Here is a 114245-nt window from a genome sequence, read left to right as displayed (position 1 = left end):
TCCCTCCCAGGCGCGGGCGAGCGCGCCGACGGTGCCGAGTTCGCCGACGAGGACCCCGCCGACCAGGCGGTCGTCACGGACGACGACCTTGCGGTAGGTGCCGCGGGTGGCGTCGGTCAGCTGCACGACGTCGTCGCCGGGCAGGGCTTCGGTCTCGCCGAACGCGGCGAGGTCGAAGAAGCCCTCACCGGCCAGCGTCAGCCGGGTCAGCGAACGGGTGCCGGTGTAGCGGGCGGTGCCGTCCCCGGCCAGCGACTCGGCGAGGACGTCGGCCTGTTCGAGCGCGGGCGCCGCCAGTCCGTACACCGTGCCGTCGTGCTGCGCGCAGTCGCCGACGGCCCGGATGTGCGGGTCGGACGTACGGAGTTCGTCGTCGACGAGGACGCCCTTGTGCACGGCGAGCCCCGCGGCCTTCGCGAGCCCCGCGCGCGGATGGACGCCGCAGGCCAGAACCACGAGGTCGGCGTCGAGGGCGTATCCGTCGGCCATCTCCACCGAGCGGACCGCACCGCCGACGCAGCGCACGTCCCGTACGCGCAGATCGGTGTGGACCTCGACGCCGAGACCGGCCAGATGCCGCCGGACCAGCCGCGAGGCGGCCGGGTCGAGTTGACGCTCCATCAGCCGCTCGGACTGCTGGGCGAGCATGACCTGAGCGCCGCGCAGCGCCAGCGCGCGGGCCGCGGAGACCCCGAGGAGCCCGCCGCCGATCACGACCGCCCGCACCCCCGGCCGCACCGCCTTGGACAGGCCCAGGCAGTCGTCCATCGTGCGGAAGGCGTGGACGCCCTCCGGCAGTTCGTGGTCGGGCCCGAACAGTCCGCGCAGCGGCGGCAGCACCGGGTTGGAGCCGGTCGCCAGCACCAGCGTGTCGTATGCGATCTCCGACCCGTCCGCGAGATGTACGGCTCGCATCTCGCGGTCGATGCCGGTGACCCGGCCCCGGGTCAGCTCCGCGGGCGCCGGCAGGGCGATCACGTCGGGGCTGTACCGCCCGGCCAGCACCTCGGCGAGCAGGACCCGGTTGTACGGGCGGTGCTCCTCGTCGCCGACGAGCGTCACGGGCGTGCCCAGCTCGCCGAGCCGCCGGGCGAGCCGTACGCCCGCGAGGCCGGCGCCGATCACCACCACACGCGTATTCGAGGTCATGCAAAGGAGCGTGCGGTGCCGGTGTTTCCCGACCGCATCACGTCTGTTTCCCACGAGGAACGCTGCCCTCAGCGAGGCACGGGGGCGGGTGTGAGGGTTCGGCGGGCACGGCGGGGGCGGGCTGTGAGGGCGGGGCCACGCGGGAGCGCCGGGGGTGGGGTGAACCGTACCCCCGGTCTCCGTGCAGCCCCCCTCGCCCACGACCCGGGCGGACGGGAGGGTGGAGGCATCGGCTTATTGCGCAGCTCAAGTCAGGGGGAACGCGTGAGGGACCTCGTTCGCAGGACGCCGGCTCCGGACCCGGGAACGGGACCGGCGGGCCGCGACACCGCCGCCGTGTGGGTGTGGCGCCTCGTGCGCGAGCCGTTCACCGCGGAGACCTGGCGGCGGACGGCGTACGCGGTCACCGCCCTCCCGGTGGGAGTGGTGTGTGTCCCGCTGGCCCTCGCCGGGCTGCCGGCCGGACGCTGGCAGCGCGAGCTCGCCCGCCGGCTGCTCGGCGCCGAGATCACCGGCGGCCGCCGCGCCGGGCTGCTGCACGCCCTGGGCGCGCTGCCGCTCAACCTCATCACCGCCCTCGTCACGCTGTACGGCTGGTCGCTGGTGCCGATGAACCTGGGCTGGCCCCTGCGCGCGGGCGGCGAGGCCACCGACGCGTGGGGCGGGCCGACGTTCGCCGGGGCCTGGGCCTTCCACGCGATCGTGGGCGGGCTCGGCTTCCTGCTGCTCATGCCGGGCGTGGTCCGCGGGCTGACCGGGCTCCAGCTCCGGTGGGCCCGTACGGCCCTCGCCTAGGTTGGCCGTCGTGAACCGCCTTCGCTCCCTCGCCGCCGCCACCTTCGGCCGCCGTGCCCTGGCCGCCGTGCTGTACGCGGTCATCGCCTTCCCGCTGGCGCTGATCGGCTTCGTACTGGTCCTGGTCGGGTTGGCGCTGGGCGGAGTGCTCTCCGTGACCACACTCGGGCTGTGGCTGATCGCCGGGACCGTGCGCGGGGCCCTGGCGCTGGGCGCGGTGCAGCGGGGCCTGGCCCGCGGCCTGCTCGGCGTGGAGATCGAGCCGCCCACCCCGCCGGGCGGCGCAGGGGTGCTGGGGCGGCGGCGGGCGCTGCTCGGGGAGCGGGTGGGCTGGCGGGCCGTGGCCTGCGCGCTGTCGACCCCGTTCACCGCGGTACTCGGACTGGTGGCCGTCCTCGCCGGATACGTGTACGGCGTCCTGTTCACCCTGCACCCGCTGCTCAAGCACCTGAACAACCGGACCGTCCACCATGCCGACGGCTCGCGGACCAGGGTGTCGCTGGAGTTCTTCGGGTACCAGGTCGACACCTGGCCGCGCTGGCTGATCCCGGTCGCCGCCGGACTGCTGCTGCTCGCTCTCGCCCCCGCCCTCCTGCGGCACGCCCTCACCCCGCACCGTCTGCTGCTGACGGCGCTGCTCGGCCCGAGCGCCGCCGACCGCAGGATCCGCGCCCTGGAGGAGACCCGCGCGCACGCCGTCGAGGACGCCGCCGCCACCCTGCGCCGGATCGAGCGCGACCTGCACGACGGCACCCAGGCCCGGCTCGTCGGCCTCGCCATGCATCTGACCGTGATCCATGAACTGGTCACCTCCGACGCCGACCGCCGCCGGGTCCTTGCCGCCGTCGACACCGCCCGCTCCAACGCCACCCAGGCCATCGCCGACCTGCGCCACCTGGTCAAGGGCATCCACCCGCCCGTACTGGACGAGGGCCTGCCCGCGGCCCTCGCCACCCTCGCCGCCGACAGCGCCCTCGGCGTCGACGTCACCACCGACATCCGCACCCGCCCCACCCCGGCCGTCGAGTCCATCGCCTACTTCTGCGCCGCCGAACTCCTCGCCAACGCCACCAAGCACAGCGGCGCCGACACGGCCACGGTGACCGTCACCGCCCACGGCGGCCCGCTGCGCCTGCGCGTCGCCGACGACGGACGCGGCGGCGCGGTGATCGGCGCGGGCTCCGGACTCACCGGGCTGCTGGCCCGCGTGCGCACGGTCGACGGCACCCTCACCTGCGACAGCCCGCCGGGAGGGCCTACGGTGGTCACCGTCGAGCTGCCCTGCGCCTGACTCGGCCTCACGGACCGCCCGCCGACCGCCGATCGGAGCCGCATGCGCGTCGTCATCGCCGAGGACTCCGCCATCCTGCGCGACGGGCTCGTGCAACTCCTGCAGCTCAGGGACGTCGAGGTCGCCGCCGCCGTGTCCGACGCGGAGGCGCTCCTGGCCGCCGTCGCCGCACACGCCCCCGATGTCGCGGTCGTCGACATCAGGCTGCCGCCCACCCAGAGCGACGAGGGGGTACGGGCGGCCCTCAGGCTGCGGCGCGAGCACCCCGGACTGGGGATCCTGCTCTTCTCGCAGTACGTCGAGACCGCGCACGCCGGCCGGCTGCTCTCCGACCCCGCCGGGTTCGGGTACCTGCTGAAGGAACGGGTCGTCGACATCGGGGAGTTCGTGGGCGCGCTGGAGCGGGTCGCGGCCGGCGGCACCGCGCTGGACCCCGAGGTCGTCGCCCAGCTCTTCGGCGCGAGCCGGCGCGCCAACGCCCTGGACGCGCTCACGCCCCGCGAGCGCGAGGTGCTCGCCCTGATGGCGGAGGGCCGCACGAACCACGCCGTCGCGACCGCGCTCACGATCTCCGAGCGGGCCGTGGAGAAGCACATCGCGAACCTCTTCACCAAGCTCGACCTGCCGCCCTCGGAGACGGGACACCGCCGGGTGCTGGCGGTGCTCAGGTACCTGGAGGACTCGCGCGCCTGACCGGGGCCCCGCGAACCTCAGATGCTCCTCAGGTACATGGACGGTGCACACATCCGCCGCCTAGGGTCGCGATCATGCCCGACATATCCCTGACCACGGTCGTCGTCCTGTGCCTCGCGGCCCTCGCGGCCGGCTGGATCGACGCCGTGGTCGGCGGCGGCGGACTGCTGCTGCTCCCCGCCCTGCTGCTCGGCCTCCCGGCGAGCACCCCGGCCGCCTACGCGCTCGGCACCAACAAGGCGGTCGCGATCGTCGGCACGACGGGCGCCGCGGTGACGTACGCCCGCAAGGCACCGGTGGACGTCCGCCTCGCCGTGCGCATCGGCCTCGCCGCGCTCGCCGGCTCCTCCGGGGGCGCCTTCTTCGCGGCCGGGATGAGCACCGAGGTGCTCAAGCCCGTGATCATGGTGGTGCTGCTGGGCGTGGCCGCCTTCGTGATCCTGCGGCCCGCCTTCGGCACGGCCCCGGCGACCGGCCCGGCCTCGCCGCGCCGGATCCTCGCGGCGATCGGCCTCGCGGGCCTGGGCATCGGCTTCTACGACGGCCTGATCGGCCCCGGCACCGGGACGTTTCTGGTCCTCGCCCTGACCGCCGTGCTCCACCTCGACCTCGTCACCGCCTCCGCGACCGCGAAGATCGTCAACTGCTGCACCAACGCCGGCGCGCTCGCCACCTTCGCCTGGCAGGGCACGGTCCTGTGGCAACTGGCCGCGGTGATGGCCGTGTTCAACCTCGCGGGCGGCACCCTGGGAGCCCGCACGGCCCTGAAGAAGGGCAGCGGATTCGTCCGGGTCGTGCTGCTGACGGTGGTGTTCTCCCTGGTGGTGAAGCTGGCGTACGAGCAGTGGCCGGCCTAGGCGGGCCCGCTCAGCGGCTGCCCGTCAGATGCGCGAACACCACCACGTTGCCCCGGTAGCCGGTCGTCCGTGAGTAGCCGCCGCCGCAGGTGATCACCCGCAGTTCGGGCCGGGCCGCCGGGCCGTACACCTTCTCGTCGGGGAAGGCCCTCGCGTCGTACACCTCGACGGCGTCGACGGTGAACAGGGCGGTGCCGCCGTCGCGGCGGCCGACCTCGATCGTGCTGCCCTTGCGCAGGGCGCCGAGGCGGTAGAAGACCGCGGGCCCGTCGGCGTTGTCGACATGGCCGGCGACGATCGCGGTGCCCGTCTCACCGGGCGTGGTGCCGGCCTCGTACCAGCCGGCGAGGTTCTCCCGGTCTGCGGGCGGGACGTCGAGGCTGCCGTTCCGCGTCAGGCCGAGCCCCATGACAGGGGCGTCGACGCGGATCGACGGTATGCGTATGCGGTCGGGCGGGGAGGGCGCGAGCGCGAGGGCGGCGGCGTGCAGCGGGTCGCGCGGGCCGGTGCGCGGGCCGCCGCTCCCGAGGTCCGGCGAGGCGGTCCCGGCCTGCGCGGCCGACGGCTGCGGCGGGGCGTGGCGCTCGCCGCCGTGGTGCAGCTGCCAGGCGCCGGTGCACAGGGCGAGGGCGGTGACGGCGGCTATCGCGGCGTCACCGGCGCTCCTTCGTCCGCGCACGTGAGCCTCCCGTGACTCTCCTAGGGCCACCCGTTCCCCCTCCGGGCCGCGAGGGGCGTCGGACCCGGAGGGGGAGGGGACGTGCGGTACCGGCGGACGGACAGCGGAGGGTGTCCGTCAGATCCCGTCGCCTCTCGCCCGGCGATGCAGGAGCCAGGTACCGCCCGCGGCGGCGACGGCGAGAGCCGCCACGCCTGCCGCGGTCTGTACGGGATCGCGGTCAAGAGCGCCGCCGACCCCCGTCTTCACACTTCCTCTCGGATGCACCTGCTGTCCGCTCGCCGGCGTCAGCGTGACCACCAGATCGCCCGCGATCCGCCTGCCGCCGTCGGCGCAGGTCGCGACGATCTCGTAGGTCCCCGGCTGCGCGCTCGGCGGCACCCGGAACCGGCCCGTCGCCCGCCGCTCGTGCGGTGCCAGCGTGAACGCGCCGGCGCCGACCGCGCTGGCGTCGCCCGCCGCACCGCCGTCCCGGCACGCGGACGTGTCCACCGCCACCTGCTCGCCCGGATCGACCGACGCCGGGCGCAGCACCAGGCCGTCCGCGTCGGCGCCATGCGCGGGCGCGACGAGGGTCGCCAGGGCGCCGACGGCCAGTGCGGTCCCGGTCAGCAGACGGGCGGTACGACGCATCGATGCTCCTCCGAGCGCAAACGGACCCACGGCCCGCGACACCCCCATGTGCCGCCGTCGGCCGGGCCCTGCCCTTCCGAGGAAAGAGCCGCCACGGCGGGCGCGCTTGCCGAGACAGGGCCGCAAGGGGGGTGAACAGACACCGGAAAGGCCCGGCGAGCTGCGCGGCGGGGGCCGTTTCAGCAGGTCACCGGGCCGGTGCGGGGGAGCGCCGGAAGAGAATCGGTTGGGTGGGGCGCCGGGGTGTGAACGGGTGACGCGAGCACCCGGAGGGACCGCCCGGAGGCACCTCGGCCACCGCCTGCCGCCTCACGGACGGACGGCGTACGGCTCCCTCACGGCCGGGCCATTCGGCCGGGCGGGGCCTCGCCGGCCCAGGGGCGCGGGAAACCGCGCGACCGGTGCCCACGACCCGCACCCGGCCACGCGGCTTCCCTCCGGGGCCCGCCCCGAACGTCAGCCCACGTTCACCGCGCTCCACGCGGCGGCCACCGCACGCTCCTCCGCGCTCCCGGCCCCGTACAGATCCTTGGCCGCGGCGAGCGTCGCCGTCCGGGCACCCGCGTACTTCGTCGAGGACGTCATGTAGACGGTCAGTGCCCGGTACCAGATCTTCCCGAGCTTGGCCCGCCCGATCCCGCTCACCGAGGAGCCGTCACAGGTGGGGGAGTCGTAGCTCACCCCGTTGATCGTCTTCGCGCCGCTGCCCTCGGCCAGCAGATACGCGAAGTGGTTGCCGATCCCCGAGGAGTAGTGCACGTCGAGCTGCGCGGTCGACGTGCTCCAGCAGTCCACCGAGACCTTGTCCCTGGACGGCTTGTCCATGTACCGCAGGGCGTTTCGCCCGAGCCCCGAGCGGACGACCTTCTCGCCGATCAGATAGTCCCCGGGGTCGGAGGAGTTGCCCGCGTGGAACTCCACCAGCGACCCGAAGATGTCGGATGTCGCCTCGTTCAGCCCGCCGGACTCGCCCGAGTACGTCAGCGCCGCCGTCTTCGACGTCACGCCGTGCGACATCTCGTGCCCGGCGACGTCCAGGGACACCAGCGGGCCGAGCTGGGTGCCGTCACCGTCGCCGTATGTCATGCAGAAGCAACTGTCGTCCCAGAAGGCGTTGTTGTAGGCGTTGCCGTAGTGCACCCGGTTGAACGAGCCCTTGCCGTCGCCCGCGATGCCGTTGCGGCCGTGGGCGTCGCGGTAGTAGTCCCACGTCGCGTCCGTGCCGTACTGCGCGTCCACCGCGGCCGAGGAGCGGTCGGCCGTCGTACCGGTGCCCCAGTGGTTGTCGGCGTCGGTGAAGACCGTCGCGGGCGCCCGGTTGAGGCAGATGCTCAGGACGCACAGGTCCGTCCTGTTCGCCGCGTCACCCGTGTAAGTGCCGCCGCGCGTCGCGTCCTTGAGCTGGTACGACGACCCCGACGCCGTCGTCTCCAGCGGCACTGTGCCCGAGTACAGCGACCTGCCGTCACCGGATGCCGTCTCGATGCTGTCCCACGCGTCGATCTGCCTGCCGGTGCCGGCGTCGGTGAGCACGGTCCGGGCCACGGGGTTGCCGAGGGAGTCCTCGGCGACCGCGTCGGTCCGCCAGGCCAGCTTCGGGGCGCCGTGCAGGGCGTCGACGACCAGCTCGGGCCGGGAGGTGAGCCTCTTCAGCGTCTCGCCCACGTTCACGGCGCGCAGCGCGCTCGCGGCGAGGTCGGCGGCCCTCGGGCCCGAGACCTCGGGCGACACGCTCTTCACGGAGATCGTGCTCGCGACGGCGCGGGAGGCGCCTCGGTAGGTGCCGTCCTTCTTCAGATGCACGACGAAGTCGCCGCCGAGAACGGGGAGTCGGTGATACGTCCGGTCGTAGCGGACATGCTGTGCGCCGTCCGAGTCCACCACCACGTCCCGCACACGGGTGTCCTGTGCGGCCGTCAGCCCCAGACTCCCCGCGACATCGGACAGCACGGAGGCCGCGTTCTCCACGGCGTCGGCCCTGCTCGGCGGTTCGTCCGCGTCGGCGGTGGGGGTGAGGACGGCGGCCAGCAGGCCGGCGACGGCGACTGCGGCGCCCGCGGTGGCCGGACGGGAACCTCGGACGTGCGACCGTATTCGGCTCATCGGTCTCCTTGAACTGGGCGGCTCGGAAGCTGACCTTGATTCAAGGGGGCATGAACATGGCGTGGCCAGGGTGAATACGTGCAGGTGTGTGAGAGGAGAGAATCGTTTCCGTGACCCTCTCTCCTCGACTCCCGTTCTTCGTCTACGGCACCCTGCGGCCCGGTGAGCTCAACCACGACCCATTCCTGCGGGGGCGCGTGCGCGCGGAGGAACCGGCGCGGATGGAGGGGGCGGTGCTGTACGACGGGCCGGGCTATCCCTACGTCGTCGAGGACGTGCGCGGCGGTGCCGCCGTCCACGGAGATCTGGTCACCGCGCGGCCCGAGGAGTACGCCGCGCTACTGGCTGCCCTCGACCTGCTGGAGGAGTACACGCCGGGGGACCCACGGAACCTGTACGAGCGCGTCGCCCGAGAGGTGCTCCGCGAGGCGGACGGAACTGCCGTGCGGGCATGGGTGTACGTGGCCGCTCCGGCTGTCGCGGCCCGGTTGAGGGCCCGGGGCGCGCCGATCGCGAGCGGCGACTGGGGTCGGCGTTGACGTGGCCTGCGCCCCTCGCATGCTGTGCGTCCACAGCGGTCAGCTCACCGTCACATCGGCCATGGCGGTGAGCATGCTGCGAGGGACGCGGCTGATCAGATCGAACAGGGCGTCCTGCTAGTCGCGGACTGGGTGAACACGGTCAAGGGGGCGTAGCCGTCACCGCACGCAAGACCATGCGGAGGGCGGCGGCCGCCTGGCCGCCGCCCGTGCTGTCGGAGGGGGAGGGGTGGGACAAGGCTACCGACGGGTGGTCTCTTCCTTGGTCCGTTCGGCCTGCGACCGGATGTCCCGCATGACGTGGGGATTGAGGTTCTTGCGGTCGAAGATCTCCACCATCTCGTCCATCACCTCTGCCGCCCGTTGCGGATTCCCCGCTCTGGCCTCCACCCGTGCCAGCCGCCGCATCACCTGGCCGAGAGTGATGTTGTCGACGCCCTCGTCACCGGCCGAGGATTCCACCACCTTGCTGAGCTGCCCGATGCCCTCCTCTGTGTTGGCGGGACGGATGCGGAGCTTCTTGGCGGGGGTGAGGTCCTTGAAGTCCCTTGAGACGCCGAAGCCCTTGACCATGCGGGGGTAGACGGCGAGCGGGTGCTCGGGGTGGCGGTCCAGCACCTGGTCGAGGGCCCGGTTCCCGGACTCGAGACTCTCGGCGCGGGAGCCGAGCAGGTAGAAGAGCGTGCCCTGCTCATCGCCGGACATCATCAACTCGGCGACATCCTCGTCGGCCTCGGTGAGCGGCCTGCGGACAGTGAGCCGGTGGACGTCGGAGAGCACCCGCGAACCGTCCGATGCGTGGTACAGGGCACGCAGTTGGTACTGGCCGGACTGCTGGAAGTAGAAGCCGTCCTTGCCGTAACCGATGTAGGCACTGTCGTAGACCGCCGGCCGGTCGGCGTCCAGGACCGTCCGGTCCTCGTGGTCGACGCAGCGGATCAGTGGCGGCCTGTAGATCCTGGTCTCGCCCGAGGGGGTGCGGATGGCGACGGTGACGAAGCCGTCGTTGGGGTGCAGTCGGCCATGTGTGCTGCGGCCGCGCACGTCGGTGGTGGACAGCTTGATCTCGACCACGACCGGCTCGCCGAACCGGAACGTTCCGTTGGACCGCAGTTCCAGGGCGAGGCCCGAGTTGTCGACGACCGGGTCGTCGAAGAGGTCCACGTCGACCTCGGCCGCACCGACACCGAACGGGTTGCCGCCCATGATCACGTCCCGGTAGAAGCCGTGCCGCAGATGCACGAGTTCATTGTCGGTGAACTGGAAGGGGAACGCGGCCCAGTAGGCGGCCGTGCCACCCGGCGCCGGGGGCGGGGGCTGGAAGTCCTGCACGTAGTTCATCCAGGACAAATCCCCGAGGCCGCCGTTGGGCCCGAGCGGCTGGGGCGGTTCGGCCAGGTTCTTCTCCCACGAGTGCAGCAGGTTGAAGGCGTGACCGAGTTCGTGGACGTACGTGCGCAACTGCGCACGCCGGCTGACCGGGTCCTCGCCCTTGATCTTGTCGTAGAACACCGCGAAGCCCTGTCTCTGAAAGGCCCCGCCCGCGTCGAACATGATGCCCCGGACGGTGTCTTTGACATGCGAGGTGGCCACCATCTGCCATGCCTGCCACCGGGTGGCGTCCCGCCAGAGGCTGAAATGGTTGACCATGGCGTTGTGCAACTCCGCGTCGCTCCACCGTGCGTCGGCGCCCGCGGCACCGGCGGGGACGACATCGGGAGCCCCGGCGATCTGCACCTCGATCCCCGCCTCCGCGTACGCGGCGGGGATGGTCAGGACACGTGCCGGGCTCGACGGCGGCTGCGGCAGGGACCCGGTGTCGTACGAGACGAACGGGACGGTCCCTGCCACGGAGTCCTGTTCGAGCTGGATGCTGCGGAAGTGCGGCGAGACGAACGCGCACAGGTAACTCGCGCTGGGGCTCCCGCCGTCGGTGGAGAACTGCACGGTGGCCTCGCCCGGGGTGGGTGCCACGGCCGTACCCCGGACAATGCTCACCTCCACGTGCGAGGACAGGACGGGGAAGCTGAACCTCCCCGTTCCGGTGAGCTTCACCAGACCCTCGGTGAGAGTGGTGGTGAGCGTCTCCACGACGAAGGAACCGACGTAATTCGTGGTGGCCCCGCTGATCTGGAAGAAGTCTCCGCTGATCCGCATCAGCGGCCGCGGGCCGTCCACGTCCACTCGCAGTTCGAGCTGTGTTCCGGCTCCCGCGCTGCGGAAGCGCCCACTGACCGTGGTCGGTACGGCCTCATCGGCCGATCGCGACACGGCCTGCGCCTCGAGTCGCGCCATGCGAGCCCTGAGCTGGGCCATCTCCTCGGCCTCCGGCTCCGCGTGCGTGGCCTCCGCGACACCGCTCTGCTCAGCCCCATGAGGCAGCGTCAGCCCTTCGAGATCGTTTCTCCTGGCCGGCCGCACCGCCCCGTCCAGCGCTGTGGGGTCCAACATGATCGACATGGGTCCTGCCTCCTTGCCGCGTGTGGTCTCACACGAGCATCGGCAGGGGGTGCGAGAACCACGTGGCCTCGGCGAGCGCCGCTCCCGCGCAGGCCGATGTGTTCGCGCGGGGGGCGGCCCGTCTCCCGCGGCCTGCGGTTGGAATGTCTCCCGGGCCCGCGGGCGGGCTGTCCTGGCGCCCAGTCGACGGGTCTACGCCGTCACGGGCGTACTCGGACGCGGGGCGCGGTCGCTGTGCCGCCGGGGCTTTCGAGCGCCGTGTCGATCTCCATCCGCGGAACGCCCTTGATTCCAGTAGGCGTCGCATCCGCGACGATGTCAACCGGGTCATGAGCGAGGCCCGGCGCCACAACTCAGCTGGTTGACCAGTCAATTTACGCGGTGCGACCCCTGACCGGGCGTGCCATGGCCAGGTGCGTCGGTGCGTTACGACTCGACCGCCTCCAGCCGTACCGCGCACGTCTTGAATTCCGGCATGCGCGATGTCGGGTCCAGTGCCGGGTTCGTGAGCGTGTTGGCGCGGCCCTCGCCGGGCCAGTGGAAGGGCATGAAGACCGTGTCGGGGCGGATGGCGGTGGTGATGCGGGCGGGGGCCACCGCGCGGCCGCGGCGTGAGATCACGGCCAACGGGTCGCCGTCGGCCGCGCCGAGCCGCGCCGCCAGCCGGGGGTGGAGCTCCACGAAGGGGCCCGGCGCCGCGGTGTTCAGTTCGTCGACGCGGCGGGTCTGGGCGCCGGACTGGTACTGGGCCACGACCCGTCCGGTGGTGAGGAGCACCGGGTACTCGTCGTCGGGCTCCTCGGCGGCCGCGCGGTGCGAGACGGGCACGAACCTCGCCCGGCCGTCGGGTGTGGCGAAGCGGTCGAGGAAGAGACGGGGCGTGCCGGGATGCGCCGCGGCGGCGGTCGCCTCGTCGCCCGCGGCGTCGTCGTCCCGCGCCGGGTCGTCGGCATGCTCGGTGCCGCCGCTTCCGTCGGTCGCCGCCGGACACGGCCAGAACACCCCGTTCTCCTCCGCCAGCCGCCGGTACGTGATCCCCGAATAGTCCGCCGGCCCGCCCGCGCTGGCCCGCCGCAGCTCCTCGAAGACCTCCTCGGCGTCGGTCGGGAAGCCCTTCTCCAGGCCCCGCTCCGCGCCGAGCCGTGCGGCGAGCTCGTGCATGACCTCCAGGTCGCTGCGGACGCCCTCCGGCGGGCTGATCGCGCGGCGGCGCAGCAGGACCCTGCCCTCCAGGTTGGTCATCGTGCCCGTCTCCTCCGCCCACTGCGTCACCGGCAGGACGACGTCCGCGAGTTCGGCCGTCTCCGACAGCACCACGTCGCACACGGCGAGGAAGTCGAGGGACTTGATCCGCTCCTCGACGTGCGCGGCACGCGGCGCCGACACCACCGGGTTGGAGCCCATCAGCAGCAGCGACTTGATGTCGGTGCCGAGCGCGTCCAGCAGTTCGTAGGCACTGCGTCCGGGGCCGGGCAGGGTGTCCGGGTCCACGCCCCACACCTCGGCGACATGCCGCCGTGCCGCGGGGTCGTCCAGCTTGCGGTACCCGGGCAGCTGGTCGGCCTTCTGGCCGTGCTCACGCCCGCCCTGTCCGTTGCCCTGGCCGGTGAGGCAGCCGTATCCGGACAGCGGCCGGCCCGCCCGCCCCGTCGCCAGGCACAGGTTGATCCAGGCGCCCACGGTGTCCGTGCCCTTGGACTGCTGCTCGGGCCCGCGTGCGGTCAGCACCATCGCGTGCTCCGGCTCGCAGAACAGCCGCACGGCTTCCCGGAGTTGCGGCACGGCCACCCCCGTGATCCGTTCCACGTACTCCGGCCAGTGCGCCATCGCGGCGGCCCGCGCCTCCTCCCAGCCCGCCGTGCGCTCCTGGACGTACTCCTCGTCGACCCGCCCCTCGGCGACGACCAGGTGCAGCAGGCCGAGGGCCAGCGCGAGGTCGGTGCCGGGACGGGGTGCGAGGTGCAGGTCGGCCTGCTCGGCGGTCTTCGTGCGGCGCGGGTCGACGACGATCAGCGTGCCGCCGTTCTCCCGCAGTTCGTTGAAGAAGCGCAGCGAGGGCGGCATCGTCTCCGCGAGGTTCGAGCCGACGAGGATGACGCAGCCCGTCCTCGGGATGTCCTCCAGCGGGAACGGCAGCCCCCGGTCCAGGCCGAACGCCTTGATCCCGGCGGCCGCCGCGGACGACATGCAGAAGCGGCCGTTGTAATCGATCTGCGAGGTGCCGAGCACGATCCGCGCGAACTTGCCGAGGCTGTACGCCTTCTCGTTCGTCAGGCCGCCCCCGCCGAAGACCCCGCACGCGTCCGGGCCATGTTCCGTACGCGTGCGGCGAAGGCCCTCGGCGACGCGGTCGAGCGCCTCGTCCCACGAGGCCGGCACGAGAGCGCCGCCCGACCGCACCAGCGGCGAGGTCAGACGGACACCCGAGGCCAGCACCGCGGGAGCCGTACGGCCCTTGCCGCACAGCGCTCCCCGGTTCACCGGGAAGTCCGGGCGCTCGACCACCGCGACACCCCCGTCCTGCTGGGGCGTGAGGTTCATTCCGCACTGCAGGGCGCAGTACGGGCAGTGGGTGGGCGTCGCGGAGTTCGGCATGCCGTTCAGGGTGCTTCGGGCGTGTTACGCGTGCGGCGGTTCCTTGTTACACGCCCGGCACGGTGCCCTCCTCGGCGGCGCCGGGGCGCTGTGAGTGCCGGGGAACGGGCGGCCGTTCGGCTGCGGCGCCGTCGTGGCCGGTCGCGCAGGTCCCCGCGGGCCCCTTGACGGGCGCTGCCCGACTGTGGGTGCGGGGCCTCCGGACACGCCGGAGGGCGGGAGCGAAGCCGTGGCCCCGCTCCCGCCCGTTCAGGGGCCGTCCTTGGTCAGAGGACGCCCTGGATCAGCACACGTACGCGTAGTACGGGACGTCGCCGGGCTCCAGGCCGATCGTCCCGATCGCACCCGGGCCGATCTGGATGCACGTCGGGTCAAAACCGTCGACCTCGACGCTGGCGAAGATGGTGTACCCGCACTCGTTGTAGATGTCCGCCCAGCCGGGACCGTAGCCCCAGAGCTTGGCGCAGCCCGGCTCCCTCGGCTGTCCGGCCTCGGCCGCGGACGCGGTTCCCGCGGCTGCCGTGCCGGCGATCAGCACCGTCGCCGCGGCCGTGGCGAACAGAGAGCGAAGACGAGTCATCAGGTGTCCTTTCCCCCAGACGCGGCGGCGGTCCGATCCGCCACCGCAACTGACCTGGACACTATGAGTAGTTGAACGACTACGGAAAGCTCTCACCGGGGTCATTCACGCGGTTGGCTGGCGTGCGCGCGTCAAAACCTGCGCGCGAGAGCGTGGGCCACTCGTGCCGGGCGCCGCTACCGCCGCGCGGCCAGCGCTCTCGCGACCCCCGGCTCCTGCCGGCCGAGGAAGTGGGGGTCCGGCTCGAAGACGGCGTCCAGGGCGGCCTTGCCGGCCGCGAAAATCTCCCGGGTGCCGCCGTAGTACCAGGTCACGTCGTGTTTGTCCGGCACCCCGACGCCGTACGACGCCACCCCCGCCTCCTCGCACAGCGCGACCGCCCGCCGGATGTGGAAGCCCTGGCTGATCAGCACCGCCTCGTCGACGCCGAAGATCTTCTTGGCCCGGACGCAGGAGTCCCAGGTGTCGAAGCCCGCGTAGTCGCTGACGATGTGCGCGTCGGGCACGCCGTGCCGGGTCAGATACGCGCGCATGGCGTCGGGCTCGTCGTAGTCCTCGCGGCTGTTGTCGCCGGTGACCAGGACCACCTTGATCCGCCCCGCCCGGTACAACTCGGCCGCCGCGTCCAGCCGGTGGGCGAGATAGGGGGAGGGCTCCCCGTCCCACAGCCCGGCGCCGAAGACGACCGCCACGTCGGTGCGCGGCACGTCCGCCGTGGTGCGCAACCGGTCGCCGGTGACGACGTACATCCAGGTGGCGGGAAGCAGCGCCAGCACACATCCGGCCATCACGGCCTGCACGAGCCGCCGCTGTCCCGCGCGGGTGCGCGGAAGTCTCGGTCGGCCCAGCTTCGGTCGGCGCATCGGACGGTCCCTCCCCGGTCGGCACACGGCCTGTCCTCGACAGTCAGGGACGCCCGTCCGGCCCCCGCGGTTCACTCCCCCCGGCGTGAGCAGCTTCACTCCCGTCGGTGAAACCGCAGGTCACGTCACCTCACACCGCCCGGGTGCCGCACCGTGAACCCGGTGTAAGAACCCGTCATTCCTGTGAAACGGGGCGGCAACGTCCCGCCGCCACCATCGGTTCATGACGGCGTCGAACCACCTTCACGACGAGTCCACGACGGCCCACCTCGACAGTACGGCGCACCTCATGAACCGGATCAGCAGCCAGCTCGCCAGCCAGCTCAGCCGCGTCTCGCCCGACGGGAGCCGGCGCCCCGCACCGCCCGCGCTCGTCGTCGTGGCCCACGGCAGCCGCGACCCGCGCGCCCTCAGCACCGTCCGCGCGCTCCTCGACCAGGTCCGCGCGCTGCGCCCCGGCCTGCCGGTCCACCTCGGCCACATCGAGCTGAACGCGCCCCTGCTGCCCGACACGCTCGCCGCGCTCGGCGACCGCGAGGCGATCCTCGTCCCCCTCCTTCTCGGCCGCGGCTACCACATCAAGCGGGACATCCCCGAGATGGCCGCCGAGTCGCGCGTACGCGCCCGCGTGGCCGGCGCGCTCGGCCCGCACCCGCTCCTCGTGGAGGCACTCACCGCCCGTCTGGTGGAGGCCGGCTGGCGCACCCGCATGGACGAGCCCACACGCCGCAGCAGCGCGGTCGTCCTCGCGGCGGCGGGCTCCCGCGACCCCGAGTCCGACCTCGACACCTCCCGCACGGCCCGCCTCCTCGCCGACCGGCTGGGCGTCCCGGTCGTCCCGGCCTACGCGACGACGGCGGCTCCGACGGTCCCGGCCGCCCTGGCGGCACTGGCGTCGCGCGGCCGCACCAGGGTGGCGATCGCCTCCTACTTCACGGCCCCGGGCCGCTTCGCGACGGAGTGCGCGGAGAAGGCCCCGTGGATAGCGTCGGCTCCCCTGGGCACGCACCCGGCGATGGCGAGACTGGTCCTGCACCGCTACGACCGGATGGCGGCGACGCAGGTGACGACAACAGCGGAACTGGCGACCGCTTGAGACGCCGGGGGAGGTGTCCGACTCAGGGGCGCGGGGAACTGCGCGACCAACCCCCACAAACCCGCACACGCCACTCAACAGCACCCGGCAGACGCGAAGGCGCACCCGGCAGACGCGAAGGCGCACCCGGCAGACGCAAAGGCGCACTCCGTTTGTCACCCCCTGCCCGTACTGTCGAGTCATGTCGTACGACCTGCAGGCCCTCGAACGCTGGGCCCCCGAGCCCGACAAACGCCCCGGCCGAACCGCCTTTCAACGCGACCGCGCCCGAATCCTGCATTCCGCCGCGCTGAGAAGGCTCGCCGGTAAAACCCAGGTCGTGACACCGGGAACCCACAGCAACGCCTGGGACCCCAGCCCCCGCACCCGCTTGACCCACTCCCTGGAATGCGCCCAGGTCGGCCGCGAACTCGGCGCGGCCCTCGGCTGCGACCCCGACCTCGTGGAAGCCGCCTGTCTCGCCCACGACCTCGGCCACCCGCCCTTCGGCCACAACGGCGAAGTCGCGCTGAACGAGTTCGCCGAGGACTGCGGCGGCTTCGAGGGCAACGCCCAGTCCCTGCGCCTGCTCACCCGCATCGAACCCAAACGGTTCACCCCGGAGGGCTCCGTCGGCCTCAACCTCACCCGCGCCACCCTCGACGCGGCCACCAAGTACCCCTGGCCCCGCGGCGGCCACCCCACCGACCCGAAGTCCCCGAAGTTCGGCGTCTACGAGGACGACCGGCCCGTCTTCGACTGGGTCCGCAAGGACGCCCCCGGCTCCCGCACCACCTTCGAGGCCCAGGTCATGGACTGGTCCGACGACGTGGCGTACTCCGTGCACGACGTCGAGGACGGCCTGCACGCCGGCCACATCGACCCGAACTGCCTGCACGCCGAACCCGAACGCCGCGAGGTCTTCGCGGTCGCCGTCGGCCGCTACGTCCCCGAGGACACCGACCCCGCCGAACTCGCCGCCGCCCTCGACCGGCTCCAGGACGCCCCCTGGTGGCCGCACGGCTACGACGGCTCGGCCGTCGCCCAGGCCCGTCTGAAGGACGCCACCAGCCAGCTCATCGGCCGCTTCTGCCTGGCCGCCGAGACCGCCACGCGCGCCGCGTACGGCGACGGCCGGCTCACCCGCTACGGCGCCGAGCTCGTCGTACCCCGCCAGACCCGTATGGAGTGCGCGGTCCTCAAGGCCGTCGCGGACCGGTACGTCATGCAGCGCGCCGAGCAGGAGCGGCTGCGCGCCGACCAGCGGATCGTCGTCGCCGAACTGGCCGAGGCGCTCACCGCCCGGGCGCCCGAGGGGCTGGACCCGCAGTTCCGGGCCCTGTTCGACGCGGCCGACGACGAGCGCGCCCGCAAGCGCGTGATCGTCGACCAGATCGCGTCCCTCACGGACGCCTCGGCGCGTGCCCTGCACACGCGGCTCACCCGGCGGGCGTGAGCGCGGGTGCCGTCACCCGCGCGCGACAGGTGAGACACCGGGGGCGAACGGGCACTCGAAAGTGACCCTGCGTGGCCTGATCGGGTCACCCCCTCTTCCCGCATCACGCTGCGTGCGGGACGCTCATGTGGCGGCACCCTTACGAGGAGGCATCAAGTGGTCGACGCGGATCAGACATTCGTCATCGTCGGAGGAGGGCTCGCCGGCGCCAAGGCGGCCGAGACACTCCGAGCGGAGGGCTTCACCGGGCGGGTGATACTGATCTGCGACGAGCGCGACCACCCGTACGAGCGGCCGCCGCTGTCCAAGGGCTACCTCCTGGGCAAGGAGGAGCGCGACAGCGTCTTCGTGCACGAGCCCGCCTGGTACGCGCGCAACGACATCGAGCTGCACCTCGGACAGACCGTCGACGCGATCGACCGTACGGCGAAGACGGTCCGCTTCGGCGAGGACGGCACGGTCGCCCACTACGACAAGCTCCTGCTGGCCACCGGTGCCGAGCCGCGCCGCCTGGACATCCCCGGCACCGACCTGGCCGGAGTGCACCACCTGCGCCGGCTCGCGCACGCCGAGCGCCTCAAGGGCGTCCTCGCCTCCCTCGGCCGCGACAACGGACACATCGTGATCGCCGGGGCCGGCTGGATCGGCCTGGAGGTCGCGGCGGCGGCCCGTGAGTACGGCGCCGAGGTCACCGTCGTCGAGCCCGAGCCGACCCCGCTGCACGGCGTCCTCGGCCCCGAGCTGGGCGGCCTCTTCGCCGAGCTGCACCGCGAGCGCGGGGTGCGGTTCCACTTCGGCCGGCGGCTGACGGAGATCGTCGGCCAGGACGGCATGGTGCTGGCCGCGCGCACCGACGACGGCGAGGAGCACCCCGCGCACGACGTCCTCGCCGCGATCGGCGCGGCCCCGCGGGTCGCTCTCGCGGAGGCGGCGGGGCTCGACATCGCCGACCGTGCGCAGGGCCGCGGCGTGGTGGTGAACGAACAGCTGCGCACCTCCGACCCCGACATCTACGCCGCCGGTGACGTGGCGTCCTTCCCGCACGCCCTGTTCGACACCCGGCTGCGGGTGGAGCACTGGGCGAACGCGCTCAACGGCGGGCCGGTGGCGGCGCGGGCGATGCTCGGGCGGGACGTCACGTACGACCGCGTGCCCTATTTCTTCTCCGACCAGTACGACCTGGGCATGGAGTACTCCGGCTGGGCGCCCGCCGGGTCGTACGACGAAGTGGTGATCCGGGGGGATGCGGGGAAGCGTGAGTTCATCGCGTTCTGGGTGAAGGACGGCCGGGTGCTGGCCGGGATGAACGTGAATGTGTGGGACGTCACAGAGCCGATCCAGCAGCTGATCCGCTCCAAGGCCCAGGTGAACAGCGACAGCCTGGCGGATCCGCATATTCCGCTCGAAAACCTCGCACCGTAGCTGTCAGTGCGCCCCCGTAGAATTCACGCGTGGCAGGACGGATCAACGACGAGGACGTGAAAGCGGTACGGGACGCGGTCCCGATCGACGCCGTGGTGTCCGAGTACCTCCAACTGCGCAACGCGGGCGGCGGGAACCTCAAGGGGCTGTGCCCCTTCCACGACGAGAAGTCGCCCTCCTTCCAGGTCAGCCCCAGCAAGGGGTTCTTCCACTGCTTCGGCTGCCAGGAGGGCGGCGACACCATCACGTTCGTGATGAAGGTCGACCACCTCACCTTCTCGGAGGCCGTCGAGCGGCTCGCCGCCCAGGCCGGCATCACCCTGCGCTACGAGGAGGGCGGCTACAACCCCTCCCACCAGCGCGGTGAACGCATCCGCCTGGTCGAGGCCCACAAGATCGCCGCCGACTGGTACATGGAGCAGCTCGCCACCTCCCCGGAGGCCGACACCGGCCGCCAGTTCCTCGCCGAGCGCGGCTTCGACCAGGCCGCCGCCCAGCACTTCTCCGTCGGCTACAGCCCCCAGGGCTGGGACCACCTCACCCGCTATCTGCGCGGCAAGGGCTTCACCGACAAGGAGCTCCTGCTGTCCGGGCTGTCGCAGGAGGGCCGCCGCGGCCCCATCGACCGCTTCCGGGGCCGCCTCATGTGGCCGATCCGCGACATCGGCGGCGACGTCGTCGGCTTCGGCGCCCGCAAGCTGTACGAGGCGGACAACGGCCCGAAGTACCTCAACACCCCCGAGACGGCGATCTACAAGAAGTCCCACGTCCTCTACGGCATCGACCTCGCGAAGAAGGACATCGCCAAGGCGAGCCGCGCGGTGGTGGTCGAGGGCTACACCGACGTCATGGCCTGCCACCTGGCCGGTGTCACGACCGCGATCGCGACCTGCGGTACCGCCTTCGGCGGCGACCACATCAAGATCCTGCGCCGGCTGCTGATGGACAACGGGTCGGCCCGGGTCATCTTCACCTTCGACGGCGACGCGGCCGGCCAGAAGGCGGCCCTGCGCGCCTTCGAGGACGACCAGAAGTTCGCGGCGGAGACGTACATCGCCATCGCACCCGACGGCATGGACCCCTGCGAACTGCGCCTGGCCAAGGGCGACGAGGCCGTAGCCGACCTGGCCGAACCGCGCACCCCGCTGTTCGAGTTCGCACTGCGCCAGATCGTCGTCCGCTACGACCTCGACACCCCGGCGGGCCGCGCCGCCGCCCTGGACGAGGCGGCACCCATCGTCGCCCGCATCAAGAACAGCGGCGCCCAGCACGAGGTGGCCGTCCAGCTCGCCGGCATGCTCGGCATCCTGGACACCCAGTTCGTGGTCAAGCGGGTGGCCCAGCTCGCGCGGTGGGCGCGCGACCGGGGCGGCAGGGGGCAGGCGCCCACGCCCCGCGGCGGGCAGCAGTACGACACCGCGCCCGCGCCCCGCTCCTCCGGCCCCGCCCTGACCCTGCGCAACCCCGTCTACGCCACCGAGCGCGAGCTGCTCAAACTCGCCCTCCAGCGCCCCGAGTTGGTCTCCCCGGCCTTCGACGCGTACGGCATCGACGAGTTCACCGCCGCCCCCTACGCCGCCGTACGCCAGGCGATCATGGACGCCGGCGGCGCGGAGTACGGCACCCAGGACGCACAGGAGTACCTGGTCCGGGTCCGGGACGCGGCCCCCGACGACCAGGTCCGCGCGATGGTCACCGAGCTGGCCGTCGAGGCGATCATGCGCAGGACCGTCGACGAGAACTACGCCGGCGAGCAGCTCGTCACCGTCCGCCGCCGTGCCGTGGAGCGCCGGGTGCGCGACGTGCAGAGCCAGCTCACCCGGCTCGGCGCGGGCGGCGACCCGGCCCAACTGGCGTCCGTGCAGAACGAACTGTGGGTGCTGCAGCAGTACGACCAGGCATTGCGCGGGCACGGCGCGGCAGCGCTCTGACGGCTCGCCCCACCCGCCGTACGGCAGGGTAACCGCGCGGTCACGGCCCGATTGCAAAAAGTCACCGCACGCCCCTCGTGGCGGCGATGTGTCGTACTCCACACTGGGTTCCGGTGCCTGAGTCCTCGGAGCGCGGCCGACCCGTCCCTCGCGGGTCCCACACCCCCGCGGTTCCGCTCATCGCGTACGGGACGGACAGCGGCGAGGCCGCCGACTCCGCCCTCGAAGCAGCGCTGCCGTACGCCTCGGCAGCGATCATCCTGGAGGTCGCCCCCGTGCAGACCCAGACCCTCATCCAGACCGACACCGGTACGGACGGCACGGCCGCTGACGCGGAGACCGACGTTCTCGTCGCGGTGCCGCCGCAGAACCGTGTCGCGCACCACCCCGAGGCGGAACCCGGCAGCCCGCCCGAGCCGGCGGAGCCGCCGGCCGACGCGCTGGACACCGCCGACACCGCAGAGCCGGTCGAGACACCGCTGCCGGCCCGCGCCCGCGCCGACAACAGTGGTCCCTCCTCGGACCTCTTCCGCCAGTACCTGCGGGAGATCGGCCGTATCCCGCTGCTCACGGCGGCCGAGGAGGTCGAGCTCGCCCGCCGTGTCGAGGCCGGCCTGTTCGCCGAGGAGAAGCTCGGCACCCACGGTCTGGACAGCCGGCTCGCCCTCGACCTGGACCGCCTGGTCGTCATGGGCCGGATGGCCAAGCGGCGCCTCATCGAGGCGAACCTGCGGCTCGTGGTGTCGGTCGCCAAGCGGTACGTCGGGCGCGGCCTGACCATGCTCGACCTGGTCCAGGAGGGCAACCTCGGGCTGATCCGGGCGGTCGAGAAGTTCGACTACGCCCGCGGCTACAAGTTCTCGACGTACGCCACCTGGTGGATCCGCCAGGCCATGTCCCGCGCCCTCGCCGACCAGGCCCGCACCATCCGGGTTCCGGTCCATGTCGTCGAGCTGATCAACCGGGTCGTGCGCGTGCAGCGCCGCATGCTCCAGGAGCGCGGCTACGAGCCGACGCCGGAAGAGGTCGCCGACCACCTCGACCTCGCGCCCGAGCGGGTCACTGAGGTCCTGCGGCTCGCCCAGGAACCGGTGTCGCTGCACGCGCCCGTGGGTGAGGAGGACGATGTCGCCCTCGGCGACCTGATCGAGGACGGCGACGCGACGTCGCCGGTCGAATCGGCCGCGTTCCTGCTGCTCAGGGAGCACCTGGAGGCGGTCCTGTCGACGCTCGGCGAACGCGAACGCAAGGTCGTCCAGCTCCGCTACGGCCTGGCGGACGGCCGTCCTCGCACGCTGGAGGAGATAGGCCGCATCTTCGGCGTGACGCGGGAACGCATCCGCCAGATCGAGTCGAAGACCCTCAACAAGCTGCGGGACCACGCGTTCGCGGACCAGCTGAGGGGCTATCTGGACTGACGCCGTCCGCGGGCCCGGTGGGGGCCGGCCGCGCAGTTCCCCGCGCCCCTGAGGTACGTGCCGCTGACGCCCCTTCAGGGGCGCGGGGAACTGCGCGACCCGCCACAACGGACCCGCAGCCCCCCGCGACCGGCGCCTCAGTCCACCTCGGCCACCGCCTGCGCGAACTGCGCCTTGTACAGCCGCGCATACGCCCCGTCGGCGGCCAACAGCTCGCTGTGCGCGCCCTGTTCGACGATCGAGCCGTTCTCCATGACGAGGATCGTGTCCGCGTCCCGGATGGTCGACAGCCGGTGCGCGATGACGAACGACGTACGCCCGTGCGCCAGCTTCGCCATCGCCTTCTGGATCAGCACTTCGGTACGGGTGTCGACCGAGGACGTCGCCTCGTCCAGGACCAGGATCACCGGGTCGGACAGGAACGCCCGCGCGATGGTGATCAGCTGCTTCTCGCCCGCGCTGACCCCCGACCCCTCGTCGTCGATCACCGTGTCGTACCCGTCGGGCAGCGTACGGACGAACCGGTCCGCGTGGGCGGCCCGCGCGGCCTCCTCGATCTCGCCGCGGGTGACGTCCCTGGACGCCCCGTAGGCGATGTTCTCCGCGATCGTGCCGCCGAACAGCCAGGTGTCCTGGAGCACCATCCCGATCCCGGCGCGCAACTCGTCCCGGGACATCCCGGCGATGTCCACGCCGTCCAGGGTGATGCGCCCTGACGACACGTCGTAGAAGCGCATCAGCAGGTTGACCAGCGTCGTCTTGCCGGCCCCCGTCGGCCCCACGATCGCGACCGTGTGCCCGGGCTCCACCTTCAGCGACAGGTCCTCGATCAGCGGCTTCTCGGGGTCGTACCGGAAGGACACGTGCTCCAGCGCCACCCGGCCCCGCAGTTCCTCCGGCCGCACGCCCGGCACCGGATCCGCCTGCTGCTCCTCCGCGTCGAGGAGCTCGAAGACCCGCTCGGCCGAGGCGACACCGGACTGCACGAGGTTCGCCATCGACGCCACCTGCGTCAGCGGCATCGAGAACTGCCGCGAGTACTGGATGAACGCCTGCACATCACCGATCGACAGCGAACCCGAGGCGACCCGCAGACCGCCGACCACGGCGACCAGGACGTAGTTGAGGTTCGACACGAACAGCATCAGCGGCTGCATCACACCGCTGTTGAACTGCGCCTTGAACCCGGCCTCGTACAGCGCCTCGTTCTGCTCGGCGAACAGCTCGGCCGACTCCCGCTGGCGTCCGAACACCTTCACCAGGGTGTGCCCGGTGTACATCTCCTCCACGTGGGCGTTGAGCTTGCCCGTCGTGCGCCACTGCTGCACGAAGTGCGGCTGCGACCGCTTGCCCACGCGCGTGGCGACGACGAACGACAGCGGCACGGTCACCAGCGCGACCAGCGCCAGCAGCCACGACACCCAGAACATCATCGCCAGCACACCGATGATGGTCAGCACCGAGTTGATCAGCTGCCCCATCGACTGCTGGAGCGTCTGCCCGATGTTGTCGATGTCGTTGGTCGCCCGGGACAGCACCTCACCGCGCTGACGCTTGTCGAAGTACGACAGCGGCAGCCGCGACAGCTTCGTCTGGACGTCCTCGCGCATCCGGTACATCGTGCGGTTCACGGCCCGGTTCACGAGCCGGGTCGCCACCGCCATCAGCAGACCGGCGACGAGGAACACCCCGAGCGCGAACAGCAGGACATGCCCCACGGCCGTGAAGTCGATGCCCTGGCCAGGGGTGAAGTCCGTGCTGCGCAGCATGTCGGCGATCTGGTCGTCGCCGCGCTCCCGCATGGCCGCGAGGACCTGCTCCTTGGTCATCCCGGGCTCGAACTGCCGCCCGACGATGCCCGCGAAGACCAGGTCGGTGGCCTCACCGAGGATCTTCGGCCCGGCGACCGACAGGCCCACGCTCACCACCACGCAGAACAGCAGCACGTAGATGGTGATCCGCTCGGGCTTGAACCGGGCGATCAGCCGCCGGCCCGACACCTTGAAGTCCAGCGACCGCTGATCGGGACCGCCGCCGGCCATCATCCGTCCCATGGGCCCGGCCATCAGGCGGCCTCCGCTTCCGTCAGCTGGGAGAGCACGATCTCCCGGTACGTCTCGTTGTCCGCCATCAGCTCGTGGTGCCGGCCGGTGCCGACGACCCGTCCCTCGTCGAGCACGACGATCCGGTCGGCGTCCCGGATGGTCGCCACCCGCTGGGCGACGATCACCACGGTCGCCTCGGACGTCTCCTGCCCGAGCGCGGCGCGCAGGGCGGCGTCGGTGGCGTAGTCGAGGGCGGAGAAGGAGTCGTCGAAGAGATAGATCTCCGGGCGCTGCACCAGCGTGCGCGCGATCGCCAGCCGTTGCCGCTGACCGCCCGAGACGTTCGTGCCGCCCTGGGCGACGGGCGCGTTCAGCCCGCCCTCCAGCCGCTCCACGAACTCCTTGGCCTGCGCCACCTCCAGCGCGTGCCACAGCTCGTCGTCCGTCGCGTCCGGATTGCCGTAGCGCAGGTTGGTCGCCACCGTCCCGGCGAACAGGTACGGCTTCTGCGGCACCAGTCCGACGGTCTTCGCGAGGACCTCGGGGTCGATCGTCGCGACGTCCTCCCCGTCCACCAGCACCCGGCCGTCGGTCGCGTCGAACAGCCGGGGGACCAGCCCCAGCAGGGTCGACTTGCCGCTGCCGGTCGAGCCGATCACGGCCGTCGTCTCACCCGGCCGCGCGACCAGGTCGATCGACTTCAGCACCGGCTCCTCGGCACCCGGGTAGCGGAACCCGCCGCCCCGGATCTCCAGATGACCGTGCCGGCGCAGCTCCCGCACCGGCGCGGTCGGCGGCACCACGCTGGAGGAGGTGTCCAGGACCTCCTGGATGCGCTCGGCGCACACCTCCGCGCGCGGCACCATCATGAACATGAAGGTGGCCATCATCACGGACATCACGATCTGCATCAGATAGGCGAGGAACGCCGTCAGGTCGCCGATCTGCATGCCGCCGCTGTCGATGCGGTGGGCGCCGAACCACACCACCGCGATGGACGACAGGTTCACCACCGTCATGACGATCGGGAACATCAGCGCGAGCAGGTTGCCGGTGCCCAGGGCCATGTCGGTGAGCCCGGCGTTCGCCTTCTGGAACCTCTGCTGCTCGTACTCGTCGCGCACGAAGGCGCGGATCACCCGGTTGCCGCTGATCTGCTCGCGCAGCACCCGGTTCACGGTGTCCAGGCGCACCTGCATGGTCCGGAACAGCGGCCGCAGCCGCCGCACGATCAGGGTCACGCTGATGCCGAGGGTGGGCACCACGGCCACCAGCACCGCGGACAGCGGCACGTCCAGGCCGAGCGCCAGCACGATCCCCCCGACGCACATGATGGGCGCCGACACCATCAGCGTGAACGTCATCAGCGCCAGCATCTGCACCTGCTGGACGTCGTTGGTCGTCCGGGTGATCAGCGACGGCGCGCCGAAATGGCCGAGCTCACGCGCCGAGAACGACTGCACCCGGTCGAAGACGGCGGCCCGCACGTCCCGGCCGAGCGCCGCCGCGGTGCGGGCGCCGTAGTAGACGGCACCGATGTTGCACACGACCTGCGCCAGCGAGATGCCGATCATCAGGGCGCCGTAGCTCAGGATGTAGCCGGTGTCGCCGTTGACGACACCCTTGTCGATGATGTCCGCGTTCAGCGTGGGCAGGTAGAGCGTGGCGCAGGTCTGCAGGAACTGCAGCAGCACCAGCAAGGCGATGGGTTTTCGGTACGGACTGAGGTGGGTCCGCAGAAGTCGTATGAGCACGCTGCTTCTCTCGGAGTCGGCGACGGGGCGGCCTTTGGTTGCCCCTGGCCCCTATCGTCGAACACTCCAGCGGTGTTACCTCAACCGATTAAGCCGTCAGCGCCTCCTCATACGGCCTTCCGGGTCCGGTTCCTACCTCGCTCTTACCTTCCGGAAGATCCACAGCGCCCGGCCGCTACGACCGGAACGCCCCCGGATGCGTCTGCTCGCGCACCGACACGAACTGCTGGCGCACCGCCTGGCCCACCGCCAGCTCCTCACCGGGCTCCAGGACCTGCGCCGCCGCGCCCTGCCAGACCGGCGGCGTCCGCGGATCGAGCGAGCCCTGCGACACGCCGAGCGCCCACGCGGCCTGCCGGGCGGCGCCGATCGCCGCGTAGTCCGCGGGCTGCGGTACGACGACCTGTGTCCCGAACAGCGCGGGCGCCGCCGCCTGCACGGCCGGCAGCTCGGCCACCGCGCCGAGCAGGAAGACCCGGCGTACCTCGACACCCCGGCCGCGCAGCACGTCGAGCGCGTCCGCGAGCCCGCACAGCATGCCCTCGAAGGAGGCCCGCGCCAGATGCTCCGGCTTCATCGACTCCCGGCGGAGCCCGGCGAGGGTGCCCGCGGTGTGCGGCAGGTTCGGCGTCCGCTCACCCTCCAGGTAGGGCAGGAACACCAGGCCGTGCGAGCCCGGCGTCGACTTCATCGCCAGGTCGGACAGGCCCTCCAGGTCGGGCACGCCGAGGAGTTCGGCGGTGCCGCGCAGGGTGCGCACGGCGTTGAGGGTGGTGACGACCGGCAGGTGCATGCCGGTCGCGTCGGCCAGGGAGGTGATCATCCCGGAGCTGTCGACGAGCGCCTCGGGGTGGACGGCCATCACGGAACCGGACGCGCCGAGCGACACGACGGCGTCGCCGAGCCCGATGCCGAGCCCGAAGGCGGCGGCCATGGTCTCGCCGGTCCCCGCGGAGATCAGCAGCCCCTCCGGAGTCGTACCGGCCGCCTCGGCCGGCCCGATCACCTCGGGCAGCATGGCCTGGTGGCCGAGCGCCAGCTCGACGAGGTCGGTGCGGTAGCCGCCGGCCGCCGCCGACCAGTAGCCGGTGCCCGAGGCGCCGCCGCGGTCTGTGGTCCTTCTCACCGGGCGGCCGAGAAGCTGCCACACCAGCCAGTCGTGCGCCTGCATGAGCACGGCGGTGCGCGCGGCGTTCTCCGGCTCGGTCTTGGCGAGCCAGCGCAGCTTGGTCACCGGCTGCGCGGCCTGTGGCACACAGCCCACCGCCTGCGCCCATGTCCCGCGCCCGCCCAGCGCGTCGATCAGATCCGCCGCCGCGACCTGGGCGCGCTTGTCGCCGCCGACCATCGCGGGACGCACGGTGTTGCCCTGCGCGTCGAGCGGGACCAGCGCGTTCTGCTGCGCCGACACGCCGATGGCCTGCACGCCTTCGAGCAGCCCGCCGGTGGCCGCCTCACCGAGTGAGAGCAGCCAGGCCTGCGGGTCGACGTCGGAGGGACGCGCGCCGCCCTCCGGCGACTCCACCGGGTGCGGGGCGTACCCCTGCCTGAGCACGGCGCCTGAATCCGTGTCGCAGACGACGATGCGCGTGAAATCGGGCGAACTGTCCAGCCCGGCGACTATCCCCATGGCCCAAATTGTGCCGTAGCGCTGCGCCGGCTTGGGCCGTGGGCGTCGTGGGGGGTGCGTGTGGCTTTTCGGGTGCGGGTCGTGGAGGGCCGGTCGCGCGGTTCCCCGCGCCCCTCGGCGGCGTTGCCGGGCCCGCCGCTCAACACGTGCTGCTCACGTGTTGCTCGTGCCCCAGTCGTCCTCCGCGCCTCCGTTGTGGGCGCTGCGCTCGCGCAGGCTGCGGACGCGTTGGGCCACCGTCTCCGGGACCCGGTCACCCACCTTCTCGCTGACCGTGTGGAACGCCTTGCCCGCGAACACCCGACCCTGCTGAGCCGCCGACTCCGCGGTGTTGCGCACCGCGGGGTTCTGGGAGATCTCCCGGGCGGTCTTCTTCAGCTGCTCGTAGCGCTCGCGTCCGGCGCGCGTCCCGAGGACGTAACCGACGGCGACTCCGATGACGAACGTGAGTCGGTAGCGCATGGCTGCCACCCTTCCCTTGAGTAGGTCCCTGGTGCGGCGTCGGTGCCGGGAGGGGAACCGATTGGCGGAGCACCCCCCTGCTTGCGCTAATGTATGTGTCGCAGCGAGCGCACGCCCCCTGGCGATTACCCAGGTAGGTGCGTTCGATGCAAAACGAGACCTTCCTCGGTAGCTCAATTGGCAGAGCAGCCGGCTGTTAACCGGCAGGTTACTGGTTCGAGTCCAGTCCGGGGAGCTCGGTCCTCCGTAGCTCAATTGGCAGAGCAGCCGGCTGTTAACCGGCAGGTTACTGGTTCGAGTCCAGTCGGGGGAGCACATGGAACGAGGACCCCCTTGGGGGTCCTTTTTCATGCCTGTTCACCTGCGGCGGGAACCGTGCAGGTGGCGGCGGAGTCCTTCAGGGCATGCGAAGTCGACCATACGAAGCAGGAGATCGTATGAGCGGCTATGCTGCGGCAGACGGCGCGCACACTTGTACGCGACACGCCGCTATGGGGCGGTAGCTCAGCCGGTTAGAGCAGCGGACTCATAATCCGTCGGCCGTGGGTTCGAGTCCCACCCGCCCCACCCCGCACCATTCGTGCAGAAACGATGCGACCAGGCGGTTGCGTGGAACGTCACTCGCAGATGATCTCGTCGCGAGGGTCGTAGTGGGTGCGGAACGGCTCACGCTTGACGACTTCGCCGTTCTGGACGAAGAGTCGTTGCACCGTGACGTCGAAGCCCTCCAACGGAGTCTGCGGGACGCACCGTTCGGCGGTGCTCACCTTTCGCTCCGGCTGCTTCACCTGCGTGCGTGGGCCCTTGATCGAGCCGATGTCCTCGTACTTGCGGGTGCCGAGGAACGAGATCGTCACCGAGGAGTCGGTGGACCGGGCCTGGATGTAGATGGCGTGGCCCGAGTCGTTGTGGAACCTCAGGTCCAGGCTGCCCCAGGCGACCGTCGCCTCGCGGCCCTCCGGGTAGCGCTCGATGTAGAACGAGTGGGCGCCGTGCTCCAGGGGCTTGACCCCGGCGAAGAACATCGCGTTGAAGAGGGTCGTCGCCACGGCTGACACGCCGCCGCCCGGCGCCCGGGTGAACTCGTCGTTGAAGATCATCACGCCCTCGACGAAGCCGTTGGCCTCGGTGCGCTCGCCGACCGTCCGGTTGAAGCTCCAGTTCTTGCCCGGCATGACGACGGATCCGTTGATGAGTTCCACCGCGCGGCCGATGTTCCGTGAGCGGTACGGCGCGGGCTCGAAGTTGACGGTGAAGGAGGACATCTCCTCCCGCAGGCCGAGGCGCTCGACGTTCGCGCGGGTCACCTGCGGCTCGGCCACGCGCGTGGCGATCTCGCCGCTGCGGGCGGCGCCCCGCTGGGTGAGCAGCGGCAGTACGGCCTTGCCCAGTGCCTTGTCGGTGACGACATGCCCGGCCCGGCCGTCCTCGGCCACCCCGACCCGGTTGCCGACGAGGCGCAGCTCTGCGTTGTGCGCCCGGGCCGGCAGATAGGACAGGGGGTGGGTCACCGCGGGGTCGGCGCGCAGGCCCTCGGCGTCCAGCTTCGGCGTCAGATGCCCGGCGTCGTCCGCGCGCATCGTCAGGTACGCGCCCAGGACGGGCTGGTCGATGGTGAAGCGCCGGTCCGCGGCGGTGAGGGTGACCGGCGCCGACATGGCCGGCTCCGCGAACTCGCGTACGGCGCGCCGCATCTCCCGCTCGGTGACCTTGGGCTTCGTCTCCCGGGTGGGCAGGGCCGTGACGGCCTTGGTGTCGCCGGCGAGGAAGGCGGCGCGCAGCGGGTCGACGGCGGCGTCGGTGTCGAGGGCGTGGCCGCTGTGCGGGGTGACCTGCCGCACCCGGCCGTCCTCGAAGGTGACGGCGCCCTCGCGGACCTTCTGGTCGAGGGCCTTCGCCATCTTCCTCAGGGTGCCGTGGGCCTTGTCCTCGTCGACGTGCACGGCAGGCTCGACCGCGCCGCCTGAGCTGAAGAGGCCGCCGATCACGCTGAACGGATCGGCGCTCTCGGTGCGGCCCGCGCGGTCCACCGTCTTCTCGTAGTCGAAGGAGATGCCCACCTTCGACGGGTCGACCGACGTCTGTCGGTCACCGATCGTCACGGTCAGTTCGCGGGTGCCGGCCGGCCCGAGCCGGTCCTGGAGCTTCTTGACGGCCTCCGTGCGGCTCAGGCCCCCGATGTCCACGCCCCGCACGCTCGTACCGCCCTCTATGTCGCCGCCCGCCAGCAGCAGCCCGGCCAGATACAGGCCGCCGACGCCGACGGTGAGGGCACCGCCGGCCAGGGCGAGGGGCGGAAGCGAGGCGATACGGCGAGCCGGGACGGCTCGCGGGACGGACGGGGCGCGGAGGCGCATGAGTCTCCAGGGCGGGCGATCGACGAGGACGGCGCGTGGATGACGCGACGCTGTGCGCGAGGCAAACACATCCAGCTAGCCATAATCGGGCGAAAACGCCTATGTCGTGGACCACGTTTGTCGCAGATCACGCCTTGTGTCCCACCCGGGAGGTCCGCCCGGCCTCTCACGCCGCCCCCGACGGCACCTCCGTCTTCTCGTCCTCCCCGTCCGGGGGCGTCCGGTCCGCGCCGGATGCCTCCAGCGCCTTGTTGCGGCGGACCGAGGCGAGGAAGGACGCGGCGATCAGGACCACGCCGACCAGCCCGGTGACGATCTCGCTGATCTCGTGCTGGATGGTGATCAGCAGGATCGCCGCGAGGGCGCCGATGGCGTAGTGGGCGCCGTGCTCCAGGTAGACGTAGTCGTCGAGGGTGCCCTGGCGGACCAGGTAGACCGTGAGCGAGCGGACGTACATCGCGCCGATGCCGAGGCCGAGCGCCATCCAGAAGATGTGGTTGGTGATGGCGAAGGCGCCGATCACGCCGTCGAACGAGAACGACGCGTCCAGGACCTCCAGATAGAGGAAGAGGAAGAACGCGGCCTTGCCGGCCAGCGCGACCGCGGAGACCGGCCTGCCCTCCGCCCTGGCCCTCTCCTCCTCCTCGTGCTCGTGTTCCTCCTCCTCTTCGAGCCGGTTCTCGAAGTGGGCGGAGAGGCCGCCGACCACGAGGTACGTGATCAGACCGGCCACCCCCGCCAGCAGCACGGTGTCCGCCTTGTCCGCGTGGCCCGTGCTCACGTGGGCGTGCGTGGCGAAGGTCAGCGCCGTCGCCAGCAGGGCGACCAGGGCCAGGCAGGCCGCCAGCATGTCGATCTTCCCCAGCTTCGCGAGCGGGCGCTCCAGCCAGGCCAGCCACTTGATCTCGCGGTCCTCCAGGACGAAGTCCAGGAAGATCATCAGCAGGAACATGCCGCCGAAGGCCGCGATCGCCGGGTGGGCGTCGGTGACCAGGTCCTGGTAGCGGTCGGGGTCGTCCAGGGCGAGCCGGACGGCCTCGATCGGGCCCACCTCGGCACTGATGGCGACGATCACGACCGGGAACACCAGCCGCATGCCGAACACCGCGATCAGGATGCCCACGGTGAGGAAGATGCGCTGCCAGAAGGCGTTCATCTTCTTCAGGATCCCGGCGTTGACGACCGCGTTGTCGAAGGACACCGAGATCTCCAGGACGGAGAGGATCAGGACGATCCCGAAGGCCTCCCAGCCCCACTGCCACGCGGCGAAGGCGAGGCCGAGGGCCGTGACGGCGAACGACCCGCCGAAGGTCCGCAGCAGCATGTCAGCCCTCCGCCTTCACGGCGAGCACCGGGCAGCCCACGCCCAGCAGGATCTGCTGGGCGGCCGACCCCATGATCAGCTTGCCGACGGCGCTGCGCCGCCGCAGCCCGATCACCACCAGGGAGACGCCCTTGGTCTCCGCGAGGTCGATGATCTCCTCCGCGGCGTCACGCGCACCGAGAACCTGGCGGATGTCGAAGTCGATGCCCAGTGCCGCGAGGTCCTCGCGGACGTGACTCAGATCGGGTTCCTGGGCGAAGCGGGGGTCCGCGAGCGCGTCCCCCCGGGTGGTGTTCACGACCAGGAGTTTCTCGCCGCGGCGGCGGGCCTCGTCGATCGCCGCGCGCAGGGCCGCCTCCCCCTCCGGTGAGGGGACGTAGCCGACCAGGATGGTCATCTCGTTGCTCCAGAAGTCTCAGGCGGCGCTGCGCGCGCGCAAGGGGCGTACGACGAACCTGCGGATCAGCGGCCACACCAGGACCAGGACGATCGCCGTGTAGACCGTGTACGACACCGGGCCGCCCAGCAGCCCCGACAGCTCGCCGCCGGACAACTGCAGGGAGCGCCGCCCCTGGAGCTCCGCGCGCGGGCCCAGGATCACACCGACGATCAGCGGCAGGACCGGCAGCCCGAAGCGTCGCATGGCGAAGCCCAGCAGGCCCAGGGTGAGGAGGATGAACAGATCGAGCGGCTGGGCGTTGACCGCGTAGGCACCCATTGAGGCGAAGAAGAGGATGCCCGCGTACAGGTAGGGGCGCGGGATCTGGAGCAGCTTCGCCCACGCCGGGGCCAGCGGGAGGTTCAGCAGCAACAGCAGCAGGTTGCCGATGAAGAGACTGGCGATCAGGACCCAGACCAGACCGGACTCGCGCTCGAAGAGCAGAGGGCCCGGCTGGATGCCGTACGACTGGAAGGCGGCCAGCATCACCGCCGCGGTCGCGTTCGTCGGCAGGCCGATCGCCAGCATCGGGACCAGAGTGCCCGCCGCGGAGGCGTTGTTCGCGGCCTCCGGGCCCGCCACACCCTCGATGGCGCCCTTGCCGAACTCCTCGGGGTGCTTGGTCAGCCGCTTCTCGGTGGCGTACGACAGGAACGTCGGGATCTCCGCGCCGCCGGCCGGCAGCGCGCCGAACGGGAAGCCGTACGCCGTCCCGCGCAGCCAGGGCTTCCAGGACCGCTTCCAGTCCTGCCGGCCCATCCACGGCCGGCCGACGGGGATCACCTCGGCCGGCCGGCGGCGCAGATGCGCGGCCACCCACAGTGCCTCGCCGACCGCGAAGATGCCGACGGCGACCACGACGACGTCGATGCCGTCCGCCAGCTGCGGTATGCCGAGGGTCAGTCGCTGCTGGCCGGAGACCGTGTCGATGCCGACCAGGCCGATCGTCAGGCCGAGCAGCAGGGAGATGAAGCCGCGGACGCGGGACGAGCCGAGGATCGACGTCACCGCGATGAACGACAGCAGCATCAGCGCGAAGTAGTCCGGCGCGCCCAGGCTGACCGCGAAGTCCACCACGAACGGAGTGATCAGGACCAGCAGCAGGGTGCCGATGGTGCCCGCCACGAAGGAGCCGATCGCCGCCGTCGCCAGGGCCTGGGCCGCACGGCCCGCCTTCGCCATCTTGTTGCCCTCGACGGCGGTGACCACGGACGAGGACTCGCCCGGGGTGTTCAGGAGGATCGACGTGGTGGAGCCGCCGTACATACCGCCGTAGAAGATGCCGGCGAACATGATGAACGCCTGCACCGGCTCCATGCCGTAGGTGATCGGCAGCAGCAGGGCCACCGTCATCGCCGGGCCGATGCCCGGCAGGACCCCCACCGCGGTGCCGATGATCACGCCGACCAGGGCGAGCAGCAGGTTCAGCGGGTCCATGACGTCCGCGAAGCCCTGCATGAGGTTGTTCAGGTTGTCCATCGCGGCCTCACAGGATTCCTTGCAACACGCCGGCGGGGAGGTTCACGCCGAGGCCGATCGCGAAGGCGTAGAAGGTCGTCAGGGAGAGCGTCGCGGCGATCAGCAGATTGCGTACGTAGTGCCGGTTGCCGAGCGCGAACGCCGTGCCCCAGAACAGCAGGCCGCCGCTGATCACCCAGCCGAGCCGCTCGATGAGCAGCGCGTTCGCCACGAACACCGCGACCAGCAGGGCCACCGTGCGCCAGTCGGCGCCGCCCGACAGATCGACGTCCTCGCCGACCTCCGGCTCACCGTGGCCGCCCCGGGCCACGTCGACGGCGTACAGCACCGCGAGCGCCACCAGCAGTGTGCCCAGGATCAGCGGGACCGCGCGCGGGCCGACCGGGTCGGTGCCGCTGGTGATGTGCGGGATACCGAGGGCGTCCACGACCACGGCGGTGCCCAGCAGGGCGAGGAACGCGCACATGCCGTACTGCGCGCGGTCCCCGCCCTCCCGGGGCGGAGGGGAGTCCTCCACGGTCCGTTCGTCCTTCACCTGGGAGCTCATGCCAGCCCGAGCTCGGCCAGCAGGTCGGCGACCGCCTTGTCCTGCTCGGTCAGGAAGGTGCCGAACTCGTCGCCGGTGGAGAAGGCGTCGACCCAGCCGTTCTTCTCCAGCTGCGCCTGCCACTCCTTCGAGTCGTGCATCGTCGTCAGCGAGTCGACCCAGCTCTTCTCCTGCTCCTCGGTGATGCCGGGAGGGGCCACGATGCCGCGCCAGTTGGTGAAGACCAGGTCGACGCCGGAGTCCTTCAGCGTCGGCGCGTCCTTCAGCGCGTCGATCGGCTTCTCGCTGGTGACCGCGAGGACACGGACCTGTCCCGCCTCGATCTGGTCGAGGAACTCGCTGTAGCCGCTGGCACCGAAGGCCAGCTTGTTGCCGAGGATGGCCGGCAGCAGCTCGCCGCCGCCGTCGTAGGAGACGTAGTTGACGTCCTTCGGCTTGATGCCGACCGCCTTCGCGAGCTGCATCGGCAGCAGGTGGTCCGGGCCGCCCGGCGACGAACCGCCGCCCACGGCGAGCTTCTTCGGGTTCTCCTTCCAGGCGGTGACGAGGTCGTCCATCGTCTTGTACGGGGAGTCCTTCGGCACGACGATCGCGCCGGCCTCCTCGATCAGCTTGGCGATCGGCGTGGTGTCGGTCAGCGTCGCCTTCGACTTGGAGGTGTACGAGGCACCGACGACACCCAGGCCCATCTGCATGGCCATCTTGCCGTTGCCCTTCTCGTTCACCAGGCGCTGCAGGCCCACGGTGCCGCTCGCGCCGGGCAGGTTGAAGACCTGCACGCCGGAGGCGACCTCGGTGTCCTGCATGACCTGGGAGACGGTGCGGGCGGTGAGGTCGTAACCGCTGCCCGGGGTGTTGGGTACCATCAGCCGAAGTCCGGTCACGGGCTTGCCGCTTCCGCCTCCGGACTCCTCCTTGTCGGCGGTGGCGCCGCAGGCGCTGACCGCGATCATCGACACGGTGGCAAGAGCTCCGACAAGTGCGGCTCGTCGAGTTCTCATGGCTCATCTCTTTCGCTCGGCCCGTTCCGGCGCCATGATTGTGCGGTTCCTGAGACACCCCGTCTCGGTTGTGTGACCATTGAAGGTTGAGTTCATAGTGGTCATAACGTCACGGTCACCGTCGCGGAGGAAGCGCCGTCAGACGCTCGCAGGCGAGCTGCTGGTATGGCAGCTCGCCATCGTCGTGATCGTGCTCGCCGCCGTGGCCGCCGTGTCGCTCGCGCAGTCGACGGCCACGTTCGACCGGGTCGAGGGACGCCGGGTGACCGCACTCGCCGAGGAGATGGCGGCCAACCCCCTGGTGCGCACGCAGCTCGTGCGGCCCGCGCCCGCCGAGATGCTCGCCCCGCTGCTCCAGTCCACGCTGACCCGGTCCGGTGTCACCTCCGCGATGGTCGCCGACTCCGACGGCGACATCGTCGCCGCCACCGACCCGACCCTGGTCGGGACACGGATGCCGGTCGACGGTCCGCAGGTCTCCGAGGCCGTCGGCTGGTCCGGGGAGCTGCCCGTGGACGGCGTCACCCAGCTGGTGGCGCAGGCGCCGGTGCTCGGGGCGAACAAGGAGAACGCCGGGGACCACCTCGGCACGGTGATGGTCGGGCGGACCTCGCCGTCGGTGTGGCAGCGGCTGGTGGGCGCCTCGTCCTATCTGCTGGTCTACCTCGGCGTCGCCAGCGTCCTCGGGATCGCCGGTTCCTGGCTGCTGGCCCGGCGGATCAAACGGCAGACCTTCGGCATGGAGCCGCGCGAGATCGCCGGGCTCGCCGAGCACCGGGAGGCGATGCTGTTCGGGATCGCCGAGGGCGTGGTGGCCCTCGACCCGCAGCAGCGCCTCACCCTCGTCAACGCCGTCGGCCGCGGACTGCTGGACCTGCCCGAGAACTGCGTCGGGATGAGCCTGGCCGACCTCGGGATCGAGGGGCGGCTGTACGACGTCCTGGCCGGGACCGCGCCCGAGGGCGAGCCCGGGGAACGCGCGCGCCGCGACGAGGTCGTCGTGCGCCGGGGCCGGGTCCTGGTGATGAACCGGATGGACGTCACCAAGGACGGCCGCCTCCTCGGCTCGGTGACCACCCTGCGCGACCGCACCGAACTGGCCCAGCTGGAACGCGAGTTGGGCTCCTTCCGCAGCACCACCGAGCTGCTGCGCGCCCAGGCCCACGAGTTCTCCAACCAGCTGCACACCATCTCCGGGCTGATCCAGATCGGCGAGCACGACGAGGTCGTCCGCTACGTCCGCGCCCTGCGCAAGCACCGCGAGTCTCTCGACGTGAGCATCACCAACCGGGTCCGTGACCGGGCCGTCGCCGCGCTGCTCATGGCCAAGTCCGCGCTGGCCGCGGAACGCAAGGTGCGGCTGAAGATCTCCGAACGCACCTCCCTGGACCGGCTGGAGCCGACCGACTCCGCGGACGTGGCGACCGTGCTCGGCAACCTCGTGGACAACGCGGTCGACGCGGCCGCCGGCGGCTCCCGGTCGGGAGACGGCGACCCCGGCGCGTGGGTGGAGGTGGAACTGCGCCAGGACGCCTCCAGTGTGGAGATCGTCGTACGGGACTCGGGGCCGGGGGTTGCGCCGGAGCTCGCGCAGGAGGTGTTCTCGCACGGGTTCACCACCAAGGCCGCGCAGGGCGGCGACCGCGGGATCGGCCTGGCGCTGACCCGGCTGGTGTGCAAACGCCGGGGCGGTGAGGTGTCGGTGGCGAACACGGAGGCGGGCGCCATGTTCAGTGCCCGGATGTCCGTCGGCCGACCGGCCGACCGAGCGACGGAGGCAGTCCGATGATCGACGTCCTGATCGTGGAGGACGACTTCATGGTGGCGCGGATCCACCGTGGATTCGTCAACGACGTCGACGGGTTCCGGGTGATCGGCACCGCGAACTGCGGCGAGCAGGCGCTCACCCTGGTCGGCGAGCTGCAACCGGACCTGGTCCTGCTCGACCTCTACCTGCCCGACATGTTCGGCCTGGAGATCATTCCCCGGCTGCGCACCGCAGGGCACGACTGCGACGTCATGGTGATCAGCGCGGCGCGCGAGGCCGAGGCGGTGCGGGACGCCGTACGCCAGGGCGTCGTCGACTACCTGCTGAAGCCCTTCGACGCGGAGGACCTGCGCACGCGTCTGGAGCAGTACGCGGCCCGGCGCAGCAACCTCTACGCGGCGGTCGTCAGCGGCCAGTCCGACGTCGACCGGGCCCTGGCCCGCGGCGCGGCGCCCGCCGCCGCGCCGGCCGCCCTGCCCAAGGGCATGAGCGTGGAGACCGCCGAACTGATCGAACGCGAGCTACGGGCGGCCGACGGCAGCCTCTCCGCCGCCGAGTGCGCGGCCCGCTCGGGGGTGTCCCGGGTGAGCGCCCGGCGCTACCTGGAGCACTTCAGCGCCACCGGCCGGGCCGAGGTGTCCCTGCGCTACGGGCAGGCGGGACGGCCGGAGCGGCGTTACAGCTGGCTGGAACGCTAGGGCCGTTCCCAGGCCAGGCTGCCCTCCTGGCCGCCCGGGCCGGTCAGGGACACGATGTCGTCGGAGGCGACCTCGTGCAGTCTGGTGGCCAGGTCCTCCAGGGCGCGGCTGACGGCGAGTTCGTCGCCGATCCCGGGGACCGGCCGGTCGGCGGGGTTGCGGTGGGCCGCGCCCCGGCCGGTCACGGCCATCAGGTCCTGCGGCGTGTCCTGCGTGGTCAGCACGGCCTCGGCGCGGGTGTCGTCGCCGTCCTCGGTGATGTGGATCCGGACCGTCCAGTGCTTGTCTTCCATCGCGATCACTTCCCTACAAGCCGGTGGGAGCGGGGGCGCCGGGGCCCCACTGACGAGCGTGCGCCTGTCCGCGGGCCGGGTCCAGCGCGGGTCGCGCCGACCGTGACCGAGGGGGCGGATCCCTTACGGCTCCTGGGCCGTCGCGCACCCGGCGGCGCGGTTCCGGGGGCGGCGTACGCGGTGGTACCCCGAGGTGAGCCGGGGGCGCCTCTCCTCCTGCCGAAGTAGCCCGCGTGCCATCCGCTCATGCCACGGAGGCATGACAAGTGCCTCCGTGGGCACGATGTGCCGAAAGGTTGCGGAGAGAAGGCTGGTCGCAACGGACCGAGGTACGAGGAGGGCGCCATGAACCGCCAGACCCACGTTCGCGTTCGTGTCACCCGCCGACCCGCCGCTCCCCGCGACACCAGGGGCGAGATCGACCGGCGCACGCCTTCGGGGCGGATCCTGCCGTACTGACAGCGGGGCCCGCGCTCGCGCCGGGCTCAGGAGATCGGGTTCAGTTCCATCGGCTCGATCTTGCCCTCCAGCATGGTGCCCAGGCCCTGCACGGCGCAGATATCGGGGCGTTCGGCGATGTGGACCGGCATGCGCGTGGCCTGGCGGAGCATCTGGTCGAAGCCGGGGAGCAGGGCACTGCCGCCGACCATCATGATGCCGCGGTCGGCGAGATCGGCGACCAGGTCGGGCGGGCAGTCGCGGAGCACCTTGCCGATGCTGTCGAGTACGGCGGTGAGCGGTGTCTGGATGGCGTCGCGTACGGCGGCGGTGTCGACCTGGACCGAGCGGGCGAGACCGGTGCAGACGTCGCGGCCGTGGATCTCGGTGGAGGCGGGGCCGTGCGGGGTGAGCCCGTTGCCGGACAGGGCGAGCTGGAGCGGCCGTACGTTCTGGCTGGGCAGCATCAGCTCGTGCTCGTGCCGCAGGTGCTGCACGATCGCGTGGTCCACGGCCTCGCCGCCGACCCGGATCCGCTCGGCGGTGACGATGCTGCCCAGGGAGAGCACGGCGACCTCCGTCGCGGCGGCCCCGCACACCATGATCATGCTGGCCTCGGGCTGCTCCACGGGCAGTCCGCAGCCCACGGCGGCGGCGATGAGCGTGTCGACGAGTTCCACGCGCCGCGCGCCGAGACCGACCAGGGTCTCGATCGCCGCGCGCTGGGCGAGCGGGTCGGCGTCGTGCGGGGTGCAGGCCGCCGCCCGCAGGAACGGCTTGCGGCGCAGGGCACGGCGCATCTTGTCGCCGAGCAGGTGCCGCAGCATGCGCTGCGCCATCTCGATGTCGACGACGGTGCCGCCGGAGACGGGCCGTACGACACGGATGTAGTCCGGGGTGCGGCCGGTCATGCGCTCCGCGAACTCGCCGACCGCGATCAGGGCCCCGGTGCGGGTGTTGACGGCGGCGACCGAGGGCTGGTCGACGACGAGCCCGGCGCCCTTCACGAAGACGCGGGTCCGGGCCGCCCCCAGGTCGACGGCGAAGTGGCAGCGGCGCAGCTGCTCCAGAGTGGCGGTCATGGGGGTCCTCCCGGAAAACGCAGACCATGGGTCCGCCGGGTGGGTGGCGGGCCTCGCTCGGTGTGTGGGGATCGAGTTGTCCGGGCCCGCCGCGCGGCGGGCCTCCTTGACATCGATCGTGCGGTCGCCGGGCCGGGGGGCGCCTTCTGGAGGGGGCCGGGTGGGGTGCCGCTGAATGGGGGTTATCCACCCCCACGGCCGCGAGTCTCCGTGCGAATCCGCCCACTCCTCGGTATCGGGGGCCGCGACCAGGGGGCGAGGCGAGGCGGCTGGCGCGATCTTGTCCGGACTGCGAGTCCGGGGGAGGGTGAGGAACGGCGGCGCGGCGTGCTGTGGCGTCGGGGTTGTGACCAGGGGTGCGAGGCGCAGCGACTGGTACGACCTTGTCGGGACCGTGAGTCCGGGGGAGGGCGAGGAACGGCGGCGCGGCGTGCTGTGGCGTCGGGGGCGTGACCAGGGGTGCGAGGCGTGACGAGCGGCAGGAACCGTGTCCGGCTCCGCGGCCGGGCGAGACGCCGCGGAACGGCGCGCCGACGGTGTGTGCGGCGCGCCGCTGCTCGGCAGGCGTGAGCGTCCTCGGCCCGGGGGCGTCCCGTCAGCGCTCCCGGATCACGCCGAGCTCCGCCAGGTCCTGCGGGCGGATGCGGAGCTGGTCCGCCGTCGCCTCCACTTCCCCCGGACCCCGCTTCAGGATCGCCGCCGCCAGCTCCGGTGCGATCACCGAGAAGTAGCTGTCCGGGGTGGCCCAGGTGCGGTCCGGTGCCGCGAGCGCCAGGGCACCGCCCGAGCCGCCCTCGCCGATCAGGAGGGTCGTGACCGGGGTGCGCGCGGTCGCCACCGCGGCGAAGAGGTCCGCGATGGCCGCGCCCACACCCTGCCGCTCCGCCTCCGCGTCGTTGGCGGCGCCCGGGGTGTCCACCAGGGTCAGCACCGGGATGCCGAGCCGGTCCGCGAGGCGGATCAGCCGGGCGGCGGTGCGGTAGCCGGCGGGGCGGGTGGCCGTGCCGGTCTGGGCGGCGTAGGCGATCGTACGACCGTCGTGCTCGCCGAAGCCGCAGAGCATGCCGTCGGGGTCGGTGCCGCCGCAGCGGTCGCCGCTGATCGTGGCGCGGTGGGTGAAGTAGGCGTCCAGGTAGGCGTCGGCGCGCGGGCGTCGGGGGGAGCGGGCGCGTTGGACCGCGGCCCAGCCGGTGGGCGGCAGTTCCGAGCTGCCGAGGGGGGCCGGCGGTGGCGCGGGGGTGGTCGACGGGGCTGTCAGGAGGCGTAGCCAGCCGCCCAGCTCCTTGCGCAGTTCGCCGGGGCGCACCACCTTGTCCACCGCTCCCGCGACCACCTGCGCCTCCGCCGTGTACGCCGCCGGGTCCGCGTCCGGCGGGCGGACCCGGGAGCCGGCGAAGCCGACCTGGGCGCCGGGGAGGGCGAGGATCACGTCGGCGCCGGCGCCCAGGGTGGCCCACCCGCCGCCGGTCGTCGGGTCCCGGAGCACCGCGATCTGCGGCAGCCCGGCCTCCCGGGTGAGCGCCGACTGGCGGGCCACGCGCTGGAGCTGGGTGAGGGCGAGCATGCCCTCCTGCATCCGGCTGCCGCCCGTCGCCACCAGTGGGACGACGGGCAGGCGGTGGGCGCGGGCGTGGGTGTACGCCGCTTCCAGCCGGTCGCCGGTGTGTTCGCCCAGCGAGCCGCCCAGAAAGCCGAACTCGAAGGCGATCAGGACCGCCCGCGTCCCGTCGATCGTGCCGGTGCCGCAGACCACCGACTCCTGCTCGCCGGTGCGTTCGACGGCGCGGGCGCGGGAGGCGTCGTAGCCCTCCCAGGCGAGGGGGCCGTCGGGGGCGGACCGCCGCTCGGGGTGGGGGAGTTCGGTGAAGGAGGAGCTGTCCGTCATCAGGGCGAGGACCTGCCGGGCCGCGAGCCGCTCCGTCATGACGTCAGCGCCCGCTTCATGATCTTCCCCATGTCGTTGCGGGGGAGGGCGTCCAGGTGGTGCACCTTGCGCGGACGCTTGTGCGGGGCCAGCCGGTCGGCCACATGGTCCGCCAACTCGTCGTCGGCGGGCGGGGACTGGGGGTCGGCCGGGACGATCCACGCCACGATCCGCTCACCCAGGTCCGGGTCCGGCTCCCCGGTGACCGCCGCCTCCCGCACGCCCGGGTGTTCCAGGAGCGCGTTCTCGATCTCGCCCGCCCCGATCTTGTAACCCCCGCTCTTGATCAGGTCGGTGGCCTTGCGGCCGACGATACGGACGTATCCGTCGGACTCCCGCACCGCCATGTCGCCGGTGCGGAACCAGCCGTCGGCGGTGAACGCGGCTTCCGTGGCGTCGGGGCGGTTGAGGTACTCGGTGAACAGGTTCGGGCCGCGCACCTGGATCTCGCCCACCGTCTCGCCGTCGTACGACGTGATCGGCGACCCGTCCTCCTCCACCAGCCGCAGCTCCACGCCCGGCAGCGGCACGCCCACGGTGCCGGCCCTGGCCTCGCCGTCCGCGCGGACGCTGGTGTTCATCAGCGTCTCCGTCATGCCGTACCGCTCGACGACCCGCTGCCCGGTCGCGGCCGTGATCCGCTCGTGGTCGTGGACGGGGAGCGCCGCCGAACCCGAGACGAGCAGGCGGGCCTTGCCCAGTGCCTGCGCCAGGTGCGGGTCCTCGGGCAGGGCCTGGGCGATGCGGTGGTACATCGTCGGCACGCCGAACATCATGGTCGCGCCGTCGTTCAGCTCGCGCGCCACGCCCTCGGTGCCGAAGCGGCCGAGGTGGCGCACCGATCCGCCGCGGCGCAGCGGGCCGAGGATGCCGAGCACCAGGCCGTGCACATGGAACAGGGGCAGGCCGTGGACCAGTACGTCCTCGCCGGTCCACTGCCAGGCGTCGGCGAGCGCGTCCAGGGTGTGGGTGACCGCCCGGCGGGGGATGACGGCGCCCTTGGGCGGTCCGGTGGTGCCGGAGGTGTAGACGACCAGGGCCGGGTCGTCCTCGGTCGCCCGTTCCCGCGGACGGGGGCCGGCCGCCCGCACGTCGACGTCCACCCGCTCCACGTCACCGAGCGGGAGCGGGAGTTCATCGCCGGGCGCGGCCAGTACGAGACTCGGCGCGCTGTCCGACAGGATGTGCCCCAGCTCCTTCTCCCCCGACTTCGGGTTGAGCGGAACGGCGGCGATCCCGGCCTCCAGTGCCGCCACCACCGCGACGGCCGTCTCCAGTGTCGGCGTCGCCCACACGGCCACCCGCCCCCGGCCCGCGATCCGGGCCGCGAGGGCGCCGGTCGCGGCGGCGAGCTCCGCGTAGGTCAGGGCCCGGTCGCCGAAGCGCAGGGCGACCCGCCCCGCCGGACCGGCCGTCAGGGCCGGGAAGAGAGAGGACACGCGTCATACTCCTTGACTGTTCAACGGACACCGAGTGCTGTCGTCCACCGGCCTACCCCCAGCCCGGCACGACCATGACCAGCCACACCACCGCGGGCACCGCCGCCACCACGATCCCTCCGTACACCATCAACTGCCGGAAGAAACGCTCACGGTCGACGTCCGGTGCCGCGGCCAGCACCAGCGCCCCGTTCGTCGAGAAGGGGCTCACGTCCACGACGGTCGCCGACACCGCGAGCGCCGCCACCATGCCGACCGCCCCGATCTCGCCCTGCGCGAGGAACGGCACGGCGAGCGGGATGAGGGCGCCCATGATGCCGACGGACGAGGCGAACGCCGAGACGATCGCGCCGATGTAGCAGAGCAGTACGGCGGCCAGCAGCGGTACGCCGATGCCGCTGACGCCCTCGCCGGCCCAGGTGATGGTGCCCATCTCGTCCAGTACCCCGACGTAGGTCAGCACGCCGCAGATCAGCAGCACCGTCGGCCAGGCGATCTCGCCGACCGCCTTGCGGCTGTCGTCCGGCCAGACGGCGCTGAGGAGGACGGCGAGGGTGATCGCGGTCAGGCCCGCGTCCAGGTCGAACACGAGGACGGCGATGACCAGGGCGACCAGGGAGACGAGGGTGGCGATGCGGGGCGGGGTGAGCAGGAGGGTGGGGCCAGGGGTGGTGTCGCGGGTGGCGGTCGCGGTGGCGGTGGGGGAGGGGTCAGTGCCGGGATCGGTCGTGGTCCCCGTTCCGGTGCGGTGTGGCTGGTCGCGCGGTTCCCCGCGCCCCTGCGGGGCGCCTGAGACGCCCTCCGGCAGCGACCCCTGCCGCCACAGCCGGAGCCCTCCGCACACGACGAACACCACCGCCGCGATGACGAGGTTGACGATCAGCGAGGCCAGGAACAGCGTGACCTCGTTGCCGGGCAGCTTCTCCCGCTCGACGATGCCGTTGACGATCGAGCCGTAGATGCTGATCGGCGAGAAGCCGCCGCCCTGAGCGCCGTGCACGACCATCGCGCCCATGAGCAGGGGGCTGATCCCGTACCGGGCGGCGAAGCTCAGCGCGATCGGCGCGACGATCGCCACGGCGGCGGGGCTGACGGCTCCGATCGCCGTGAGCGCGCCGGTGAGGGCGAACATCACCCAGGGGATGAGCGCCACCCTGCCGCGCACCAGCCGGACGGAGGCGTGCACCAGCCAGTCGGTGGTGCCGTTGGAGCGCGCGATGGCGAAGAGGTACGTGACGCCGACGAGGACGACGAACAGATCGCCGGGGAAGCCGGCGAAGATGCCGTCCGCGTCGAGGTCGGCGACCAGGGTGCCGACCACGAAGGCGGCGGCGAAGGCCAGTGCGCCCATGTTGATCGAGCGGGTCGTCGCGATGACGAACACCACGGCCAGCACGAGGATCGAGATGAGTTCGGGGGACATACGGGCTCCCGTCGTTGGGTCCCGGAGCGGTTGCGGGCTGGACACCTGGCAATTGGCAAAGTGGCTGAGCCAATTGGGGTGATGGCTGGAAAGCGTGGGCGGGCGGGCCGGGAACGTCAAGGGGTCGCACAAGAATTGGCTCAGCCAATTGGCCACTCGATGCGCCCGATCGCCCGTCCGCCCGGTGTTACGCTCCCGACGAGAAGGGGGAAATCGTGACCGACGCCCTGCGCCCCATGACCAGGCAACGCCTCTACGAGCAGGTGCTCGACCGGCTGCGCGCCTACGTCGCCGAGGGCGGTCTCGGCGCCGGGGACCGGCTGCCGACCGAACGCGACCTGGCCCAGCGGCTGGGCGTCAGCAGGGCCTCCGTGAAGCAGGCGATCGTCGTCCTGGAGGTGCAGGGACTCGTCGAGGTACGGCACGGCGGCGGCATGTACCTCGTCCGGGACAGCCTCGACGTGGAGCCCGTGGAGCGGATGGTCGAGCGCCGCAGGCGTCTGCCGGACGTCCTGGAGGCCCGCGAGGCGCTGGAGACGAAACTCGCCGAACTGGCCGCCGAGCGCCGTACGGAGGAGGACCTCGCGGCGATGCGGTCCGCGCTCGCGCACATGGCGAAGGAGATCGAGGACGACGGTCACGGAGTGGAGGGCGACCGCCTCTTCCACGCCGCCGTCACCGCCGCCGCGCACAGCAGCATCCTCGCCGAGTTCATGCGCTCCATCGCCGGCCAGATCGCCGAGAGCCGCACCGAGTCCCTGCGCCAGCCGCACCGGCCCGCCCGCTCCCTCGCCCAGCACCAGGCCATCCTCGACGCCGTCGCCGCCGGCGAGCCGGGCCGCGCGGCCGCCGCCATGCGCCGCCATGTCCGTACGGTGGCGAAGGTGCGGCTGCTCGACTGGGAACCGGACGACGAGAGCTGACCGCGGCTTCGGTCCTGCGCGGTGCCCTCTCCGTCCGGTCCGCCGTGCGTCCCGTCAGGCCGCCGCCTCCACCACGTCCGCCACCACACAGCTGACGTTGTCCGGGCCGCCGGCCTCGTTCGCCGCCGCGATCAGCGTGTGGACGGCGGCGTCCGGGGAGGGCGCCGAGGCGAGGAGACGGCGGATGCGGGGGTCGGGGACGACACGGGACAGGCCGTCGGAGCACAGGAGGTAGCGGTCGCCGGGCTCTGCGTCCCGCAGGCGCAGGTCCGGGGACGCGGTCGGGGTCAGGGCCTTCAGCAGCAGCATGCGCTGCGGGTGCGTCGCGGCCTCCTCCGGGGTCAGCCTGCCCTCGTCGATCATCGCCTGGACCACCGTGTGGTCGTCGGTGATGCGGAACAGGGCGCCGTCGCGCAGCAGATAGGCGCGGGAGTCGCCGATGTGGACGAGGGCCAGCCGCGAACCCGTCCACAACAGGGCGGTCAGAGTCGTACCGGCGTCCTCCCCGGCGCCGTGCACCGCCTCGCGCACCGCCTCGCTCGCGCCCCGCACCGCGTCGTCCAGCAGGTTCAGGACGTTGCCCGCGGGAGCCTCGGCCGTGTCCAGGACGCGCAGCGCGTCCACGGCGGCGCTGCTCGCGGGCAGGCCCGTCGGCCCGAAGCCGTCGGCGACCGCGAGCAGCCGTGAGCCCGCGTAGGCGGTGTCCTGGTTGGCGGGGCGGACCAGGCCCCGGTCGGAGTGGGCGCAATAGCGCAGTTCCAGCATGGTGGTGTCCTTCCTCGGTGCAGCGGACAACTCCTCGACGAGGAACCCGGCGAGATCCCGCCGCGCCGCCGTCTCCGCCTCCACCCGCGCCCAGTACGCGCGGATCTCGCGGGCGGCGCCGGCCGGTTCCAGCGCGCACACCTGACGGATCCGGGCCAGCGGCATCCCCAGCCGCCGCAGCCACGCCACCAGCCTGGCCCGCTCCAGCTGCCCGACGGCGTAGTACCGGTACCCGGTGTCCGGGTCGACCCGGCCGGGCTTCAGCAGGTCCAGCTCGTCGTACAGCCGCAGTGCCTTCGGCGACAGCCGGCAGGCCCTGGCGAACGCCCCGATCGTCAGCATGTCCTCGCGCATCCCGATCCCCTCCGGTTCCTCGCACCGATGCTGCGGCTTCACCGAAGGTGAAGGTCAAGCGGCCTGTCCCGGTTCCGCGAGCGCTTGTTAGCCTGCGCATCGCACACCCGTCCGACCCGGAGGAGCCCGGCGTGCCCCGCATCGCCCTCGTCACCTGCCGCCCCGACGCCGGGATCAGCGTCGACCGCGACCTGCCCGTGCTGGCGCGAGCCCTGACCGAGGCAGGGGCCGAGGCCCACATCGTGCACTGGGACGACGAGGGAGCCGACTGGGGAGGCCACGACCTCGCCGTGATCCGCTCCACCTGGGACTACAGCTGGCGTGCGGACGAGTTCCTGGCGTGGGCGGAGCGCTGCGGCAAGGCCACCCGGCTCGCGAACCCGGCCGGCGTGGTCCGCTGGAACGCCGACAAGCGCTACCTCGGCGACCTCGCCGCGGCCGGCGTGCCCGTCGTGCCCACCCGCTACCTCGCCCCCGGGGAGGCCGCCGAGCTCCCCGCCGGCCACGAGTACGTCGTCAAGCCCACGTCCGGCGCGGGCGCGCGGTTCGCCGCCCGCTACACGCCCGACGAGCACGGGACGGCCCGGCGGCAGCTCGCGCGGATGCACGCGGAGGGGTTCACGGCGATGGTGCAGCCCTACGTCGAGAGCATCGACGTCAGCGGCGAGCGGGCGCTGCAGTTCTTCGGCGGCCGCTTCCTGCACGCCGCCCGCAAAGGCGCCGTCCTCACCCCGGGCACGCCCTACGACGAGCGCAAGGTCGCCCACCCCGGCCTGGAGCCCTGGACCCCGACCCGGGCCGAACTCGCCGTCGCCGAAAGCGCCCTGGCCGCCGTGCCCGAGGCCGCCGAGCTGCTGTACGCGCGCGTGGACCTCGTCGACGGGGAGGACGGGCAGCCCCGGGTCATGGAACTGGAACTGGTCGAACCGAACCTCTTCCTGTGGCTGCATCCCGGGTCGGTGCCGCGGGTGGTGGAGGCGATCCTGTCGGCGGCCGGCGCCCGCTAGCCGCGGACCGCCACCCGCTGCAGCAGCCCCCACGTGAACTCGGCCACCACGTCCCGCCGCAGGCCCCCCTCGTCCGGCGCCGTGAACGCCAGGCCCCACCGGGTCGGTGCCGTGCCCTCCAGAGGACGGGCGGGGGCGAAGGCGCGGGCCGCCTCGTCGACCGTGCAGGACCAGGGGGTGAGGTCGGCGAGGGTGCGCAGGGGCGGGGGCTCGGCGCCGGGGGCGCGGACCAGCCACTCGTTCCACACCGCGCCGTTCGGGGCGAGCAGCACCTCGAAACGCAGGGCGGGCCAGAGCGGGAGCGGCCACAACCAGGCATCGCACTCCAGGTCGCCGACCTTGCGGGTGAGCACCGACTCGGGCGCGCCCAGCACCGACCGGTAGCGCGAGGCGGCGGCACGGGCGCGCGGCGAGCGGACCATCGCCTGCCACCGCTTGTTCGCCTCCCGCATCCCGGCGAGGGAGACGCCCAGCTCACGCCGGGCGTCCTCCACCAGGTCCGGATTGTGGTCGGCCATGCGGCGCAGCAGCACCAGCTGGAAGTCGGCGGCGGTGAAAGGGCTAGCGGGCGGCTTTCCGGAGGGCATGCGACCCATGGTCGCGCACCGGCCCGGCGGGCCGGCGGCCGTCCGGGAGGAACAGCACGGAGTTGACGTAGCGCGGACCCCGCAGAGCACCGAACGGCAGGACCCGGCGCAGCAGCCCCTGGGAGGCCACGTACGACGCCTGCGCCTGGTGCGCCTCCAGCGGGAACGACGCCAGCGGCACCCAGGAGCCGCCGGGCAGCACCCAGCCGTCGTAGCGCAGCAGGGACAGATACGTCACCACCGGGGCGATCGGCTGGATGCGGGACTCCAGCTCCACGAAGAGCGCCGGGCGGTCACGGGCCAGGACACCCGTCGCGCCGCGCAGCACCGCCAGCTCGTTGCCGTCCACGTCGACCTTGATGAAGTCGACGTCCTTCAGGCCCAGGTCGTCGAGGGCGACGCACGGGACGTGCAGGGCGCGGGCGTGGATGTCCCGGCGGACCAGCGACGACACCCCCCGGTCACCGGAGTCGCCCGGCGGCAGCCAGAGGCGGGCCGTGCCCGGCCGGTCCGAGGCGGCGGCCTGGATCACCCGCACGTTCGGCGGGGTGCCGGAGGCGAGGAGCCGCGCCAGGTGGGGGACCGGCTCCACGGTCACCACCTGCCGTGCGCGTCTGCCCAGCCGGTGCGTCCAGGGGCCGTACCAGCCGCCGACGTCCACCGCCGTGCCGCAGCCGGGCGGGCACAGGTCGGCGAGCCGCGCGAGCTCCGGTTCGAACCGCGGATAGACCGCCCGCGCGGCCGCCGCGACCAGCTTCACCGGCAGGAACGGGGCCAGGCGCGCCGCCATGGTCCTGGTCATGTGGCCATCCGTTTGAGGAGTTCCTCGTGTTCGTCGTCGGAGACCTGCTGTCCGGAGGCCGGCAGGAGCTGCGGAATGCCGTCGATGATCGGGTAACGGCGGTGCAGACGCGGGTTGTACAGCGCCTCGGCCGCCTCCCCGGCGCCCTTCTCGGCCGGGGCGTCCGGCACGACGAGGTACAGCGGCCCCTTGTCGAGCGGGCAGGCCAGGATCCGCAGGAGCGGGTCGTCGGGTTTCACGGTGGTGTCAACTCCTTGGCGCCGAGGGTGGGTTGCGGGGATCGTGCGGGCTGCCGGTCATGCCGGGGCATCGACATCAGTACGGTCAGCGCGAGCGCCGTACCCGCCACCCGCAGCCCCAGCCGCAGCGGGTCCTCGGGCAGCGCCTCGCCGAACGACAGCGTGCCGAGCACGGCCGTGTACACACAGGTCACCGTCGTGCACACCGGCACGATCAGCGAGGCCCGGCAGCGTTGCAGCGCCGCCTGCGACATGACCAGCCCGAACGCGCCGGTGAAGAGCAGGAGATACGGGTACGGCGAGCGCAGCAGGCCGAGCAGCGCGCCGCCCACCCCGCTGGTCGTCAGATGGCTCGACACGCCCTTGATCGCGAGGGAGCTGACCCCGTAGAGCAGCCCCACCGCCACGCCGTACTCGACACCGGTCGTCGGCAGCCGGTGCCGGTGCCGGGTCCGGCGCTCGGCTGAGCCGTACAGCCACACGCCCGCCGCCAGCGACGGCACGGTGACCAGCAGGATCAGCGGGTACGGGGCGGTTTGACTGACCGTCTCCGTACCCTCCCGCAGCGACAGCACGACCATCAGCAGCGCGGCGAGGATCGCGCCCAGCGCGTACCGTTCCCGCCCGCTGGTCTCCTCGCCCAGCAGCCGCGCGGACAACAGCACGAGCAGGACGAGGCCGGAGACGAAGATGCCCTGCGCGGCGGCGATCGGCAGGGTGCGGTAGACCACGAGCTGGGCCGCGAAACCGGCGGCCAGCGCGAGCGAGCCGCCGATCCACAGCGGGCTGCCGAGCACCAGCCGCAGCAGCCGCGCGGGCCGGCGGATCGTCACCTCCGGCAGGGCGGTGAGCGCCCGTTTCTCCAGGACGAAACCGAGGCTGTACAGGGTGTTCGCCAACAGGGCGGCGGCCACTCCCCACCACATGGTCCCCCCTAGGTCCGCCGCGCGTGCAGAAGCAGGATCGACGCGAGTGACGGTCTGGCACAGGCCAGCCGGTCGAACGGGCGCAGCGCACGCGGTACGCCGTGGAAGGGCGCGCCCGCCAGCCGTACGACCTCGAAGCCGGACGCGGCCACGAACTCCCGCAGCGCCCGGGCGGTGTACAGCCGCAGATGCCCCACGACCTCCCGACCCGGCCTGCCGTGGATCCCCCGCAGGCTGACCTCCGAGAACACCGGCTGCACCCCGGCCAGCAGCAGGGCCCGGTTGTACCAGGCGGCCAGGTTCGGGGTGGAGAGCATCAGATGGCCGCCGGGCCGCAGGACACGGCGGATCTCGTCCAGGGCGGCGTCCGGGTCGACGAGGTGCTCGATGACCTCGCTGAAGAGCACGGCGTCGGCGGATCCGGTGCGCAACGGCAGCCCGCCGTCGGTGAGTTCACCGCGCACGGCGTACGGGATCCGGGTGCGGGCCCGGCGCAGGGCGTCCTGGGACCAGTCGAGGCCGACGAGGCGGTGGCCGGTGAGGAAGGGGGCGGCGGTCGCCGCGGCGGTGCCGTCGCCGCAGCCGATGTCGAGGATCGTGCGGACCCTGCCGTCCGGCGCGGGGCCGGGTCCCAGCGCCTCGGCGAGCATACGGGCCTGGCGGCGGCTGCGGGGGGTGCCGGAGGCGACGGGGACGGCGGGGTTCTCGTAGAAGTCGCGGAGGTCCTTGGGGGGTGGGGCGGTCGTCGTCACGAGGTCACCTCCGTGGTGTGCAGGTAGTGCTCGAACAGATCCCGCAGATGGGCGCCGTCTCCGTGGCTGAGCAGGGCCCGCGACCAGCGCAGCGCGAGGTGGAGCCGGCCGGCCGTGGAGGCGGTGGTGACGGTCAGGCCGCGCGGCATGCGGGCGGGCGCGGAGAACCACACGGCGTGCGCACGGCCGGCGTCCGCGCCGAAGTCCAGGGGATAGGGGATACGGCCGATGTTGCTGAGCAGCGTCGTCGAGGTCCAGGGCGCGGCGGCTCTGCGCAGGCCCCGGGTGACGGCGGCGCGCCAGGCGACGGGCGCGACCGGCGCGGTGAGCAGGGCCGCCCCGTGGCCGAGCTGGGGCCGGGGGAGGGACTTCAGGGCGCGGGTGCGGGTGGCCGTGCGGTGCAGCAGAGCCGGCATGTCGGCCGGCGCGTGCGCGGCCAACTCCTCCGGTGTGAAGGAGACTTCGACGAGCCGGGTGCCATTGCCGATCGGCATGGTGGCGTCCCGGGGGCGGTCGTCCACCGGCATGGTGATGCGCAGCGGGCGGGGCCGGTCGCCGTGCTCCCGGTTCCAGTGGGCGATGGTCAGGGCCGTGGTGACCATGAGCTGGTCGTTGACCGTGTAGGGGGAGCCCTTGGGGCGGTGCGGCAGGGGGAGTTCGGTGACGAGCAGGCCGTTTCCGGGGGACGGTTCGGGCGTGCCGGCGGCCACGCGCGCGGGGGGTGACCAGTTGGAGGGGGTCTCCTCGGGTGGGGGCGGTGTCTCCGCCGCACGGACCGGCGCCGCGGCGGGGGAGTTGTCCCGGCCGCCGTAGAGCTCGGCGGCCGTGGCGAGGACGCGCAGACAGGCGGGGCCGTCGAGGGCGGTGTGGTTGATGGTGAGGAAGAGGACGCTGCCGAGCGGCCGGGCCGGCTCGGCGGTCGCGGCCGACGCACCGCCACGTGTCTCACCGACGGCGTCCGTGGCCTCGCTGCCCTCGACGGGACCGCCCCGCTGTACGACCTCGAGCCTGATCGGCGGTGACAGGGACAACGGCGGCGCCTCGGTGAGCGCCCGCGTCCGCGCGTTGCGCAACGCGTCGCGCCCCGGCGCCGGGAACGTCACCACCTCCACGTCCGGTTCCGCCGTCAGCTCCCACTCGTACCGTCGCCGGTACCACCGCCCCGGCGCCTCCCGCATCAGGATCCGGGGATGCCGTCCCAGCGCCCCCGCGAACGCCACCCGCAGCCGCGCCTCGTCCAGCGGCCCCGGCAGATGAACCTCGATATGGACCGTCTCCGGCTCCTCCTCCTGAAGGCAGTGCCGGGCGACTTCGTCGACGACGGGAAACGGAACCCGCACCGGCGGCCGCGACGGCCCCTCGGCACGAGCGGGTTGCTGCAGTGCGGTCATGGGGCCTGGCCCTTCCCGAGGTCGTCCTTTCTGATGCCGGTCGTTTTGCTGGGTGCGGGTGCGGGTGCGGGTGCGGGTGCGGGTGCGGGTGCGGGTGTGGTTTGGTCCGTGGGGAGTGGTGGGCGCGGCGGGTTTTCGGCGCAGGCGGATCGGTGGTGTGCGGTCATGGGGCCTGGCCCTTTCCGTTGCCGGGTGTGCCGGGCTCACCGGTGGGGCCCGGCGTGTCCTCGGGGTCGCTCGCCCGCCGGCGTGGCTTGCGTGGGGCGATGCGTGCCGTCGGCGGATCGGGCTCGGGTCCGCCGGGGCCGCGGGCGGAGACGGTGGGGCCGGACGCGGCGAGGGCCGGGCCGGCCTCGGGGGCCGTCGGACCCTGGCCGGCCGGACCATGGCGTGGGGCGTTCGTATCCGGCGCCCATTCCCCGCCGGGGTCCGTCCCGAGCGGACTGCGCCCCCGTATCCGATGCGGCAGCGGCTGCGTCGGCGACTCCGGAGCGGTGCCCGAGGGCCCCGTCGGCACCCCGGCACGGCCCCCGGTGCCCATCGGCGCCCCGGCACCGCCCCCGGCGGTCACCCCGGTAGCCCTCTCCCGTACGCCGACGACTCCCGCGAACAGGCCGATCAGCGCCAGTACCTGGGCGGTGTGCCCGAACGCGCCGTCTCCGGCGCCCACCGGCTCACCGGCGCCGATCGCCGCGGCGATCCCCGCCCCCGCGAGGGCCAGGAACGCGAGCGGTACCAGCAGGGCGTGTCTGCGCCGGGCCACCAGGGCCAGGGCCGGCACCAGCAGGGCGAACCAGCCGGCGACGAACACCGCCACCACCGTCACCGCCACCGTGCCGAGCCACAGCCCCGGCAGGGGCGGGGCGGCCTGCGGTTCGTCGGTGTTCGGGGCCCGGCGGCGCCACAGCACCAGCCCGGCCAGCAGGGCGACACCGACCGCGCCGCCGATCAGCCCGGCCTCGTACGCCACCGCGGGCTCGTACGACAGCTCGACCGTGCCGCCGGCGCCCGCCGGGATCCGCCAGCCCTGCTGCCAGCCGTCCAGCCGGACCGGCGTGAGCTCCTTGCCGTTCAGCGTGGCGTGCCAGCCGTCGTTGAAGTTCTCGTACATCGTCAGATAGCTCGCCGAGCCCGAGCCGACGGTGACCGCGCGCCGGTCGCCGAGCCAGTCCCGTATCCCGAGGTCGCGTCCCGCGGTGGTCGCCTCGGCGACCGTGCCGCGCGTCAGCGTGACGTCGGTCAGGGCGAGCGGCCCGCCGTCCCCGGCCTCCACCCGGTGTTCCCCGGCCGTCAGCCGCAACTCGGTGTCGTCACGGCCTTGCCGGCAGAGTGTCACCTCGACCTGTCGCCGCTCGACCAGGTCCCCGACGGTCCCGCGCACGCTCGTGCCGTACAGCTCACCGTCCACCGAGACGACCGGCCCCTTCCCGCACGGCAGCGAGAACGGCCGGGAGCCCCGAGGCTTCGGGGTCCGGTACTGGTCGAGGGCCGGGACGTAGGCCTCCGTCAGGCCGACGGGGAGTTGCAGGTCCTCGTCCACGACCGGGTTGTAGAGGGTCAGCGGGGCCGTCTCCGTGACGGTGATGTCCAGGCGGTCGGTGGTGATCGGCGGGAAGCGGACGTTGCCGTTCTCGTCGACGCCCGCGATCGCCGCGCCGTCCGGGGAGCTGATGTGGACCTCGGTGGGCCGGGTGGAGAGCCCGCCGGCCGGCGCGAGCACGACCTCCCCGACGGCCTGCTTGCCGGGCCAGCGCAGATGGATCGTCGGCCGGTCGCCCGCGATCCACGCCGTGGTCAGATCGCCGTCGGTGAGGTTGCGCGGCGAGAGCCCCGCCCCCAGCCGCGCCGTGGAGTCGGCGGTCGCGACGATCCGGTCACGCTGGTCCGGGGCCACCTCGTACAGCAGCTCGTCCAGTTCCTCGCCCGCGACCGGCACGGCGCCCGCCCGCACCTCGTACGTCCCCTCGGCGGCGGTGAAGCGCCGGTGCAGGCCCGCCTCCGTACCGGTCGCCGACAGTCCGGTCGGGTCCGCCGAACGGGACAGCGAGACGATCTCGGCGGCGGCCCCGGAGCCCTCGGCGTCCGTCGGCAGCCGCAGCAGCCGGGTCACCGTCACGTCCGGCAGGGCGATCTCGGAGAAGCCCGCGCCGGTCAGCCCGGCCTGCCGGGCCACGGAGTCCGTGATCGTCAGCTTCATCCACCGCGTCTCTCCCGCGGGCGCCTTGACGTTCTGCGCCGTACCGTCCGGCCGCAGGAAGCTGCTCACCGCCCCCTTCTCCGTCTCCACCCGCACCCGCGTCGGCGCCGCCCGCACCGCCTCCTGCGGCAGCGGCGTCACCTTGAACGACGACGGCATGTCGTACGACCCGCCCGCGAAGGCGATCCGCAGCCACTCCCCGTCCGGCGAGCCCTCCGAACCCTCGGTCCACGCCGTGTCCGGGTTGCCGTCGAAGGCGTTCACCGGGTCGAACTGCGGCAGATGGAACAGCCAGCTGCCGTACGACGACGCCGTCACCGACCGTGCCCCGCGCAGCTCGGCCACGGTCTGCAGGCCGGCGCCGGTGGTGGGCAGGATCTGGTGCGGTTTCTCGCCCGCGTCCTGGGCGGCGTCCGGCGCGTTGCGCTCGTCGCGGGTGTACGTGTACGACGTGTTGGCGTTGACCAGCCCGAACCGGGTGTCCGCGCGCCGCAGCCCGTCGCCGGTCACCTGCACCTGCGGCGATCCGAGACCGGGGTGGTTGTCGCCGGTCAGCACGCTCGGCCGGCCCCGCAGCCGCGACGCCAGCGGCAGCAGCGCCTCCGGCCCGCCGGAGACGACGGCCGTGTCGGCGACCGGCTGCAGTCCGGCCTGGTGCGGGCGCGGCACGTCCTCGTCGGCGGGCCGGTAGATCTCCACCGCCCGCTGCCGTGGATACAGCCCCTCCACCTGCAGCGGAGTGCCCTCGGCGATCCGTCCGCCGGTCATGACCGGCCCGATGCCGGTCACCCGCTGGTACCCGGACTGCTCCAGGGCCCGCTTCACCGTCGTGGTCGGGACCGAACCGATCTGGTCGGGGTCGAGGTCGTTGCGGACGACGACGTAGTACACGCCCGCCCGGCTCAGGAAGTCGGCGAGCCCCGGCACCTGGCCCCCGGTCATCAGCGCCTGCTCGACGGCGTCCATCGCGCGCCGGTTGCCCGCGGTGCCGAAGGGGACGTAGTCCCGCTGTGCCCAGCGGGAGTCGGCGAGGACGTCGAGGGGCTGGTCGATGGTGGAGCCCCAGGTGTAGATGCCGTGCGCGGTCGCCGGGACGACGAGGGCACGCGCGTCGGGCGAGTACTTCTGCATCCAGTCGGCCGTGGACTGCCAGTACTTGGGGATCTCCTTGAAGGAACCCGGGTTGAGGATCGAGCCGTTGAGATACGGCAGCAGCAGACCCGGCAGCACCAGGACGGCCGCGATCAGCGGGGCGAACCGCCGCCCCGGCACCGGCCGCGCCCCGCGCGCCTGGGCCGCCACGCCCACCAGATGGGCGAGGCCGAGGACCAGCGCCAGGGCGAGCCCGGTCTGGAACTTGTAGATGTTGCGGAAGGGGACCAGCCAGCCGTTCAGCCAGTCCTGCACGACCCCGTGGAAGGGCGCGCCGAACGCGCCGCCGTACCCGGCGAGCAGGATCAGCGCCACCGTCACCACGGTCAGCACCAGCCAGCGCCGCTCCGGCATGTCCCGCCGGGCAAGACCCGCGAGCCCCAGCCCGGCCGCGAGCGCCGAGCAGACGATCACGACGACGGACGCGGCGACGGTCCAGCCGGCCGGCAGCCACGCCTCACCGAAGTGCAGATAGGCGACCCAGTTGCCGCCGCCGCGCAGCGCCTCCGTCGCCGACATGGTCTCGGTGGTGGTCTGCGAACTCTCCACGTAGGGAAGGAAGTTCTCCCCGTACGCGCCCAGCAGCAGCAACGGGACCACCCACCAGGCGGTCGCCAGGAGCACCCCCGGCACCCACCAGCCGATCAGCTTCCGCTGCCGTGGCCCGGGCGGACGGGACAACAGATACAGCCCGACGGGCAGCAGCGAGGCCAGCGTCGAGGCCGCGTTGACGCCGCCCATGAACGGGATGACCAGCGCCGACCGCAGCGCCGCGACCCGCGCCGTGTACCGCTCGTTCGTCAGCGGCAGCAGCACCCACGGCAGGAACGCGCCCGGCAGCGCGGCGGCGGACGTCGACCCGACGACGATCGTGAAGACCGGCCACAGCGCGTAGGCGACAGCCGCCACCAGACGCGAGCCGCCACTGCCCACCCGCAGCCGCTCCGCCAGTCGCAGCGCGCCCCAGAAGGCGACGGACACGATCAGCGACATCCACAGCCGCTCCGCCATCCACACCGGCAGCCGTACGAGATCGGCGAGCCAGTAGAACGGCAGCATCGGCCACAGATAGCCGGCGTACTGGTCCTGGATCCCGCCGAACCCGCCCTCGTCGTGCCAGAGCTGCCCGAGGTCGGCGAGGAACTGCCCCGGGTCGACGGTCACACCCAGCTTGGTGTCGAAGGTCTGCCGCCCCGGCTGCGCCGCCAGGAACAGCACGAACACCACGGCCCAGAACCCCAGCAGCCAGCGCCGCGAGCGCGGACCCTCCGGCGGGCCCGAGGCGGGCGCGGAGGTGGGCACGGCCGCCGGGGGAGGAGCCTGGACCGTGGTCGTCGTCATGGTGGACACCGCCTGAGGATGAGGAGGAGGTTCCAGGTGGCGAACTCGCGGATGCCGGGCGCCTTCACCACGGCTTCCGCGAGGAACGGCCAGTAGCGGGAGCGCGCCGAGACGACCGCCACGTCGTCGCGGGCGCGGACCTGCCGCAGGGTGGCGCCGATGTGCACGGCGAAGAGGTTCTCGCCCAGGGTGTGCTTGGCGGCCCGCCCGGTACGCCGGCGATAGCGGGCCCGGGCCCGCTCGGCGCCGAAGTAGTGCCAGGGGGCCCACTCGTGGCCGCCCCAGGGGGACAGCCAGTTGGTGAACGACACATAGATCAGCCCACCGGGCCGGGTGACCCGGGCCAGCTCACTGAGGAACGTCTGCGGATCGGCCACGTGCTCCAGCACGTTGGAGGAGAAGGTGACATCGGCGACGCCGTCCTGAAGGGGCAGCAGATACCCGTCGGCGACGACGGCCCCCTCGGGGGGTTTCTCGCCGAGTTCGTCCATGTCCGGCTCGAAGAGATAGGCGTACGCGCCCCGCCCGCGGAACTCCTCGGTGAAGTACCCGCCACCGCCGCCGACATCGACGACGACTCGTCCGGCGACGGAACCGTCGTAGGCCTCGACCTGATCGACGGCGTCTCGGGCGAGCAGCGAGTAGCAGGCTTCGGGGTCGTCCTGTTCGCGCATGAACGCCCGGAAGAGAGCGAGGGAGCGCCCAAGGGACGGATCCTTCATACGCCGGTCCGGTGTCGCGCCCCCATAGGGGCGCGGGGAACTGCGCGACGAGCCACGAAGCACCGGCACTCGCGAGAGGGCCCCACCCCTACGGCGCATGGGCGTCATGGCCCCTCACCGCCTCACCGGCGACCGCCAGGAACTGCCTCACCGTCCGTTCCCACCGATATCGGGCAGCCCGGTCCCGCGCCGCCTTCCCCATCAGCTCCCGACGATGTCCCGACAGGGCGAGCGTGCACCAGGCGGCGGCGAACGAGGACTCGCCCCGCGCCAGCACCCCGGTCTCCCCGTCCACGACGGAGTCCCGAAGCCCCGGGACATCGAAGGCGACGGTCGGCGTCTCCCGGGTCGCGGCCTCGGTGACGACGAGCCCCCACCCCTCCACGGCCGAGGGGTGAAGCAGCAGCCACGCCGCACACAGCAGCCGGTGCTTCTCCGCCTCCGAGACGTGCCCGGTGAACTCGACGCCGGGACCGGCGAGCGCCTGCAGCCTGCCGCGCTCGGGCCCGTCGCCGACGATGAGGAGCCGGCCGCCGGTGACCGGCCGCACCCGCTCCCACAACCGCAGGAGCAGATCGATCCGCTTGTACTCGACGAGCCGCCCGACGGCCACGAACAGCGGCTCGGGCGAGCGGTCACCGAGGGGGCCCGGCTCCTCGACCCCGTTGTGCACGACACGAATACGGTCCCGCTCGACACCGATCGCCCGCAGCGCGTGCGCGGTGGACGGCGACACGGCGACCAGCAGACCCTGCTGCTGCGCACCGGTCAGCGCCCAGTGCTCCAGTCTTCGTCCGAGCCGTGCGGCCGGCGCCAGCGGCCCGCCGAACCGCATCTGCCACAGATCGGTGTGCACATGGTTGACCAGGCACAAGGTGGGTCCGCGATGCCACATGGGGGCGAGATACGGCACGCCGTTGCAGACCTCGACCAGCAGATCGCAGTCCCCGACCTGACGGGTGAACGCGGATCTGGCGCGCAGATAGTGACCGTACGAGCCGCCGGCCGACACGACCCGGTAGTCGCGGTAGGCCGCGGGGCCACCGCACAGCAGGGTGACCTGGTGGCCGAGCCGGGTGAGGCCGTCGGCGAGGCGGTCGACCAGCAGCTCGGAGCCGCCGGCGGATCGGTTGCCCAGGTCACGATGGGCGAGAAAAACGATTCGGCGCGGATGTGGGGGGTGCGCCGGGGAGTGCTGCGATGCCCAGGGGAGAGCGGCGTGCAGCGGGGAGGGCACGTGCTGGGGCATGGGTGCTCCAACTCGTCTCAGGGTGCGGAACTCAGTGTGGGGGAGGGAGGGTTTGGGTTCCTGTGGGGGAAATCGAAGGTTTCCTGGCGCCTTGCGGTCGTTGTGCGTGGGGTGTGGACAGGCTGTGTCCGGGTGGGGTTGGACAGTTTTCGCCCAGCGGTACGCCACGGCTACTCACCGGCGTGACAATTTCCGGCTTTATTAGAGCTGACGTCACGTCACATCGTGAGCGAGGGCTGGGGCATCTCGACCGTGCCCGGCGCTTCCGGGCGCTTTCGCCCGCGCGCCACCAAAACCCCGCCCACCACCGCAAGCGCGAATCCCGCCACAGCGGTCCCGATGGGCAACGTCGTGCCCACCAACCGCAGTCGATCGGAGTCCTGCCGCGCCTGCCGTACGGCCTCCTTCTGCGTGGCCGCCGTGAACGCGATCTTCTCGCTGTCCAGCAGCACGGTCGCGTCCTTGTCGCCGCCGGGCGCCCGCAGCGTGCGGCGCGGACCGGTCTGCGCGTAGATCACCCGGCCGGTGCGCTGGTCCACGACCAGCTCGAACCCGTGGTTGGAGTACCACTCCTCGGCCAGCACCTGCGGCCGGTTCGGCTGGTCGACGATGCTGCCGGGGACGAGCCGGGTGCCGACCTTGCGGGGCGCGACCGTGGCGGTGAACCGGTAGCCCGTGTAGCCCTGGATCTTCTCGGTGCCGGCGTAGCGCATCGTCACCGTCGTGCCGCCGGTGTTGTCCCACCACTGGTAGGAGCGTTTCTGCACGTCGAACGGGAACTTCAGATAGGCCTCGCCCTCGATGTACGGCTTCTCGCCGCAGCAGTGCACCGGCCTGGTGGTCGTGCGGTCCATCACCCAGCGGTGCGGGGTGAAGTCCAGCGCGTCGTACGGGTCGGCGGCCGGCAGCGACTTGTCGGTGTCGACGGTGGTGATCACGTCCCAGACGGCGTTGCCGCTGCGCTCGCTCGCCGCCACATCGCCCCGCACCCGCTGCGTGACGGTGATCCGCCGGTCGGGCACGGTCTCGATCTTGTCGGTGTCGAAGACACTCCCGGTGCCCTTGTAGACGGCGGTGGTGTCGATGTCGACGGGGTTCACGGCGGCGCGCGGGGTGACGTACCAGGCCAGCATCGGCGCCAGTACCAGCAGAAACGTGCCGAGTCCCAGCAGGATCAACGAGAGGGGTGAGGCTGTACGGCGCATCCGGCACTCCTGGGGGGTTGACGCACGGTCGATGCTCGGTCGATGCCTGGCCGTTCTTGGGCCGGGAACCGTAGGCGTCCATTGACGGAGTGTCAATGTCTTGACGCGCTGTCACGGCTTGTCGAGACTGGGCCGACAGGCAGGGGTCGGGAACGGGCAAGCGACACCGGGGTGGGGAAACCTCCGGGACCACCGGGACCGCCGGGACCTTCAGGTTCTCCGGAACCGTCGGGACCTCCGGGACCTTCGGACAGGAAGGCTGACCCTGCGATGCCCAGACTGCTCGCCGCCGGGCTGACCGTCGCGCTCGCCGCCGTCCTCGCGGTGGGAGCCGCGCTCGGCGTCGTGGCACTCCTTGAAGCGACGCCCGACCAGCCGAACACCCCCTTGATCACCTACGAGCGAGCGGGCCAGGGGAGTTGACCGTGGCCGCCACCCGCTCCACGGCCTCACCCGCCGCCACCCGCTCGGCCTGGCGGGACGTACCCCGCTTCCAGGTCCGTCGCTTCGCGGAGCTGGCCATGGCGGACGCCCCCGCCCTCGCCGAGGAGATCCTGCGCGAGATCCAGCGCGAGTACCCGCATCTGCCGGTCGTCCTCGACGAGTCGGGCGAGCCGATGGCGCTGGTGGGGATACGGCGCGCGATCGAGGTCTTCGTCCAGCACCTGGAGACCTCCGAGGGCCGGCCGAGCATGCCGCCGGGTGTCTTCCAGGAGTTCGGCCGCGGCGAGGGCCTGAACGGCAGATCGCTCGACTCCCTCCAGGCGATCTACCGGCTGGGCGTACGGCTGGCCTGGCGCCGCTTCGCCGAGATCGGCCAGCGCGTCGACATCCCGCCGCCCGCGATGTACGAGCTGGTGGACGCCGGATACGAGTATCTCGACGGCCTCGTCGACCAGTCGGTGCGCGGGTACGCCGAGGCGGCGGCGCGCCAGGCGGGCGAGCGACTGCGCCTCCAGCGCCGGCTGATGGAGCTGCTGCTGGCCGAACACCACCGGGGCGATCCGGCGGACGCCCTGTCCGAGCGGGCGGCCCGGATCGGCTGGCCGCTGCCGGAGAAGGTCGCGGTGGGTGTGCTGCTGCGGCCGGCGCGCGAGGCGCTGGCGCCCGCGGTCGGGCAGGGCGTGCTGCTCGACCTGGAGTACGAGCAGCCGCGCATGGTCGTCCCCGAGCCGGACGCGGCGGGCCGCCCCGAACTCCTGCACCGGGCCCTGTGCGGCTGGTCCGGGGCGATCGGCCCTCCCGTCCCCCTCTCCGACGCGGCGAAGTCGCTGCGCTGGGCCGAGGCCGCCGTACGCCTGATGGAACGGCGGCTGCTGCCGGCCGGTGAGGTCCTGTACTGCACCGAGCACACGGAGGCGCTGGTGCTGCTCCAGCCCGAGGAGCTCATCGACGACCTCGCGGTCCGATGTCTGGCCCCGCTGGAGCACTGCGGGCCCACCCACGGCCGGCGCCTCGCGGAAACCCTGCTGGCCTGGCTGGAGACCAGGGGCGGGGCGCCGGAGGTGGCGGCCCGCCTCGGGGTGCATCCCCAGACCGTCCGCTACCGGCTGCGGCAGATCCGGGAACTGTGGGGCGAGGAGATGGACGACCCGGACCGCCGGTTCGAGCTGGAACTGGTACTGCGGGCACAGCGGTTGAGGGGGGCGCTGGGCGAGACGCGCCACCGGTGAGTGTGGGGCGCCGGGCGCCGGAGGCTGTCCGGGGTGGGGCACTTGTGCGGGCCGGGTCCGGCGCGCATGGTGGCCGTATGCCCGCGAACCCGGAGTTACACATCTGGCTCCAGCCCGTGAAGGGCGAGCCCCTCACCCTGCGCACCGTCGACTTCCCCACCCTCGACTCGGCGGTCGCGGCCCTCAACGAGGCCTTCGACGAGTCCCGCACCCTCCGCTTCGAGCTGACCGCACCCGACGACGCCGAGAACGGCTTCGCCCTGGTCAACTTCGCCCATGTGGCGGCGGTGAAGGTGTGGCCGGGGGTGGGGAAGGGGACGGACGACGGGCAGTACCTGTGACGGCCGGCGCGCGCGTCAGGCGCTGAGCCGCGCGGGCTCGGCCGGCTTCGCGGCGGTGCCGGACCGCCGGCCGGCGGCCTCCCGCAGCCGCCGTCCGCGCTTGGTCGGCCCCCAGGGCTTGAGCACGGAGATCACCGTCATGAAGACGTACGCCGACAGGGACACGATCGGCCCGAACAGCACGTCCCCGGCGTCCGGCAGCGGCCCGCCCGCGGCGACGGCGGCGACCGCCGAGTTCACGCCGGGGCGCAGGGCGAAGACCGTGGCGGTGGTGGTGGCGAGAGTCAGCCAGAACTTGAGGTAGACCCACCGGTGCCGGGCCAGCCCCCACTGCGTGCCCAGGGACAGCACCAGCCCGCTGACCAGCGTGAGGAACGCGACCGGCAGCAGCAGCCAGTCGGCGAACAGCTTCATGGCCCGCACCGACGCCTCCACGGTCACCGCGGACCCGGTACCGGCCGCGGTGCTCCCGAGCGCGAGCAGCCCGAGCGTGAGCCCGACCCAGCTCGCGGAGGCGACGACGTGGACGACGAGGGCGACCCGGCGCGCGGGCCGGCTCAGCCTCTTGGCCGAGGCGGACGACGTGTTCTTCGAGGGCGTGGAAGACATGGACATCACGGTGCCGGTCGAGGACGGCGAGCACGTCTGACAGCGGGAGTAACCCCGCGTACTGAGGTCGGCGTACCCGCCGGGCGCGCGCCTGCTCCGCGCGCCACCCGAGACCGCCGACCGCCGACGACCCGCCACCCGAGACCGCCGACCGCCGACGACCCGCCGCCCGTGACCGCCGACCGCCGACGACCCGCCACCCGAGACCGACGACCGCCGACGACCCGCCACCCGAGACCGCCGACCGCCGACGACCCGCCGCCCCGGGGCCCGGCCCCGGACCCGGATCGCCCCACAGCAGGAGGAACCCCGATGCGCCAACCGACCCCCCACCCCGCCCTGCGCCGACTGGACGCCATGCTCGGCGCCTGGGACCTGTGGGCCGCCGGCCGGACCGTCGGCCCGATCCGCACGGAGTTCGCGTGGACGGAGGGCGGCGCCTTCCTCGCCCAGCGCGCGGACACCGGCCCCGACACCGCCCTGCCCGGCGCCTGGGCCGCGAACGCCCCGTTCCCCACCCTCGCCCTGATCGGCTACGACGACACCTCCGACGAGTACACCGTCCTGTACGCCGACGGCCGCGCCGTCGCCCGCGTCTACCGGGCCACGATGTCCGACCGCACCTGGCACCAGTGGCGCACGGCCCCCGGCTTCCACCAACGCCTCACCGCCACCGTCAGCCCCGACGCCCACACGATGGAGGGCACCTGGGAACAGTCCCCGGACGGGGAGCGGTGGACGACGGACTTCGACGTGACGTACGTCAGGGTGGGGGAGCGGGGCGACTGAGGCGGTGCTTCGTCACCCCGCGCCGGCGGTCTCCTTCGCCGCCGCCCGTCGCGGTGCGGGGCGGTCCAGGTGCACCACCACCGTCGTATAGAAGCGATGCACCGCTTCGTCCACGCTGCGGATGAATCCGGACTCCGCGTTGCCGCGGGTGCTGCCCATGCCCTTGAAGAGGGACAGGCGGAAGCCGGTGATCCGGGTGGCGGTGTTCTTCGGGAGCAGGTCCGCGGGTTCCGGACGGAGGCGTTCCAGGGTGCCGCGAGGTCCGCCGGTGTCACCCTCGACCAGAGTCTCGACGTGAAGGTCGGCAGGGGCGTCGGCCAGGCGGCGGACGAGGCGCTTGACCCAACTGAGCGGATAGCCCTGGTCGGGCGCCGGGATCTCCACGGAGGTGCGGAGCTTGCCGGTGCGCAGATCGGCGCTTACGGCCAGGACGCCGGGGGTGCCCTCGATGCGCAACTCCGCCTGAAGCCGCCCGTCCAGACACAACTGGTCGGCCAGCAGCGCTCTGCGGGTTCCGGGATCCGCGCCGCGCTTGGCGCGTTGCACCGGAAGCACCTTCTGGCCCAGCTCGCCGCCCATCCGGAGGCACACCTGACGGATCAGGCGCTCCCAGCTCTCGACGACCTCCAGCGTGCGCGGGTCGCCCTGGCAGAGGGTCTCGTCGTCGATGCCGTTACGCACGGGGACCCATGCCGCGCCCATGTTCTGGAAGCCGTGGCAGCCGGAGTTCTCGTGCTGGAGATAGTGCAGCAGCTCTTGGAGCAGCCAGGCGTGTGCCGCGTTGCCGACTCCCTCGTGGCGGATCAACATCTGCGCCTGATGGGCGACTTCCGCCCAGGACAGATGCCAGAGAGCCACCTTGTGCTTTCGCCGCCCGTCGATCTTGACGTCGACGAGCGGGCTGCCTTCAAGGGCGACGTCGTTGGACAGCGTGATCACCGCCTCGTAGCCACGGCGCGCGGCGATGTCCATGTACGCCTGGACCTGATCCGACTTGAGAGAGTTGCCGTTGGTCTTCGTCTCCACCAGGGCCGTCCACAACTTGCCGGCCCGTTCCACTCGGATCACGCCGTCGGGGCGGCGCGGTGTGTCGCCGTGCGGCAGCGAGACCTCGGTGAACGTCTCGGTACGGCCCGAGGGGGCGCCGAACGCGGCCGTGAGCCGCCTACCGAACTCCGGCACCTGGGCCATTACCGACAGCAGCACCGAGGTGGCGCGCATCTCCCGGTCACGGTCGCTCTTGAGGGAGGAGACCGGGAAGAGACGGGCCTCCTTCCAGGATTCGTTCTCCGCCAGCGACTTCCTGGTCATCTTGGGCAGCGTGACCTTCTTCTTCGCCGTACGCGGCCGCGCCGCAGTCCCCGTCCGCCTCGTCGGCTCGGTCTCGGTAGTGTCCGGTCGGCGAGGTCCCGGGACCGCCTCCAGCGTCGCCGCCGGGGTGGCCGGGGCCACGGGGTCCGGCTGTCCGCTGCCGTTCGCCGGGCCCACCGGGTCGGTCGCGCCCGGCGCTTCCACCGCGGACACCGGCTCCTTCTCGACTTCGACGGCAGCCTCGGCCCGTGCCTCCGCCTCCGCCTCGGCCTGTGCGTCGACCTCCGCGGCGTCGTCCTCGATGTCGACGCCGAAGTCCGTGGCCAGACCGGCCAGGCCGCTTTCGTAGCCCTGGCCGACGGCACGGAACTTCCATTCCTCCCCACGCCGGTACAGCTCTCCGAAGATGATCGCGCTGACCGCGTCGACGTCGTCGATGGCGAACCTCAGAAGGCTCTCGCCAGCCGCGTCTGCCAGCCTCACCTGGACGTTCTCCAGCTCGCCGAAGCGTGCATCGCCGTACCGGCTCGCGGCCACGACGATGCGCTCGACCTGCGGAGGGACCGCCGTGAGATCGAAGCAGATGCGGTCCTCGTTCCCGTCCTCCGTCGGCGTCTTCCCCAACAGCTGCACACTGCCGTCGGCGGCCACGGGGTTGTTGTAGAAGTAGAAGTCGCCGTCACTGCGTACCTTGCCGTTGTCGTCCAGCAGCAGCACGGACACGTCGGCGTCGCCCTCACCGGTGGGGCTGATCCAGCCCAGGCTGACGATCACCGTGCCGACGTCCTCGCTCAGTGCCGTCAGCGCCACATTCGAGCCCTTGATCATTTCGCGCACAGAATCCCCCCAAATCACTCACCTGAGGGCATGCGTCAGCGATTCCCCCAGGTGCCTCCCCGTACGGCAGATGTGACGAGCCGCACATGGGCAACGGTACTGGCCATCTATCCCGCCCGAGGAGCTTTCGGGCTGGTCCGCGCGCGGCCATTGCCGGGGGAAACGGACTTTGAGTAGCCTGTGTTCGTTATCCCGATCGGCTGTTGAAATATCGAACGCAGCCACATTGACGCAAGGGAGGGGGCCGGACGTGGGACGCCTCGTACCAGCCGTGACGCGGGCTCTGGACATCCTCGAGCTCTTCCTCGACGGGGACGGCACGCTCTCCGCCCCCGACATCGTGCGCAAGCTCCAGCTGCCGCGCACGACCGTGCACGAGCTGGTGACCACGCTCGCAGCCCGGTCGTACATCGTCCAGGTCCCGGGCCAGCCGGGTCGGTACCGGTTGGGTGTACGGCCGTACCAGCTCGGGAGCCGGTACGCCGAGCAGCTCGACCTCGCGGCCGAGGGGCAGCAGGTCGCGCGGTCCGTCGCCGAGACCTGCGACGAGACCGTGCACGTGGCGATCCTGGAGGGCACGGACGTCATCTACATCGCCAAGGTCGACTCCACGCACGCGGTGCGGATGGTGTCCGCCGCCGGTCGCCGGCTCCCCGCGCACTGCACGTCCGTCGGCAAGATGCTGCTGGCCTCCCTTCCCGAGCCGGAGCTCAGCTCCCGGGTCCCCGACGGCGCCGAGCTCGTCGCCATGACTCCGAACAGCATCACCGAACCGGGCGCCCTGCGCGAGGCTCTCGCCGTGATCCGGCAGCGCGGGATCGCCGTGGAGAGCCGGGAGTCCAACCCGGACGTCTCGTGCGTGGCCGCCCCCGTCCGGGACCGCACCGGGCAGGTCGTCGCCGCCCTCTCCATCTCCGTCCCCATGATCCGCTGGAGCGACGAGCGCCGCGCCGAGCTGGAGCAGCTCGCCGCCAAGGGCGCCGCCGAGCTGTCGGAGCGCCTCGGCCACCGGAGCGTGGCATGAGCGCGGGCTACGAGGTCGCGGTCCGGGCGGAGGCGGAGCTCGGTGAGGGACCGACCTGGGACGCCCGCAGCGGCCGGCTGCTGTGGATCGACATCCTGGGGTCGCGGGTGCACACCTACGACCCCGTCTCCGGGCGCCGGACCGTGCGGACGACCCCGCAGCACGTCGGGGCCGTCAAGCCCCGCGTCGGCGGCGGGCTCGTCCTCAACCTCCGCGACGGTGTCGGACTGCTCGACCCGGACGACACCTTCCGCTGGCTGCACCACGAGCCCGTCCCCGGCCGCCGCGCCAACGACGCCGCCGTCGCCCCCGACGGCTCCCTGTGGGCGGGCACCATGCGCTACGACGAGGCCCCAGGCGGCGGCAGCCTGTCCCGCTTCACGGGCGACGGCGCGGTCGACCTCGTCCTCGACGACGTGGCGGTCAGCAACGGCACGGGCTGGAGCCCCGACGGCAGCCGCATGTACTACATCGACTCGCCCACGCGGCGCGTCGACGTCCTCGACCACGCGGACGGGCGGGTCCGCGACCGGCGGCCGTTCGTCGAGATCGAGGACGGCGCCGGGTTCCCCGACGGGCTGACGGTGGACGCCGACGGCTGTGTGTGGGTGGCCCTGTGGGACGGCTCGGCGGTACGCCGTTACACGCCGGCCGGCGTGCTGGACCGGGTCGTCGAGCTTCCGGTGCCCCGGGTGACGGCGTGCGCGTTCGCCGGGCCCGACCTGACCGACCTGTACATCACGACGGCCCGCGTCGGGCTGACCTCGCCGCTCCCGCTGGCGGGGTCACTGCTGGTCGTCCCTGGTGCGGGGAAGGGGCTGGCGCAGCCCGCCTTCCGGGGCTGAAGCCGGCTAGCGCAGCCCCGTGGCCTTCAGTTCCTCCACGGTCAACGGCGGTCCGTTCAACGGCGGCTTGAGCGGACCGACCAGGGCGGCGAGTGCGACGGACGGCGTCAGCAGTACCTCCGCCCCGCGCTCCAGCGACGTCACATCGGTGACCCTGCGCGCGATCCGCCCGTTCCCGGTGGCGGTGTGCAGCAGTCGTCCCACATAGGCCGCCACGATCCGGTCGCGCCAGGTGGGGCCGTCCGGAGTGGCTCCGGGATAGAAGACGTCCATCCCGAGGGCCAGGTCCCACGCGCCGGCGGCCGGCTGCGCCACCGCTCGCTGGATCCGGCGCGCCAGACCGGACGCCCGTAGGCCGTGGCGCCGTAGCGTGTCCCGCAGGGCGACGGCCTCCTGAGCGGCCACCGACATCCCGTGCCCGTAGATCGGGTTGAGCGCGCACAGGGCGTCCCCCAGTACGGCGAAGTTCTCCGGCCAGGCCGCCATGCGCTCGTAGTAGTGGCGCCGGTTGGCGGTCGTTCGTGTGTAGGCCACGTCGGTCAACGGCTCCGCGAAGGTGAGCAGTTCGGCGATGACGGGGTGCCGGAGATCCTCGCGTGCGTACCGCAGGAAGTCCTCGGCCTCGACGCGGGGTTCGCCGCCCCGGGATCCGAAGAGCGTGACGAGCCACCGGCCGTCCTCGATGGGTTGCAGGACACCCCCGCACCCGGGTTTCCCGGCGCGGGGGTCCGGTTGGACGTTGACCAACGGGAAGCCCTCACGCGCCGCCTCGGGAGCACGGAACAGCCGACTCGCGTACGTCACACCGGAGTCCACTTCGCGTCTGCGGACCGGCGGCAGCCCGAGATCCGTCAGCCAGTGCGCCGCACGCGAGCCGCGTCCCGTGGCGTCGATCACCAGATCGGCGGTCAGCAGCCGTTCGGGAGGGCCGGAGGGGGAGGCGGACCGGTGGGCGGCGACCCGTACGCCCTGCACCGCCTCGTGCGTACCGATCAGCCCCAGCACTTCGGTGCCCTGCAGCAATTCGACGCGACCGGAGGCCAGGACCGCCGCCCGCACGCTCGCGTCCAGCAGGTCGCGACTGCACAGCAGCATGTGGTGCGACTCGGCCCACCGCCGGTACCAGCCGTGCGGCGACAGCGCCACCACGTCCGTCGTCACCGGCAACCGGTGCGCGCCCGCGTCCCGCAGCCGGCCGACGATGCCCGGTAGCAGCTGCTCCAGGGCACGTGCCCCGCCCGACCACAACTGGTGGACGTGCCGCGCCTGCGGCAGGCCCTTGCGGGGCTCGGGGCCGGTGGGCAGTGCGTCGCGTTCCACGACGGTGACGTGGTCGACGACGTCGGCCAGTGCGCGTGCGGCGAGCATGCCGGCCAGGGAGCCGCCCAGAACGACGGCGGTGGTGCGTTCAGTCATGTACGGGCACGTTTCCTCTTCGGGCGGCCGTACGAGCACGGACCGCTTGGATCTCTTCGCGGTGGCGGAGGGCGCGGGAGACGTCTCCGATGTCCCGCAGAAGATCCGCGGTGCCTGCACCTCCGTCGCTGCCCTCGTCCGGGTCCCGGGTCCGGCGTTCGGCGGCGTCCTGAATGGTGATGGCGGCGGCGATCGCCTTCGCCCGGCCGGGCTCACAGCCGACGGCGAGCGCGGCGTCGTACGACCGCCGGCTCAGATCCTCGTCCATGTGCCGGGTCAACGGCAGCAGCACGTCCCGGATGAAGGTCTCGCGCCGGATCAGTCGCAGCTCCGGCGAAGCGCGCAACACGAACGGCAGGCCGTAGCCGTTGACGGACCGCATGAGCAGATACAGCGGCCGCAGCTCGTGGTGGGCCAGGCGGACCCGCCAACGGTCGTGCAGGTACTGGCCGGCGTGCGGCAGGATGAAGCCCACGGCGATCAGGATGGCGGACAGTGCGGCGACCGGCGGCGCGAGGTCGGTGCTCAGCCAGTCCAGGTCGTGTCCCGTCCAGCGCGCCACTACGGCCGTCAGTTTGGCCGCGTCGAAGATCAGGTTGAGGGCGTAGCCGACCCCCAGGCACACCAGCCCCCAGCGCAGCCAGGCGTCGAGGCCGTCGGTGCGCACCCAGTTCCAGATCAGCCGGGACGTGATGAGGACAGCCGTGCAGTGCGCGAGCAGATAGAGCAGCGTCTCCTCGCGCATGAACGGCGTGTTGGCGTAGTAGGTGTCCAGATCCCGTACCCGCTCCACGGGCGCGTCCGCGAGGGCGAAGAGCACCCAGAGCGCGGTGATCACGCCCGAGTACGCGAAGACGACCAGGCGCATGACGCGGCGGGTCTCGGCGGTGCGGTCGGACAGGCCGTTGCGCCACGCGATGATCAGCAGCAGACAGGACCCGCAGAACGCGGTGATGAGGGAGTACACCAGGGGCGCCGCGATGTTCGGCACGCCCGTGACGCGGTTGACCCACGCGATGGTCGCCGGGGCCGCGAAGACGAACACGCAGCAGGCGATCACCAGCAGGCCGCCGACGGCACGCAGTAAGGGGTCGCGCCACAGCCGGATGATCGTGGGCAGCTTGATTGCCAGGGCGGCGGTCAGCACCACGGTGGGGATCCAGAACGATATGTACAGATCGCCGAGGACACCGGAGGGGTCCTGCGCCAGCAAGGTGTTCACCGCGTAGTCCTCCCGGTCCCGCGATAGCCGAGCGAACGTTGAAGCGGGCCCGGCGTTCCGTCCGGTGCCTGCCCCGCCGGCAGCGGTCGGAACGCCGCTGCCAGCCGGTGGCCGAAGTCGTCGGCCTCGGCCTCGTCCCGCTGTCGTGAGCCGTTGCGCGCGGCGACCGCGAGGGCCGTGTCCTGCCAGCCGGGGCTGCCCGCGAGGGCGTGCGCCGCGGCGCTGCCGGCGGTGTGCGGGTGGCGGTGGCCGGCGTGCAGGTGCCACAGCTCATGGCCGAGGACGACCAGCCGCTGCACCGCCTCCGCCCGCTCCTCGACGATGACCAGGTCGAAGTCCTGGAACTCCACGCACAGGCCGGTCACTTCGATCTCGTCGGGGAACCGTTCGAACCGCAGCTCCACGGGGCGTCCGCCGCGCCGCGCGCTCATCTCGGCGCACAGCGCGTGGCACAACTCGCCGACGTCCGCCGGGGGGTGGGGTCTGGCACGCACGGCCGCGCTGAGATCGGAAGCCAGGTCCCGCATCCCGGCGGCAACGGGAGAACGCCGTGGCCGTAACGCCGCGGCTACCCGGGCCGCCCTCCTGCGCGCGCCCGCGATGTCCATCGCACCCCCTGTTCCCCCGCCGTTCGGCGGGCTGTTCGAGCCTACGCGGCGCGAAGTGTTCGCGTCATGTGATCCGGCGACCGTTGTTCAAGCGGGAACCATGTGGTGGGGCCCGCAGCCGGGAACGGTTCGTTGCCGGCCGCCGGCCGGTGGGGGCGGGTCGCGTAATTCCCCGCGCCCCTTCGGGAGTCGCTGTGCGCGGCGCCCACCGCGTGAGGTTCGGCGCCCGCCGCGCGAGGTTCGGCGCCCGCCGCCCATGGTCCGGCGCCGTCCGTGCCCCTTCGGGAGTTGCTTCACCGGCGCCCCCTCACACGCTCGGAATTCGTGCACGAGGCATTGACTGGAAAGCGCTTCCATCCTACGGTCCCGTTCGAAGTTACGTGCAGAATTCGATATCTCGAACAGTAAGGGCAGGCAATGGGACGACCTGACCTGAATCGCAGGCAACTTCTGGCCGCCGCCGGAGGATTGGCGGTGGCCGGCAGCTTCGGCTTCGCGGCTCTGGGTACGGGCGCCGACGCGCTCGCCTCCGGCGCGGACACCCGGGTGCGCTACTGGAACCTGTTCAGCGGCGGCGACGGCTCCAACATGATCGCGATGCTGGACGCCTTCCGCGCGGCGAACCCCGGCATCGACGTCAAGGACTCCACCCTCCAGTGGGGCAACCCCTTCTACACCAAGCTCGCCATGGCGGCCGCCGGCAACCGCGCACCCGACCTCGGCGTGATGCACCTGGGCCGGGTCACCGGCTTCTCGCCCGGCCGCCTCCTGGACCCCTGGGACGTCGGCCTGCTCGCCGAGTACGGGGTGCGCGAAGGCGACTTCAACCCCGCCCTGTGGCAGCGCGGCGTCATCGACGGCAGGCTCTACGCCCTCCCGCTCGACATCCACGTCCAGCTCTGCTTCTACCGCAAGGACGTGCTGAGGAAGGCGGGCCTGCTCGGCGCCGACGACCGGATGGTGCCCGTCACCTCGGCCGAGGACTGGTTCGGCGTGCTGAAGGAGGCCAGGAAGGCGACCAGGAAGGGCCTGCAGACCATCGGGCTGTGGGTCAACGACCAGAACTTCCAGTGGTGGTTCTTCGTCGCCTTCTACACCCAGCTCGGCGGCACCTGGTTCGACCGGGACAACGCCGAGGTCACCTTCGACACCGACAAGGCCACCCAGGTCCTTCAGTTCCTGCGCCGGCACGTCGCCGACGGGTACGCGAACCCGGGCATGGGCACCGTCGGCGCCGAACAGTTCCTCAACGGCGCACCCTTCGCCTGGGAGGGCAACTGGTCGGTGCCGGTCTACTCGGGCGCGAAGCTCGACTACGGCGCCGTCCCGCTGCCGCCCGTCTTCGGCCGGCAGGCCACCCACGCCGAGTCGCACGCCTTCGTCCTGCCCCACCGGTCCGACCGGGGCGGCGCCGCGAACGACGGGGCCCACCGGCTCGCCGCCTACATCGTCACCCACGCCCGGCAGTGGGCGGCCGGCGGCCACATCCCCGCGTACACACCGACGCTGTCCACCGGCCCGTACCGAAAGCTCGAACCGCAGAACGAGTACGCCTCCGCCATGGACCACCAGGCCACCGAGCCGAAGGTGTGGTTCGCGGGCTCCACCGGCATCCTCGCCCAGCGCGTCGGCCCGATCGTCGTCTCCTCGACCATGGGCTCCGCGAAGCCCGACGCCGTCGCCCGCCGCATGAAGAGCGAACTCACCGCACTGCTCGCCATGAAGAACCCCATGGACGGCAGGACCGCCGCGCAAGGAGGTACGGCAGCATGACGACCGCCGAGACCGTCCTCGCGCCGCCCCGCGTCACGACCGCCGCCGACAGCGCCGTCCCGCGCCGCAAGCAGGGCTTCCAGCACGGCGGCTGGTTCGTGGCGCCGTTCCTGGTGCTCTTCGCCCTGTTCGTGATCTGGCCGCTGCTGCGCGGCATCTACCTCAGCCTCACCGACGCCGACATCACCGGCGACGGTGAGAGCTTCGTCGGCCTCGACAACTACCGCGAGGCCCTCGACGACCCGCTGATGTGGGACGCCCTCGGCCACAGCGCCTACTTCACGCTCCTGGTCGTGCCCTGCATCACCGTCCTCGCCTTCCTGCTCGCGATGCTGGCCCACCACATCGAGCGCGGCAGATGGCTGTGGCGCCTGTGCTTCTTCGCGCCCTTCCTGCTGCCCTCCACCGTCGCGGGCAACCTGTGGCAGTGGCTGTTCAACCCCGGCACGGGAATGATCAACCACGTCCTCGGCATCGAGACCCCGTGGCTGACCGACAAGGCGTACGCGATGCTCGCCATCGTCATCACCACCCTGTGGTGGACGGTCGGCTTCAGCTTCCTGCTCTACCTCGCCGCGCTCCAGTCCATCCCCGACCACCTCTACGAGGCCGCCAAGCTCGACGGCGCGAACGCCTGGCACCGCATGGTCCACATCACCCTGCCGATGCTGCGCAACATCACCGGTCTGGTCATCACCCTCCAGATCCTCGCCTCGCTCCAGGTGTTCGACCAGGCCGTCGTGATGCTGGACTTCGGGCCCGGACCGGAGAACTCGACCCGCACCTTCGTGCAGTACACCCTCGAAGAGGGGTTCACCAGCTATCGCGTGGGCTACGCCTCAGCGATCTCCGTCATCTTCTTCGTGATCATCGCGGTCGTCGCCCTCGCCAGGATGTGGCTGCTGCGCAACCGTGAGGAGGCCACCCGATGAGTACGGCCGCACAGCCCCGCAGGCCCTGGACCCCGAGCCAGATCGTCCTCACCCTCCTCGGCGCGGCGGTCTCCGTCGTCTTCCTCTCGCCCTTCGCCTGGGGCCTGTTCACCTCCCTGAAGTCGGAGACCGAGGCGGTGGAGGTGCCTCCGCACTGGCTGCCGAAGGACTGGACGGGCCAGGCGTGGACGGCCCTGTTCGAGACCGGCAACATCACCGACTGGTTCGTGAACTCCCTGGTCGTCTCGGTCTGCGTGACATCCGTCGTGCTGGTGGTGAGCGCGCTCGCCGGATACGGCTTCGCGCGCACGGAGTTCCGCGGCAAGGGCGTGCTGATGGGCGTGGTGATGGCGGGCCTGATGATCTCCCCGGCGGTCCTCGGCGTCCCGCTGTTCACCACGGTCCAGCAGATGGGGATGGTCGACACCTACTGGGGCATGATCCTGCCGCAGTGCGCGCCCGCCGCGATGGTCTACATCCTCTACAAGTTCTTCCAGGGGGTGCCGCGCGAGCTGGAGGAGGCCGCGTTCATCGACGGCGCGGGCCGCTGGCGGGTCTTCTTCACCATCGTCGTCCCGCTCGCCCGCCCCTCCCTCGCGGCGGTCGGCATCTTCACCTTCATCGCGTCGTGGAACAACTTCCTGTGGCCCTACATGGTCACCAACAACCCCGACCTGATGACGATGCCCAACGGCATCGCGACCGTCATGAACTCCTACGGCATCCAGTGGGCCCAGCTCATGGCCGGCGGCCTCATGGCGGGGCTTCCACTGATCGTCGTGTTCGTGTTCTTCCAGCGGCAGATCGTCGCCGGAGTGGCCCATACGGGTCTGGCGGGCCAGTAACCCGACGAGAACGGTTGGCCCGACGCCCTTCAGGGGCGCGGGGAACTGCGCGACCAGCCACGAACGGCCCGCAGCCGCCCACGAGCCGAGAACCACCCACCCCGAAAGGCGCACATGCACACCGCCCGCTTCACCCTCGACCCCGCCTTCACCGTCGGCGAGGTCAACCCCCGCCTCTTCGGCAGCTTCGTCGAGCACCTCGGCCGCTGCGTCTACACCGGCATCTTCGAACCCGACCACCCCACGGCCGACGACAAGGGCCTGCGCCAGGACGTCCTGGACCTGGTCCGCGAACTCGGCGTCACAGCCGTCCGCTACCCCGGCGGCAACTTCGTGTCGGGCTACAGGTGGGAGGACTCCGTCGGCCCCGCCGAGGACCGCCCCCGCCGCCTCGACCTCGCCTGGCACTCCACGGAGTCCAACCGCTTCGGCCTCTCCGAGTACATCGACTTCCTGCGCAAGATCGGCCCGCGGGCCGAGCCCATGATGGCCGTCAACCTCGGCACCCGCGGCGTCGCCGAAGCCCTCGAACTCCAGGAGTACGCCAACCACCCCGAGGGCACCGCCCTGTCCGACCTGCGGGTCGCCCACGGCGACAAGGACCCCTTCGGTATCCGGCTGTGGTGCCTGGGCAACGAGATGGACGGCCCCTGGCAGACCGGCCACAAGACGGCCGAGGAGTACGGCCGCGTCGCCGCCGAGACCGCCCGCGCCATGCGCCAGCTCGACCCGCGCGTCGAACTCGTCGCCTGCGGCTCCTCCAGCCAGGCCATGCCGACCTTCGCCGAGTGGGAGGCGACGGTCCTGCAGGAGACGTACGACCTCGTCGACCACATCTCGCTGCACGCCTACTACTGGCCCGAGAACGGCGACATCGACTCCTTCCTCGCCTCCGCCGTCGACATGGAGTCCTTCATCGACAACGTGGTCGCGACCGCCGACCACGTGGGCGCCCGGCTGAAGTCGAAGAAGCGGATCAACCTCTCCTTCGACGAGTGGAACGTCTGGTACCTGCCCGAGTGGGAGGCGCACGCCAAGACCTTCGAGCAGCACGACTGGCCCGAGGCCCCGCGTCTGCTGGAGGACAGCTACAGCGTCACCGACGCCGTCGTCTTCGGCTCGCTCCTCATCGCCCTGCTGCGCCACGCCGACCGCGTCACCGTCGCCTGCCTCGCGCAGCTCGTGAACGTCATCGCCCCGATCATGACCGAACCGGGCGGCCCCGCCTGGCGGCAGACGACGTTCTTCCCCTTCGCGCAGGCCGCCGAGCACGGCCGCGGCCAGGTCCTCGACGTCCGGGTCGACTCTCCGACGTACGAGACACGCAAGTACGGCGAGACCGACCTGCTGCACGCCACCGCCGTACGCGCCGACGACGGCACGGTCACCGTCTTCGCCGTCAACCGCAGCCGTACCGAGGCCCTGCCGCTCGACGTCACCCTGAACGGCCTCGACCTCACGCGGGTCGTCGAGCACAGCGCCCTCGCGGACGCCGACCCGGACGCCCGCAACACCCTCGACGACCCCGAGCGGGTCGCCCCGCACCGGGTCGAGGGCACCGCGGTGAAGGACGGCCGGCTCACCGCCGTACTGGAACCGCTGTCGTGGAACGTGATCCGGCTGGGCTGATCGAGCCACCCGAGAAATCCTCATGGGGCCCCAAGACTGCGCTCAGCTTCGCTAAGGCCGCGCTCAGTTCGGGGCCCTACTGTCACCCCTCATGCGCACGCTGATCCTGCTCGCCCTCGCGGGCCTCGGTGCCCAGCTCGTGGACGGCAGCCTCGGCATGGCCTACGGGGTGACGTCGACCACGCTGTTGCTGGCCCTGGGCACCAATCCCGCCGCCGCCTCCGCCACCGTCCACCTGGCCGAGATCGGCACGACCCTGATGTCCGGGGCGGCGCACTGGCGCTTCGGCAACGTCGACTGGAAAGTGGTCACGAGGATCGGGGTGCCGGGCGCGGTGGGCGCGTTCCTCGGGGCGACGGTGCTGTCCCGCCTCTCGACCGAGGTCGCGAAGCCGGCGATGTCCCTGACCCTGCTCGGGCTGGGTGTCTACGTCATGATCCGGTTCACCTTCCGGGGCCTGCCGAAGGACCGCCTGGGCAAGCCGCTCCGGCGCCGGTTCCTGGCCCCGCTCGGGCTGCTCGCCGGGTTCCTGGACGCCACAGGGGGAGGGGGCTGGGGGCCGGTCGGCACACCGGCGCTGCTGGCCGGCGGCCGGATGGAACCCCGCAAGGTGATCGGCTCCATCGACACCAGCGAGTTCCTGGTGGCGGTCGCCGCCAGCCTCGGGTTCCTGTTCTCGCTGGGCTCCCGGGGCATCGACGCCGTCTGGGTCGCCGCGTTCCTGCTGGGCGGTCTGGTGGCCGCGCCGATCGCCGCGTGGCTGGTGCGGCTGCTGCCGCCGCGGGTGCTGGGCTCGGCGGTCGGCGGGGTGATCGTCGTGACCAACGCCCGCACCCTGCTGGCGAACGACGTGCTCCACGTCGCCCTGTACGCGCTGTGGGCCGCCGCCCTGGCGTACTCGGTCCGCGCCCATCTGAAGGAGAGGAAAGCGGCCGCCACGGTGCGGGAAGTCAAGAGCGCGACCGCGGAACGGCTGGATGCGCGGCTGTGAACGACGTGATGACGCTCGGCTCAACTAGCCGGTAAATGGCTGGAGTTGGACCCTGTCCGGAACTCTCGCGACCCCTACGATGCGAACGCCTTCGGCCTTCACAGAAACCTCACTGTTTCTTCAAAGGTTCAACGAAGACTCGACGGGGCCGAAAGGGGCCGGGGGCGCAGCCACCCCCCATTCCCGAGGAGAGATCCATGGCACGTGGACTCCTGCGATTCCTGCTGAGCGGCGGCTCGTTGGCCGCTCTTCTCACCGCGGCCCTGCCCGCGCAAGCGTCCCCGGCGTTCGACAACCCGCCGCCGGACAAGATCGTCATCAAGGTCGCCACGGTGAACGGCTCCGGCTGCCCCCAGGGCACCACGGCCGTCGCCGTCTCCGAGGACAACACCGCCTTCACCGTGACCTACAGCGACTACCTCGCCCAGGTCGGCGGCAACTCCGACCCCACGGCGTTCCGTAAGAACTGCCAGCTCAGCCTGGTCGTGCACGTCCCCGGCGGCTTCACGTACGCCATCGCCAGCGCCGACTACCGGGGCTTCGCGGCCCTCCAGCCCGGTTCGAGCGCCATACAGAGAGCCTCGTACTACTTCCAGGGCTCACCCAACACGCAGTTCCGCAGCCACCCGTTCAGCGGCCCCCTCAACGACAACTGGCAGGCCACCGACGAGACCGACTGGGCCCAGCTGGTCTGGGCGCCCTGCGGAGTCCAGCGCAACTTCAACATCAACACCGAACTGCGGGTCAACCTCGGCTCGTCCTCGCCGAGCAAGGTCAGCTTCATGACCATGGACTCGACGGACGGCGACATCAGCACGGTGTACCACCTGGCGTGGAAGGAGTGCCCGGGCAAGTAGGCACACGTCGGACCGCGCCCGCCTGGAGGGGCGGGCGCGGTCCGGTCGCAGGGGTCGGGCCGGCCGGCTAGCTCTCCACGCCCAGGGTCAGCGTTCCCGCGTAGCCGGCGGAGGGGGAGCCGCCCAGCGTGGTCAGGGTCAGCAGTCCGGACGCGGCGCCTCCGTCGTCGTAGATGCCGTCCTGGGCGAGGGTGGTGCGCGGGACGGTGTTGGCGGCGTAGGCGGCCAGGGCCGCGACCCGCGTCGTGACGGTCTCGTCGAAGAAGAGCTGGCCGGTGTGGAGTTCCTGGCCGCCGGTGAACGAGCCGTCGGCGGTGAGGGTGACGTCGGTGTGCACCTTGACGTGGATGTGGACGCAGCGGCCCCGGTACCAGCCGGGGTACACGCTGGTGATGCGCGCGACGCCGTCCGTGCCGGTGAGGACGCCCCCGCGCAGGAAGGTGCCGTTGTCGGGCTCGTCGTGGCCGTTGTTGCCGACGAAGCCGGAGTACTCGCCGAGGGCGTCGCAGTGCCAGATCTCCACCAGCGCCCTGTTCAGGGGCGCGCAGGTGCTGTCGTCGACGACGGTGAGGGTGAGCTCCAGCGGGATGCCGGTCTTGTCCTCGCCGACGTCGGCGCGGACGAGCTGTCCGTCGAGGTAGTAGGGGCCTTCGGTCATCTCCTTCGTGAGGGTGCAGACGGCCGCGGCGGCGACGGGTGCCTGGGCGGCTGTGCGGCTCTCGGGCGCTGCGGCGCCCACGGTCAGTGCCGCGGCCGTGGCGCCGGTGGCGATCAGTACGGTGCGGCGGCCGATCGGTGTGGGGTTTGCCTTCGACGTGTCTGTCATGAGCACGGCACCGTAGGAACCGTTGCTGTTGATGGGCTGTCAGTTGGGCAAAGTGAGTGCCCGTCAAGTTCCTTGCCGGTCAGCTCCCCCCTGCGCGGACCTCGCTCTCCCGGCGTGCCCCCTGCCTGGGCCGGCTACTTGGACTCCACTCGTCCGACCGCGTCGGGGCCGGTCGTCAGCGCCTCGCTCGCCGTCCGCCAGGAGTTGTCGGCGGGGTCGAACCGGCTGCGGAGGTAGGCCGGGACCAGACGGCCGAGGGCGGCGACGAGCGCGGGGTTCTCGTCGGTCGTCTCCGCGGCGTCGTATCCGGCGATCCCGCCGAGTCCGTGCTCGGCGCCGAACAGGGTCAGCAGGGTCTTGGGGCCGGGGGCGAGGGCGTAGGGGTCGGTGTGCCAGTCCGGTCCGGCGTCGGTGAAGTGCCGGGCGTCGTCCTTGTCGCCGACGACGACCAGGGCCGGGGTGGTCATGGTGGAGAAGTCGGACGAGTGCACGAACGAGATCGCCTCCGCCATGGGGCCGTTCAGGACATCGCCGCCGCGGCCGGGTGCCGCGAGCAGAACGCCCGCGGTGATCCGGGATTCGAGCAGGTCCACCACTTCCCCCGTGGCCTCGTCGGCGTTGCGGGCGCCCAGCAGGAGGCCGGCGGTGTGCCCGCCGAGCGAGTGTCCGGCGACGGCGATCCGGGTGCGGTCGACGCGTCCGGCGAGCAGCGGTACGGCGGCCTCGATCGCGTCGAACCGGTCGAGGACGTGCGTCATGTCCTCGGCGCGGGAGCGCCAGAAGAAGGGCGCGCCGGGGGCGTCGGCGACGAGCCGGCTCAGGGTCCTCGAGCTGAGGTGGGTGGGCTGGACGACGACGAAGCCCTGCGCCGCCCAGCGGTCGGCGAGCGGTGCGTAGCCGTGCAGGGAGGACAGATGGTTCGAGGGGCCGTGGCCGTGCGAGAGGAGGATGACGGGCAGCTCGGTACCGCTCGCGGGCGCGGTGACGCGCACGTGCAGGTCCACCGGGCGTCCGGGCACCTTCAGCGCCACCGGGGCGTACGAGAGGACGGGCGCGGATGCGGGGGAGCCGGCCGCGGTGGTCGGCGTCGATGGGGTCATGGAGGCGTTTCCCTTCTGTGCCCCTGCCGCCGGACGGCCTTGGGCGGGGCGGCTGGGGAGGTTGGGTGGTGGAGGCGTCCGGCCGGGGCCGTCGGGGCGTACCCGGACCGGGTGGTCGGGAAGGCCCGAACCTGTTGGTCGGGCGTACCCGGACCGGGGTGGTCAGGGATGCCCGGTACGGCTAACCTGAACCGGAACGTTGCTCCACTTAGTATCCGGAACGCTGTTCCGCTTTGTCAATGGTGTCGGAGGAAGCCTGATGTCCACCGAGGACTCCGCCGGGAAGGCGCAGCCCCGAAGCAAGCGCGCCGACGCGGTGCGCAACCAGCAGGCGCTGCTCGCGGCCGCCGCGGAGGTCTTCGTCACCTCCGGCGTCGAGGCGCCGATCCGCGAGATCGCGGCCCGCGCGGGGGTCGGCATGGGGACGATCTACCGCCACTTCCCGACCCGGGCGGATCTCGTCACCGCCGTCTACCGCCATCAGATCGAGGCGTGCGCGGAGGCCGGCCCCAGGCTGCTGGCCGCTGCCGACTCCCCGTTCGCCGCGCTCCGCCAGTGGATCGACCTCTTCGTCGACTTCCTGGTCACCAAGCACGGCCTCGCCGGGGTGCTGCACTCCGACAGCGCGGGCTTCGAGACCCTGCACACGTACTTCCTCGACCGCCTTCTCCCCGTCTGCGCCGACCTCCTCCGAGCCGCTGCCGCCGCCGGCGAGATCCGCTCCGACATCGAGGCGTACGCCCTCATGCGCGGCGTCGGCAACCTCTGCATCGGCGCGGGCAGCGACCCGCGCTACGACGCCCGCCGCCTGGTCGGCCTCCTCGTCACGGGGCTGGGCCGGCCGCGCTGATCGGTTTGGTGCGAACCGATGGCGGCATGGTCCGACGGCTCTCTAGCGTGGGCACATGACCGACCATCGGATTGAACTGGCCGACGCCGTGCAGGCGGTTCGGGACGAACTGATCACCGCGGCGGCTCGTTCGGCCGGCCAGGACGTGACCTTCGAAGTGGGCGACATCGAGCTGGAGTTCAGCGTCGAGCTGCGCAAGGAGATCACGGGCGGGGTGAAGGTCAAGGCGTGGGTCGTCGAGGCCGGCGCCGACGGGGCCGGCGCCACCACGCGCACCCACCGGGTCGCGGTCACCCTCAAGCCGGTGGACTCCACGACGGGCCGGCCGTGGAAGGTGCGCAACGACAGCCGGGGAAGCGTGGCGCGCTTCGGCCGGGGCGGCGACGAGCGGTGATCGCGGGCAGGGTCGCGGACCGGGTCGTCGCGGTCCTCGGCGAGGGGCAGGGCAGCGGCGTGCTGCTCGGCCGCAATCTGGTGCTCACCGCGCGGCACGTGGCAGGGGACGGCGGTCGCGTCGAGGTGATCCACCCGTCGAAACGGCATCCGGTCACCTGCGACGTCGTATGGGCCGACGAGGCACTCGACGCCGCTCTGCTCCTGGCGAACGCGGAGGTCATCGGCCCGGAGCTGGCCGGCCCTCTGGGAGAGGTCCGAGTGGGCGGCGTCGGCACCGCCGCTCCACTGCCGCACTGCCAGATCGTGGGATTCCCCGAGATCCAGCGCTACGGCGAGACCGGCGAAGATCTGGAGTACGACCAGTTCCGCGCGACCGTGTTACCCCTGGCCGGACGGATGAGGGACGCCCTCGTCTGCGAACTCGACGTGCCCGCCGCGGACGAAAGCGGCCGGGAGACCTCACCGTTGGCAGGACTGTCAGGGGCTCCTGTTCTGGCGGGAGGGGTGCTCCTCGGGGTGGTGCGTCAGGTGCCGCGGGGCCGTTCCCACCTCAGGATCGAAGCGGCCCCGGTCCCAGCCGTGCTGACCGGGTCCCGTTCGTTGTTCGGATGGGACTTCAAGGTCGAGGAGATCACCGACGTCCACCCGCGCGACGAACTGTTCGAAGTCCGCTACGCCAAGGACCTGGCCGCGCAGTACCGCCGGACGGAGATCTTCGGCATCGAGGAACTCGGGCGCACCGAGTCCCGCTGGGACCTCGACACCGCCTACTTGAGCCTGGAGGCCGAGGCCGCCGCCCCGGACGATCGCAAGGAGGCCGGATTCTCGGCACAACGCATCGACAGTCTGCTCAGGGAACGCCCCCGGGCCCTGCTGCGCGGCCAGGCGGGTGCCGGCAAGACCACCCTGGTGTGGTGGCTCGCCGCCCACGCGGCGAACGGCACCCTCAGCAGCAACCTCTGGAAACTGAACGGCCTCGTGCCCTTCGTCCTGCCGATGCGCGAGGTGTACGCGCGGGGCGGACGGTTCCCGGCGGTGTCGGAGCTGCTCTCGGCCGGACGGGTCATCTCGGACGACGCCCCGGAGGGCTGGGCCGGCCGGGTCCTGGAGGCCGGCCGAGGGCTGCTTCTGGTGGACGGCCTGGACGAAGTCCCGCCGGAGGAACGGCAGAAGGCCCGCCGCTGGCTCTCCGCGCTCCTCGACCGGTACCCGGACACGCGGTGCCTGGCCACCGTCCGCCCGGACGCGGTGGAGAAGGACTGGCTCCGCGGCGAGGGCTTCACCGAACTGACGCTGCTGCCCATGAGCGACGAGGACATCCAGACATTCGTCTCCGCCTGGCACGAGGCCGCCCGCCTGGAGTCCGAGTATCTCTACGACGTCCGCCGGTGCGGCGACGAGTGGGAGCTCCTCGCCTCTCTGGAGCAGGACCTCGCCCACCAGCTGGAGCAGAACACCGCGCTCCGCGACCTGGCCCGCACCCCCCTGCTGTGCGCCGTCATCTGCGCCCTGCACCGCCGCCGCCGTGGCCTCCTGCCCACGACCCGCTGGTCGCTGTACCGGGCGGCCCTCGCCATGCTCCTCGGCGGCCGGGACGCCGCACGGGGTGTCGCCAGTCCGGGAGACATCAGCCTCGACTCGGACGAGCAGCACGTCCTGCTGCAACGCCTTGCCATCTGGCTCGTACGCACCGAGCAACAGCAGATGTCACCTGGGCCGGCGACACAGCAACTCGAGTTCGCCATGCGGGACATGCCGCAGATCCGTGCCCAGGCCACACCCCACCGGGTGCTGCGTTTCCTGCTCGAACGCAGCGGAGTGCTCCAGGAGCGCACGGATGACGCGATCCAGTTCATCCACCGGACGTTTCAGGACTTCCTTGCCGCGAAGGAGTTCCACGAGAGCGGCTACGTTCTCGAGCTCCTGAATCACGCGGGGGACGAATCCTGGCGCGACGTGATCGTCCTGGCCGCCGGCCACGCGACGCGGACCGAGGCGCAGCTGCTCGTCGAGAGGCTGGTCCAGTTCGGGGACGTCGTGGAGGGGCGCCAGGAGAAGTGGTACCTCCATGTACTGGCCGCCCAGTGCGCCACCAGCCTGCTGTCGCTCGACGCGGCGCTGATGGGGGTCGTCAGGGGGCGAGTGCGGGCGCTGATGCCGCTGCGGAGATTCTCCGAGGCCGAGGACGTGGCAGGTCTGGGCGCGTGGGTGGTGGAGTTGCTGCCGGGGCCGACAGGGGCACTCGAGGACCGGCTCACCGTCGAGGCGCTGACCAGGATTCGTACGGTGGAGGCACGGCGAAAGCTGCGGCAGCTCGCGACAGGTTCCCTGGCCGACATCAAGGCCACGATCATCCTGGGCTGGATTCACCATCCGGCCGAGGAATACGCCCGCGAGGTACTGGCCGGCTCCGGCTTCGAGTCCGTGTACGTGCAGAACAGCTCGCAACTGGCCCAGCTGTCCCATCTGGAGTCGATCCGCAAGGTCACCGTCGTCGGGTCGTATCCCGAGGAAGAACTGGACGCCCGTCTGCCGAAGCGCGGTGTCGAAGAACTCGACCTCTGGGGCAACAGGGAGATCACCCACCTCGACTTCCTGCAGGACCGGGAGCAGTTGGTGGAACTGTCGCTGAAACGCTGCCCGGCTCTGGGGTCCGGGACGGTTCTGCGAGCCGCCTCTCGGGTGCCTCGGCTGGCGCGTCTCGTCCTGCCCATGGAATCCCTCGACCTGCTGGCCACCATCGCGCCGCTGCCCGGCATTCGGCATCTGCAGTTCGACGGCCTGCGGAGTCATGCCCGGATGGCGCAGGTGCGTCGTGTCTTTCCGGGCCTGGAATCACTGACGTTGCGGCTCTCGGCCGATGCCGCGGCCCCGCTCGACGTGGCGGCACTGGGTACGGAAGCGTTCGGCGAGCGCTACACGGATCAGTTGCGCGTGGTGGAGGTGAACGGGGCGGACGCCGCCCACGATTCCGGCGACATCGACCGCTGACGCTCGTCCCGGGCCTGGGGTCCCCGACGCGCACGGCCGCGGCCGTGCCCTGAAGAGGCGGGCGTCCCACAGGAACGGCTGTTGCTGTGTGAACCATTGACGCGCAAGGGGTTCGATTCTACGGTCCCGTTCGAACGTGCGAGCAGTGTGCGAAATCTCGGACGCATAGAGACCCCCACCGCCACGCAGAGACCCCCACCGCAAGGAGGACCCGCATGAGCCGCAAACGCACCACCCTCCTCGCACTCCCCGTCGCCGCGATCCTCGCCCTGATCCCGTCCTCGGCGTCGGCCTACCCCGACCCCGGCCGGGTCACCGGATCCGTCGTCACCCACGACCCGTCGATGATCCGCACCTCGTCCGGCCAGTACCTGCTGTACGCCACCGGCGGCGGCATCGCGAGCAAGACGTCGTCCGACCGCACCGCCTTCAGCGCGGGCGCCGACGCCTTCGGCAGCCGTCCCGGCTGGTGGTCGGCGTACTCCTCCGTGCCGGAGGCCTGGGCGCCGGACATCTCGTTCCACGGCGGCAAGTACCTGATGTACTACTCCGTCTCGAAGTTCGGCTCGAACACCTCCGCCATCGGCCTGGCGGGCTCCACGACCGGGCAGCCCGGCACCTGGACCGACTACGGCACCGTCTACACGTCCGGCTCCGTCAGTGACTACAACGCCATCGACCCGAACCTCTTCGTCGACGACGACGGCAAGTGGTGGCTGTCCTTCGGCAGTTGGTGGACCGGCATCAAGATGATCCGGATCAATCCCGCCACCGGCAAACAGCTCTCCTCCGACACGACCCGCTACTCCCTCGCCTCCCGCCCGACCGGCACGAAGGCCGTGGAGGCCCCCTTCCTCGTCAAGCGGGGCGGCTACTACTACCTCTTCGCCTCCTACGACACCTGCTGCGCCGGCACCGGCAGCACCTACAAGGTGAAGGTCGGCCGCGCCACCAGCGTCACCGGGCCGTTCGTCGACAGGAACGGCGTCGCGATGACGAACAACGGCGGCACGCCCGTCCTGGAGTCGCACGGCAGCGTCATCGGCCCCGGCGGACAGTCGATCATGAACGACGTCGACGGGGACCTGATCGTCTACCACTACTACGACGGCAACGACAACGGCACGCCCAAGCTGGGCATCAACCTTCTGAACTGGAGCAGCGGATGGCCCGTCGCCTACTGACCCTGCTGGCGGCCCTCCTGCTCGCGCTGAGCCTCGGCCAGCCGTCCGCGAGCGCCGCCTCGTTCGCCAACCCCGTCAAGTCGGTCAAGGGCGCCGACCCCTGGATCACGTACCACGACGGCAACTACTACCTGCTCACCACGAGTTGGACCGACGCCATCACCATCCGGAGGTCCCCGACCCTCGCCGGCCTCGCCACCGCGCCGAGCGTACAGGTGTGGCAGGGCGACGCGGCGAACCGCTGCTGCAACATCTGGGCCCCGGAACTGCACTTCCTCAACGGCCGCTGGTACCTCTACTACGTCGCCGGGCAGAACGTCTCCGACTACATTCCCACTCAGCGCACCCACGTCCTGGAAAGCGCCGGCTCCGACCCCATGGGGCCCTACTCGTACCGCAGCCAGCTCAACTCTGCCTGGATGCTGGACCCGAACGTGGCCACCATCAACGGTCAGCTGTATCTCTTCGGCAGCGCGAGCGGCGGCGGCACACAGAACCTCGTCGCCGCCCGGATGTCCAACCCGTACACCCTGGCCACCGGCTTCTCCACCATCTCGACACCGACGTACGACTGGGAGCGCAACGGAACGGTCAACGAGGGGCCGGAGATCCTCCAGCGCGGCGGCAAAACCTTCCTCGTGTACTCGGGCAGCGGCTGCTGGACACCCGACTACAAGCTCGGCCGGCTCACCCTGACGGGCTCGGACCCACTGGCGGCCTCCTCCTGGACCAAGAAGTCCACGCCCGTCTTCCAGCGCAGCGACACCAACGGTGTGTACGGCCCCGGCCACAACGGCTTCTTCACCTCACCCGACGGCACCGAGAACTGGATCGTCTACCACGCCAACGACGCCGCCTCCGACGGCTGCGACAACGGCCGTACGACCCGGGCGCAGAAGTTCACCTGGAACTCCGACGGCACCCCGAACTTCGGCACCCCGGTACGCCTGGGCGCGTCCCTCACCGGCCCGTCCGGTGAGCCCGCCGCCGCCTCCAGCACTACACGGTCGTCAATCGCAACAGCGGCAAGTGCCTTGACGTGTCCGGGAGTTCGACGGCGGACGGGGCCAATGTGCAGCAGTGGTCGTGCGGAGGCGGCAACCATCAGAAGTGGCGCCTGGAGGACCTCGGGGACGACACCCACCGTCTGGTGAACGTCGCCACCGGCAAGGTCCTCGACACCGAGAACTGCTCCGGCGCCGACGGTGCCGACCTGCGCCAGTGGTCGTGGCTGAACAACACGTGCCAGCGCTTCCGCTTCGTCGCCACGGACACCGGTCACGTCAGGATCGTCAACCAGGCCACGGGCAAGGTGGCCGACACGGCGAACTGCGGCACGGCGGACGGCACGGACGTACGCCAGTGGACCTGGCTGAACAACACGTGCCAGCAGTGGCGATTGATGCCGGTGTAGCTCAACGCCGCCAGGGGCGCGGGGAACTGCGCGACAAGCCACGACGGGCGCGCAGCCGCCCACGCGCAACACCCCTACGGCGAGGCGGCGTCAGCCCACCTGCCCCATCCCCGCCGCGTTCGGCCAGCTCTGGCTGTTCGGCCACCCGGTCGCCGGCGCCGGAGTCAACCCCGGCCCCGTGGTGCCCCGCACCTGCGCGGCGGTGAGCCCCCCACGCGCCGGCACTCCCGGCGGCGTGGGCCCGGGCGGCACCACCGCCGCGGCGGGCGCCACGGGCGACGGGAACGACATCGGCGCGGGCGCGGGCGCGGGGGCGGGCGTGGGTGGGGCCACGGGAGCCGGCGCCGGCATCGGCGCGGGCATGGGCGTCGGAGCCGGCGCAGGGGCCGCGGCGGCCGGGGCCACCGGAACCGGCGCCGGCATCGGCATGCCGCCCCCCTGCGGCTGAGCCGCCGCGGGCATCGGCGCCGCCATCGCCTGCGCGGCAAGACCCGGCATCCCCGCGCCGTTGGTGGAACTGACCAACCGGTCCACGGCCGCCGTACCCGAGCTGTAGTTGGTCCCTGTACCCAGCTCGGGTACGGCGGCTCCCCTCCTGGACCCGTAGAGCACCTGCTCCAGGCCGGACACCAGGCGACGCACGTCCACCTGGGGGCGCACCACGAGTCGCAGGAAGCGGCTGGACGAACCGATCTTGTTGCCGCACTCGCGGACCAGGATCCGGTGCTCGGTGAGCAGCCGGTCGCGGACCACGGTGCCCTCGGCGCCCACGGGGAGGCGCACGAAGAGGAAGTTGCCCTGCGACGGATAGACCGTCAGGCCGGGCAGCTGGGCCAGGTGGCTGGCCATGTCGAGGCGGTCGCGGCGCACCTGGTGCAGGCTCTGCGCGTACTCGGCGCCATGGTTCTTGAGCATGAACACCACGTGCTCGGCGAAGGCGTTGAGGTTCCACTTCGGCAGCATCGAGCGGACCATGCCGGCGAGCGCCGGGTTGGCGACGAGGTAGCCGAAGCGGATGCCGTGCAGGCCGAAGTTCTTGCCGAGGCTGCGCAGCACGATCACGTTCGGGCGCAGCATCGCCTCCTGCACCACCGACGGCTCCTGCTCGGCGTCGGCGAACTCCAGGAACGACTCGTCGATGATGACCAGGTCCAGGTCGGCCATGGCGTCCATGAACTGCACGAGCGCGTGCTTGTGGAGGTAGCCGCCGTCGGGGTTGTTCGGGTTGCAGATGACGGCCACCCGGGTCCCCCTGGCCCGGATGAACTCGGCGTACTGGGCGAGGTCCAGGGCGAAGCCGCTGGACTCCTGGAGCGGGAACATGTCGACCCGCTTGCCGGTCTCCATGGGCTGGTCGGTCCAGCGGCCGAACGTGGGGACGGGGATGGCGAGGGACTCCCGGACCATCAGGTGGTCGATCCAGGTGATCAGCTCCGTGGAGCCGTTGCCCATCGCCACGCACTGCGGCGGAAGCTGGAGCAGGCTGCACAGTTCGGCCGTGATCGTGTCGGCGCTGCTCGGGTAGAACGTGATGATGTCCCGCAGCTTCCCCGCCATGTCCTGGAACATCTCGGGGGTGGGGAAGTACGGGTTGCAGGGAATGCAGAAGTCCACCGGCCCGGCCCCGTCGCCGCCCTCACGCGTCAGCGCCGCCATCGACGGGCTGTGTGCCGCGGTACTGCGGAACAGCGAGGTGACGTTGTCGGCCATGGAACCTCCGTAGGGGGCGGGCCCGGTGGGGACGACCGGGCCCGTCGTCTTTGGGTGGCCCGCGCGGGGGAGCACGGGCCGCCCTTACATACGGAGGCTGGGGTGGCGCTGTTCAACCACTGAGGAATCGGTGTGAACTTGTGTACCACCTGTGAAGAACCGTCAGAAGCGGACGGATCAGCCGGGCTCAGCGGCTGACCGGGCTCAGCGGCTGAACGAGTGGAGCGTCGTCGACCGGTACGTCTGCCCGGGCCGCAGCACCGTCGAGGGGAACGCCGGCTTGTTCGGCGAGTCCGGGAAGTGCTGCGTCTCCAGGCACAGCGCGTCGCCCTGCCGGTAGGTGCGGCCGCCCGTGCCGACCAGGGTGCCGTCGAGGAAGTTCCCGGAGTAGAACTGCAGGCCCGGCTCCGTGGTCGCCATCCGCAGGGTGCGGCCCGAGGACGGGTCCTTCAGGGTGGCGATCCACTCGGGGCGCGGGGAGATGCCCTTGTCGAGCGCCCAGTTGTGGTCGATGCCCTTGCCGTAGAGCAGCTGCTGGTGCGCCTCGCGCAGGTCCTCGCCGATCCGCTTGCTGCGGCGGAAGTCGAAGGGGGTGCCCGCGACGGGGGCCAGCTCACCGGTGGGGATGAGACCCGAGTCGACGGGCGTGTAGCGGGAGGCGTCGATCTTGAGCTCGTGGTTCTCGATCGTGCCGCTGCCCTCGCCCGCGAGGTTCCAGTACACGTGACTGGTCAGGTTGACGACGGTGGCCTTGTCGGTGGTGGCCGCGTAGTCGATGCGCCAGTCGCCGTACTTGGTGAGGGTGTACGTCACCTTCACCTTGAGCGTGCCCGGGTAGCCCATCTCGCCGTCGACGGACGTGTAGTACAGGTGCAGGCCGACGTCGGAGCCCTTGGCGAACGGCTCGACGTCCCAGACCCGCTTGTCGAAGCCCTTGGCGCCGCCGTGCAGGCTGTTCTCACCGTCGTTGACGTTGACCTGGTAGGCCTTGCCGTCGAGGGTGAACCGTCCCTTGCCGATCCGGTTGCCGTAGCGGCCGATCAGAGCGCCGAAGTAGGGGCTCTTGGCGACGTAGTCCTCGAGGTTGTCGAAGCCGAGGGAGACGTTGGCGTAGTGGCCGCGCCGGTCCGGTATCTCCAGGGACTGCACGACGCCGCCGTAGGAGAGGACCTTCATCCGGGTGCCGCCGTTGGCCAGCGACCAGCTGTACACCTTGGTGCCGTCGGCGAGCTTGCCGAAGAGGGACTTCACCGGGGTCCTGCCCCCGGTGGCGTGCGCGCTGCCGATGGTCGCGGCGGTGATCCCCGCCGCCGCGGCGCCGGCTATGACCGTACGTCTGCTCATGTCCATGTGCGGCTCCTGCTCAGGAAGTGGAAGGGCCCCGCCGTGGTGGCGGGGCCCCGATGGACTTACGAACCGACCTTGCGCTTGTTCCACACGTCGAAGCCGACGGCCGCCAGGAGCACCAGGCCCTTGATGACCTGCTGCCAGTCGGTGCCGATGCCGACGAGGTTCATACCGTTGTTCAGCACGCCCAGGACCAGGCCACCGATGATCGCGCCGAGGACCGTGCCGACGCCGCCGCTCATCGACGCGCCGCCGATGAACGAGGCCGCGATGGCCTCCAGCTCGAAGTTGAGGCCGGCCTTGGGAGAGGCCGCGTTGAAGCGGGCGGCGAAGACCAGACCCGCCAGGGCCGCGAGCATGCCCATGTTCAGGAAGACCAGGAAGGTGACCTTCTTGTCCTTCACACCCGACAGCTTGGCCGCGGGCAGGTTGCCGCCGATCGCGTAGATGTGGCGGCCGATGATCGCGTTGCGCATGACGTAGCCGAACCCGACGAGCAGCACGCCCAGGATGAGCAGCACGATCGGGGCGCCCTTGTAACTGGCCAGCAGCATGGTGAGCGTGAGGATGGCGGCGCCGAGCGCGACCAGCTTCAGCAGGAACAGGTTGAAGGGCGGGACGTCGAGGGAGAACTCCTGCTGGCGGCGGCGGTCACGGAACTCCTGGAAGACCACGAACGCGATCATCGCGAAGCCGAGCAGCAGCGTGAGGTTGTGGTAGTTCGTGTTCGGACCGACCTCGGGCAGGAAGCCGTTGGCGACCTTCTGCAGGCCCTCCGGGAACGGGCCGAGGGTCTGCCCCTCCAGGAAGATCTCGGTCAGACCGCGGAAGATCAGCATGCCCGCGAGGGTCACGATGAAGGATGGTATTCCGCCGTACGCGATGAAGAACCCTTGTGCCGCGCCGGCGAGCGCGCCCATGGCGAGGCAGAGGATGACCGCGACGGGCCATGGCAGGTCGTTCTTGACCATGAACACCGCGGCCATGGAGCCGATGAACGCCGTCAGTGATCCCACCGACAGATCGATGTGGCCCGCGATGATGACCAGCATCATGCCGATCGCCAGGATCAGGATGTAGCTGTTCTGGAGCACCAGGTTGGAGACGTTGCGCGGCAGCAGCAGGTCGCCGTCGGTCCACACCGCGAACAGCACCACGATCAGGCCGAGCGCGATCAGCATGCCGTACTGCCGCATGTTGCGGCGCAGGCCGTCCAGCACCAGCTGGAGCAGGCCCTCGCCCCCGGCCCCCGAGCTCTTCCCCGGCGGCGCGGGGGCCGGGCTCTTGGCGGTCACATCCGTGCTCATCGGGTTACCTCTTTGTCCTTAGTCATCTGACGCATCAGCGATTCCTGCGAGGCCTCGGCGCGCGAGAACTCACCGGTCAGCCGCCCCGCGGCCATCGTGTAGATGCGGTCACACATGCCGAGCAGCTCCGGCAGCTCGGAGGAGATGAAGACGACCGCCTTGCCCTGGGCGGCCAGCTGGTCGATGACCGTGTAGATCTCGTACTTGGCACCGACGTCGATACCGCGCGTGGGCTCGTCCAGGATCAGCACATCGGGACCGGCGAAGATCCACTTGCTGAGGACGACCTTCTGCTGGTTGCCGCCGGACAGCTTGCCCACCGGCTCGAAGACGGTCGGCGCCTTGATGTTCATGGACTTGCGGAAGCCCTCGGCGACCTGCCGCTCCCCGTGCTCGTCGACCACGCCCCGCTTGGCGACCTTGCCCAGCGCGCTGAGCGAGATGTTGCGGTTGATGGTGTCGATGAGGTTCAGGCCGTAGTGCTTGCGGTCCTCGGTGACGTACGCGATGCCGTGCTTGACCGCCTCGGGGACGGTCTTCGTACGGATCTCCTGGCCGTCCTTGAGGACCGCGCCGCCGTGGTAGCGGCCGTAGGTCCGCCCGAAGACGCTCATCGCGAGCTCGGTGCGGCCGGCGCCCATCAGGCCCGCGATGCCGACGATCTCCCCGCGCCGCACCGACAGTGACACATCGTCGACCACCTTGCGCTGCTGGTCGATCGGGTGGTGCACGGTCCAGTTGCGGATCTCAAGGGCCGGGGCGGCGCCCTCCTCCGGCTCGTGCGGCGTGCGGTCCGGGAAGCGGTTCTCCAGGTCCCGGCCGACCATGCCGCTGATGATCCGGTCCTCGGAGGTCTCCGGCGCCTTCACATCGAGCGTCTCGATGGTCTGGCCGTCGCGGAGGATCGTCACCGAGTCGGCGACCTTGCGGATCTCGTTGAGCTTGTGGGAGATGATGATCGAGGTGATGCCCTGCTTCTTCAACTCCAGGATCAGATCCAGGAGTTTGCCGCTGTCCTCGTCGTTCAGGGCCGCGGTCGGCTCATCCAGGATGAGCAGCTTCACCTTCTTCGAGAGCGCCTTCGCGATCTCCACCAGCTGCTGCTTGCCCACGCCGATGTCGGCGACGCGGGTGTCCGGGTGGTCGGAGAGGCCGACCCGGCGCAGCAGTTCGGTGGCGTGCCGGAGCGTCTCGGTCCAGCTGATGATCCCGCGTGTGGCGTGCTCGTTGCCGAGGAAGATGTTCTCCGCGATGGAGAGGTAGGGGATCAGAGCCAGTTCCTGGTGGATGATCACGATGCCGTGATGCTCACTGGCCCTGATGTCCTTGAACTCGCAGACCTCCCCCTCGAAGAGGATGTCCCCCTCGTAGGTGCCGTGCGGGTGGACGCCGGAGAGGACCTTCATCAGGGTCGACTTGCCGGCGCCGTTCTCCCCGCAGATGGCGTGGACCTCGCCCTGCCGGACGGTCAGCGTGACGTCCGACAGCGCCTTGACGCCGGGAAAGGTCTTGACGATCGAGCGCATTTCCAGGACGGGTCCCGCCATGGTCGTGCCTTCCAATCAGAGTGGGCCGGCGGTTACTTGAGGTCGCTTTCCTTGATGTAGCCGGAGTCGACCACCGTCTTCTGGTAGTTGGTCTTGTCGACGCTGACCGGCGTGAGCAGGTACGCGGGGACGACCTTGGAGCCGTTGTCGTAGGTCTTCTCGTCGTTGACCTCGGGCTTCTTGTCGTTGAGCACCGCGTCGACCATGTTGGAGGCCACCTTGGCGAGTTCGCGGGTGTCCTTGTACACGGTCATGGACTGCTCACCGGCGATGATCGACTTCACCGAGGCGACCTCGGCGTCCTGACCGGTGACGATCGGCAGCGGCTTGCTCTTGGAGCCGTAGTCGTCCGACTTCAGCGCCGAGAGGATGCCGATGGAGATGCCGTCGTACGGCGAGAGGACCGCGTCGACGCGCTCGCTCTTGTAGGCCGAGGTCAGGATGTCGTCCATACGCTTCTGGGCGGTGCCGCCGTCCCAGCGCAGGGTGGTGACCTGGTTCAGAGCGGTCTGCTTGGAGCGGACGACGAGCTGCTTCTTGTCGATGTAGGGCTGCAGGACGTTCATCGCGCCCTGGAAGAAGTAGCGGGTGTTGTTGTCGTCGTTGGAGCCGGCGAACAGCTCGATGTTGAACGGGCCCTTCTTGGAGCCGTCCTTCAGGCCGAGCTTCTCCAGGATGTAGTTGCCCTGGAGCTCGCCGACCTTCTCGTTGTCGAACGAGGCGTAGTAGTCGACGTTCTCGGTGCCGAGGATCAGCCGGTCATAGGAGATGACCGGGATGTCCGCGTCCTTGGCCTGCTGGAGCACGTTGTTCATCGACTTGTTGTCGATGGCCGCGACGATCAGCGCCTTGACGCCCTGCGTGATCAGGTTCTCGATCTGCGAGACCTGCTGGTCGGGGTCGTCCTCGCCGTAGACCAGCTTGGTCTTGTAGCCCTTGGACTCCAGGTCCTTGTTGACGTTGTTGCCGTCGGCGATCCAGCGCTCGGAGGACTTGGTCGGCATCGCGATGCCGATGGTGGCGCCCTCGGAGCTGCCCGAGTCCTCCTTGGAGCCGCCCTCGCCGCTCTGGCCGCAGGCGGTCAGGGTCAGTGCGAGGGACGCGGCGGAGGCTATGGCGGCGAGTGCGGCTCTGCGTGTACGCATGATCATCATCCTTGATGTGGGTGAGCAGGGCTCGGTCTGGGCGATTACGAGGACGCGTGTCGAGGGCTGTGCGGGTGGCTGTGCGGGTAGACCGAGGGTGTGTGGGATTGTGTTCGACTGCGTCTTCTTCTGTGAAGGGGGTTTGTCCGGAACGTTATGCGGGAGTTTCGAATCGCTTCAGCGTCCCGGGCAGCCGTGAACCGAGAGGCGCCATGTCGCCGTCAGCTCCGTGCCGTGCGAGCAGGTCCAGTGCCAGCCGGCCGCGGCGTACGCGTTCCCGGGCGGTGGCCAGCGTCAGGTCCCGCATGTGGTGCCCGTAGGGGTAGATGCCGGGGGCCTTGGCCAGCCCGAACTTCAGGTACAGCGGTGCGCCGCGCCGGATCAGTTCGGCGACCTCGTACATCCGCACATAGCCGCCGAGGTCGTCCGGGGCCTCGATGTACATGTCCATGGGGGCGGCGGAGACCCGCCGGATCTCGGTGAGGTGGTCGAGCGTGAGATCGCTGGGCACGTTGACCGAGTCGGCGCCCAACTGCTCGTACACCGCGTACGCGGCCGGGTTGACCGGCCCGATCAGCGCGCTCACCTTGAGGGTGGTGTCGGCCGGGATGATCCCGGCGGCCCGCGCCCGGTGCAGCGTCCACAGCACGCCCTCGTCGGCGACCAGGAGGCACTTCACGCCGAGCTCCGTGGCCCGTACGGCGTCCTCGACGCAGCCGGCGACGGCGTCGTGGCCCCGGGCGCGCAGCCCGGCCCCCCGTGAGTCGGTGCGTGTGGAGCCGCCGATGTCCCAGGTGCCGCGCGGGCCGGTGAACAGGCAGAGCTCGATGTCGCGTTCGTTCGTCGCGTCGACCATCTCGGCGATCTCGGCGTCGGTCAGCATCCACACGCCGCTGCCCTGGCTGATCCGGTGGATCGGCACGTCGAGCAGTGAGGCTTCCTTGAGGACGACGGCGAGCGCTTCGGGACCCTCGCACGAGGGGATCTCGGTGCGCCAGCGGCCGCCGCCCGGGAAGGTGTGGGGCGAGGCGTCGGCGGGGGAGAGGTCGGGCGCACCCAGGCCGAGGGCGGAGAGCACCTGCTCACCGGGTCGGCGGGCTGCGGAAGCGTCGGTCACAAGCTGTCCTTCTGGTTCGAAATATCGGACGAGGTTCGCGGCTCAAGGCGTGCGGGGCTCGGGTGTACGCCGGCACGGGGACCGTCAGGTTGCCCCCGTACCGGCGTACGACTAAGGACGGAGCAGCACCTTGCCCACCTTCGGGTCGCCGGACCCGACGAGTTCGATCGCCTGCGGGAACTCCGCCAGCGGCAACTCGTGCGTGACCAGGGGCAGCGGATCGAGCAGTCCGGCCGCGAACACACGCACCGTGTGCGCCCAGGCGTCCGGCGGCGCCCCGAAGACGGTGTGCACCTCCAGCTGCCGTACGACGAGATCGGTCGGGTCGAGTCCCTGCGCGCCCGGCGCCGGGATCCCGGTCAGGACCAGACGCCCGCCGCGCCGGAGGAGGGCCGCGGAGACCCGCGCGGCGTCCGCGGACCCGGCGGTCTCGATGACGACGTCGAAGTCGTCCGGGAGTTCCTGGTCCTTGGTGCGGAAGTCGGTCGCCCCGAACTCCCGCGACAGCCCCTCGCGGTCGCGCCGAGTGCCCACCACGAGCAGTTCGCCCGGCGAGCCCGCCCTGAGGAACTGCACGGCGAACATCCCGAGCGTCCCGGTGCCCACCACGGCCACCCGCTCACCCGGCAGCGCGTGCGCCTTGATCGCCGCGGCGGCGATACAGGCGGCCGGCTCCAGCAGCGCGGCGGCGGTCAGGTCGCAGTCGTCCGGCAGGACGTGCAGCAGCCGGGCCGGGAGCGTCAGCGTGCCCGCCATGGCGCCGGGCTGGGTGAACCCGGTCTCCTCGTAGCCCGCGCCGCACAGCGTCGTCTCACCGGCGTGGCAGCGGTCGCAGACCTGGCAGTTGCGGAAGCCTTCGCCGACGACCTTGCGGCCGACGAGCGAGTCCGGCACCCCGGCGCCGACGGCGGCGACGGTCCCGGACCACTCGTGGCCCGGCGTGAGCGGGTAACGGACGTACCCCTCCGGCCGGTTGCCCTGGTACACCTCGCGGTCGCTGCCGCAGATGCCGACCGCGTGGACCCGCACCAGCGCCTCGCCGGCCTCCGGCTCACGCGGCGTGTGCGCGGTGAGCCGGTGCTCGCCGGGTGCCTCGATGACGACCGCGGTGCTCACTGCTCGGTGCCCTTGGGCTTGCGCTGCTCCCAGCCCTCGGCCCACAGGTCGAAGCGGGCCTGCTGCTGCGGGAACTCGGCGGCGGCGTCGGCGTCGAACTCGACCCCGAGGCCGGGGGCGTCGGAGAGGTGGAAGCAGCCGTCCTCCGGGTCCACCTGCGGCGCGCCCTTGACGACCTTCTTGATCTCCGCGTCGGCGAAGTCGTTGAAGTGCTCCAGGATCTTGAAGTTCGGGGAGGTGAAGCCGACCTGGAGGGAGGCGGCGGTCAGCACCGAGCCACCGACGTTGTGCGGCGCGACGAGCATGTAGTGCGTCTCGGCGGTCGCGGCCAGCTTCCGCGTCTCCCAGATGCCGCCGATGTGGCCGACGTCGGGCTGGATGATGTCGACCGCCTGGCTCTCGAAGAGCTCACGGAACTCGATGCGGTCGTGGATCCGCTCACCGGTGGCGACCGGGATGTCGACCTTGGCGGCGACCTTCTCCAGCGCCTTCAGGTTCTCCGGCGGGCACGGCTCCTCCAGCCAGGCCGGCTTGAAGGGGGCGAGCTCGCGCGCGAGCCGTACGGCGGTGGCGGGGGAGAAGCGGCCGTGCATCTCCAGCATCAGCTCGGCGTCGGGGCCGATGGCGTCCCGCACGGCCTCGATGAGGGAGACGGCGTACAGGGACTGCTCGTGGTCGAGCTCGAAGTGCCCGGTGCCGAAGGGGTCGATCTTGAGCGCCTTGTATCCGCGCTCCATGACGCCCTGCGCGGCCTTGTGGTACGCCTCCGGGGTCCGCTCCGTGGTGTACCAGCCGTTGGCGTACGCCTTGACCTTGTCGGTGACCTTGCCGCCCAGGAGCTGCCAGACCGGCACCCCGAGCGCCTTGCCCTTGATGTCCCAGCAGGCCATCTCGATCACGGCGATACCGGACATCACGATCTCGCCGGCCCGGCCGTAGTCGCCGTACTTCATCCGGCGGACGAGGTCCTCGACAGCGAACGGGTCCGAACCGAGAATGTGGTTGGCCTCGGCCTCCCGCAGATAGCCGATCAGCGCGTCGGTGTGGCCCAGCATCCGGGTCTCGCCGACTCCGGTCAGCCCCTCGTCGGTGTGCACCTGTACGTAGGTCAGGTTGCGCCACGGCGTCCCGACCACGTGTGTGCTGATTCCGGTGATGCGCACGGCAGTTGCCCCTTGCTGCGTCGTCGGCTCATTGTTGTCGCGTCCGAGCGTGTTCGATATTTCGTCACACGTTCGAAATGCTGACGTGACAGTAGGGAGGGGGTGGTAGGAGTGTCAATGGGTCGCACGCATAACGGTTTCGACACCGCTTTCGATACGGATTTCGGGCAGGCCGTCGCGGAGCGTGGAGGGCGTCTCTGGCGTCTCGTGGCATAACCGTCAACTCGCCATGCGGGAAAGCTTTGTTTCGTACAGAACTTTCACAGCTGTGACTAGGAACTGTGCGTCTGCGGAACCTAGTCTTCCCGCGTCATGGACTACTGCCACCCGTGCCGACGGCACCTGAATGGCGCCCTCGCCTGCCCGGGGTGCGGCGCCACGGTCGAACAACCCCGGGTGTACGCGGGTGCTCCGGACCAGGCGTACCCGCAGATGGCCGAACGGCCCTCGGCGGCCGGGGGCCAGGGCGGGTACGAGGGGTACGCGGGCGCGGGACAGTACGGCGGCGGGTACGGCACCGGCGAGTACGGCGGGCCCGCCTTCGACGCCCCCTACGGCGGTGGTGAGTACGGCCGCGGCCACGACGAACCGGGCGACCGGCACGACGGGTCGGCGGCGCACACCGAGGACGCCTCGGAGGCACCGGAGGCCGAACCGGTCGCCGCGGACGCACCGGTCGGCGGGCGGGCCGCCCGACGGGCCGCGCAGCGGCGCGGCCGGGGGCGCCGGCGCGGCCACGAGGAGCCCGAGGAGCACCCGGAGAACGACGCGTACGACGAGCGCGACGAACACGCCGAGTACGACGAGTACGACGACGAGGACGACGCGGAGTTGGAGGAGGAGGCCGGCGCGGGCGGCGCGAGCCGTCGCGACCGCAAGGCCGCCGCGCACCGGCGCCGGCGTCGCCGGGTCCTGCTCATCACCGCCGGGTTCGTCCTGGCCGCCGGCGGCCTGAGTCTCGCGGAACTCGGCATGGACGCCCCGGGCAAGAGCGCCAAGCCGGCCGCCGCCGGGGACGAGTCGGCCGAGGGCGCCGCGGAGTCGGAGGTCTCTCCCTCGCCGGACGCGACGGACGGGACCGGTGGCGCGGCCTCGGGCCAGTCGTCGAAGAGCCCCTCGGCCTCGCCTTCCGTCTCCAAGTCCGCCAAGGACGAGGACAAGAAGGACGAGGACGACAAGACCCCGACGAAGGACCCCCAGTCGTCGACGACGGGCGGCGGCTCCGGCCCGTCCACCTCGGACCCGGCCCCCACCCCCACGTCCGCCGAAAACCCGGCTCCGACCACGGAACCGCCCACGTCGGACCCGACCCCGGACCCGTCGCCGTCGGAGACGTGCGATCGGTTCCTGTGGTGGTGCACCTGAGGGCCGGCGTTCGCCGGGGCGAACGGCAGCCGAGCCAGGACCGGGCGGCAGGCGGCGCCCTTGCGGAAGGCGACCTCGCGGCTGGGCGCTGTTCCTCGCCGTGACGGCACCCGGTGCGGTCCACCGACGGGTGCGTGGTCGCCGGTCGTGGTGCTGTGCCCTCACCCGGTGGTGCCCCTTGTCCGGCGTGGGAACGCCAGCCGGGTCAGGGCCCGCCAGTCGACCGGGGGTTTCGCGGCGGGCACGCCCGGCCGGTCGCGCGGTACGCGCACCCGCAGGGCGCCCGGCATGACACGGCACACGACGGGAGCGGGCAGTTGAAGAGCCTCGCCGTCGACGCCGACGGGGACGTCGGGCGCGTCGGCGTCGACCACCACCTCCTCCGCGGCCAGTGAGGTCAGACCGCGTGCCTGCTGTCCGCGCAGCAGACCGGCCGCCTGGGCGGCGTTGTCGACGCCGACCCCGAGGACCCCGAGGGCGCCGGAGTCCAGCCGGGGCCGCCGGCCCAGTCCGGCCGCGTCGCCGAGGCCGTACGGATTGTTGCTGATCAGCACGCCTTGGGGAGCCTCGATGGCCACCGGCCCCGCCCGCACGGTCAGCCGCGGGCCCGTGTGATGGGTCAGCAGGTCCGGGAGCTCGCGCAGGATGGTGCGCACCTTGTCGTCGCGGTAGGCGGGACTCTGCACGACCGTCGCGTACGCCCCGAAGGACGCGGTGTTCACGAACACGCGCTTGCCGATGAGCCCGAGGTCGACGCGGAGTTCGACCCCGTCGCTCAGCGCGTCGAGGCACGTCGAGGGGTCCTCCCGGTCGAGGCCGAGGTCCATGGCGAAGTGGTTGCGGGTGCCGGCGGAGATCACCATGAACGGCAGCCCGTGCTCGGCGGCCACCCCCGCCACGAGCGCCTGGGTGCCGTCCCCGCCCGCGACCCCGAGCAGGTCGGCACCCCCGGCCACGGCCTGCCGGGCGAGCTCCTCGACGTCCTGGGGGTGCTCCGGGTCGAGCACGGCGACCTCGGCGCCCCGGGCCCGCGCCTTCGCCACCAGGTCGAACCTGCCGACCTTTCCGCCGCCCGAGCGGGGGTTCATGATGAGGAACGGCGCCTTGGGCGGGGGTGTCGAGCGGGTCCGTTCCTCCGCGTGCCCGGCGTCCTCCGTGAGGGCGTGGCCCCCGATCAGCGCGGCGACGGCCCACAGAGCGAGGGCCGCCAGCACGGGCCACAGCAGCCCCACCGCCGCGTACGCCACCAGCACCGCGCCCGGCGTCAGCAACGCGAGCACGGCGGCGAGCGCCCGCACCAGCCCTCGCCGTGACAGCGTCCACCACAGCGCGGCGGCGGTCACGAAGAGCCCCGCCAGCCCGACCGCCAGCAGAGCGAGACTGCTGACCCCGGCGGCGGTGAGGACCAGTGCGAGCGCCCCGGCGGCGACGACCAGCGCCAGCCGCGCCGCCCATCGCGGTCCCGCCGAACCCCGTTCACCACCCACAAACGCATCCCACCGCGCCCGCCCCGCCACCACATCACCTGCACAGGGTGATCCCGCCGGCGGAGACCCCACTGAGGCCCGTCGTGCGTCTGCGGGTCCGTCGTGGCTGGTTGCGCAGTTCCCCGCGCCCCTTTGGGTGGGGTGCCACGCAGGGTCGTCGCGTGTCTGCGGGTCCGTTGTGCCTGGTCGCGCAGTTCCCCGCGCCCCTTGAACTGCGCCGGCGTCGGGCGATGTGCCTGGTCCGAGCCGAGCGTCCTTGTCGGTCGCGGTTCGGCAACGCCCTGAAGGGGCGCGGGGAACTGCGCGACCAGCCACGACGGGCCGGCACCCGGACGACGACCTACTGCGGCACGCCCCGCTGCGGCCCCTCCTCCGGCATGCCCTCCTCCGGCATGCCCCCCTGCGGCCCCTCCTGCGGAGCACCGAGCATTCGCCGCAAAAGGTCCCGCAGCGCCAGCCGCTCCCCCTCCGACAACCCCGCAAGCGGCTCCCGAGCGAACCGCAGCGACTCACGCAGCCCCCGAGCCACCGTCCGCCCCTCCTCGGTCACCGCGGCCAGCTTCACCCGCCGGTCCGCCGGATCCGGGCGGCGTTCCACCAGCCCGCGCGCCTCCAGCCGGTCCACGATCCCGGTCACGTTCGACGGCTCGCACCGCAACCGCTGCGCCAGCTTCCGCATCGGCAGCGGCTCCAGCGACAGCAGACTCAGCAGCCGCGCCTGCGCGCCGGTCAGCGCGTGCTCGGCGGCGGCCTCCTCGTACTCCTCGTGGTAACGGGCCACGACCGCGCCGATCAGGTCGACGACTTCGAGGGTCAGTTCATCCGGACGGCGGATCTTGTGTGAAGTGGCCATGCTCTCAGGGTACCCCCGTTACTTGACATCCTGAAATATTCAGGAGCATGGTTGTTTCAGATGCTGAAGTAAATTTCGTCCGTCCACAGGGCCCGTCCGCAGGGTCCGTGCACAGGAAAGGCGCACTCCCATGAGCAACCGCGAATGGCACCTCCTCTCCCGCCCCGTCGGCTGGCCCAAGGCCGAGGACTTCGCCCTCGTCGAGACCGAGGTTCCGACGCCCCGCGAGGGCCAGGTGCTCGTACGGAACAAGTACCTCTCCGTCGACCCGTACATGCGCGGACGCATGTCGGACGCGAAGTCGTACGTCGCGCCGTTCGAACTCGGCAAGGTCATGCAGGGCGGCGCCGTCGGCGAGGTCATCGCCTCCGAGGCCGAGGGCATCGCGGTCGGCGACCACGTCCTGCACTTCTTCGGCTGGCGCGAGTACGCCGTCATGGACGCCAAGGCCGCCGTCAAGGTCGACCCCGAGGCCGCGCCGCTGTCCACGTACCTCGGCGTCCTCGGCATGACCGGCCTGACCGCGTACGCGGGCCTGCTGCGGGTCGGTGCCTTCAAGGAGGGCGACGCGGTCTTCGTGTCCGGCGCGGCCGGTGCCGTCGGCAGCCAGGTCGGCCAGATCGCGAAGCTCAAGGGCGCCTCGCGGGTCATCGGCTCCGCCGGCTCCGACGAGAAGGTCGAGCTCCTCGTCGAGGAGTACGGCTTCGACGCCGCCTTCAACTACAAGAACGGCCCGGTGTGGGAGCAGCTCAAGCAGGCCGCCCCGGACGGCATCGACGTCTACTTCGACAACGTCGGCGGTGAGCACCTGGAGGCCGCGATCGGCGCGCTCAACCTCCGGGGCCGGGCCGTGATCTGCGGCATGATCTCCCAGTACAACTCGACCGAGCCGACCCCCGGCCCGCGCAACATGGTCAAGATCCTGCAGAACCGGCTGCGCGTCGAGGGCGTTCTCGTCGGCGACCACTACGACCTCCAGCAGGAGTTCGTCCAGGAGGTCGGCCCCTGGGTCGCCTCGGGGCAGCTCAAGTACCGCGAGACGGTCGTCGAGGGCATCGAGAACAACCTGGAGGCGTTCCTCGGGGTCCTGCGCGGCGACAACACCGGAAAGATGATCGTCAAGCTCTGACGCCTTCTGCGGATTTCCGGTATGCGGTAACTTCTTTCCGAAACCGTCGTCGATCGTGGGCGCGAGTCGCGGCGGACCGAGGAGGAGAAGACACCGCATGTCCATCCAGCAGACCGACGTCCTGTACACGGCCGTCGCCACCGCCGAGAAAGGTCGCGACGGCCGTGTCGCCACCGACGACGGCAAGCTCGACGTCGTCGTGAACCCGCCCAAGGAGATGGGCGGCAGCGGCGCCGGCACCAACCCGGAGCAGCTGTTCGCGGCCGGCTACAGCGCCTGCTTCCAGGGCGCCCTCGGTGTGGTCGCCCGCCAGGAGAAGGCCGACATCACCGGCTCGACCGTCACCGCGAAGGTCGGCATAGGCAAGAACGACGACGGCTTCGGGATCATCGTCGAGATCTCGGCCGCCATCCCGAACGTCGACGCCGCCACGGCCCGGGACCTCCTGGAGAAGGCCCACCAGGTCTGCCCGTACTCGAAGGCGACGCGCGGCAACATCACCGTGACGCTGGCCTGACACGCTTCGTCGCGCACGGCACGGGCCGCACCCTTGGACGCAGGGTGCGGCCCGCGCCCTGAAGGGGCGCGGGGACCTGCGCGACCAGCTCCCACCGGGCCGCATCCGCGACCCGATCGAGTCCCCCCGGACTACTGGGCGGAGCCCAGCGCCGCCCGATGCACCGCACGCACCAGCCGCTCGTTCTCCACCGCCGCCCCGCCCGGGTAGGCGAACCGGCGCCGGGTGTAGCCGTAGGCGAGTCCGCTGCGGGGGTCCGCGAAGGCCTGGGAGCCGCTCGCGCCGCTGTGGCCGAAGGAGCCGGCACCCAGGTACGGGTACACGTAGTCGGCGACCGCCTGGAAGCCCAGGCCGAAGGACTTGTGGAACCGGGCCACCAGGTCGTACCCGGTGGAGTGGATCTGGCCGACCTCGGCGATCGTGTCCGGCTTCAGCAGCGGCGGGCGCTCGTCCCTCTCGCTGATCGCCGCCGCGTACATCCCGGCGAGCCCGCGCGCGGACGCCACGCCGCCCGCCGAGGCCGGCCCGCTCGCCCGCACGGCACGGGAGTTGGGATAGTCCGAGAGCTCGCCCGCGCCCGGCACATGCGTGTTGAAGGCGATCGAGGCCAGGGTGTGCGGCCCCGTCGGCGTGGCGTCCAGCACCGCCTGCTGCTCCGGCGTCGGCGCCATCGGCTGCACGGAGCGGTAGCGCGGCTCCAGCGCCTCCGGGAGCCCGAGGTGGAAGTCCAGACCGTAGGGCGCCCGGATCCGCTCCTCGTAGACCTCCTGGAGGGTGCGGCCGGTGGCGCGGCGTACGACCTCGCCGACGAGCGCGCCGATGACGAACGCGTGGTAGCCGAAGGCCGTGCCCGGCCGCCAGAACGGCCGCTGGTCGGCGAGCCGCTCGGCGATCGCGCGGTCGTCGGCCAGCTCGGCCCCGGAGAACCCGGCGTCCAGCCCCACCACCCCGGCCCGGTGCGAGAGCAGATCACGCAGGGTCAGGCCGCCCTTGCCCTCGGCCCCGAACTCCGGCCAGTAGTAGGTGACCTTCCGGTCCGGCTCCAGCGTGCCCTCCTGGATCAGCAGCGCGGCCACGAGGTGCGCGGCGCCCTTGGTGGAGGAGAACACGCCGTACAGGGAGTCCGCCTCGCAGCCGTCACCGGCCCACAGGTCGACGACCTTGCGGCCGTGCACGTAGGCGCACAACTGTCCTTCGTAGTCGGCGAGTTCACCCGCCACAAAGGCGGCGAACTCCTCGCGCACCGGCTCGTAGCCGTCCGCGACCGTGCCGTGGATTCCCTGTGCCATCCGCTCTCCTCATCTCCTGCCGTCGGCCTGGGCCGTACCGAACAGCGCCCTGCCTACCTGGGCGAATTCTCCCTTGGGGTGATCCCGGAACAAGGGCTCGGTGCCGAACAGGACCGCTCCCGGGCCGCTGACCACCGCGGCCCGCCCCGCCGCGTCCGCGGGTCCGCCGGCGCCGTCACGCGACGGCCGCCAGTGCCCGGAGACGAGCGGATTCCCGCCGGCGTACGACTGTTCCACCCGCACGCCCGGACCGAGGTCGGTGAACCACACGGGCGCGTAGACGAAGCTGTGCGAGGGGCTGCCGGTCATCAGGGCGCTGCCCGAGTTCGCCACGCGCACCACGCCGTTGGCGTCCCCGTTGCCCTCGACCGGCTTCACGGCCAGCAGCCCGGCCGCCGCGTTGAGCTCGGCGCCCGTGGCACCGCGCCCGACCAGACCGTGCCCGTCCAGGAAGGCGTCCAGGGCGTCGCGGGCGCCGGCGGTCAGATCGTCATGGTCCAGCCCCGTGGACACGAACAGCACGTCCACCGCCGACCAGTCGAACCCGGCGTTCAGCACACCCGTCGAGACCGGCGTGACCTCGAAGTTCATCTCCCGCAGCGCCAGCAGCTCACCCGGTGTGACGGCGGCCGCGACACGCGTGCGGGACAGCGGGGCCGTGCCCCGGGCCGTCGTCGCGTCGAAGGCGACGTCGTACGTCCGTGCCGCGGCCTCGGCCTTCGAGCGCGCGGACGCCGGGACGATCGCGCTGCCGTCGGCCGCCCGCCGTGCCGGAACCCCCAGCCGCAGCAGCGAGTTGAGGGCCGCGATCTCGCGCGGGTCGTCCAGCCGCAGCCGCAGGTCGCCGCGCGGGGCGACGGACCCGACCGGGGCCGCGGCCGACACCGGCCGCAGCGGTACGCCGGCCAGGCTCCCACGCGTCACCGGCTCGACGGACGCGCCCCACAGCCGGCCCAGACTCCAGCCCGAGATGTCGTACATCACCGACACCTCGTCGCTGATGTCCCGCCCGTCCGCGAGCAGCGCGTTCGCCAGGCCCCGCTTGGGCTGCCGCAGGTCGACGACGTACGAGCCCTTCGCGTACGTCCGTGAGCCGAGCCGGAAGTCGTGCGGGGCCCGGGTGACGCGGACGTCGTTGGCGAGGAGATGGTCCACGAGGCGGGCGGCCGCCGTCGCCGAGCGCTGGGCGGCGCGGCCGGCGGGGATGACGTAGGCGCGCGGGAACGTCGTCGTGTAGACGTCCTCGGGGCCGATGCCGGGGACGCCCGGGACCGTCTCCTCGGACACCGGGACCTGGGCGGCGCCCGCGGCCCCGCGCCGGAACACCTCGATCTGGTCGGCGACGAGCGAGGCGCGCCGGGTCCGCACGAAGTCGAGGGTGGCGCGCAGGGCGGCCCCGGCGACGTCGACGTTGATGGCGGAACGGCGGCGCAGCTCCGTGACGGGCAGGCTCGCGTAGTCGGCGTTGTTCACGCGCAGCGGGATCTCCACCGTGTGCGCGGCGACCGTGCCGTGGTAGGCCGCGTACTGCGGGGTGAAGATCGGCGGCCAGTCGTCCCAGCCCTCCTCCTGGTCCCGGAACGGGATCTGCGCGGGCTGCACGCCGTCCTTCTCGGGCGTGTGGCCGAGGCCGTTGACGGCGGCCTCCATGCCGAGGGCGTTGGCGTAGGTGTTCTTCAGGAACAGGTCGTACTCGTAGTTCTCCCCGTGCGGGGGAGTGGTCGGCTCGATCAGGGTGCCGTTGACGTAGCCGTGCAGGTCGAGCATGACCGCCGGCTGCTTGTCGATCATGATCCGCCGCATCGCCCGCACCTCGGGCTGCGAGGCGGTGACGAAGTCCCGGTTCAGGTCGAAGCCGCCCGCGTTCGCGCGGGTCCCGGCGATCCGGCCGTCGGGGTTGGCGGTGATGTTGAAGTAGAGCCGGCTGTGCGCGAGGAGCTCGCGCGTGGCGCTGTCGTCGGCGCCGGCGAGCCGCTCGATGAGCTTCAGGGAGGCGTCGGTGCCCTCCCACTCGTTGCCGTGGATGTTGTTGTTGAGGAACACCGGCGCCTTGTAGGCCCGCGCGATCTCCGGGGACTTGGCGGCGAGCGCGGGCGCGTTCTCGATGAGTTCGCGCATCCGCGCCTGGGCGCGGGCCTGGCGGGCGTTCTCCGGGGCGGTGACGGTGACGAGGTACAGCCGGTGTCCGCCGGCCGACCGGCCCGCGACCTCCACGCTCACCCGGTCGCCGAGGGCCTGCAGGGCGTTCAGCCTCGGCGCGATGGCGTGGTACGGGGTGAGGCCGAGCTTGACGGACTTGTCGGCCGGGTTCTCCGGGTCGGGGGAGAGGACCTGACGGCGGGGGTAGCCGCGGCTGTCGTCGCCGAGCACGGCCGCGGAGGCGGACTCGGCGGCGGACTCGGCGTTCGTCCCGCCCGCCAGGGCCCGCAGCGCCGCGCTCAGCGGCGTCCGCGCGGCGTTCGTGTCCGGCGCGGCCTCGCGGTGGACCGGCGGCCGGGGCTCGGCGACGGCGGTGTGCGGGGTGAGCAGCAGGGCGCCTGCCGTGGCCAGGACCAGGGCGGTGATCGGAACGGGTCTCGCAGGAACGGTTCTCGTGGTGCGCACGCGTACCTCCTCCGGGAACTTCCTGAGATCGGTACGGCGAGGTGTACCTGTTCGACTCAACCGCAACAAGAGGGAGTTGGTGTCACGGATGCCCCGGACGGCGCAACTCCGGGCGGGCGCAGGGGGCATGCTGTGGGCACCGGGTGTGTGCGAGCGCCCCACGGAAGGGGAGTCCCATGGCCACGATCCCTCCGCTGCCCAGCAGGGACGACGTACTCCGCATGGCGCGCAGCACGACCGACATCACCGGCCAGCTCCTGGACACGGCCGGGAACCTCACCCGGATCGCGCTCAACACCTTCGACCCCCGGGACGGATCGGGCGCCGAGGTCCTGCGCGTCCTGCGGGAGACCACCGCCGAACTGGCCGAGGCCAGCGCCTCCCCGCAGGCCCAGGAGGCCTTCTACCGCATCGTCGAGACCCTCACCCGCCTCGGCACCAGCGGGGCGCCCCTGGCCGTCCACCCGGTCAGCGAACCGGCACAGGCCCTGCTGGCCGCCCTCGGCGACAGCCTGCTGCCGGTGCTGGACGCGGTGGAGCCGGCGATCGAGGAGTTCGCGGCGGCGCTCGGCGAGCTCGTCGAGGCCACCTCGCCGCTGCTGCCGGCGACGGCGGGCGTGGCCGCGGGCGCGCTGCTCGCCGTGACCCCGCTGCTGCGCGCCGCCGCGGAGGTGCTGCGGGAGTCGTCCCCCGAACTCCGCCGTGTCGCGGACGCGCTGACGGCCGCGCTGGCCCCGCTGATGCCGCTCCAGGTCGCCCTCGCCGAGCGGGCGGCCGCCGCCGGCGCGAACGTCGTCCGTGCCACCCTGCCGCCGCTGGCCGACCTCACCGAGGCGGCGGCGGCCGCGACCAAGGCCGCCCGCCCGGCCCTGATCGCCGGTGAGGAGTTCCTCGTGGCCGCACTGGAACGCCTCCAGCCCATGCTGCTCGCCGGGGCCTCGCAGGCGGGACGCGTGGCACGGGGCGTCGCGGTACGGGTGTCGGCGGCGGTGAGCCCGACGGCGGAGCCGGGGGTCGTGGTGGCCGTGACCCCCGCCTAGAGGTCATGGTGACCCGGCCTCGAAGCCTCTGTGACTCCGGTGTGACACGCCCCGACTAGAGTGCGGTGCATGCGCGATCTTGGTGCCGGTTTCAGGTATCTCCTCAAGGGCCAGCGATGGGTGGCCCGGCACGGCAGACAGTACGGTTTCGGGCTGGTCCCGGGCCTGATCACCCTGGTGCTCTACGTGGGCGCCCTCGTCGCGCTCGCGCTCTGGGGCGAGGACGTCGTGTCCTGGTCGACACCGTTCGCCGACGACTGGTCGAGCCCCTGGCAGGGCCTGTTCCGCGGCTTCCTCACCGCCGTGCTCTTCGTCCTGGGCCTGCTCCTGTCGGTCGTCACCTTCACCGCCGTGACGCTCCTGATCGGCCAGCCCTTCTACGAGAGTCTCTCCGAGAAGGTCGACCGGGACGTCTCCCCCGACGGCACGGCCCCCGAGTCCGGCCTGCCGCTCTGGCGCGAACTGTGGATCTCGGGCCGCGACAGCCTGCGGATCGTGCTGCGCGCCGCCCTGTGGGGCGTGCTGCTCTTCGCCCTCGGCTTCGTCCCGGTCGTCGGCCAGACGGTCGTACCGGTGCTCGGGGTCGTCGTCACGGGCTTCTTCCTCACCGAGGAACTCGTCGCCGTCGCCCTGCAGCGCCGCCGCGTCGAACTCCGCGACCGTCTCGCCCTCCTGCGCTCCCGCAAGACCCTCGTCTGGGGCTTCGGCACGCCCCTCGCCGCGGCCTTCCTGATCCCGTTCGTCGCGGTGTTCCTGATGCCGGGCGCGGTGGCGGGGGCGACGCTGATGGCGCGGGAGCTGCTGGGGGAGGAGACCCGGGAGGATGCGGCGCCCGCGCCGGACCAGGAGAGCGTCAGCTGGTGACCGGGCTGCCGGCCGCCACCTTCAGGATCGTGCGTACCTGGGCGATGATGTCCAGCCGGTTGCGGACGAACTCGGGGTCGGTCACCGACCCCGTCGCCGGGTCGGTGTTGCCCGCCCCGAACTGCAGCACCGGCGTGTGCACATGCCCGCCCGGCAGCGTGTCGTGCAGGCCCAGCCGGTCCCGCAGCAGCGTCGCCCGGTAGGCGATCTCGTTGGACAGGTAGTCCCCGCCGCCCCCGGCCCGCGCGGTCGACCCGGGCGTCGGCCCGTCCGGCCGGACGACGGCCTGCGTCCCGCCCGCCGGGATCTCGGTCACGCTGGTGTTGTCGTACACCGGGAACCGGCCGGTGCCGGCGGCCACGATCCGTGCGTACGGCAGCGTCGTCGTCGTCCACTGCGGCTGCGAGGCCGGGTCGTCGACCGGCACGGTCTCGGTGCGGGAGACGTTCTCGTTGTCGCCGAAGCCGCCCCGCCAGGCCCCGTTGGTCCGCTCCACGTCGAACCGCCCGACCCGTCCCTGGCTCACGGTCGTGAACAGGTCGGCCCGCTTCAGATACGGCCGCAGCGTGCGCTCCACGGTTCCTTCCGCGAAGTCCGCCCAGCGCACCGGGAAGACGGCCGTCTCCACCCGCGCGGGACCGTCCGCCGTCTCGATCACCGTGCCGTCGAGGGCGAGCGCGGTGGCCCCGGACGGATTGGAGATACGGATGTCACGGTCGAGCGTGAACGGGTCGAAGCCGGTGACCAGGATCCGCCCCATCCCCTTGCCGCCCGGCAGCCGGATGTCGGTCTGACCCCGTGAGGTCCGCTCCAGCGCGTCGAGCAGCGCGCTCCGCTGCCCGTCGCTCAGCCCGAACCCCGGCGCCGACGTCCGCACTTCGCGCGTCATCGCCAGCCGCGCCCAGTACAACGGCCGGTCGTCGTCCCGGCTCAGGTCACCCCCGGCCGGCCCCCGCCCCTGCGCCCGGTCGACGGCCCTGCGCCACAGCGCCGAACCCTCCCGTACGACCACACGGTGGGCCTGCGCGTACGAGTGCGCCGCCCCGAGATCGCGGGCGAACCGCTGCGTGGCGGTGTCGAATCCGGAGCGGCGGAGTATCTCCTGGGGGACCGCCTTGTCGAGCCGCTGCTCCTCGACGGTGGGCGCGGCAGCCGTCCCGACGGCGGCAGCGCTGCCCGCCGTCGGGGCCGAGAACCCGGCCAGCAGGGCCAGTCCGAGGACGCCGATCCGAACGCGTATGGAATTCAAGGGAGTTCCGGTCCTTCCGTCACGGTGGGGGAGGCAGAGCCTGTGTCGTGCGGGACGCCGGAAGTATCGCGTGGCGGGAGTGGTCTACGCCATGGCCCCGGACATCTTCACCGCCGCTTCCCGCAGCACTCCCAGGAACTCCCGCACCGCCGGGGCCGCCGACCGGCCCCGTGCCGTCGCCGCGTACACGGCCCGCGCCGGGCCGCCTTCGTCCAGCACCCCCACCAGACGCACGTCGGGGCGCACCGACGCCGCGGCCAGCGCCGGGACCAGGGCCACGCCGAGGCCGGCGGCGACGTACCCCTGCTTGGCGGTCCACTCGCCGACGACGTGCGCGACCCGCGGCCGGAAGCCCTGCCGCAGCGCCGCGTCGAGGAGGGTGCCCTCGGGGCGGGAGCTGCCGGAGATCCAGTCGGCGTCGGCGAACCGGCCGAGCGGCACCGGGGAGCCGTGGCCGGCGAGGGGGTGGGCGGCGGGCACGGCGACGTACAGGGACTCGTCGAGGAGGTGGTGGAGTTCGTACGCCTGCAGGGGCGCGCGTCCCGTGGTGGAGACGACGGCGAGGTCGAGATGGCCCGCGCCCAGACGGTCCAGGAGCGCCGGGGTGAAGCCCTCCTCGCGGGTCACCCGGACGCCGGGGTGCCGGGCGCGGAAGACGGCCAGCGCCTGCGGCACGAGACCCGCGTCGGCCGAGGCGAACGCGCCGAACCGGAGCCGTCCGCCGGCCACTTCACGCAGAACGGCCAGTTCCCGCACGGCCCCGTGCAGCGACTCCGCGACGGCCTCGGCGTACGGCACGAGGACCCGCCCGGCCTCGGTGAGCCGTACCCCGCGCGGCAGCCGGTCGAACAGCGGGGCACCGCCCAACGCCCCTTCCAGGGTGGAGATCTGACGGGACACCGCCGACTGTGTCCAGCCGAGGGTCCGGGCGGCACCCGTGAAGGAGCCCTGCCGCGCCACTTCCAGGAACGCCCTCAGCCACACGCTGGAGACCTCGGGAAAGCCATGCGGATCCGTCATGGCGTCCATGCTGGACATTCGCTTGTCGCATCGCAAGGCCGCACCTAGCGTCGACGGCATGCAGATCACCATCGGCAACCCGGCCTCCGCGCCCCAGCCGCTCAGCCCGTACTACTCCCAGGTCGCCCGCGTCGAACACGCCGACGGCAGCGCCCTGTTGTTCCTCTCCGGGCAGATCGCCGAGGGGGACACGGTCGCCGAACAGACGCGCGGCATCTTCGAGACGATCGCCGCGCTGCTCGCGGCGCACGGCGCGACCCTCACGGACGTCGTCAACATCCGCACCTGCCTGACCGACATCGGCACTCTGGAGGAATACGGCACCGTACGGCGGCAGTTCCTCACCGGCACCCCGCCGACCAGCATGACCTTCGAGGTGCCGAGGCTGTTCAGGCCAAAGGCCCGGGTGGAGGTCGAGGTCGTCGCCGCGGTCAGTCCGTGACCCCGGGGGCCTCGGGAGCCGCGGGGTTCTCGCCGAGCAGGCTGAGGAAGTCCCGGAACGCGCCGGGCATGTCCACCGACTCCGGGTCCAGGAGCCACTGGTACTGCAGGCCGTCCATCACGGCGACCAGCAGCGGAGCCGTACGCTCCGGGGACAGCCCGTTCGGGAGCCGGTCGCCGTACTCGGCGCGCAGCATCTCCGCCATGTTCGCGCGGACCTGGACGTAGCGCTCCGTGAAGTAGGCGCGCGCCGGATGACCCTCCGTCACGCTCTCGCCGAGCAGGGCCGAGAAGGTCTGGATGATGCCGGGCCGCATCGCGTTGTACTCCACCAGCGAGGCCAGCAGGTCCACGCGCCAGCGGGTGTTGGGCACCGCGTCCCACTGGTCCCGCTCCTGGAGCACGGCGACGAGCAGCGCGTCCTTGGTCGGGAAGTAGTGCAGCAGCCCCTGCTGGGTGAGCCCGACCCGCTCCGCCACCGCGCCCAGGCTCGCCCCCCGGTAACCGCGCTCGGCGATCACCTCCAGGGCCGCCCGCACGATCTCGGCGCGGCGCTCCTCGCTCCTGACCCTCGCGTTCATGGCGTCACCGTACGGCATCGACGTACCTCTAATATTACAGCAAGATAACGAAACCTACCGGTCTACAGGTAGCCGATGCAGGATGGAGGCACACCAGGCACTCACCGAGGAGGCACCGCGATGGCGGGAAGGCGCACCCAGGCCGATGAAGCACGCGAGGCGGTCGTCGAGGCGGCCCTCGCCCGGCTCGACCTCGACGCGAAGGCGCGGCTGCTCTCCGGCCAGGACATGTGGACCCTGCCCGCGCTCCCCGCGATCGGCCTGAGGTCCCTCGTCATGTCCGACGGCCCGATCGGCGTCCGGGGGGTGCGCTGGACCGCCGACGACCCGTCCGTCGCGCTGCCCTCGCCCACCGCGCTCGCCGCGACCTGGGACCCGGGCCTCGCCCGCCGCGCCGGCACCCTCCTCGCCCAGGAGGCCCGCCGCAAGGGCGTCCACGTGCTCCTCGCGCCCACCGTCAACCTCCACCGCTCCCCGCTCGGCGGCCGCCACTTCGAGGCGTACAGCGAGGACCCGTACCTGACCGGCCTGATCGGCGCCGGGTACGTCGGCGGAGTCCAGGCCGGCGGCGTCGGCACCACCGTGAAGCACTTCGTCGCCAACGACGCCGAGACCGACCGCTTCACCGTCGACAACACCGTCGGCGAACGCGCCCTGCGCGAGCTGTATCTGGCGCCCTTCGAGTTCATCGTCGAGAACGCCCACCCCTGGGGCATCATGACCGCCTACAACACGGTCAACGGCACGACGATGACCGAGCACCGCCACCTCGTGAACGAGGTCCTGCGCGGCGAGTGGGGCTTCGACGGCTGCAACGTCTCCGACTGGATGGCCGCCCGGTCCACCACCGGCGCGATCGAGGGCGGCCTCGACGTCGCCATGCCGGGGCCGCGGACGGTGTACGGCGAGCCCCTCGCCCGGGCCGTACGGGACGGCGAGGTCGCCGAGGCCAGGGTCGACGACGCCGTGCGCAACGTCCTGCGGCTCGCCGCCCGCGTCGGCATCCTCGACGGCGCCGAGCCCGTGGTGACCGACCTCCCCGGCACCGTCGACGGCCGCGCGCTGGCCCGCGAGATCGCCCGCCGCTCCTTCGTCCTGGTCCGCAACGACGGCGCCCTCCCGCTGCGGCCCGGCGGCACGGTCGCCCTCGTCGGTGCCGCCGCCCGCGACGCCCGTGTCCTCGGCGGCGGCTCCGCCACCGTCTTCCCCGCCGGCGTCGTCTCCCCGCTCGACGGCCTGACCGCCGCGCTCCCCGAAGGCACCCTGACCTACGCCGTCGGCGCGGACCCGAACACCGAACTCGCCGTCGCCGGCAAGGGCTTCGAGCTACGGGCCGTGTGCCGGGACGCGGCCGGCAACGTCATCGGCACCGGATCCGCCCCCAACGGCCAGATCCAGTGGATGGGTTCGGACCTGCCCGAGGGCGTCACCCACGAGGCCCTGCACACCGTCGAGCTGACCGGCACGTTCACCCCGCGCGACACCGGCGCGCACACCTTCGGCGTCAAGGGCATCGGCGCCTTTCGGCTCGTCATCGACGGCACGACGTACTACGACGACGTCCAGCGTCCCGCCAAGGACGACCCCTTCATCACGTTCTTCGGTGCCCCCGTCCCGCGCGCCCAGCCCGAACTCACCGCCGGCGAACCGGTGGAGGTCTCCCTCACCCATGTCGTCGAGTTCCCCGAGGGCATCCCGATGAAGGTCGTCGGCTTCACGCTCGCCCACCAGGAGCCGCAGCGCGACCCCGACGAGCTGATCGCCGAGGCCGTCGAGGCGGCGCGCGGCGCCGACACGGCCGTCGTCGTGGTCGCCACCACCGACCGCGTCGAGTCCGAGGGCTTCGACCGCACGGACCTCGCTCTGCCCGGCCGTCAGGACGAGCTGGTGCGCGCCGTCGCCGCCGCCAACCCGAACACCGTCGTGGTCGTCAACTCCGGCTCCCCGGTGGAGCTGCCCTGGCGCGACGACGTCGCCGCGGTGCTGCTGAGCTGGTTCCCCGGGCAGGAGGGCGGCGCCGCCCTCGCGGACGTCCTCACGGGAGCGCACGAGCCGGGCGGCCGGCTGCCCACCACCTGGGGCTCCCTGGCCGACGCCCCGGTCACCGAGGTCGTCCCCACGGACGGCGAGCTGCCGTACACCGAGGGCGTCTTCATCGGCTACCGCGCCTGGGAGAAGGACGGCCGGGTCCCGTCGTACCCCTTCGGACACGGTCTCGGCTACACCGACTGGACGTACGAGTCCGCCGAGGTCAAGGGCAGCACGGTCACCGTCCGCGTCCGCAACTTGGGCGAGCGCGCCGGGCGCGAGGTCGTGCAGGTCTATCTGTCGCCGAGCGAGCCGGACGCCGAGCGGCCGGTGCGGTGGCTCGCCGGGTTCGCCGGCGTGGAGGCCGGGCCGGGGGAGCGCGGCGAGGCCGTCGTCGAGCTGCCGCGCCGGGCGTTCGAGGTGTGGGACGAGAAGACCAATAAGTGGACTCATGTGAAGGGTTCGTACGAGATCCAGGTGGGGCGCTCGATCGCGGACCGTCGGGTGACGGCGACGATTAACGTCTGATCCGGGAGAAGTACCCAGGAACAGCCCCGGTCCGGGACCCTGACAACACCTGGACCGGGGCTCGTGGGTGCGTCGCAGGTC

At 71.8% G+C, this 114245-nt stretch carries 94 protein-coding genes, 3 tRNA genes and 1 pseudogene (2 of these 98 running past the window's edge); 41 read left to right on the top strand and 57 right to left on the bottom strand.

Annotation, left to right across the window (positions count from 1 at the left end; all coding sequences use genetic code 11):
- Positions 1-1149, bottom strand: partial view of an NAD(P)/FAD-dependent oxidoreductase gene (locus ACGFW6_RS31755; RefSeq protein WP_393517514.1) — the 5' portion only. 63 nt of this gene lie to the left of the window's left edge; only the first 1149 of its 1212 coding nucleotides appear in the window; its start codon is at positions 1147-1149; its stop codon lies beyond the left edge, outside the window.
- Positions 1150-1413: 264 nt separating this feature from the next.
- Here ACGFW6_RS31755 and ACGFW6_RS31750 point away from each other — a divergent pair, with 264 nt between their 5' ends.
- The 4 genes from ACGFW6_RS31750 to ACGFW6_RS31735 all read left to right on the top strand — a co-directional run bounded on the left by ACGFW6_RS31750 (position 1414) and on the right by ACGFW6_RS31735 (position 4785).
- Positions 1414-1944: a hypothetical protein gene (locus ACGFW6_RS31750; protein ID WP_393517511.1), complete on the top strand. Its 531-nt coding sequence runs from the start codon at positions 1414-1416 to the stop codon at positions 1942-1944.
- Positions 1945-1954: 10 nt separating this feature from the next.
- On the top strand, positions 1955-3235 hold the full coding sequence (locus ACGFW6_RS31745) for a sensor histidine kinase (protein WP_393517508.1): 1281 nt from the start codon (positions 1955-1957) through the stop codon (positions 3233-3235).
- Positions 3236-3277: 42 nt separating this feature from the next.
- On the top strand, positions 3278-3928 hold the full coding sequence (locus ACGFW6_RS31740) for a LuxR C-terminal-related transcriptional regulator (RefSeq protein WP_393517505.1): 651 nt from the start codon (positions 3278-3280) through the stop codon (positions 3926-3928).
- A gap of 74 nt (positions 3929-4002) precedes the next feature.
- The gene (locus tag ACGFW6_RS31735) at positions 4003-4785 is read left to right on the top strand and encodes a sulfite exporter TauE/SafE family protein (protein WP_393517502.1); all 783 of its coding nucleotides are present in this window, start codon (positions 4003-4005) and stop codon (positions 4783-4785) included.
- 10 nt (positions 4786-4795) lie between these two features.
- On the opposite strand, the gene ACGFW6_RS31730 is transcribed toward ACGFW6_RS31735, so the two are convergent.
- From ACGFW6_RS31730 to ACGFW6_RS31720, 3 genes are all read right to left on the bottom strand, one after another.
- Complete coding sequence (locus ACGFW6_RS31730) at positions 4796-5464, bottom strand: class F sortase (protein WP_393517499.1); 669 nt, start codon at positions 5462-5464, stop codon at positions 4796-4798.
- A 117-nt stretch (positions 5465-5581) separates the two neighbouring features.
- The gene (locus ACGFW6_RS31725; RefSeq protein WP_393517496.1) at positions 5582-6097 is read right to left on the bottom strand and encodes a hypothetical protein; all 516 of its coding nucleotides are present in this window, start codon (positions 6095-6097) and stop codon (positions 5582-5584) included.
- A gap of 456 nt (positions 6098-6553) precedes the next feature.
- The gene (locus tag ACGFW6_RS31720) at positions 6554-8200 is read right to left on the bottom strand and encodes a M4 family metallopeptidase (RefSeq protein WP_393517493.1); all 1647 of its coding nucleotides are present in this window, start codon (positions 8198-8200) and stop codon (positions 6554-6556) included.
- Positions 8201-8310: 110 nt separating this feature from the next.
- On the opposite strand from ACGFW6_RS31720, the gene ACGFW6_RS31715 reads away from it, so the two are divergent.
- On the top strand, positions 8311-8739 hold the full coding sequence (locus tag ACGFW6_RS31715) for a gamma-glutamylcyclotransferase family protein (protein WP_393517490.1): 429 nt from the start codon (positions 8311-8313) through the stop codon (positions 8737-8739).
- 240 nt (positions 8740-8979) lie between these two features.
- On the opposite strand, the gene ACGFW6_RS31710 is transcribed toward ACGFW6_RS31715, so the two are convergent.
- The 4 genes from ACGFW6_RS31710 to ACGFW6_RS31695 all read right to left on the bottom strand — a co-directional run bounded on the left by ACGFW6_RS31710 (position 8980) and on the right by ACGFW6_RS31695 (position 15237).
- Positions 8980-11199 (bottom strand): hypothetical protein, encoded by a 2220-nt coding sequence (locus ACGFW6_RS31710; protein ID WP_393517487.1) that lies wholly within the window; start codon positions 11197-11199, stop codon positions 8980-8982.
- A 426-nt stretch (positions 11200-11625) separates the two neighbouring features.
- Positions 11626-13794, bottom strand: a complete 2169-nt coding sequence (locus ACGFW6_RS31705; RefSeq protein WP_393517484.1) for a molybdopterin oxidoreductase family protein — start codon at positions 13792-13794, stop codon at positions 11626-11628.
- Positions 13795-14077: 283 nt separating this feature from the next.
- Entirely contained in the window at positions 14078-14374 is a 297-nt protein-coding gene (locus ACGFW6_RS31700) for a hypothetical protein (protein ID WP_030958081.1), read from the bottom strand.
- A 176-nt stretch (positions 14375-14550) separates the two neighbouring features.
- Positions 14551-15237, bottom strand: coding sequence for a vancomycin high temperature exclusion protein (locus ACGFW6_RS31695; protein WP_393517481.1), 687 nt, complete (start codon positions 15235-15237; stop codon positions 14551-14553).
- 223 nt (positions 15238-15460) lie between these two features.
- Here ACGFW6_RS31695 and ACGFW6_RS31690 point away from each other — a divergent pair, with 223 nt between their 5' ends.
- From ACGFW6_RS31690 to ACGFW6_RS31670, 5 genes are all read left to right on the top strand, one after another.
- Complete coding sequence (locus ACGFW6_RS31690) at positions 15461-16333, top strand: sirohydrochlorin chelatase (protein ID WP_393517478.1); 873 nt, start codon at positions 15461-15463, stop codon at positions 16331-16333.
- Between the two features lie 181 nt (positions 16334-16514).
- Entirely contained in the window at positions 16515-17768 is a 1254-nt protein-coding gene (locus ACGFW6_RS31685) for a deoxyguanosinetriphosphate triphosphohydrolase (RefSeq protein WP_393517475.1), read from the top strand.
- Positions 17769-17924: 156 nt separating this feature from the next.
- Positions 17925-19190 carry an NAD(P)/FAD-dependent oxidoreductase gene (locus tag ACGFW6_RS31680; RefSeq protein WP_393517472.1) on the top strand — a complete coding sequence of 422 codons (1266 nt, stop codon included), beginning with the start codon at positions 17925-17927 and terminating at the stop codon, positions 19188-19190.
- Between the two features lie 29 nt (positions 19191-19219).
- Positions 19220-21121, top strand: a complete 1902-nt coding sequence (gene dnaG, locus ACGFW6_RS31675; protein ID WP_393517469.1) for a DNA primase — start codon at positions 19220-19222, stop codon at positions 21119-21121.
- 113 nt (positions 21122-21234) lie between these two features.
- On the top strand, positions 21235-22539 hold the full coding sequence (locus ACGFW6_RS31670; RefSeq protein WP_393517466.1) for an RNA polymerase sigma factor: 1305 nt from the start codon (positions 21235-21237) through the stop codon (positions 22537-22539).
- Between the two features lie 137 nt (positions 22540-22676).
- On the opposite strand, the gene ACGFW6_RS31665 is transcribed toward ACGFW6_RS31670, so the two are convergent.
- The 4 genes from ACGFW6_RS31665 to ACGFW6_RS31650 all read right to left on the bottom strand — a co-directional run bounded on the left by ACGFW6_RS31665 (position 22677) and on the right by ACGFW6_RS31650 (position 28430).
- Positions 22677-24605, bottom strand: coding sequence for an ABC transporter ATP-binding protein (locus ACGFW6_RS31665; RefSeq protein WP_393517463.1), 1929 nt, complete (start codon positions 24603-24605; stop codon positions 22677-22679).
- Positions 24605-26338, bottom strand: a complete 1734-nt coding sequence (locus ACGFW6_RS31660) for an ABC transporter ATP-binding protein (protein WP_393517460.1) — start codon at positions 26336-26338, stop codon at positions 24605-24607. The genes ACGFW6_RS31665 and ACGFW6_RS31660 overlap by 1 nt, the downstream gene beginning before the upstream one ends.
- A 175-nt stretch (positions 26339-26513) precedes the next feature.
- On the bottom strand, positions 26514-27968 hold the full coding sequence (locus ACGFW6_RS31655; protein ID WP_393517457.1) for an FGGY-family carbohydrate kinase: 1455 nt from the start codon (positions 27966-27968) through the stop codon (positions 26514-26516).
- Positions 27969-28121: 153 nt separating this feature from the next.
- The gene (locus ACGFW6_RS31650) at positions 28122-28430 is read right to left on the bottom strand and encodes a YtxH domain-containing protein (protein ID WP_393517454.1); all 309 of its coding nucleotides are present in this window, start codon (positions 28428-28430) and stop codon (positions 28122-28124) included.
- A 162-nt stretch (positions 28431-28592) separates the two neighbouring features.
- Here ACGFW6_RS31650 and ACGFW6_RS31645 point away from each other — a divergent pair.
- The 3 genes from ACGFW6_RS31645 (at position 28593) to ACGFW6_RS31635 (ending at position 28997) form a co-directional block, all read left to right on the top strand.
- Positions 28593-28665: transfer RNA gene (locus tag ACGFW6_RS31645), tRNA-Asn, on the top strand.
- 5 nt (positions 28666-28670) lie between these two features.
- A tRNA-Asn gene (locus ACGFW6_RS31640) sits at positions 28671-28743 on the top strand.
- Positions 28744-28923: 180 nt separating this feature from the next.
- Positions 28924-28997, top strand: a tRNA-Ile gene (locus ACGFW6_RS31635).
- Between the two features lie 50 nt (positions 28998-29047).
- On the opposite strand, the gene ACGFW6_RS31630 is transcribed toward ACGFW6_RS31635, so the two are convergent.
- The 6 genes from ACGFW6_RS31630 to ACGFW6_RS31605 all read right to left on the bottom strand — a co-directional run bounded on the left by ACGFW6_RS31630 (position 29048) and on the right by ACGFW6_RS31605 (position 35529).
- Positions 29048-30787 (bottom strand): VanW family protein, encoded by a 1740-nt coding sequence (locus tag ACGFW6_RS31630; protein WP_393517451.1) that lies wholly within the window; start codon positions 30785-30787, stop codon positions 29048-29050.
- A gap of 166 nt (positions 30788-30953) precedes the next feature.
- Complete coding sequence (locus ACGFW6_RS31625) at positions 30954-32111, bottom strand: DUF475 domain-containing protein (protein WP_393517448.1); 1158 nt, start codon at positions 32109-32111, stop codon at positions 30954-30956.
- Position 32112: 1 nt separating this feature from the next.
- Positions 32113-32508, bottom strand: coding sequence for a universal stress protein (locus ACGFW6_RS31620; RefSeq protein WP_393517445.1), 396 nt, complete (start codon positions 32506-32508; stop codon positions 32113-32115).
- Between the two features lie 18 nt (positions 32509-32526).
- Positions 32527-34029 carry a tripartite tricarboxylate transporter permease gene (locus ACGFW6_RS31615; protein ID WP_393517442.1) on the bottom strand — a complete coding sequence of 501 codons (1503 nt, stop codon included), beginning with the start codon at positions 34027-34029 and terminating at the stop codon, positions 32527-32529.
- Between the two features lie 7 nt (positions 34030-34036).
- Positions 34037-34576, bottom strand: a complete 540-nt coding sequence (locus tag ACGFW6_RS31610) for a tripartite tricarboxylate transporter TctB family protein (RefSeq protein ID WP_393517439.1) — start codon at positions 34574-34576, stop codon at positions 34037-34039.
- Positions 34573-35529: a Bug family tripartite tricarboxylate transporter substrate binding protein gene (locus tag ACGFW6_RS31605; RefSeq protein WP_393517592.1), complete on the bottom strand. Its 957-nt coding sequence runs from the start codon at positions 35527-35529 to the stop codon at positions 34573-34575. Before ACGFW6_RS31605 ends, ACGFW6_RS31610 begins: the two co-directional genes overlap by 4 nt.
- A gap of 145 nt (positions 35530-35674) precedes the next feature.
- Here ACGFW6_RS31605 and ACGFW6_RS31600 point away from each other — a divergent pair, with 145 nt between their 5' ends.
- On the top strand, positions 35675-37366 hold the full coding sequence (locus ACGFW6_RS31600) for an ATP-binding protein (protein ID WP_393517436.1): 1692 nt from the start codon (positions 35675-35677) through the stop codon (positions 37364-37366).
- A complete protein-coding gene (locus tag ACGFW6_RS31595) occupies positions 37363-38043 on the top strand; it encodes a response regulator (protein ID WP_393517433.1) in 681 nt (226 codons plus the stop codon). The genes ACGFW6_RS31600 and ACGFW6_RS31595 overlap by 4 nt, the downstream gene beginning before the upstream one ends.
- On the opposite strand, the gene ACGFW6_RS31590 is transcribed toward ACGFW6_RS31595, so the two are convergent.
- From ACGFW6_RS31590 to ACGFW6_RS31570, 5 genes are all read right to left on the bottom strand, one after another.
- Positions 38040-38336 carry a DUF1876 domain-containing protein gene (locus ACGFW6_RS31590; RefSeq protein ID WP_393517430.1) on the bottom strand — a complete coding sequence of 99 codons (297 nt, stop codon included), beginning with the start codon at positions 38334-38336 and terminating at the stop codon, positions 38040-38042. The two genes, ACGFW6_RS31595 and ACGFW6_RS31590, sit on opposite strands and share 4 nt — an antisense overlap.
- Before the next feature lie 485 nt (positions 38337-38821).
- On the bottom strand, positions 38822-39856 hold the full coding sequence (locus ACGFW6_RS31585) for a rod shape-determining protein (RefSeq protein WP_393517427.1): 1035 nt from the start codon (positions 39854-39856) through the stop codon (positions 38822-38824).
- 595 nt (positions 39857-40451) lie between these two features.
- Entirely contained in the window at positions 40452-41780 is a 1329-nt protein-coding gene (locus tag ACGFW6_RS31580; RefSeq protein WP_393517424.1) for a carboxyl transferase domain-containing protein, read from the bottom strand.
- Positions 41777-43219 carry an acyl-CoA synthetase gene (locus ACGFW6_RS31575; RefSeq protein WP_393517421.1) on the bottom strand — a complete coding sequence of 481 codons (1443 nt, stop codon included), beginning with the start codon at positions 43217-43219 and terminating at the stop codon, positions 41777-41779. The genes ACGFW6_RS31580 and ACGFW6_RS31575 overlap by 4 nt, the downstream gene beginning before the upstream one ends.
- A 52-nt stretch (positions 43220-43271) precedes the next feature.
- The gene (locus ACGFW6_RS31570; RefSeq protein WP_393517418.1) at positions 43272-44642 is read right to left on the bottom strand and encodes an SLC13 family permease; all 1371 of its coding nucleotides are present in this window, start codon (positions 44640-44642) and stop codon (positions 43272-43274) included.
- Positions 44643-44857: 215 nt separating this feature from the next.
- Between ACGFW6_RS31570 and ACGFW6_RS31565 the strand changes: the two genes are divergently transcribed.
- A complete protein-coding gene (locus ACGFW6_RS31565) occupies positions 44858-45565 on the top strand; it encodes a FadR/GntR family transcriptional regulator (protein ID WP_393517415.1) in 708 nt (235 codons plus the stop codon).
- Between the two features lie 54 nt (positions 45566-45619).
- On the opposite strand, the gene ACGFW6_RS31560 is transcribed toward ACGFW6_RS31565, so the two are convergent.
- Positions 45620-46684, bottom strand: coding sequence for a MerR family transcriptional regulator (locus ACGFW6_RS31560; RefSeq protein ID WP_393517412.1), 1065 nt, complete (start codon positions 46682-46684; stop codon positions 45620-45622).
- A gap of 131 nt (positions 46685-46815) precedes the next feature.
- Between ACGFW6_RS31560 and ACGFW6_RS31555 the strand changes: the two genes are divergently transcribed.
- Complete coding sequence (locus ACGFW6_RS31555) at positions 46816-47691, top strand: RimK family alpha-L-glutamate ligase (RefSeq protein ID WP_393517409.1); 876 nt, start codon at positions 46816-46818, stop codon at positions 47689-47691.
- Here ACGFW6_RS31555 and ACGFW6_RS31550 read toward each other — a convergent pair.
- The 10 genes from ACGFW6_RS31550 to ACGFW6_RS31505 all read right to left on the bottom strand — a co-directional run bounded on the left by ACGFW6_RS31550 (position 47688) and on the right by ACGFW6_RS31505 (position 60254).
- A complete protein-coding gene (locus tag ACGFW6_RS31550) occupies positions 47688-48287 on the bottom strand; it encodes a hypothetical protein (RefSeq protein ID WP_393517406.1) in 600 nt (199 codons plus the stop codon). The genes ACGFW6_RS31555 and ACGFW6_RS31550 overlap by 4 nt on opposite strands.
- Positions 48253-49080, bottom strand: coding sequence for an FkbM family methyltransferase (locus ACGFW6_RS31545; protein WP_393517403.1), 828 nt, complete (start codon positions 49078-49080; stop codon positions 48253-48255). The genes ACGFW6_RS31550 and ACGFW6_RS31545 overlap by 35 nt, the downstream gene beginning before the upstream one ends.
- Positions 49077-49319, bottom strand: a complete 243-nt coding sequence (locus ACGFW6_RS31540) for a Trm112 family protein (protein WP_393517400.1) — start codon at positions 49317-49319, stop codon at positions 49077-49079. The genes ACGFW6_RS31545 and ACGFW6_RS31540 overlap by 4 nt, the downstream gene beginning before the upstream one ends.
- Complete coding sequence (locus tag ACGFW6_RS31535) at positions 49316-50233, bottom strand: hypothetical protein (RefSeq protein WP_393517589.1); 918 nt, start codon at positions 50231-50233, stop codon at positions 49316-49318. Before ACGFW6_RS31535 ends, ACGFW6_RS31540 begins: the two co-directional genes overlap by 4 nt.
- A gap of 20 nt (positions 50234-50253) precedes the next feature.
- Positions 50254-50997, bottom strand: coding sequence for a methyltransferase domain-containing protein (locus ACGFW6_RS31530; protein WP_393517397.1), 744 nt, complete (start codon positions 50995-50997; stop codon positions 50254-50256).
- Positions 50994-52388: a condensation protein gene (locus tag ACGFW6_RS31525; RefSeq protein WP_393517394.1), complete on the bottom strand. Its 1395-nt coding sequence runs from the start codon at positions 52386-52388 to the stop codon at positions 50994-50996. Before ACGFW6_RS31525 ends, ACGFW6_RS31530 begins: the two co-directional genes overlap by 4 nt.
- Positions 52389-52551: 163 nt before the next feature.
- The gene (locus tag ACGFW6_RS31520) at positions 52552-57078 is read right to left on the bottom strand and encodes an alpha-(1->3)-arabinofuranosyltransferase family protein (protein WP_393517391.1); all 4527 of its coding nucleotides are present in this window, start codon (positions 57076-57078) and stop codon (positions 52552-52554) included.
- Positions 57075-57800, bottom strand: coding sequence for a class I SAM-dependent methyltransferase (locus tag ACGFW6_RS31515; protein ID WP_393517388.1), 726 nt, complete (start codon positions 57798-57800; stop codon positions 57075-57077). Before ACGFW6_RS31515 ends, ACGFW6_RS31520 begins: the two co-directional genes overlap by 4 nt.
- An 88-nt stretch (positions 57801-57888) precedes the next feature.
- Entirely contained in the window at positions 57889-59049 is a 1161-nt protein-coding gene (locus tag ACGFW6_RS31510) for a glycosyltransferase family 4 protein (protein ID WP_393517385.1), read from the bottom strand.
- 218 nt (positions 59050-59267) lie between these two features.
- Positions 59268-60254 carry a DUF3068 domain-containing protein gene (locus tag ACGFW6_RS31505; protein WP_393517382.1) on the bottom strand — a complete coding sequence of 329 codons (987 nt, stop codon included), beginning with the start codon at positions 60252-60254 and terminating at the stop codon, positions 59268-59270.
- A gap of 270 nt (positions 60255-60524) precedes the next feature.
- Between ACGFW6_RS31505 and ACGFW6_RS31500 the strand changes: the two genes are divergently transcribed.
- The 3 genes from ACGFW6_RS31500 to ACGFW6_RS31490 all read left to right on the top strand — a co-directional run bounded on the left by ACGFW6_RS31500 (position 60525) and on the right by ACGFW6_RS31490 (position 62268).
- A complete protein-coding gene (locus ACGFW6_RS31500) occupies positions 60525-60677 on the top strand; it encodes a hypothetical protein (protein WP_393517379.1) in 153 nt (50 codons plus the stop codon).
- Positions 60678-60679: 2 nt separating this feature from the next.
- Positions 60680-61927, top strand: coding sequence for a PucR family transcriptional regulator (locus ACGFW6_RS31495; protein ID WP_393517376.1), 1248 nt, complete (start codon positions 60680-60682; stop codon positions 61925-61927).
- A 77-nt stretch (positions 61928-62004) separates the two neighbouring features.
- Complete coding sequence (locus tag ACGFW6_RS31490) at positions 62005-62268, top strand: hypothetical protein (protein ID WP_393517373.1); 264 nt, start codon at positions 62005-62007, stop codon at positions 62266-62268.
- A gap of 15 nt (positions 62269-62283) precedes the next feature.
- Here the strand turns inward: ACGFW6_RS31490 and ACGFW6_RS31485 are convergent, their stop codons facing one another.
- Positions 62284-62877 (bottom strand): DUF2269 domain-containing protein, encoded by a 594-nt coding sequence (locus ACGFW6_RS31485; protein WP_393517370.1) that lies wholly within the window; start codon positions 62875-62877, stop codon positions 62284-62286.
- A gap of 312 nt (positions 62878-63189) precedes the next feature.
- Between ACGFW6_RS31485 and ACGFW6_RS31480 the strand changes: the two genes are divergently transcribed.
- On the top strand, positions 63190-63666 hold the full coding sequence (locus ACGFW6_RS31480) for a hypothetical protein (RefSeq protein ID WP_393517367.1): 477 nt from the start codon (positions 63190-63192) through the stop codon (positions 63664-63666).
- 12 nt (positions 63667-63678) lie between these two features.
- On the opposite strand, the gene ACGFW6_RS31475 is transcribed toward ACGFW6_RS31480, so the two are convergent.
- On the bottom strand, positions 63679-65805 hold the full coding sequence (locus tag ACGFW6_RS31475; RefSeq protein ID WP_393517364.1) for a TerD family protein: 2127 nt from the start codon (positions 65803-65805) through the stop codon (positions 63679-63681).
- Between the two features lie 259 nt (positions 65806-66064).
- Between ACGFW6_RS31475 and ACGFW6_RS31470 the strand changes: the two genes are divergently transcribed.
- Both ACGFW6_RS31470 and ACGFW6_RS31465 read left to right on the top strand, forming a co-directional pair.
- Positions 66065-66838, top strand: coding sequence for an IclR family transcriptional regulator (locus ACGFW6_RS31470; RefSeq protein ID WP_393517361.1), 774 nt, complete (start codon positions 66065-66067; stop codon positions 66836-66838).
- Complete coding sequence (locus ACGFW6_RS31465; protein ID WP_393517358.1) at positions 66835-67683, top strand: SMP-30/gluconolactonase/LRE family protein; 849 nt, start codon at positions 66835-66837, stop codon at positions 67681-67683. The genes ACGFW6_RS31470 and ACGFW6_RS31465 overlap by 4 nt, the downstream gene beginning before the upstream one ends.
- 6 nt (positions 67684-67689) lie before the next feature.
- On the opposite strand, the gene ACGFW6_RS31460 is transcribed toward ACGFW6_RS31465, so the two are convergent.
- The 3 genes from ACGFW6_RS31460 to ACGFW6_RS31450 are packed head-to-tail and all read right to left on the bottom strand — an operon-like array spanning position 67690 to position 70929.
- Entirely contained in the window at positions 67690-69099 is a 1410-nt protein-coding gene (locus ACGFW6_RS31460; RefSeq protein ID WP_393517356.1) for an FAD-dependent oxidoreductase, read from the bottom strand.
- A complete protein-coding gene (locus ACGFW6_RS31455) occupies positions 69092-70321 on the bottom strand; it encodes an MAB_1171c family putative transporter (RefSeq protein ID WP_393517353.1) in 1230 nt (409 codons plus the stop codon). Before ACGFW6_RS31455 ends, ACGFW6_RS31460 begins: the two co-directional genes overlap by 8 nt.
- The gene (locus ACGFW6_RS31450; RefSeq protein WP_393517350.1) at positions 70318-70929 is read right to left on the bottom strand and encodes a toxin-antitoxin system, toxin component family protein; all 612 of its coding nucleotides are present in this window, start codon (positions 70927-70929) and stop codon (positions 70318-70320) included. The genes ACGFW6_RS31455 and ACGFW6_RS31450 overlap by 4 nt, the downstream gene beginning before the upstream one ends.
- Positions 70930-71346: 417 nt before the next feature.
- On the opposite strand from ACGFW6_RS31450, the gene ACGFW6_RS31445 reads away from it, so the two are divergent.
- The 6 genes from ACGFW6_RS31445 (at position 71347) to ACGFW6_RS31420 (ending at position 77956) form a co-directional block, all read left to right on the top strand.
- The gene (locus ACGFW6_RS31445) at positions 71347-72702 is read left to right on the top strand and encodes an extracellular solute-binding protein (RefSeq protein WP_393517347.1); all 1356 of its coding nucleotides are present in this window, start codon (positions 71347-71349) and stop codon (positions 72700-72702) included.
- Entirely contained in the window at positions 72699-73634 is a 936-nt protein-coding gene (locus tag ACGFW6_RS31440) for a carbohydrate ABC transporter permease (protein WP_393517344.1), read from the top strand. The genes ACGFW6_RS31445 and ACGFW6_RS31440 overlap by 4 nt, the downstream gene beginning before the upstream one ends.
- On the top strand, positions 73631-74479 hold the full coding sequence (locus ACGFW6_RS31435; protein ID WP_393517341.1) for a carbohydrate ABC transporter permease: 849 nt from the start codon (positions 73631-73633) through the stop codon (positions 74477-74479). Before ACGFW6_RS31440 ends, ACGFW6_RS31435 begins: the two co-directional genes overlap by 4 nt.
- A gap of 114 nt (positions 74480-74593) precedes the next feature.
- The gene (locus ACGFW6_RS31430) at positions 74594-76108 is read left to right on the top strand and encodes an alpha-N-arabinofuranosidase (RefSeq protein ID WP_393517338.1); all 1515 of its coding nucleotides are present in this window, start codon (positions 74594-74596) and stop codon (positions 76106-76108) included.
- Positions 76109-76199: 91 nt separating this feature from the next.
- Positions 76200-77099 carry a sulfite exporter TauE/SafE family protein gene (locus ACGFW6_RS31425; RefSeq protein WP_393517335.1) on the top strand — a complete coding sequence of 300 codons (900 nt, stop codon included), beginning with the start codon at positions 76200-76202 and terminating at the stop codon, positions 77097-77099.
- 197 nt (positions 77100-77296) lie between these two features.
- Entirely contained in the window at positions 77297-77956 is a 660-nt protein-coding gene (locus tag ACGFW6_RS31420) for a DUF4360 domain-containing protein (protein WP_393517332.1), read from the top strand.
- Between the two features lie 67 nt (positions 77957-78023).
- Here the strand turns inward: ACGFW6_RS31420 and ACGFW6_RS31415 are convergent, their stop codons facing one another.
- Positions 78024-78782 (bottom strand): intradiol ring-cleavage dioxygenase, encoded by a 759-nt coding sequence (locus ACGFW6_RS31415; RefSeq protein WP_393517329.1) that lies wholly within the window; start codon positions 78780-78782, stop codon positions 78024-78026.
- A 134-nt stretch (positions 78783-78916) separates the two neighbouring features.
- A complete protein-coding gene (locus ACGFW6_RS31410) occupies positions 78917-79882 on the bottom strand; it encodes an alpha/beta hydrolase family protein (RefSeq protein ID WP_393517327.1) in 966 nt (321 codons plus the stop codon).
- Positions 79883-80141: 259 nt separating this feature from the next.
- Here ACGFW6_RS31410 and ACGFW6_RS31405 point away from each other — a divergent pair, with 259 nt between their 5' ends.
- From ACGFW6_RS31405 to ACGFW6_RS31385, 5 genes and pseudogenes are all read left to right on the top strand, one after another.
- On the top strand, positions 80142-80732 hold the full coding sequence (locus ACGFW6_RS31405) for a TetR/AcrR family transcriptional regulator (protein WP_393517325.1): 591 nt from the start codon (positions 80142-80144) through the stop codon (positions 80730-80732).
- A 55-nt stretch (positions 80733-80787) separates the two neighbouring features.
- Positions 80788-81126 carry a trypco2 family protein gene (locus ACGFW6_RS31400; RefSeq protein WP_393517323.1) on the top strand — a complete coding sequence of 113 codons (339 nt, stop codon included), beginning with the start codon at positions 80788-80790 and terminating at the stop codon, positions 81124-81126.
- Positions 81123-84119 carry an NACHT domain-containing protein gene (locus ACGFW6_RS31395; protein WP_393517320.1) on the top strand — a complete coding sequence of 999 codons (2997 nt, stop codon included), beginning with the start codon at positions 81123-81125 and terminating at the stop codon, positions 84117-84119. Before ACGFW6_RS31400 ends, ACGFW6_RS31395 begins: the two co-directional genes overlap by 4 nt.
- Before the next feature lie 215 nt (positions 84120-84334).
- Positions 84335-85303 (top strand): arabinan endo-1,5-alpha-L-arabinosidase, encoded by a 969-nt coding sequence (locus tag ACGFW6_RS31390; RefSeq protein ID WP_393517317.1) that lies wholly within the window; start codon positions 84335-84337, stop codon positions 85301-85303.
- Positions 85285-86717: pseudogene (locus tag ACGFW6_RS31385) on the top strand (family 43 glycosylhydrolase). The gene ACGFW6_RS31390 and the pseudogene ACGFW6_RS31385 overlap by 19 nt, the downstream one beginning before the upstream one ends.
- A 90-nt stretch (positions 86718-86807) precedes the next feature.
- Here ACGFW6_RS31385 and ACGFW6_RS31380 read toward each other — a convergent pair.
- The 8 genes from ACGFW6_RS31380 to ACGFW6_RS31345 form a co-directional block, all read right to left on the bottom strand.
- The gene (locus tag ACGFW6_RS31380; RefSeq protein ID WP_393517314.1) at positions 86808-88427 is read right to left on the bottom strand and encodes a pyridoxal phosphate-dependent aminotransferase; all 1620 of its coding nucleotides are present in this window, start codon (positions 88425-88427) and stop codon (positions 86808-86810) included.
- Between the two features lie 204 nt (positions 88428-88631).
- A complete protein-coding gene (locus ACGFW6_RS31375; RefSeq protein ID WP_393517311.1) occupies positions 88632-89777 on the bottom strand; it encodes an aldose epimerase family protein in 1146 nt (381 codons plus the stop codon).
- Between the two features lie 59 nt (positions 89778-89836).
- Positions 89837-91081, bottom strand: coding sequence for a multiple monosaccharide ABC transporter permease (gene mmsB, locus ACGFW6_RS31370; protein ID WP_393517308.1), 1245 nt, complete (start codon positions 91079-91081; stop codon positions 89837-89839).
- Entirely contained in the window at positions 91078-92628 is a 1551-nt protein-coding gene (gene mmsA, locus ACGFW6_RS31365; RefSeq protein ID WP_393517305.1) for a multiple monosaccharide ABC transporter ATP-binding protein, read from the bottom strand. The genes mmsB and mmsA overlap by 4 nt, the downstream gene beginning before the upstream one ends.
- A 32-nt stretch (positions 92629-92660) precedes the next feature.
- The gene (gene chvE / locus ACGFW6_RS31360; protein WP_393517302.1) at positions 92661-93773 is read right to left on the bottom strand and encodes a multiple monosaccharide ABC transporter substrate-binding protein; all 1113 of its coding nucleotides are present in this window, start codon (positions 93771-93773) and stop codon (positions 92661-92663) included.
- Between the two features lie 154 nt (positions 93774-93927).
- Positions 93928-94890 carry a hypothetical protein gene (locus ACGFW6_RS31355; RefSeq protein WP_393517299.1) on the bottom strand — a complete coding sequence of 321 codons (963 nt, stop codon included), beginning with the start codon at positions 94888-94890 and terminating at the stop codon, positions 93928-93930.
- A gap of 111 nt (positions 94891-95001) precedes the next feature.
- Positions 95002-96006: a zinc-binding dehydrogenase gene (locus tag ACGFW6_RS31350; protein ID WP_393517297.1), complete on the bottom strand. Its 1005-nt coding sequence runs from the start codon at positions 96004-96006 to the stop codon at positions 95002-95004.
- Positions 96003-97169, bottom strand: a complete 1167-nt coding sequence (locus tag ACGFW6_RS31345) for a mandelate racemase/muconate lactonizing enzyme family protein (protein ID WP_393517294.1) — start codon at positions 97167-97169, stop codon at positions 96003-96005. Before ACGFW6_RS31345 ends, ACGFW6_RS31350 begins: the two co-directional genes overlap by 4 nt.
- 312 nt (positions 97170-97481) lie before the next feature.
- Between ACGFW6_RS31345 and ACGFW6_RS31340 the strand changes: the two genes are divergently transcribed.
- Positions 97482-98534, top strand: coding sequence for a hypothetical protein (locus ACGFW6_RS31340; RefSeq protein ID WP_393517291.1), 1053 nt, complete (start codon positions 97482-97484; stop codon positions 98532-98534).
- Positions 98535-98695: 161 nt separating this feature from the next.
- On the opposite strand, the gene ACGFW6_RS31335 is transcribed toward ACGFW6_RS31340, so the two are convergent.
- Both ACGFW6_RS31335 and ACGFW6_RS31330 read right to left on the bottom strand, forming a co-directional pair.
- Positions 98696-100021: a diacylglycerol/lipid kinase family protein gene (locus ACGFW6_RS31335; RefSeq protein WP_393517288.1), complete on the bottom strand. Its 1326-nt coding sequence runs from the start codon at positions 100019-100021 to the stop codon at positions 98696-98698.
- A gap of 340 nt (positions 100022-100361) precedes the next feature.
- A complete protein-coding gene (locus ACGFW6_RS31330) occupies positions 100362-100874 on the bottom strand; it encodes a MarR family winged helix-turn-helix transcriptional regulator (protein WP_393517285.1) in 513 nt (170 codons plus the stop codon).
- Positions 100875-101004: 130 nt separating this feature from the next.
- On the opposite strand from ACGFW6_RS31330, the gene ACGFW6_RS31325 reads away from it, so the two are divergent.
- The gene (locus tag ACGFW6_RS31325) at positions 101005-102003 is read left to right on the top strand and encodes an NADP-dependent oxidoreductase (RefSeq protein ID WP_393517282.1); all 999 of its coding nucleotides are present in this window, start codon (positions 101005-101007) and stop codon (positions 102001-102003) included.
- Between the two features lie 97 nt (positions 102004-102100).
- The gene (locus ACGFW6_RS31320; protein ID WP_393517279.1) at positions 102101-102520 is read left to right on the top strand and encodes an organic hydroperoxide resistance protein; all 420 of its coding nucleotides are present in this window, start codon (positions 102101-102103) and stop codon (positions 102518-102520) included.
- Positions 102521-102651: 131 nt separating this feature from the next.
- Here the strand turns inward: ACGFW6_RS31320 and ACGFW6_RS31315 are convergent, their stop codons facing one another.
- Both ACGFW6_RS31315 and ACGFW6_RS31310 read right to left on the bottom strand, forming a co-directional pair.
- Positions 102652-103809 (bottom strand): serine hydrolase domain-containing protein, encoded by a 1158-nt coding sequence (locus ACGFW6_RS31315; protein WP_393517276.1) that lies wholly within the window; start codon positions 103807-103809, stop codon positions 102652-102654.
- A 9-nt stretch (positions 103810-103818) separates the two neighbouring features.
- On the bottom strand, positions 103819-106413 hold the full coding sequence (locus tag ACGFW6_RS31310; RefSeq protein WP_393517273.1) for a M14 family zinc carboxypeptidase: 2595 nt from the start codon (positions 106411-106413) through the stop codon (positions 103819-103821).
- A gap of 176 nt (positions 106414-106589) precedes the next feature.
- Between ACGFW6_RS31310 and ACGFW6_RS31305 the strand changes: the two genes are divergently transcribed.
- Complete coding sequence (locus ACGFW6_RS31305; RefSeq protein WP_393517270.1) at positions 106590-107453, top strand: hypothetical protein; 864 nt, start codon at positions 106590-106592, stop codon at positions 107451-107453.
- A 69-nt stretch (positions 107454-107522) separates the two neighbouring features.
- The gene (locus ACGFW6_RS31300) at positions 107523-108317 is read left to right on the top strand and encodes an EI24 domain-containing protein (protein WP_393517267.1); all 795 of its coding nucleotides are present in this window, start codon (positions 107523-107525) and stop codon (positions 108315-108317) included.
- On the opposite strand, the gene ACGFW6_RS31295 is transcribed toward ACGFW6_RS31300, so the two are convergent.
- Both ACGFW6_RS31295 and ACGFW6_RS31290 read right to left on the bottom strand, forming a co-directional pair.
- The gene (locus ACGFW6_RS31295; protein WP_393517264.1) at positions 108307-109566 is read right to left on the bottom strand and encodes a pyroglutamyl peptidase; all 1260 of its coding nucleotides are present in this window, start codon (positions 109564-109566) and stop codon (positions 108307-108309) included. The two genes, ACGFW6_RS31300 and ACGFW6_RS31295, sit on opposite strands and share 11 nt — an antisense overlap.
- 84 nt (positions 109567-109650) lie before the next feature.
- On the bottom strand, positions 109651-110595 hold the full coding sequence (locus ACGFW6_RS31290) for a LysR family transcriptional regulator (protein ID WP_393517586.1): 945 nt from the start codon (positions 110593-110595) through the stop codon (positions 109651-109653).
- A 49-nt stretch (positions 110596-110644) separates the two neighbouring features.
- Between ACGFW6_RS31290 and ACGFW6_RS31285 the strand changes: the two genes are divergently transcribed.
- Entirely contained in the window at positions 110645-111028 is a 384-nt protein-coding gene (locus ACGFW6_RS31285; RefSeq protein WP_393517261.1) for a RidA family protein, read from the top strand.
- On the opposite strand, the gene ACGFW6_RS31280 is transcribed toward ACGFW6_RS31285, so the two are convergent.
- A complete protein-coding gene (locus ACGFW6_RS31280; protein ID WP_393517258.1) occupies positions 111018-111626 on the bottom strand; it encodes a TetR/AcrR family transcriptional regulator in 609 nt (202 codons plus the stop codon). The two genes, ACGFW6_RS31285 and ACGFW6_RS31280, sit on opposite strands and share 11 nt — an antisense overlap.
- Before the next feature lie 102 nt (positions 111627-111728).
- Between ACGFW6_RS31280 and ACGFW6_RS31275 the strand changes: the two genes are divergently transcribed.
- Complete coding sequence (locus tag ACGFW6_RS31275) at positions 111729-114164, top strand: glycoside hydrolase family 3 protein (RefSeq protein WP_393517255.1); 2436 nt, start codon at positions 111729-111731, stop codon at positions 114162-114164.
- 79 nt (positions 114165-114243) lie between these two features.
- Here the strand turns inward: ACGFW6_RS31275 and ACGFW6_RS31270 are convergent, their stop codons facing one another.
- Positions 114244-114245: a 2-nt sliver of an aldose epimerase family protein gene (locus tag ACGFW6_RS31270; RefSeq protein WP_393517252.1), read on the bottom strand. 976 nt of this gene lie beyond the right edge of the window; just 2 of its 978 coding nucleotides fall inside the window; the start codon falls outside the window, past its right edge; only part of the stop codon is in view: it crosses the right edge, with 2 bases visible at positions 114244-114245.

The organism is Streptomyces sp. Y7, from assembly GCF_043195415.1.
Classification (GTDB): Bacteria; Actinomycetota; Actinomycetes; order Streptomycetales; family Streptomycetaceae; genus Streptomyces.
Note: the sequence above shows the minus strand (reverse complement) of the source record. Positions and strands in the feature narration are given on the sequence as shown.

What these genes read in the sequence shown, in the direction of transcription:
- ACGFW6_RS31740 (WP_393517505.1), top strand. Translation starts at nt 3,278, where the DNA reads ATGCGCGTCGTCATCGCCGAGGACTCCGCCATCCTGCGCGACGGGCTC.
- ACGFW6_RS31735 (WP_393517502.1), top strand. Translation starts at nt 4,003, where the DNA reads ATGCCCGACATATCCCTGACCACGGTCGTCGTCCTGTGCCTCGCGGCC.
- ACGFW6_RS31725 (WP_393517496.1), bottom strand. Translation starts at nt 6,097, where the DNA reads ATGCGTCGTACCGCCCGTCTGCTGACCGGGACCGCACTGGCCGTCGGC.
- ACGFW6_RS31720 (WP_393517493.1), bottom strand. Translation starts at nt 8,200, where the DNA reads ATGAGCCGAATACGGTCGCACGTCCGAGGTTCCCGTCCGGCCACCGCG.
- ACGFW6_RS31710 (WP_393517487.1), bottom strand. Translation starts at nt 11,199, where the DNA reads ATGTCGATCATGTTGGACCCCACAGCGCTGGACGGGGCGGTGCGGCCG.
- ACGFW6_RS31705 (WP_393517484.1), bottom strand. Translation starts at nt 13,794, where the DNA reads ATGCCGAACTCCGCGACGCCCACCCACTGCCCGTACTGCGCCCTGCAG.
- ACGFW6_RS31700 (WP_030958081.1), bottom strand. Translation starts at nt 14,374, where the DNA reads ATGACTCGTCTTCGCTCTCTGTTCGCCACGGCCGCGGCGACGGTGCTG.
- ACGFW6_RS31695 (WP_393517481.1), bottom strand. Translation starts at nt 15,237, where the DNA reads ATGCGCCGACCGAAGCTGGGCCGACCGAGACTTCCGCGCACCCGCGCG.
- ACGFW6_RS31690 (WP_393517478.1), top strand. Translation starts at nt 15,461, where the DNA reads ATGACGGCGTCGAACCACCTTCACGACGAGTCCACGACGGCCCACCTC.
- ACGFW6_RS31685 (WP_393517475.1), top strand. Translation starts at nt 16,515, where the DNA reads ATGTCGTACGACCTGCAGGCCCTCGAACGCTGGGCCCCCGAGCCCGAC.
- ACGFW6_RS31665 (WP_393517463.1), bottom strand. Translation starts at nt 24,605, where the DNA reads ATGGCCGGGCCCATGGGACGGATGATGGCCGGCGGCGGTCCCGATCAG.
- ACGFW6_RS31655 (WP_393517457.1), bottom strand. Translation starts at nt 27,968, where the DNA reads ATGGGGATAGTCGCCGGGCTGGACAGTTCGCCCGATTTCACGCGCATC.
- ACGFW6_RS31650 (WP_393517454.1), bottom strand. Translation starts at nt 28,430, where the DNA reads ATGCGCTACCGACTCACGTTCGTCATCGGAGTCGCCGTCGGTTACGTC.
- ACGFW6_RS31630 (WP_393517451.1), bottom strand. Translation starts at nt 30,787, where the DNA reads ATGCGCCTCCGCGCCCCGTCCGTCCCGCGAGCCGTCCCGGCTCGCCGT.
- ACGFW6_RS31625 (WP_393517448.1), bottom strand. Translation starts at nt 32,111, where the DNA reads ATGCTGCTGCGGACCTTCGGCGGGTCGTTCGCCGTCACGGCCCTCGGC.
- ACGFW6_RS31620 (WP_393517445.1), bottom strand. Translation starts at nt 32,508, where the DNA reads ATGACCATCCTGGTCGGCTACGTCCCCTCACCGGAGGGGGAGGCGGCC.
- ACGFW6_RS31615 (WP_393517442.1), bottom strand. Translation starts at nt 34,029, where the DNA reads ATGGACAACCTGAACAACCTCATGCAGGGCTTCGCGGACGTCATGGAC.
- ACGFW6_RS31610 (WP_393517439.1), bottom strand. Translation starts at nt 34,576, where the DNA reads ATGAGCTCCCAGGTGAAGGACGAACGGACCGTGGAGGACTCCCCTCCG.
- ACGFW6_RS31605 (WP_393517592.1), bottom strand. Translation starts at nt 35,529, where the DNA reads ATGATCGCGGTCAGCGCCTGCGGCGCCACCGCCGACAAGGAGGAGTCC.
- ACGFW6_RS31595 (WP_393517433.1), top strand. Translation starts at nt 37,363, where the DNA reads ATGATCGACGTCCTGATCGTGGAGGACGACTTCATGGTGGCGCGGATC.
- ACGFW6_RS31590 (WP_393517430.1), bottom strand. Translation starts at nt 38,336, where the DNA reads ATGGAAGACAAGCACTGGACGGTCCGGATCCACATCACCGAGGACGGC.
- ACGFW6_RS31585 (WP_393517427.1), bottom strand. Translation starts at nt 39,856, where the DNA reads ATGACCGCCACTCTGGAGCAGCTGCGCCGCTGCCACTTCGCCGTCGAC.
- ACGFW6_RS31580 (WP_393517424.1), bottom strand. Translation starts at nt 41,780, where the DNA reads ATGACGGAGCGGCTCGCGGCCCGGCAGGTCCTCGCCCTGATGACGGAC.
- ACGFW6_RS31570 (WP_393517418.1), bottom strand. Translation starts at nt 44,642, where the DNA reads ATGTCCCCCGAACTCATCTCGATCCTCGTGCTGGCCGTGGTGTTCGTC.
- ACGFW6_RS31560 (WP_393517412.1), bottom strand. Translation starts at nt 46,684, where the DNA reads ATGCGCGAGGACATGCTGACGATCGGGGCGTTCGCCAGGGCCTGCCGG.
- ACGFW6_RS31550 (WP_393517406.1), bottom strand. Translation starts at nt 48,287, where the DNA reads ATGGGTCGCATGCCCTCCGGAAAGCCGCCCGCTAGCCCTTTCACCGCC.
- ACGFW6_RS31545 (WP_393517403.1), bottom strand. Translation starts at nt 49,080, where the DNA reads ATGACCAGGACCATGGCGGCGCGCCTGGCCCCGTTCCTGCCGGTGAAG.
- ACGFW6_RS31525 (WP_393517394.1), bottom strand. Translation starts at nt 52,388, where the DNA reads ATGACCGCACTGCAGCAACCCGCTCGTGCCGAGGGGCCGTCGCGGCCG.
- ACGFW6_RS31520 (WP_393517391.1), bottom strand. Translation starts at nt 57,078, where the DNA reads ATGACGACGACCACGGTCCAGGCTCCTCCCCCGGCGGCCGTGCCCACC.
- ACGFW6_RS31515 (WP_393517388.1), bottom strand. Translation starts at nt 57,800, where the DNA reads ATGAAGGATCCGTCCCTTGGGCGCTCCCTCGCTCTCTTCCGGGCGTTC.
- ACGFW6_RS31510 (WP_393517385.1), bottom strand. Translation starts at nt 59,049, where the DNA reads ATGCCCCAGCACGTGCCCTCCCCGCTGCACGCCGCTCTCCCCTGGGCA.
- ACGFW6_RS31505 (WP_393517382.1), bottom strand. Translation starts at nt 60,254, where the DNA reads ATGCGCCGTACAGCCTCACCCCTCTCGTTGATCCTGCTGGGACTCGGC.
- ACGFW6_RS31500 (WP_393517379.1), top strand. Translation starts at nt 60,525, where the DNA reads ATGCCCAGACTGCTCGCCGCCGGGCTGACCGTCGCGCTCGCCGCCGTC.
- ACGFW6_RS31490 (WP_393517373.1), top strand. Translation starts at nt 62,005, where the DNA reads ATGCCCGCGAACCCGGAGTTACACATCTGGCTCCAGCCCGTGAAGGGC.
- ACGFW6_RS31485 (WP_393517370.1), bottom strand. Translation starts at nt 62,877, where the DNA reads ATGTCTTCCACGCCCTCGAAGAACACGTCGTCCGCCTCGGCCAAGAGG.
- ACGFW6_RS31480 (WP_393517367.1), top strand. Translation starts at nt 63,190, where the DNA reads ATGCGCCAACCGACCCCCCACCCCGCCCTGCGCCGACTGGACGCCATG.
- ACGFW6_RS31475 (WP_393517364.1), bottom strand. Translation starts at nt 65,805, where the DNA reads ATGATCAAGGGCTCGAATGTGGCGCTGACGGCACTGAGCGAGGACGTC.
- ACGFW6_RS31465 (WP_393517358.1), top strand. Translation starts at nt 66,835, where the DNA reads ATGAGCGCGGGCTACGAGGTCGCGGTCCGGGCGGAGGCGGAGCTCGGT.
- ACGFW6_RS31460 (WP_393517356.1), bottom strand. Translation starts at nt 69,099, where the DNA reads ATGACTGAACGCACCACCGCCGTCGTTCTGGGCGGCTCCCTGGCCGGC.
- ACGFW6_RS31450 (WP_393517350.1), bottom strand. Translation starts at nt 70,929, where the DNA reads ATGGACATCGCGGGCGCGCGCAGGAGGGCGGCCCGGGTAGCCGCGGCG.
- ACGFW6_RS31445 (WP_393517347.1), top strand. Translation starts at nt 71,347, where the DNA reads ATGGGACGACCTGACCTGAATCGCAGGCAACTTCTGGCCGCCGCCGGA.
- ACGFW6_RS31440 (WP_393517344.1), top strand. Translation starts at nt 72,699, where the DNA reads ATGACGACCGCCGAGACCGTCCTCGCGCCGCCCCGCGTCACGACCGCC.
- ACGFW6_RS31435 (WP_393517341.1), top strand. Translation starts at nt 73,631, where the DNA reads ATGAGTACGGCCGCACAGCCCCGCAGGCCCTGGACCCCGAGCCAGATC.
- ACGFW6_RS31430 (WP_393517338.1), top strand. Translation starts at nt 74,594, where the DNA reads ATGCACACCGCCCGCTTCACCCTCGACCCCGCCTTCACCGTCGGCGAG.
- ACGFW6_RS31425 (WP_393517335.1), top strand. Translation starts at nt 76,200, where the DNA reads ATGCGCACGCTGATCCTGCTCGCCCTCGCGGGCCTCGGTGCCCAGCTC.
- ACGFW6_RS31420 (WP_393517332.1), top strand. Translation starts at nt 77,297, where the DNA reads ATGGCACGTGGACTCCTGCGATTCCTGCTGAGCGGCGGCTCGTTGGCC.
- ACGFW6_RS31415 (WP_393517329.1), bottom strand. Translation starts at nt 78,782, where the DNA reads ATGACAGACACGTCGAAGGCAAACCCCACACCGATCGGCCGCCGCACC.
- ACGFW6_RS31410 (WP_393517327.1), bottom strand. Translation starts at nt 79,882, where the DNA reads ATGACCCCATCGACGCCGACCACCGCGGCCGGCTCCCCCGCATCCGCG.
- ACGFW6_RS31405 (WP_393517325.1), top strand. Translation starts at nt 80,142, where the DNA reads ATGTCCACCGAGGACTCCGCCGGGAAGGCGCAGCCCCGAAGCAAGCGC.
- ACGFW6_RS31400 (WP_393517323.1), top strand. Translation starts at nt 80,788, where the DNA reads ATGACCGACCATCGGATTGAACTGGCCGACGCCGTGCAGGCGGTTCGG.
- ACGFW6_RS31390 (WP_393517317.1), top strand. Translation starts at nt 84,335, where the DNA reads ATGAGCCGCAAACGCACCACCCTCCTCGCACTCCCCGTCGCCGCGATC.
- ACGFW6_RS31380 (WP_393517314.1), bottom strand. Translation starts at nt 88,427, where the DNA reads ATGGCCGACAACGTCACCTCGCTGTTCCGCAGTACCGCGGCACACAGC.
- ACGFW6_RS31375 (WP_393517311.1), bottom strand. Translation starts at nt 89,777, where the DNA reads ATGGACATGAGCAGACGTACGGTCATAGCCGGCGCCGCGGCGGCGGGG.
- mmsB (WP_393517308.1), bottom strand. Translation starts at nt 91,081, where the DNA reads ATGAGCACGGATGTGACCGCCAAGAGCCCGGCCCCCGCGCCGCCGGGG.
- mmsA (WP_393517305.1), bottom strand. Translation starts at nt 92,628, where the DNA reads ATGGCGGGACCCGTCCTGGAAATGCGCTCGATCGTCAAGACCTTTCCC.
- chvE (WP_393517302.1), bottom strand. Translation starts at nt 93,773, where the DNA reads ATGCGTACACGCAGAGCCGCACTCGCCGCCATAGCCTCCGCCGCGTCC.
- ACGFW6_RS31340 (WP_393517291.1), top strand. Translation starts at nt 97,482, where the DNA reads ATGGACTACTGCCACCCGTGCCGACGGCACCTGAATGGCGCCCTCGCC.
- ACGFW6_RS31330 (WP_393517285.1), bottom strand. Translation starts at nt 100,874, where the DNA reads ATGGCCACTTCACACAAGATCCGCCGTCCGGATGAACTGACCCTCGAA.
- ACGFW6_RS31325 (WP_393517282.1), top strand. Translation starts at nt 101,005, where the DNA reads ATGAGCAACCGCGAATGGCACCTCCTCTCCCGCCCCGTCGGCTGGCCC.
- ACGFW6_RS31320 (WP_393517279.1), top strand. Translation starts at nt 102,101, where the DNA reads ATGTCCATCCAGCAGACCGACGTCCTGTACACGGCCGTCGCCACCGCC.
- ACGFW6_RS31315 (WP_393517276.1), bottom strand. Translation starts at nt 103,809, where the DNA reads ATGGCACAGGGAATCCACGGCACGGTCGCGGACGGCTACGAGCCGGTG.
- ACGFW6_RS31305 (WP_393517270.1), top strand. Translation starts at nt 106,590, where the DNA reads ATGGCCACGATCCCTCCGCTGCCCAGCAGGGACGACGTACTCCGCATG.
- ACGFW6_RS31300 (WP_393517267.1), top strand. Translation starts at nt 107,523, where the DNA reads ATGCGCGATCTTGGTGCCGGTTTCAGGTATCTCCTCAAGGGCCAGCGA.
- ACGFW6_RS31290 (WP_393517586.1), bottom strand. Translation starts at nt 110,595, where the DNA reads ATGGACGCCATGACGGATCCGCATGGCTTTCCCGAGGTCTCCAGCGTG.
- ACGFW6_RS31285 (WP_393517261.1), top strand. Translation starts at nt 110,645, where the DNA reads ATGCAGATCACCATCGGCAACCCGGCCTCCGCGCCCCAGCCGCTCAGC.
- ACGFW6_RS31280 (WP_393517258.1), bottom strand. Translation starts at nt 111,626, where the DNA reads ATGCCGTACGGTGACGCCATGAACGCGAGGGTCAGGAGCGAGGAGCGC.
- ACGFW6_RS31275 (WP_393517255.1), top strand. Translation starts at nt 111,729, where the DNA reads ATGGCGGGAAGGCGCACCCAGGCCGATGAAGCACGCGAGGCGGTCGTC.